We start from the raw sequence: 110,941 nt of genomic DNA on the forward strand, positions 1-110,941 counted from the left end.
TGCGCAAGTCGCCGAAGACCACGCTGGAATTCGCTTTGATCGCCGACGGCGTCAAACCGTCTGAGGTCTACGACGTGCTCGGGACGCCAGCGGGTGTCGACCGTGCCTTCAAGAAGCTCGACACGATCAAGAAGGATGTGAAGGTCTGGTGGACCGCCGGTGCGCAGCCACCGCAGCTTCTCGCCGATGGCGAAGTGGTGATGACCACGGCCTGGAACGGCCGCATCTACGATGCCGTCAAGAACAGCGGCAAGAACTTCAAGATCGTCTGGGACGGCCAGGGCATGGACTTCAATCTCTGGGCCGAGCCGAAAGGCTCGAAGAACAAGGAACTGGCGGATAAATTCGTCGCTTTCACGGTCAATCCCGATGTGATGGCGCAGCAATCGAAATATATCTCCTATGGCCCGACCCTGAAGGCGGCCATTGCCAAGGTTCCGCCGGATATTCTCGTCGATCTGCCGACCGCGCCCGACAACACGAAGAACGCATTCGTCGTCTCCTCCGAGTTCTGGGCCGACCATGACGAGGAGTTGACCGAACGCTTCAACAAGTGGCTCGCACAGTAACCTCGTCAGGCGGGCGAGTGTCCCCCCGGCTTCGTCCGCCCCTTTCTCTACCGCAAAAAGGCATGAGCGATGGTGACCGCGACAATGAATGAAGGCGACGGCTCGATGATTGCCGCCGGCATACGGGTGAAAAGCCTCGGCAGTGCAAAAAGCAAGGCCCAGCTGAAAGCGCTGCTGCTAGTCGCGCCTCTGCTGGTCTTCCTTCTGCTCGTCTTCGTTCTGCCGATCGCCTTGCTGTTGACGCGCGCGGTCGACAACAGGGCGGCTTCCGCCGCCCTGCCCTATACGATGTCGGCTCTATCAGCCTGGGATGAACAATCTCCACCCGACGAAGCGCTGTTTGCCGCCTTTGCCGCCGACCTGAAACAATCGCCCCGCGATCAGATCGCCGAGGTGGCCAAACGTCTCAACTATTACGAGACGGGCATGCGCTCGATGCTGTTGAAAACCGCGCGCACGATCCGCAACGCCGAGCCGCCCTATAAGGCCGCCTTCATCGCCATCGATCCCAACTGGGAGACGCCGCATTACTGGACGATCATCAAGAACGCATCGCCGCCCTTCACCGATTACTATCTGCTCGCCTCGCTCGATCTGGAGCGCGACGCCTCGGGCGCGATCGGCAGGGTCTCGGCTGAAAATGCGGTGCATGTCGACGTGTTGATCCGCACCTTCGTTGTCAGCGCATCGGTGACCGTGATCTGCCTGTTTCTCGGCTATCCCCTCGCCGCCCTGATCGCCCGGTCGAAAGGGACAGTCGCCAATACGCTGCTGATCCTGGTGCTGCTGCCGTTCTGGACCTCGCTGCTGGTGCGTACCAGCGCCTGGGTCGTGCTGCTGCAGGGGCGCGGCGTGATCAATTCGGCGCTCATCTGGCTGGGCCTCGTCGATCCCGCACGACCCCTCGACCTGATCTACAATCGCATCGGCGTCCTGATCGCCATGACCCATATCCTGCTGCCCTTCATGGTGCTGCCGATCTACAGCGTCATGAAAAGCATACCGCCAGTCTATTTGAGGGCCGCCTCATCGCTCGGCGCGCCGCCGGCATCGGCCTTCTTCCGTGTCTACCTGCCGATGAGCATGCCCGGCGTCAGCGCCGGCGGCTTGCTCGTCTTCATCCTGGCGCTCGGCTACTACATCACGCCGGCTCTGGTCGGCGGGCCTGGAGATCAGATGGTGAGCTATTTCATCGCCTATTATTCCAACCAGGTCACCAATTGGGGCATGGCGGCGGCTTTGAGCACGATCCTGCTGGTGGCGGTGCTCATCCTTTACGCCGTCTACAATCGCATCGTCGGCATCGACAGGCTGAGGATAGGCTGATGACGAACTTGCTTTCTTTCCCTCGGCTGTTTTCGCTGTTCCTATGGCTGGCCGGCGGCCTGGTGATCCTCTTCCTGATCGCGCCCATCATCGCGATCGTGCCGCTCTCCTTCAATGCCGAGCCGTTCTTCACCTATCCGATGCCCGGCCTGTCGCTGCGCTGGTATCGCGAATTCTTCGATTCCAACGTCTGGCAACTGGCGCTGAAAAACAGCATCATTGTCGCCGTCTGCGCCACTATCCTGTCGACCTTTCTCGGCACGCTTGCCGCCATCGGTCTCAGCCGGCCATCCTGCCCGGCGCGGGCAACGCTAACCGCCATTCTGATCTCGCCGATGATCGTGCCGGTCATCGTTTCGGCCGTCGGCATCTACTATGCCTTTGCCGCCATCGGACTGCTCAACAGCCTGACCGGCCTGGTGCTGGCGCATACGGCAATCGGAGCGCCCTTCGTGGTGATCACCGTGACGGCGACGCTCGCCAGCTTCGATCACAATCTGATGCGGGCAGCGTCTAGTCTCGGCGCATCCCCTGTTGAAGCAACCTTGCGCATCATGCTGCCGGTCATCGCGCCTGGAGTGGCATCCGGCGCCCTCTTTGCCTTCGTGACGTCGTTCGACGAAGTGGTGATTGCGCTCTTCATCGCCGGTTCCGAGGAGCGCACCCTGCCGCGCCAGATGTGGAGCGGCGTGCGGGAAACGCTGAGTCCGACGATCGCCGCCGTCGCCACCCTCCTCATCCTGTTTTCGACGCTGTTTCTCGCCACGATCCAATGGCTGCAGCGACGCGCCGAACGCCAGAAGATTGCGCACAGGGACTAACTCAAGGAGTTCGAGCATGCAGATCGAGCGCTACGAAACCGGAAAGCGGATGAGCCAGGCAGTGACCTATGGCGGCTTCGTCTTCCTCGCAGGCCAGGTCGCGATTGATGCGCCTGATGCCTCCGTCCGCGAGCAGACGACCGACATCCTGGCGCGTATCACGCGGCTTCTGGAGGGCGTGGGCAGCAATTCGACACGAATCCTCAGCGCGACGATATGGCTTGCGGATATGTCCAAGTTCGAGGAGATGAACGCCGTCTGGGACGCCTGGGTGCCGTCCGGCCACGCGCCGGCGCGCGCCACCGTCGAAGCGAGGCTCGCCGCGCCGGAATTTTCCGTGGAGATCGGCATGATCGCCGCAATCGGGAACTGACGGTCGGTCCTTGCTGGAAACGACCGCCAACCCCTCGCCCACCCGGTATGGCATGACCAGTGCGAGCGCTGAAAGCGGCGTGAGGCCGTTGGTTGCAAACCCGTGACACTTGCCGACAACCCTTAAAAGAGCGGGCGAGCAACTTGCCTTTGTACCATTTACACTTTAAGGACGCCCCAATTTCCAAGGCGGAGGGACTGGACGAGCATGTCAGATCATGAGAACAGGTCTTCGGGGCTCGGTGTCACAACCGGCGATCTGGATCGCTACTTCACTTTTCTCCGCCATGCTCTGGTGAATACGACCGCCACGCGGTCAGCCGGAAAGCCGTTGGATTATGCGGCGGCTGTGACGGAATCCATGCAATTGGCCCGTGCCACACACGATGCCGGCCGAAAGATCATGTTCATCGGCAACGGCGGCAGCGCGGCAATTGCCAGCCACATGGCGACGGACTACTCGAAAAACGGTGGGCTGCGCGCGATGGCGATGAACGACGGCGCGACGCTGACCTGCCTGTCGAACGACCTCGGCTATGAGAACGTCTTCGCAAAGCAGATCGATATGCACGCCAATGAAGGTGACCTGCTGGTGGCAATCAGCAGCTCCGGAAGATCGGAAAGCATTACCAAGGCCGTCCGGACCGCACGCGACAAGGGCTGCGCCGTCATGACCCTGAGCGGCTTCGCTCCGGGCAATCCGCTGCGCGATCTGGGTGACCTGAACTTTTATGTGGCGTCCGATCAATATGGTTATGTGGAGATCGCCCATCTGGCGATATGCCATGCCGTATTGGATTTTTCCTGCGGACTTGTTCCGCCTACCCTTTCCTGAAGAGCCGTTTCACGCGCATGAATTTTCCCCGCATCCACGATCCGGAATTGACGCTTCTGACGCCCGACGATGACGTCGCCAACCCCGAAGTGACGATCCTCGTTCCCTCTCTCAATGAGGAATTGACGATCGGAACCTTCGTCGACTGGTGCCGCGAGGGTATTGCGGCAAGCGGTGCGGCTGTGGAGATTCTTATCGTCGACAGCTCCACCGATCGAACCCCGGAAATCGCCCGTGACAGAGGAGCCCGCGTATTGCGGACACCGAAGCGCGGTTTGGGCAGAGCTTACATCGATGCCATTCCATACGTGCGCGGCAAGTTCATCATCATGGGTGATGCGGATTGCACCTATGATTTTCGGCAAATAGCGCCGTTTATCGAAGCCTTCCGGAAGGGCTTCGACTTTGTCATGGGCTCACGGTTCAAGGGCTCGATCGAAGACAAAGCGATGCCGCCGCTGCATCGCTATTTCGGAACGCCGCTGACCACGTGGATCCTCAATCGGATGTTCAGCAGCCGCTTTTCCGACATCCATTGCGGCATGCGGGGCATCAGCGTCGATGCCTTGCTTCGCATGGACCTTCGGTCGCAAGGATGGGAATATGCGTCGGAGATGGTGCTGAAGTCCGTGCATATGGAGCTTCCGACCACAGAGGTGCCAATCCACTTCCTGAAGGATCCGGAAGGCCGGCTAAGCCACATGAAGCGGCGGGGCTGGATGGAGCCGTGGCGCGCAGGCTGGCGCAATCTGCAGGCAATGTTCGTCTACGGGTTTGATTTTTTTCTCATCTGGCCGGGATTCCTGCTTCTGGCCCTCGGCCTGATAATCATGCTGCCGCTGCTCGCCGGGCCGATGTCTATTGGCGGTGTGCGGTTTTCGTCCAATGCCATGCTGTTTGCCATGGCCCTGGCCGTCCTTGGCCAATCAATGCTGGTTTCGGCGGCAATCGGTCGGGTGATTTTCGACTATTCAGGACATGTGCAGAGCCGTTTCGAGCGGCTCCTGCCTTACAATGCAACCATCTGGGGATCAGTGGTCGCCGTTCTGGCCGGCGTTTTTCTGGCGGTTCCGCTCTTCGATTCCTATGTCGGGAACGGATACCTGCTGCCTGAGATCGGCATCGAGACCAACTGGGCCGTCTTCGGGCTCTGGCTCATCATTACCGCGTTTCAGATCTTTATATCAGGGCTGATGATAAGAGCCCTTGGGGTCATGCTGCCCGTCAAAAAGCCTACGCCTCCTCTCGCGGGATAGGAGCCACGAAAGGGTCGATCATGATCGTAGGCTGGTGCACGGTTCTCGCCATAATATTATGGGGCCTCGTGATCGACAGAGGCATCGTTGCCTCGCTCAACCAACGTTGCGATCAACCCTTTCGAGACGGCACCGACTTTCTGCTCAGCGGTATTCTGCCGGCTCTGGCGATCGCCGGGGGCGCGGCCACCGTCCTTGGGGCGTTCCATGGGCTGCGATGGGAGATCGTTCTCCCGATCGTCGCTGTCGCGATGATTTGGCGGTGGCGCGATCTCGTCGCCGTTCTCTACGACCTCGGTTCGCTGTTTCGTAAAATTGCCGCTGAAACGAGATCCGGAAACCCGGTTCCGGTGCTTGCAGCACTCACATGCACTGTACTTTGCTATGTGTGGAGCGTTATGGCCCTGTTTCCATCCGGCATTGCCGACGTCTGGGTTTTCCACATCCCGCTCGCAAACAGTATCATCGAACACAGCGGCTTTGTGTCGCCGCAGATCGACCATCCCTTCTACGGCAATATTCCGCTCTTCTTTAATCTGCTGTTTGCGCTCGTCATGATGGTCAGCGGTCACTGGACCGGTGCGGCGATCATGAATGTCGCAATTTTCTTCGGATTTCTGTTCCTGCTTTCAAGCTGCGCCAGTCGTTGGCGGGCATGCGGTTTTTTCCTAGTGGCCGCTCTGATGCTCAGCATCCCCTTCTTCAGGGGAAGTGTCGGCGAACCGATGACGGATCTGGCACGGTCGTGTTTCTCAGTCGCCGCTGTGCTTTTCCTGTGGCGTTATCTGGAAACCCGGCGTCCGGCGGAGCTTTTTCATTGTGCGCTCGTGCTGGGGGGAGCGGTCGGAGGGAAATATACGGAACTGCAAATGGTTTGCCTGATAGGGCTGGCGCTGATGCCAATGCTTCTCAAGGGAAGGGTATCGCTGCCGCTCTTTTTGTCATGCCTTTGCGCATTCCTTGCAGTCGCGGGCTACTGGTATGCGAAAAACCTGATCGTTCTCGGCAATCCGATCTATCCTTTCATGTTCGGTCATCCGGGCCTCACCGACGCCTGGATGGCGGACTACATGCTCGAATTGGGCCGGGCCTTCGATCCCGCTAACCGACATTTCGTAACGAACCTCGCAACTCTGCAAGGTTGGCGCGACTTCCTCCATATCCTTTACAGCTGGTTCCTGGCCGGCAAGCCGAATGCTTTCGTCGCTCTCGCTTTGATCCTGGCCGGTCTCGCCGTGGCCTTTCGGCGCATCGCATTTCTCGCAGCGATTACCGCTGCCATGTTTGTGATATGGTACACCGTTATGTTCAATCACATCCGGTGGGCGACGCCAGCCTATCTGCTGTTCTTTTCGACCGGGTTTATCGGCGCCTCCCTGGTTCGGGAACGGCTGGATCAATGGCTCGACCGGCAAGTTCTGCCGCGGATGGCCCCAATTACGAAAATCGCCTCTTCGCCGGCATGCATGATCGCCAGCCCGGTGATCTTAGGCGTGCTGGCCGGGGGACTCTGGCTCTCGCAGTGGTACCGCGTGGGCGGCAGCGACATGGATCCCGGCAAGGCGAAAGACCTCGACGTCGTGCTCGGGATGATCAGTGTCGACAAATATATGGAGAGCCACCGCGAAGCCTATTTCATGTATCGCTACATCGCGGAGCATGACCTGCGGACCGTTTTTCAGCCTTTCGACACCGCCAACACATTATTGTCGACGGCTTACAACGACGGCCGCGATGGCGGTTGGCAATTGCCACGCTATGTGCTGCCCAGACCGGGGTCGGATATCGATGCTTTCATCCGGGATAATCATATAGGTTACTTCATCCTTCCCCCGGATGCTGGCAGCGCGTTCCTCGCAGAACGCATAGGAGAAGATAAAATAATGCTGGCCAACAGCGTCATAGCCCACATGATGCCCCGCGCCTCACTGATCTTAACGGATCGGTTCGGCTGGAAGCTTTACCGTTTTGACGCGGATCGGGCATCGTGACGACTCCATCCTCCCGAGCATTCCTTCGCATCGGCATACCGGTTCTGAAAGTGGCCGTGGCGCTTGGCCTCGTCATATGGATCGCACGTAAGGTCGATTTCGCAGAAGGCTGGGCCGCGGTCCGGACCCTGTCGGCGACGACCATCTGCGTCAGCATCTTCCTTCTTCTCCTGCAGGCCCTGCTTTCGGCCTGGCGGTGGTGCCTTCTAGCGGAGATGATCGGGCAGAGGCTGAAAATATCAGGCGCCATGAAACTGTTCATGCAAAGCCTCTTTTACAATCAGGCTCTTCCAAGTCCCATTCCAGGCGATGCCGCACGCATTTTCGGCGCCCTCAAATACGGCCTGACGATCCAGGAAGCCACGCTCGGCGTCGTCATGGACCGTATGCTCACCCTGTTCGGGTTGGCGGTCGTTGCGCTGATCGGTCTGATCATCATGCGGGCGTTTTACGGGCACGACTTCCCAATCCCCTATCTCACCGAACTCACGGCCCTTGGCGTCGCGGGAACCATCGCATCGGCCCTGGTGTTCTGCTGGTGTCGCCATCTCTTCGTTCGGCTTCTTCCGGAAAAGCTGCACGCGCTGAGCGACGCGCTGGGGGCTTTTCTCACCCACCGGGGAATGCTCGGAATATCTCTATTGACCCTCGTCATTCACGGTTTGAGTGTCGTCTCGCTTGAGATCCTCGTTCTCGGACTTGGCCTCCCGCTCGATTGGGGTCAGGCCGCAGCCGCTTTCCCGCCAGTGCTTTTGATCGCCATGGTTCCCATTTCTGTCGGAGGATGGGGGCTGCGCGAAGGCGGCATGGTCATTTCGCTTGCCGTGTTCGGCATCGGCACGACGGACGCCGCAACGCTATCGGTGGTTTTCGGCCTGTTGCAGCTTGTGGTCGGCTTGGCCGGTGGTGTATTCGTCCTTTCGCGTCCCCATTCGGGAAAGATCAAAGCGCTCTGATGAGCCTTAACAGATCATATGGAGCTGCCGACATGCATGCCTTGGTAACGGGAGGGGCCGGATTTATCGGCAGCCATCTCTGCGATCGCCTTTTGGCCTTGGGCTATCGGGTAACCGCGATCGACAATCTTCACCTCGGCCGGATGCGCAATATAGATCATCTCCAGGGCCGGACGGATTTTCGCTTCCAGAAGCTTGATATGCTCGATCGGGAGGGCATGGATCAACTCTTTGCGACAGATCGTCCTGATGCTGTTTTCCATCTCGCCGCCAATTCCGATATTGCCGCGGGCAATACCAATACGGAATTGGATCTGCAGCTGAACCAGCTGACGACGACGACGCTGCTTGCCATCATGCGCAAGCACTGTGTCGGCAGGCTTTTCTTTGCCAGCACTTCTGCGGTGTTCGGCGAAGCCGAAGGCAATATTCACGAGGATCACGGCCCCTTGCAGCCGATCTCGTTCTATGGCGCCAGCAAGCTTGCTGCTGAGGCCTATCTGTCCGTCTATGCTCTGTCATTCGGCATCAAGACGCTGGTGCTGCGCTTTCCCAATGTGGTTGGGGAGCGCTCAACCCACGGGGCAATCTACGACTTCATCAACAGGTTGAAAGCGAATCCGACGAGACTTCAGGTGCTCGGCAACGGAAGGCAGACGAAGCCCTATCTCTATGTCGGCGACCTGGTGGACGCGATTCTCCTGGCCTGGGACAAGGCGCCCGGCCCCTATGAGGTATTTCACGCCAGCGGCATCGGCGAAACGTCCGTCCGGGATATCGCCGAAATCGTGGTTTCCAAGGTCGCGGCCGGAGCTGCTATCGAATATGGCAGCGAGGACCGCGGCTGGCTGGGCGACGTGCCGCGCTTCAGCTACGATATAAGCCGGCTCGTAACGCTGGGCTGGGCTCCGAAGCGGAAATCGACAGAAGCCGTTGAACTTGCCGTCGAACGGATTCTGGCGAATGGCTTCTGAGGACGCGATCCGCCAGGCGATCATTATTGCCGGTGGCCTTGGAACGCGCGCGCGCAGCATGACGGGCGATGCTATCCCGAAGGCGCTTCTGCCGCTTGCCGGCGTGCCGATCATCTTGCGGCAGATCCGCATCCTGGCCCGCGAAGGTGTTCAGCATGTGCGCGTGCTTGGTGGTCACCTCGGCAGCCAGCTCGAGCCCGCCCTTGGTCCGGAAGCTGAAAAACTCGGCATCAGGATCGAGGTCTTCGTCGAGAAATCTCCGCTCGGCACGGCGGGCTGTCTGACGACATTGGACATGACGGCCGGCGACGTCCTGATCGTCTACGGCGACATGCTTTTCGATATCGATCTGTCGGCGCTGACGCGTCATCGTCAGCAATTTCCCGCCGCTCTGACCATCATCGCCCATCCCAACGATCATCCCCGCACATCCGATCTCGTCGTCCAGAAGAGCGGTTATCTCCAGCGCCTGTTGCCTCGCAAAACGCCCCGCGATGCGGATTGGCGCAATCTGGTGCCGGCCGGTTTGTACGTGGCTTCCGAGCAGTTTTTCCGGGCGCTCGTGCCGGCGCAAACGGCGGATATGATCCACGACGTCATTCCCCGCCTCCTCGAACGGTCCGTTCCGGTCGCGATTTATGACACGCCGGAATATATGAAGGATACCGGGTCGCCGAACCGGCATGCTGCCGCCGAGGAGGACCTCCGGCAGGAACGGGTTCATGCGGCGCATCTGTCGGTGCGAAGGCCCGCGGTTTTCTTCGATTGCGACGGCGTGCTCAACGAAGATGTCGGCGGCCATGGCGTCATCCATCCGGACCAGGTGAAGCTGATCGACCGGGCAGGCGAAGCCGTGCGGCTCGCCCGTGAGGCGGGCTTCCTGACGATTGCGGTCACGAACAGACCGCAGGTCGCCAAAGGCTTTCTTGATGAAACCGGGCTGGATCATGTTCTCGGTCGCCTCGAGGCCGAGCTTGCCGAAGATGGCGGCGTTCTGGATCGCATTTATTTTTGTCCGCATCATCCGGACAAAGGATTTCCCAACGAAGTCGCCGCGCTCAAGATCGATTGTGCCTGCCGGAAGCCGGGCGATCTGATGATCCGCCAGGCCATGTCGGAACTGCCTGTCGAAAAATCGAAATCCATCATCATCGGCGACAGCCTGCGCGACATAGGTGCTGGCCGCAAGGCGGGCATCTGGTCCTACGGCGTTCGGACAGGCTATGGCCTGCGGGACGAAGAGAGCTATCCCACCGTCGAAACAGAGATTCCGCATGCCGATCTTGTCTTCGACACGGTCTATGACGCGGTCCGTTTCCAATGCGGCTACCAAGAGATCGGCAAGGCTCTGTCCGGTGCGATTGATGAACGGCTTTCATCTACGGCCGGTCCGTTGCTCATCAGCATATGCGGCCGTTCCCGCTCCGGGAAAAGTACGTTTGCGCATGCCGTTCAACGCATGCTCTCGGAAACAGGGCGGAGGGTGCTGAGACTTGAACTCGACCGCTGGATACTGCCGCTCGAACATCGCCGCCCCGACATGAATGCGGAAGAGCGCAGCAGAGTGGAGCTCTATCCCGAGATCGTCAGCATGCTGCGCCGCTCCGGACAGGTTAAGGCACCCGGCTATGACGCGGCAAGCCGCGGCCGGCTTAGGGGTACCACCGCCTATGACGCCCGCGATGCCGAGGTCATCCTCATGGACGGCATCTTTGCCGGACATGCGTCGATCCGAGAACAGGTCGACATGTCCGTCTTCGTCGAAGCATCTCAGCAGAGCCTGCTGAACCGCTTTCACACGTTCTACGCCTGGAAAGGCCTTACGCCAGTTGCCGCCGAAGCGCTCTGGCAGTCGCGAATTCAGGAAGAGTGGCCGAGGATCGATCTGCAGCGCAAATCGGCCGATATCGTCATCAATCTCGAGGAGGCAATCCTTTGATCGTTTCATCCGCACCTTTTCGGGTCAGCTTCGCCGGCGGCGGCTCGGACATAGCGTCCTACTACCGCCGTCAGGCGGGCGCGGTACTGTCCTGTGCGATAGCCAAATACAGCTTCGTGATCGTGCACAACTATTTCAATGAAAACAAATATCATCTGAAATATACGCGTACCGAACTTGCCGAGACGCTTGAGGAGATTGCGCATCCGCTGTTGCGCGAGGCACTTCGGATGCATCGCGTCGAGCCCGGCATCGAGGTCGCTTCCGTCGCCGACATTCCCTCCGGAACGGGTCTCGGATCCTCCAGCTCCTTTTCCGTGGCACTGATCAACGCGCTCTATGCTCACAGGTCGCGTTTTGCCTCCAAGGACCAGTTGGCGGAAGAAGCCTGCAAACTCGAAATCGATATCCTCAAGGAGCCGATTGGCAAACAGGACCAATATGCAGCCGCTCATGGCGGCTTGAACTTCATCGAATTCAATTCCAACGGCAGCGTGAACGTACAGCCCGTCGTCCTCAGCTCTGAAAAGATGGCAGAGCTTGAGAGCAACATCCTGTTGTTTTTCACCGGAAGCCAGCGCGATACGCGCTCTGTGCTGTCGACGCAGGTGCAGGCCATGGAGGCGGACGAGGAAAAATTTCGGACCGTCGAGCGCATGGTGCAACTGGCTTACGAAATGCGCGACATCCTGATGAGCGGGGATCTCGGCGCCTTCGGCGAAGCGCTTCATCGCGGATGGATGATGAAAAGGTCGCTGACCTCGAAGATCACCAACAGCGCGATCGACGAGTTTTACGATGCGGCCCGTGCTGCCGGCGCCATCGGCGGCAAGCTGGCAGGTGCTGGCGGAGGGGGCTTCCTCGTCCTCTATTGCCCGAAAGACCGCCAGGAAAAAGTGCGCCAGGCGCTGTCGCAGCTCAAGGAAATCGAGTTTCGTTTCGACTGGAGCGGCGCGCGTATCGCCTTTGCGCAGTAGAGGGTGTGAATGGCACCGCGTCTCATCATCACGGGATCGACCGGCTATATCGGCGCAAGACTGGCAGCGATGGCGCGTGAGCGCGGCTTCGAGGTGGTTGAACTCGGCCGGCGGTCCGGAGCCAAATGGCGCATCGGTGATGCGCCTGCTGCCTCCGACCTGGAAGGGGCGGTGGGAATCGTCCATCTCGCGCATTCCTGGGCCACCGAGCCGGAGGCCGCCGAAGAAGACAACATCAATATATCCGGCACGGTGAGATTGGCGGAGGCCGCAAAGGCAGCCGGCGTGCCGCGTTTCGTCTTTTCCTCCTCCACTTCGTCCCGGCGGGAGGCGCTCAATGTTTACGGCCGCACCAAATTCAGGATCGAACAGCATTTGGGTGCCAGCCCCGCAGCGCCGATCGTTCGCGTTGCACGAATAGGGCTCGTCTATGGTGGACCACGTACCGCCATGTACGGACTGATGGCCAAGTTGGCCGCTCTAAGTCCGCTTCTGCCGATGATCGGGCTCAGCCGCGAGGTCCAACCGATTCATCTCGACGAAGTCGCCGAAGGTCTGCTGGCGCTGGCGACCCAGGAGAGCCAGCCCCCGCAGACATTCGTGCTTGCGCAGGAAAAGCCGATAAGCTTTGCCGCATGGCTCAGAATGCTTCGCCGCAGTCAGGGCAAGGGCAATCTCCATTTCATACCGATCCCCCTGGCCGCCGCCCTCTTTGCCTGCCGCATGACCAAGCTCGTGCCGTTGATCCCGACGGTCGATCCGGAGCGCGTCCTGGGGCTTGCGGGTGCCGCACCCATGGAAAGCGGCGAGAGCCTCAGACTGCTGAAATTGAACCTGGCTGACCCGATGACTGCGCTTGCTGGCGAATTCAGCCAAACAGGCAAGGATCAATCGCGCAGCGAGGCGCAGGCTCTGCTGCGATATCTCGGCAGCGCGCCGACCGAAATGCAGCTCCAGCGGCTCTGCGAAGGGCTTCGGCGTGAAGGGCTGTCGCCGCTCGGCCTTTCCACAACCGTGATCAGGCATCCGCGCCTGCTGGCGTTCTTCGAGCCGCCGGCCAGTCGGACGCAGCATCGTCTCGCGCGAGCCCTCTATCTGGCCGACCTCGCGAGCGAACCGGAAAGGCATGCAGGCCCAAAGGCCGGGTTTTTCGGCGCGGCATTGACCATCGCCGGCGATGTCCTGTTGTTTCCGCTCCGCGCGCTTTTGGCCGGGACATATCGATGAATGCGCCCGATGCCGACTTCATCATCATCGGCAGCGGCCCTGCAGGCGTCTCCGCTGCGTTTCCGCTGATGGCGGCCGGCCGCCGCGTTCTGATGCTTGATGCCGGCGATGACTTGGGATTGCAGGAGGAAAACCGCAGCGTCCGTGTCCTGGGAAGCGATCTGGAATCGCTGCGCGTCGACGACGGCAGCTCGCCGAAACTGCAGACCCCTGTATCACGCGGGATTCTCGAACGGTTCCAACGCGACGCCGGAATATCGGGCGATGGCTTCAAACCGATCGGCAGCCTCGCGCGCGGTGGGCTCTCCAATATCTGGGGTGCGCAAATCAGCTATCTCGACGCTGGGGATATCGCCGATTGGCCGATCGACCTCGCGTCCCTGCAGAGCTCTTACGAGCGGGTCGCCCAACGCATCGGGATCAGCACCAACGCCGATCTCACGACCGGCGCCGATGGCGAGGCCGTCCTGCCGCTTGGCGCGACCGCCGCCCATGTTCTTCGTCGGCACAAGGCTGCAAAACCGGCGGATGGATCGTTTCGGCTATTTGCCGCCGTCAATGCGATACTCTCCGAGGCGAGGCCCGGACGGGCGGCGTGCGATCTGCGCGGCGACTGTCTCTATGGCTGCCCCAGCGGCGCGATCTATAACAGCAGGCAGGATCTGCTTGCGTTGCGAAAGTCACCGCATTTTCGTTTGCTCGACAACAGGCGGGCCGTCTCGTTGACACGCGGCTCAGACTGGACGGTCGGAACGGCCGATGGATCGTCATTTTCCGCACCGCGGATCATTCTTGCCGCAGGAGTTCTCGGAACGGCCGCCCTGCTCACCGATCTTCTGCCGATCGGCCAGCAGGGACTGCGTCTCCTGAACAGCCCCACACTGGCCATCCCTCTGCTCTCTCCCGCGAGATTGCTGCGTTCGACGACGCCGACGCACAGTCTTGCGCAACTCGGATTGTCACTGCGCTATGGTGACGGCGCATCCGATTACGTGACGGGCGCGATCTATGAAGTCGGTTCCCTGCCGGCGCAGAGTTTCGTCAACAGGATGCCCCTCGGCCGAAAGGCCGGGCGAGCCGCCTTCGAACTGATCGCCGGCAGCCTTCTCGTCGCGACGATCTACTATCCCGGCGATCAAAGCCGGAGCTACATTCATCGGGATGCAACGGCGAAAAAAGGGCTGACCGTCCGCGGCGGTTTCACGGACGGTTTCGAAATCCGCGCCGAGGCTTTGAAAAAAGCGCTTCGCCGGGAATGGAAACGGCTGGGGCTTATTCAGCTCCCGGGCGCATCGCTGGCGGAGCCTGGTATCGACGCCCATTTCGCCGGCACTCTGCCTATGGGCGAAGCCGGCCCCTTCGGCACCTCCTCGGACGGCGAGTTAAATCTCCACCCGGGTCTTTACGTCGTCGACGGCTCCATTCTTCCCGATCTGTCCTCGAAATACATCACCATGACGATCATGGCCAATGCCGATCGCATCGCCCATCGTCTTGCCGCATTGGAAGCACCTGCGGCGCAGTGAAGTCCGCCGCCTCTTCAAGCCGTTAATTGCGGCAATGCGTCGCCGGCCAATGAGAGAAGCGGCTCGTAGTCGGCTTCGGAAAGCACCGCGAAATCAACGAGGCCGAGCGTGGCCCGCGTCGCCGCCAGCGGTGGCTCCTTGACAGCGGCGGTCAGCGCACGGCGCAGGAGAAGGACCCTCTCGTCCGAAGCATCGCCTGAAGTTACGAGCGGCAGTCCTGGGCCTTTCGGCGTTTCGGCGATGATGCGGACCCCGTCGACATGGCCGGGATTGAAACGGCGAATATTGCCATAGGTGATGCAATCGATGGCCGCGCTATCCGCCCTGCCCTCGACGACGGCAGCGATGCTGTTGCCATGGCTACCGGTTTCGATGATCCGCCCGAAGAAACGGCCTTCGCGGGCACGCGGAGCGACGGCCGCGCGAAAGAGATTGCTGCCGGAATTGCTGTCGGGGCTGTTGATTGCAGCCGTGGTGCCGCGCAGATCCTCCAGCGTGCGAAGGGAAGAACCCGTGCGGACGATGATGAAGCTGCGCATCAGCGGACCGTCGCAGCCGGGATGATCATAGACCGGCGTCGCAACCAGGCGAACTTTGCCGCGCAGGCGGCTGGCAAAGGGATAGCCGCAGGTCTGCGAAAGGAGAAGATCCGATCTCAGCCAGGCCTCGTCATAGGGCAGCGTCCGATCGAGCGTTTCGGGCAGGTCCGTCAGGCCGGCCTGCGAGAGATAATGCCGGAGGAACGACCAGAGCTTGGCCGTCGCATCTGCAAGCGGCTGGGGTGTGAGATACATCGCTATACTGGCGAATTGCATGCTGGTCTTTCTTTTGCGGCATGCGCAAATGTCGACCAAGTCAGGCAATGCCGCCCAAGCATACATACTTGAGTTCGGTATACTCGTCCAACCCGTGCCTGGAGCCTTCGCGACCGAGACCCGACATTTTGACACCGCCGAACGGCGCCTCGGCGGTGGAGACCAGACCGGTATTGACGCCGACCATCCCATATTCGAGCGCTTCAGCGACACGGAAGACCCGCGACAGATCGCGTGCATAGAAATAAGAGGCAAGCCCGAATTCGGTGTCATTTGCTTGTTCAATGACGTCCTCTTCGTCGCGGAAACGAAAGAGCGGCGCAAGAGGTCCGAAGGTTTCCTCGCGGGCGACCTGCATGCCGGCCGCGACATCGCGGAGAACGGTCGGTTCGAAGAAATGGCCGCCAAGCGCATGGCGCTTGCCGCCTGAAACAATCCGGGCGCCCCTAGAGACGGCATCGCCGATATGGGCTTCGATCTTGGCAACGGCGTTTTCGTCGATGAGCGGGCCGAGCACGACATCGCGCTCCAGGCCATTGCCAACCTTCAGTGCCGAAACGGCCGTCGCCAGCTTGGCGGCAAAGGCCTCATAGACGCCGTCCTGGACATAGAGCCGGTTGGCGCAGACGCAGGTCTGGCCATTATTGCGGAACTTGGCGATGATTGCGCCTTCGACGGCCGCGTCGAGATCAGCATCGTCGAAGACGATGAAGGGTGCATTGCCGCCAAGCTCGAGGCCGAGCTTTTTGATCGTCGGCGCGCATTGCCGGTAAAGCAGCTCGCCCGTCCGGGTGGAACCGGTGAAGGTCAGGACCCGGATGTCACGGCTTGCCGTCAGCGTCCCGCCAATTGCGGCAGCATCACCGGTCACGATGTTGAGCAGGCCTGCCGGCAGGCCGGCGCGCTCTGCAAGAATGGCGATGGCGATTGCCGAGAACGGCGTCTGCGGCGCCGGCTTGAGAACGACGGCGCAGCCGGCGGCAAGGGCCGGGCCCACCTTGCGGGTGATCATCGCATTTGGAAAGTTCCAGGGCGTGATCGCCGCCACCACGCCTGCCGGCTGACGCAGCACGAGGATGCGCTTATCCGGTTGATGTCCCGGTATGGTCTCGCCGTTGATGCGTCTTGCCTCCTCGGCGAACCATTCGATGAAGCTCGCGCCATAGGTGATCTCTCCCTTAGCCTCAGTGAGCGGTTTTCCCTGCTCCAGCGTCAGGATCATCGCCAGATCGTCGCGGTTTTCGATCATCAGGCGGTGCCATGTCTTGAGTATGGCGGCGCGCTCGCTAGCGGTCTTCTTCGCCCAAAGCTTCTGGGCGACGACAGCGGCGGCGATGGCATCCTCCGTTTCCGCGGCTCCGAGGTCGGGGACCGCGCCGAGCGGTTCGCCGGTCGCCGGATTGCGCACCGTCGTCGCCTGGCGGCCTTCCGCTTCGATCCAGCGGCCGGCGACGGGGCATGCCTGACGGAACAGCGAGAGATCACTGAGCTTCATAGGACGACTTTCAACAGAACACGTGGGCCGCACCCGGATCGAAATCCAGATTCACCGTATCGCCGCGGCTGAGCCCGGTGATCGCCTCATGACCGAACGGCAGACGCACCGCCAGCGCCTCGCCGTTGGCCATTTCGGTGGAAACGTGGATATTGTTGCCGAGGAAAGTGATGTCGCTGACAGTCGCGGCGAGACCCACTCCCGCATGAGCGCGCGACAGCCGAATGCGCTCCGGCCTCAGCATCAAGGCTGCTTTTGTGCCGGCAGCGCCTTTTCCATGCACCGGAATGCTGTTGAAGACGGTTCCGCGGCCTAGCGAAATGGTGGCCTGTCCGTCGGATGATGACAGCAGGTCACAGGAAATGAAGTCGCTGTCGCCGATGAATTCGGCAACGAAGCGGGTCTTCGGATTGGCGTAGAGTTCGGGGCCGGTGCCGATCTGGTCGATGACCCCCTTGGAAAAGACAGCGATGCGGTCGGAGAGCCGCAGTGCCTCTTCCTGGTCGTGTGTGACATAAAGGATCGTCACTTCGGTCTGCTGGTGGATGCGACGGATCTCATGCTGGATTTCCTCGCGCAGCTTCTTGTCGAGCGCAGACAGCGGCTCGTCCATCAGAAGCACCGGCGGATCATAGGCAAGGGCTCTGGCAAGCGCGACGCGCTGCTGCTGGCCGCCGGACATTTGCGCGGGCTTGCGATCCTCGAAGCCTTCGAGACGGACGAGGCGCAGCATCTCCTTCACCTTGCTGTCGATCTCGGCCTTGGACTTGCGCCGGACCTTCAGCGGAAAGGCGATGTTTTCACCCACCGTCAGATGCGGGAACAGAGTGTAGCGCTGGAACACCATGCCGATGTTGCGCTTGTGCGACGGCGTGGCGAGCAGGGTCTTGCCCTCCAGCGTAATGTCACCTTTCGTCGGATTGTCAAATCCCGCCAGGATGTACAGCGTCGTGCTCTTGCCCGATCCCGATGGCCCGAGAAAGGTCAGGAACTCCCCGCGCCGAACGTCGAGGGTAACATCATGTACGGCGACCACAGGGCCGTATTCCTTGCGTATTCCGCGGATCTGAAGGAATGGTTCGTTCATTGTTTCAGTACCTTACGCACGACGGCAACCAGCGCCATCAAGATGATCGTCAAAAGGATGAGAAGGGTCGATGCGGCGGCGACAACCGGCGTCAGGTCTTGCCTGAGCGTCGCCCATACCTTCACGGGCAGCGTCTGCAGGGTCGGGCTGGACATGAAGATCGCCACCACCACCTCGTCCCAGGATGTCAGAAACGAGAAGACGGCCGCCGAAAACAACCCGTGGCTGATTGCCGGAAGGGTGACCCTGATCTTCGCTTCCAAAGGCGAGGCGCCGCAGAGCACGGCCGCGTCCTCGATCGACTTGTCGAAGCCTTCCAGGGCACTCGAGATGGACAGGATCGAGAAGGGCAGTGCCAGCACGAGATGCGAAATGACGAAGCCCGTCAGCGTGCCGCCAAGGCCGATCCTGAGAAAGAAGGCGTAGAGGGCGACCGCCAGAACCACGACCGGAAGGATCATCGGCGTCAGGAACAGCGCTTTCAGCGCATCCCGGAACATGAACGAACCACGCACCAGCCCGAAGGATGTCACAAGCCCGAGCAGCACCGACAAGATCGTCACGATGACCGCGATCTTGAGGCTCGTCAAAGCCGATTCCAGCCAGCGCGGGTCGGCAAAGAGTTCGCTGTACCACTGAAACGTCCAGCCCGGCGGCGGAAAGATCAGCCACTGCGAGGAGCCGAAGGACAGCGCCGCGATGAACACAATCGGCAGCAGCAGGAAGGCTGCGGTCAGAAGCGTTATGCCGAGAAGGACGTATTTCCACCAGCCGAGACGGTCGAAATTGAGCAGCATGTCAACGTCCTCCCGGGTTTTGATTGCCGAAGAAGCGCAACTGCACGGCATAAAGCGAGAGCGTCACCACCAGAAGGACCAGCGCCGCAGCGCCCCCCATTCCCCAGTTGACCAGCGACTGCACGAACTGCGCGATCAGCTCCGCGAGCATCATGTTGGCAGTGCCGCCGAGAAGCGAGGGCGTGACGAAATAACCAAGTGACATGACGAAGACCATCAGGGCGCCCGCCACCATGCCGGGCATCGCCAGGGGCAGCAGAACCCGCGTCAGGCACTGCCAGCGGTTGGCGCCACAAAGGGCGGCCGCCTGCAGGGTCGACGGATCGATCTTCTTGATCACGCCATAGAGCGGCAGGATGATAAAAGGCAGCATGATATAAGTCATGCCGATCGTGACACCGGTCAGATTGTTGACGAGCGCCAGCGGCTGGTCGATCAGGCCCATTCCCATCAGCATCTTGTTGATCAGCCCGGTGCGTTGCAGGAGCACCATCCAGGCATAGGTGCGGGCCAAGAGGTTGGTCCACATCGACAGCAGCAGGATCGCAAAGATCACCGAGGTCAGCCGGCCGGGCATGATTGCCAGCGCCCAGGCGACGGGAAAACCGATCGCGAGCGAAATCACCGTGACGAGACCCGAGACGATGAAGGTGTTGGCGAAAATCTTCAGATAGGTCGATGACCCGATCAGTTGCGCATAGTTTCCCAGACCCGGCACGGGTTCCAGCACGCTTCGCAACAGCAGTATCGCCACCGGCACGACGAAAAAGATACCGACGAAGGCGAAAGCCGGAACGACCCCGCTGAAACCTGTCGGCCTGCGTATCTTCGGCAAGGGCGCAATTACGCCGGAGGCATCGCTAAACGTCGACATGACAGTCCTTCCCACCCGTCAATTTCCGCGAGGCGCATAGGTGCAACCGATTGGCACTGGCGCTGCGGGGGCACGGCGACCTTCGCCGTGCCCGTTGATCTCAAGCTTCAGCTTATTTCGCCTGCCAAGCGTACCATTTCTCGCCGATGGCATCGCGATTATCAGCCCAGTAGGTCATATCGGCATTGACCTGGCTTGCGGTCTGCTGATCCGGCAAGGTCTTGGCCGTTTCCGGGTCCATCAGCTTGGCCGAGTCGACATTGATCGGCGCATAACCGGTGGCCTTTGCCAGGGCGGCCTGCGGTTCGGCCGAGGTCGCCAGTGCAATGAACTTCATCGCAGCTTCGACATTCGGCGAGCCCTTCGGCACGACGAGCGCATCGGCAGCAGTGATGTTCTGTTCCCAGGAGGTTTCAACCTTGATGCCGGTCGCGGCAAGCGCCGTCATGCGGCCGTTCCAGACGCTGCCGAAGGGTGCCTCGGCGGATGCGAGCAGCTGCTGCGACTGGGCGCCGCCTGACCACCAGATGATGTCCGATTTGATCGTGTCGAGCTTCTTGAAGGCGCGGTCGAGATCGAGCGGATAGAGCTTGTCGGCAGGCACGCCGTCGGCAAGCAGCGCCGCTTCGATCACGCCGGGAGCCGACCACTTGTAGAAGGTGCGCTTGCCCGGAAACTTCGCGGTGTCGAACAGGTCGGCCCATGTCTTCGGGCAGGCCTTGACGGCATCGGCATTGCAGCCGATGACGAAGGAATAATAGAAGCTGCCGACCGAATAGTCCGTGACGAAGCGCGGATCGAGCTTGGATTTATCGATGACGGAGAAGTCGAGCTTCTCGAGCTGGCCGTTCTTGCCGGCCTGGGCGGCATAATCGCCTTCGACGTCGACGACGTCCCAGGTGACTTCGCCGGCCTCGACCATCGCCTTCAGCTTGCCGTAGTCGGTTGGGCCGTCCTGCACGACCGTGATGCCGGTCTTTTCGGTGAACGGGCTTGCCCATGCCGCCTTCTGCGCATCCTGGGTCGTTCCGCCCCAGCTCGAGAAGACCATGTTGTCGGCGTGCACCGGCGCGGAGACGGCGACGAATGCGGCAACCGCCGCGAAAGCAAATGTCGTTTTCATGTTCCCTTATCCCTGTTCTGGTTTGTCCTGCGGGTATTCCTTATGTCGTCAGTGCTGCTCGCTCCGGGGAGAGAAGCTTGCTGGCTTCATAATCTTGTTTTCCGCCACCTCGATGAGGTCGCGAATCTTGGGCAGGAAGGCCTGCCACCGGGGGTCGGCCATCAGCCTCTGGCGTCTCGCCTCCCGATCATCCAGGCTCGCAAAGGCCCAGATGTGGACGATCTCGTTGATCGTGCCGATCTCCGAGAAGAAGTAGCCGACCAGCGTGCCGAGATGGCTTTTCTGGATCTCGATGCCCTCTTCCTCGACGACCTTGAGATATTGCGGGATCGTTCCGTTCTTCAGCCGGTAGGTGCGGATTTCGTAAAACATCGGCATCACCTCATCACGAAGGGATCGGGGATCGGATCGTCCGAGGTCCGGAGCCAGATCGTCTTGGTGCGGGTGTAGTCGAGCGCCGCGGCCATGCCGCCTTCCCTGCCGTGGCCCGACAGGCCGAAGCCGCCGAAGGGCGCGATCGGCGAGACGGCGCGGTAGGTGTTGACCCAGACGATGCCGGCACGGATGCCCTTCATCAGCCGGTGCGCCCGGGTCAGGTTCTGCGTGAAGATGCCGGAGGCCAGGCCATAGCGGGTGTCGTTGGCAAGCCTCAGCGCCTCTGCCTCGGTCTCGAACGAGACGACGGAAAGGACCGGCCCGAAGAACTCCTCGATCAGCGACGGCGAAGCGACATTGTCGCAATCGAGGATCGTCGGCGGGAAGTAAAAGCCTTCACCATCGATTTTGCGTCCGCCGGTAACGAGACGGGCGCCGCTTTCGACCGACCTGGTAACGAGTGCACCGATATTGTCCTGCTGGCGCCGGGTAGCAAGGGGGCCGACCTCGGTCGTCATGTCGAGCGGCGCGCCGATCCGGATCGCCTCGGCCTTCTCCCGCAGCAGGGCGACGAATTTGTCCTTGACGCTGCGTTCGACGATCAGCCTCGATCCGGCAACGCAGCTCTGCCCGGTCGCTGCGAAAATGCCGGCGACCTGGGCGTTGGCGGCACTGTCGAGGTCGGCGTCGGCAAAGACGATGAAGGGCGACTTGCCGCCGAGTTCGAGCGAGGTGGAGGCGAGGTTTTCGGCCGAGTTGCGAACGACGTGCCGGGCGGTTTCCGGGCCGCCGGTGAAGGCGACATGGGCGACCTTCGGGTGACGGCCAAGAGCCGCACCGCAGGAGGGGCCGAAACCGGTGATGATGTTGACGACGCCGGCGGGAAAGCCAGCTTCGTGCACGAGACGGGCAAATTCAAGCAGTGGCGCCGGCCCGTCTTCCGAGGCCTTGACCACCATGGTGCAGCCGGCGGCGAGCGCCGGGCCGATCTTGACCGCCGACAGGAAGAGCTGGCTGTTCCACGGCACGACCATCGCAACGACGCCGATCGGCTCGCGGCGAAGCCAGACATCCATGTCGGGTTTGTCGATCGGCAGATAGGAGCCTTCGATCTTGTCTGATATGCCGGCATAATAGCGATAATATTCAGCGACATAGGCGATCTGCGCGGATGTTTCGCGGATGATCTTACCGGTGTCGCGTGTTTCCAGTTCCGCGAGGACCTGCGCGTTGGCAGCGACGAGGTCGGCGAGCTTGTAGAGCAGCTTGCCGCGCTGCGTGGCCGTCATCTTCGCCCAGGGGCCATCATAAAGCGCCCTCTCGGCAGCGTTCACGGCCCGATCGACATCGCCCTCTCGCGCTTCGGGCATTTCAGCCCAGACCGCACCGGTGGCCGGATCGATGCTCGGATAGCTCGCTTCGCCATCCGAGAATTCGCCGTCGATGTAATGCTGGAAACGCCGCATGGTGCTACTCCTGAAATGCCGGCATGACCTCGGCGATGAAGCGCTCGAGCGACGCCTTCTTGCGCTCGAAACTCATGCCGGTGTCGATCCAGAAGGAATATTCGTCATAGCCGAGCGCTTCATAGGCCTTGAGCCTGCGGATGACGGTCTCGGCGTCGCCAACGACGTTGTTGGTGCGCATGACCTCGTCCGACAGCATGGCGTTGGCGCGGATCTGCTCGTCCGGAATCCGTTCGATCAGGCCCTGGGTCACCGGCTTCTCGTTCTTGAACCAGGCGAAGAAATAGTTGTAGTAGACGCTGAGTTCATGGGCGGCCTGGGCGACGTCTTCTTCCGACGAGCCGACATAGGTGTGGCGCAAAAGCATGATCTTCGGCCGCTCGACATCGGGATTCTTGGCGCAGGCATCGTTGAAACGGTCCATCAGCGACTGGACCTCGTCATCGCCCTGCCAGAGCGGCGTGACCTGGACGTTGCAGCCGTTCGCGACGGCAAATTCATGCGAGTTCGGATCGCGCGCAGCGACCCAGATCGGCGGGTTCGGCTGCTGCAGCGGCTTCGGCGCCGACGTGGTCGCGGGGAACTTGAAGAACTCCCCGTCATGGGCGTAGTCGCCGGCCCATACGCCCTTGACCGCCGGGATGAGCTCGCGCATGCGCTGGCCGGCACCCCAGGCGTCGAGACCCGGCAGCAACCGTTCGTATTCGAAGGAATAGGCGCCGCGCGCAATGCCGATATCGAGCCTGCCGTCGCAGATGATGTCGGTCATGGCTGCCTCGCCGGCAAGCTTGATCGGATGCCAGAAGGGGGCGATCACCGTCCCCGTCCCGAGCCTTGCCCGCGATGTGCGCCGCGCGAGATCGGCAATGGTCACGAAGGGGTTGGGAGCAATGGTGAAATCCATGCCATGGTGTTCGCCCGTCCAGATCGCATGCATGCCGCCTTTGTCGGCGATCTCACAGAGCGCGACGAATTCCTCATAGAGGCTCTTATGGCTCTGGTTGGCGTCGAGCCGTTCCATATGGACGAAGAGGGAAAACTTCATGCTTTTGCGCCCTTGGCTGGAATAGGATGAATGGTGCCGCCGGTCTCGTCGCCGAAATAGACGCCGAAATTGCCGATCGAGCTTTCCATCGCGAAGCGGTTGACGATATCGGCGGTCGAGCTGGTCTTGAATTTTGCCGCAGCCAGGGCGTCAGGTTTTACGAACCTGCCGCCGGCCGGCTCACCGTCTCCGGCAACGGCGTGATAAACGATATGCTGCTTCCCATCGCTCTTGCCCTCGTAGACCGAATAGAGAAAGCCGATGCTCACCTTCAGCCCGGTGAGCGTCTCCAGATATTCCTGCAGCGCCTCGGTCGGGTTGCCATCATGAGCGTCGACGCTCGGCAGGCAGAGCACATCGTCGCCGAGCAGAAGAACTTCTCCGCGGCGCTCGACGACGGCTGCGAGTTCGATATTGCCTTCGCTTGCCGCGGAAACCGCCTTGCTTGCGAGCGTCGGCGTGAAATAGCCGCCGCGCGCATAACCGAGACCATTGCGGCCGCTATTGTCGAAGGATTCGATGCGGCCCATCAGGATGACATGGTCGCCAGCCTCGACGACCTGTTCCATGGCGCATTCGAACCAGGCGGCCACATTCGAGAATATCGGGCAGCCGGCCGATCCCTTGGCCCATTCGACCGCCGCAAATCTGTCTTCGACCGGCCGCGCAAACGTGTTCGACACGTCCTTCTGCGTTTCCGACAGCACGTTGATCGCAAAATGCGGCGTACCGGTCATGGTGGCGAAATTGCGCGACGTCTTGGCAAGGCAGACGAGGAGCAAGGGCGGATTGAGCGAGACCGATGTGAAGGAGTTCGCGGTGAAGCCGATCGGATTTCCATCTCCGTCGCAGGCGGTGACGACAGTCACGCCTGTGGGAAAAGCGCCGAATGCATCTCGCAATGCCCTTGGGTCGACAGTCTGGATTGTCATCGTTCATCCTCCCCGAACGACAGCCACTCGGCGAGCAGCGAATTGACGATATCAGGCGCGGTCAGGTTCACCATATGACGATGGCCTTCGACGATGCGGGCCCAGCCCTTCGGCGCGAGCGCGGCCATCTGTTCCGCCATCAAGGGCGTGGAATTCGGATCATCGGACCCCGTCAGGAACAGGGCCGGACCAGCCACGTCCTTCCAGCGATCGGCATAGGTCTCGTCGCCGCCGGCGAAGGCGGCGTAAGCGACAGCATAGCCTTCCGGATCGACGAGGTTGAGCCATTTCCGCGTCAATTCCCGCGCAACAACGCTGTCAGCGTCATCGCCGAACCAGCGTGCCAAGGGACCTTCCTTGTCCACGCCCGTCACCGGAATGGCCGCGGCCCGTGCGAGCACGGCAGCTTTTGCTTGGGGATCGCGCCTGTAAACGCCGTTAAGGTACGCGACACGGCTGATCCGTTCGCCGAACGTCGCCGCCGCTCCTCCGGATACCAACGCACCCATGGAGTGGCCGGCAACATTCACCGTATCGATTGCCATCTCGTCGAGAAAACGCCCGAACCAGGCGACAAACTCATTGAGGCGGCTGCCCGCCGGCAATTTTGCGCTCTCGCCATGTCCCGGCATGTCGACGGCGATGACACGATGGCCGGCCGACAGAAAGGTGATCTGCGGCGCCCAGGCTTCGAGCCGCATGCCGACGCCATGAATGAGAACCAGCGGCTTACCGCTGCCGGCCTCGTGATAGGCCGTTCCGCTTGCCGTCTTCCTTCGGGGCAAGTCACCGGCGACGCTCTTTGCTGCAGCGGCGCCTGAGATCGATCCGGCTGTCAGCATCTCGGAGCCCCTTTCAAACGCCCGCAGGATTGGCGACGTCCTGCCCAAGATCTTTCAGATCCTGGTAGCGGTCGCCGATGCGGTGATGAGGACGCCCCCCCACCGACGCGCCGAGAGCCACGACAATCTCGTTGGCGGCCGGCGCATCGGGGATCGAGGTCTGGATGGTCAGGTAATGCGAGCGACGACCTTCGTCGTTCTTGTCCATCAGCGGGATCATGATCGGCGCATTGGCGGGACCGCGCGTATTGCAGAAGGCGAGATAGGACTTGGCGCCGACGGCGTGACGATAAAAATTGCCGAAGCGAAGCGTGTGGATGAGCGCGGAGGCATGTTCGATCTCACCGTCCAGGCCGACCACGGCGGCCTTGCCATAGGCTTCGACGGCATCGCCTGACCCGACCGCATCGATGATCATCTTGGTCAGCAATTCGCCGAGAACCGGCGCACCGGCGTGGATTTCGGGCTTGAGGTCTTCGACGAAGCCCTGGTCCGCCCATGGGTTCTTCACGACCGCGAAAGCGGTAAACATCTTCAGCGGCACCGCCGCAGCCTTGCCGCCTTCGATCAGCGTCGTTTCAATCTGCAGTCCCGTCTTGCGAATTTGAATGGCCATGGAATATCTCTTCTCTCTGTTTGGTATTATGGTATACCATAATATATTAGTGTCAACTTGGTTTTGGCCGAGACAAAATAAAGTCCGAAGATTGGCTTGGCGTGTGCGCTCGTCGCCCGGAAATGCTTGTTCCTTCAGCCTTAGAGCCGGACGGCGCGACGCTCCCTTAGTGACGCGACACGTACAACGCCAATATTCTCCCGGCCTATATGACCGCCTTAGATATTAGTGATTATGGCATACCATCATATCGAGCAAAGTTGGGTGTCAAGCTTGGAGTTTGAATTCTCCTCATTGCCCTGAACATCCAAGCGACACGGATATACGGTAGCTGACAGGTGCTGCTCCAGAGACGGAACCGCTCTGGGTTTGGATGTGCAGCAATGGGTTCGGTACCCGGTCAATGTACAGATTGTTTTACGAGCGCCAATTGAAGCTTGCCCCTGCTTTTCAGATCAGCTTCAATCCCTTTCAGGCTGACATGACCGTCCTTGATGTCGAGCGGCTTGGCCGCCTGGATGAACAGCTTCGTATGTCGAGGTCGGCGCGCGACGGCGTCGGATCACCGGAGGATGGCTGTTTGCCATCGTGATACCGCGCTGAGACTTACTCAGGTGTCAGTTACTTGCCGCCTCTCGGGGTCTCGTAGGTAGCGAGACCATCAACCACCATAAAAAATGATATGAAAAGGTTGCAAATCACGGAGTACGGGCTTTGGTACTTAGTATGAAAAGAGCTGAAATTAAATTATGGCAAAGCAATGCTATATCTGGTGTTGAATTGTCTAAAGTCTCGCAAAGTTATCATCGCTTTCCAAAGCATTTTCACGACACGTACGCTGTTCACCTGCATGAAAGCGGGACGATGATATTCTCGTATGGTCGAGCAGAGGTGGCATTGAAGCCGGGAAGCATCAATTTGATCCATCCTGGCGTTGTTCATTCTTGCCTTCCTGGAAACGAGCAGCCCCTAAGTTATAGGTGCCTATTTTTGCCCAGAAAATTCATGGACGATTACATGATAGCTTTGGGGAAGAAAGCTTCATGTCCCGCCCATATTTCCTTGCAAGATTCTAGTCTTTTTGGTGCGTTGAGTGCAGCTCACAGGCGGCTTGAGGTTGATGATGGCTTTCTTGGATGTGACACGATCCTGGCGCTTTGCGTTGAGATGCTGGTGTCTCAACGCAATGAGCGAGCCTCCTGGCGCGTCGACAACAGAGAACCGAAACATATCAAAGTGATTCGTGATTTTCTGCATGCGCATTACAACGAGCGTGTATCTTTGGCTTGTCTCGCCGATGTCGTGGGATTGAATCCAGTCTATCTCGTTAGGTCGTTTCGGTCATGCATGGGGATGCCTCCGCATGCCTATCAGACACAGTTGCGGATTAGTCATGCTCGGAACTTGCTTAGGGCCGGTACACCGCCCGCCGAGGTGGCAGCACTCGTCGGCTTCGCCGACCAGAGTCACCTGACCCGATTGTTTAAACAAACCACAGGCGTGACACCCGCATTTTTCGCGCGAAGTTTATAGCGTTCAAGACTAACGGAACCTCCTGTGTGAAATCCTGCTGCGATAGTCCGACAAAACGCAGATGGTACACAACCGTTCGCCCTCAGCAACAGTCCGGGGGAACAAGCAGGAGGAATAAAAATGCCCGCCACCGGTACACTCGCTATGTTCATCGCTGCGGCATTGACCTTGCTGCTGATTCCCGGGCCGGCAGTTTTATATATCTTTGCTCGTTCTGTTGAGCAGGGACGTGTTGCTGGTGTTGTTTCAATTCTCGGAATTCACGTTGCGACGGGGGTACATATAGTTGCTGCAGCGTTTGGGCTTTCTGCCATGGTCGCCTCATCGCCAATAGCGTTGGAAGTGGTGAAATATGCCGGTGCGGCATACCTGATTGGAATAGGGATCAAGAAGATTCTTTCCCGAGCTGTTTCTTTCGATGAGACCGTGCCCATTAAACCATATCCCTACGGTCATTTGTTTCGCGACGGATTTGCAATCAACCTTCTCAATCCTAAGACGGTTCTGTTCTTTCTGGCCTTCTTGCCTCAATTCATCGACCCGTCCCGTGGATCGGTTGCAGCTCAGACCCTCATACTTGGGATGATTTACACCATTCTTGGAATTATGACCGACGGTAGCTACGCAATGGTGGCGGGAGGCTTCGGAAACTGGCTGAAGCGCAACGCCAACTATCTTACTATCGAACGCTATGTGAGCGGCATTATTCTCGTCGGTTTGGGGTTCATGGCTGCCTTCTTCGGAAGCAAAAGCGCGTGATATTCTTGAATTCCGATTTTTATTACACCTCAAGCTAGGCGTAGCCACGTTACCGGCGCGAATGATGAAGCGCTGGGAGGAGTAAACAATGCAATTGTTCAGGCTCCCAACGCATGAGAACGATAGAATCGTTCCGGACCGACGCAACGCCGGCCAGGAACGGATTACGGATGCAGGCGACAGGCATCGACAATGTCGATGCGAGGCCCCCTACTGGCAGCCTCCTGAAAGACAGCGGTGGTTGACGTGTCAACCTATTCGGCAGGCTTCTGAGCGGACAGCACCGCCTCGGCAATTGCGCTGGCGGCCGCGACATGATCCATCGCGGCCCGCTGGGCCCCCTCGCCGTCGCCACGGCGGATGGCTTCGATAATCTTCGACATCTGGAGCGGCCCCTCGGTGCCGCGCCCTTCCGTCTTGATCGTCATCGAGCGCAGATGGTTGATGCGCACGGTGAGGAGGTTGACAACGCCCCAGGCGACATGCCTGTCGACTCTGGTGAACAGCGTTTGGTAGAAGGACGAGGTATGGGCAAGCACAGCGGCCATATCTTGGTCGCGATAGCTGTTGCGGATGGCGGTCAGGGATTCCTCGAGAGCGGCGACGATCTCGGGGCTGCCGCGCTCCGCGCATAGCCGTGCCGCCATGCCTTCGAGCGCACCGCGGATCTCATAGATCTGTTTGGCTTCCTCGATATCCAGCAGGGCGACGATCGGTCCCTTGTTCGGCAGATTGGCGACGAGCCCTTCCGATTCCAGATGTCTCAGAACCTCGCGCACCACCGTCCGGCTGACGCCAAGCTGGGCGCAGAGGTCGCGCTCGACAAGGCGGTCTCCGGGACGAAAATATCCGTTAACGATGGCCTCGCGAACTTTGTCGAGCGCCAATTCCCGCAATGTCTTCGCAGGACGCTCCACCCTGATTGCTGCGTCCTTCAGAGCACCGCTCATGCTGTACCTCAGTGTTTGGATTGACTTCGCAGGCTCAACTTCTGCGGCAGCCGAATTCAGGGAATCGTATTATGGCCTACCAAATACTGTAGCTGTCGGCGGCCAGCAATTCAACAGCACTGCGCCGATCCCGAGTTTGTCAGCCTATGCGCCGGAATTTGGCCTTGCCCTGACGATCTCCTCGGCCACGGCCTTCGCCTGCAGCCGAATGTCGGGGACGGCGGTGATCTCCCAGAATTGCCCCGCCGTCAAGGCGCCGACGGCAAACAGCCGGGCCGGCGAAATTCGAGATGGAGCCGTCACCTCGGAAGCCGCATCCACCTGAATGCCAAGGCCAAGCCGATCAGGCACGATCAGCTGAAACCGGCTCATTTCCTTCAGAAGCGGCGAATGGCTGATCCCGGCGCGCTCCATCCCCGTGCAGTTGACCAGCCAGTCCGCCTTGATTTCGGCGATCTCACGCTTGGCCCTGATCCTATAGTCGGCAACGAGCCTGCCTTCCCTGGCCTCGAGCGATTTCAAAAAGCCGGCGTGGAAGCGAACGGAACCGTCCGAGACCAGTTTCTCGAAGCCGGCGAATACGTCGGGCGCGACCCGGTGGCGATGGATGTTCCACCAGGGAAGCGCGTGGCGCAGGAAGCGGGCCCGCTCCTCGTTCGAAAGCCGTTGCCAGAGAGCCTGCGTCACCGGCCTCAGGCCGTCCATCACGCTTCGCCAGTCGGCGACCTCCCTGCTTTTGCCCCGCAAGATCTTCAACAGGCCACTGATCGTAGCGGGAAGCGCGTGAACGTCGATCGGCAGAGGCGCGGGCAGCGTCCTTGCATGGCCGAGCGGTGCCAGGCCGCGCCGCGAAAGCACCTCGATCCTGCCTCTGTGGCCATGGGCGCGAAGTGCCAGAACCTGATCGATCATCGTCAGGCCGGAGCCGAGAACACAAACCGTATCGGACGGCGCGACTCGCCTCAGCCAGGAGAGCCGCCACGGGTTCTCGACGATGTGGGATCGCAAAAATGGCGGGACGCCGGTCGGATCGACCGGAAGGTTGGCGTTTCCGACGCCAAGACAAAGCACCACGTTCTTCCCGGCAATCTCGTCGCCATTGCCGAGATGGAACGCGAGCGTGCTCGTATAGCGTTCCACGCAGCCCGCCGCCTTGGCCTTGATAAAATCGACCCGGCAACGGCGCTCCCGCTTGCGAAGCAGCCGGGCAAGCGTATCCCTGACATAAAGCCCGTAATCGCTGCGCGAGGCGAAATCGCCTGCCTGCAGCGGACGCCCATTGCTTTTCAGCCAGTCGACAAAGTCGTCGGGGTGGTGGGGCAGCAGGCTCATGCGGCCGGCAGGAACGTTGAGGCGATGGAGATAGAGCTCCGTCCGGTATGCCGTCCCGCGCCCGAAACCGGGATCGTCGCCGACGACGGCAACCTTCGCCGAAGCGGGAAGCTGCTGGATGAGATTGCAGGTCACAGCGATCGCTGAAAAACCGGAACCGACGACGATCACATCGTATATCAATGCATTCTCCCTGAAGCTTCAAACGCTGTCGAGACATCTCGTCATTTAAGCCCTGACGTCGCTCGCCGGTCCTGCGGACCGCATGAGCGGCAGAATCACGAAAACAATTATCTCTATAGTCTATAAATATAGTTTGTTATTCCTCCCGCCAGCCCCTTCTCGACGATTACCCTTTGAAGGTGAGATCAAGGGGCCGGGTGGCCCTGGAAACAAAAGGGGCTCAGGATGAATTTCAGAAATTTGGTTGCCGCAATCGCGGTCAGCGTCGGCACTCTCGCAACGGCGATCGTCGCCGAGGCGGCGGACAAGAAGGTCGTCGTCGGTTATCAGACCGATGCCCTGCCGTCTTCCGTGGCGATCGCCAACGGCGAATTCGCCAAGGACACGGGCTACGACATCGATTTCCGCAGGTTCAATTCCGGCGCCGAAATTTTTGCCGCCATTGCCTCGGGCGACGTTCAGGTCGGCTATGTCGGCTCCAGCCCGTTTGCAGCTGCGGTGTCGCGCGGGCTCGAGGTCAAGGCCTTCTACCTCGCCTCCATCTCCGGCATCGACGAGGCCCTCGTCGTCCGCAACGGCTCGGGCATCGAAAGCCTGAACGATCTGAGGGGCAAGAAGCTCGCCGCCGCGCCTGTCTCGACTGACCATTATCAGCTCCTAGCGCTGATCAAATCGCTTGGCCTGACCGAGAAGGACGTCCAGGTCTTCGCAGTCCCGCAGCCGGAGATCGTGGCGAGCTATAACCGCGGCGATATCGACGGTGGCTTCGTCTGGGATCCGGCGCTCACCGAACTCAAGAAGAACGGAAAGGTTCTGGTGACTTCCAAGGACGTGGCCGACAAGGGTGCACCGACATTCTCCGCCTGGGTCGCCACCTCGACGTTTGCGACCGAGAACCCGGAATTCCTGAAGGGCTTCGCTTCGGTCATCAACAAATACTACGCCTCCTTTGCCTCCGACAAAGCAGTCTGGGGTCCCGACAGCGACAACGCCAAGTCGCTCGCAAAGCTTCTCGGCGGAACGGCCGAGCAACAGGCCTCGGCCCTGAAGAACCTGACGCTGCTCACCCCAGAGGTTCAGGCATCGGACGCCTGGCTCGGCGGCGGCGAAAAGGCCGGCGCCGGCAAGATCCTCAAGGACACCGCATCGTTCCTGAAAGAGCAGGGCAAGGTGTCCGACGTGCTGGCAAATTACGGCGCCTTCGTCACCGCAGACGCGCTTACCAGCGTCAGCAACTGATCCTCCCCGATGCCGGCGCGGCTGTTGTGGCGCCGGCATCGAACTAGCGAGCGGACCATGCTTAAAGTCGATCACGCCAGCGTTTTCTTTGCAGCTCGGGACGGGCGGACCGTCCACGCGCTCGATCGCGTCTCCTTCGATATCCCCGAACGGGGTTTCGTCGTCGCGCTCGGCGCCTCGGGATGCGGCAAATCAACCCTTCTCAACGCGATTGCCGGTTTCCTTCCGCTGTCGGATGGCCGGATCACGCTTGATGGCCGCGCAGTCGAACGGCCGGGCGCCGATCGCGGCGTCGTCTTTCAGAAAGATTCGCTGCTGCCCTGGAAATCGGTGGCCGACAATGTCGCGCTCGGACTGAAATTTGCCGGCGTCAACCGCAAGGAGCGACAGGCGCGCGCGTTCGAACTGCTCCGGCTCGTCGGCCTCGACGAATTCGCCAATGCCTTTCCCTACGAACTGTCGGGCGGCATGCGCCAGCGGGTCGGCATCGCCCGGGCCCTTGCGGCCAATCCGGACATCCTGCTCATGGACGAGCCGTTCGGAGCGCTCGACAGCCTGACACGCGAGCAGATGCAGGAACTGCTGGTTTCCGTCTGGAACAAGACGGCGAAGAAGATTTTCTTCATCACCCATTCGATCGAAGAGGCGCTGTTTCTCGGCACGCAGGTTCTGGTCATGTCGCCTCGGCCGGGGCGCGTTGTCGCCCGCTTCGATCTCGATTTCATCAGCCGCTTCGCCGAAACCGGCGACGCACGATCGATCAAGGCCTCGCCGCAATTTGCCGAGCTGCGCGAGGAGGTACGCGCCATTCTCCACAGCAGCGAAGATTTGAGGAGCGTCGCATGAGCGATATCGTCCAGAGATCGCCGGTCGCGGCGCGGAGAGAGGACCGCCAGGTCAAACTGGTGAAGATGGCAAGTTTCGGCGCCGGCGAGAAATCCACGATGGCGATCAGCGTCGCTACCGCCTTGGCGATTCTGCTGCTGTGGTGGCTCGTTTCCGCGCTCGGTCTCGTGCCACACCTGTTCCTGCCGCGGCCGGACGAGGTGCTGACGCAGATCGGCCTCGTCTATCGTGACGGTTATGCCGGCGCATCGCTTTCCGAGCATATCCTCGCGAGTCTGTTCCGCATCGTCGTCGCAGCGCTGATCGCCATCTCCGTCGGCATTCCGCTCGGATTGCTCATGGGCCTGAACCGCTGGGCCAAAGGGGTACTCGATGCGCCGATCGAGTTCTACTGGCCGCTTCCGCCCCTCTCCTACCTGCCGCTGATGATCATCTGGCTCGGCATCGGCGAAACGTCGAAGATCACGCTCCTGGTGCTGGCAATGTTCGCGCCGATCTGCCTCTCGGCCCAGGCAGGAGTCCGTTCGCTGCCGATCGAGCGCGTCAATGCCGCCCGTTCGCTGGGTGCGAGCCGGCTGCAGCTATTCATCGATATCGTCCTGCCCTCCGCCCTGCCGGAAATCCTCACCGGCATCCGCATTGCCCTCGGCGTCGGCTGGGGCACGCTGGTCGCCGCCGAATTGATCGCCTCGACGCGGGGGATTGGCTTCATGATCATGTCGGCATCGCAGTTCCTGGCAACCGACGTCGTCTTCGTCGGCATCGGCATCATCGCGGTCTGCGCCTTCACCTTCTCGGCCGCCATCCGTTTCCTGGAGACCTACCTTGTGCCGTGGAAAGGCAAGCTCTGAGGGAATGCAGCCAATTCAAAACCTCAAAGCGCCGCGGGTCTGAAAAGACGCGCAGCACTTAACGGCTTTGTGTTACCCCGCTGAAGCCGTGTATCGACAGGAGTTCGGCGGCGACGAGTTCCTGAAGCCGCCACAAATTGCGATCGCGGATGCCGCGTTCTTCCAGATGCTTGACCGTCAGATAAAGATATTCGGCGCAGGAGCCCATATGTCCGCAGGCCCTGGCAAGCACGGCCGCCACCGTCTCCAGCGGCAATTTGCGGGAAACGCGCTCCCCCTTCGGGCCGGCCCAAAAGACCAGGGCGCGCACGAAGCCATGTGCGGTTTCAACCGGAATCCAGCGAACCGTCGCGGCATCTTCGATCGTGCCGACCTCACGGCGGATCAACCGCCGAATCTGGCCAAGACGATCCCCATCGGCAAGCCTGTAGAGGATGCCGTTGCAGCGTCCGCCGCGATCAAGCGCCATCATGAGGCCGGGCTGCGCCCGGCTTCCCCGCCAGCGGGTCATCTTAAGGCAGAAGGACCGATGCCAACCCCTTGCTGCGCCGCGCTGCCACTCGACGGCATCGAAGTCCGGCTTCCATATCAATGATCCATAGGCGAAGACCCAGAGCGGCGCGCCATCGGATTCCTGGAGCAGCCGCCTGGCAAACATCTCCGTCTCCATCTCGGTCAGCGGTGTCCGGTGCGGCTCGGGGCCGGGATCGAGCTCGGGGCGAAGGCTGAGCGACACGAGCTCGTCCGTGAGAGCCATCCTGGTTGCGCCGAGCATCCGAACCTCGCTTCGTCGCATACCGGGCTGCTTATGCGCGATAATACCGGTCACGTTTCAATGCACCGTAAATCTGGCCGCGTCGGCTCGGCGCCGCTGCAAGCTGCGGATCAGCATCGCGGCCTCCCTGACGATCGCCGCAAATGTCGTATCGTCGGCCTCTGCGATCCTGCCCGTCATGTCGCGGATGATTGTCGTCAAATGGATGATCGAATGACGATGTTGCACCTCTTCAGGCCCAATTTCGGCATCAGCCATGGCAAGCAGCGTCTCTACCAATCGCTCCATGGTTTGCCGGCGCCGGCACCTCGGGTCAGCATTCGGATCTTCGCTGAGGCGCAGGAGATCGTCGATGATATCGGACATTCCGTTTCCATTCACAGCGCGAAAGCCGGCCGCGCGAAAACGTTGCGCCTTCGATCGCCGGCGCGCATCTTCAAGGCATCCAGCAGCTGGTAGCCGCTTCGCCAGCGGCCAAAACCGCTGGCGATATTGATGTGGCCGGCAAGGCCGATATTCCTGGTCTCGGCCTTCCACAGGCGACCAAACAGGGTCAGTCGATCGACCGCCATATAGGCGTCGTTCATGCTGCCGATAACGATGCTCGGAAATGGCAGAGGCGCCGTCGGCATGCCGCCGAAAGAGATATGCCCGGGGTGCAGAATGTCCGTGGCCGGCAGATCGCAGGGAGCAACGAGCAACGCTCCATTCACCCGACGGGCAACACTTCGCCCGGCCAGCCGGGCGGCGAGCAGGCATCCGAGACTATGGGCAACCAGATAGGCCTCACCGGCCTCTTCGAGCACGCCTTCCAGGCGCGCCAGCCACGAGTCGAGGTCAGGATGAGCCCAGTCGTCCTGGGCGACGCAAAGGCTGCCCGGCTGATCCTGCAGCCAGTGCTGTTGCCAATGCCCCTCTCCTGAGCCGAAAAGTCCGGGAAGAATAAGGACGGCACTCATTGGATCAGCCCGACCGCCAGGGCGAAGAGGAACGTGAAGGAACCGACGATCGTGCAGATTCCCGCCGCATGCCTGAATTGCGGCATGACGCTGCCTGCCGGTCTTCTCAGGCCGCGCCGGCGGAGGCCGGTCTCGACGACGATTGCCATCACACCGCCCTCCTCAATACCAAAGTCCGGGCATCGCACCCCAATAATGGAGCTCATATTCGCGGGCCGACCGGTCTCGCTCTTCGTCACGAGCAAACAATCCGATTACAGGCTTCCGCGCCTTGCGCTGGAGGAAGTAGCCGATCACTCGTTTCAGCCGGAAAAAGAAATCAAGCTTCATACAAACCTCCTGTCGGGACCGATATCTTCGGCGGTTAGGAAATCAGCGAATGACGTTGCGCATTGGCAAGAAGATCGCGAAACGATGCAGTCGGTCCGTAGAGCATCAACAGGCGGTTCTCTTCCCGCTTGGCGAGGCGATATCGTCGGACGAATTCAAAGACGCTCCATAATTGCTCGTCTGATCCCGGCCGCTCCGCATCGTCCATTGCTGCCTCCTGAGACCGGGCCATCGCGACGATCCCTATTCCGCCGCCGCTATTGCCGGGCTTGCTTCAGGAAAGAAGGCTGCCAACTCGCCGATCACTTCGCTGATGCGGTTCGAGAGCGCCTCCGATGAAACCGCGTAATTTGCGAAATCGCGGTCAGAGGCATAAACCGCCGTCGGCAGCGTATGGGCCATGAAAAAACCGAATAGCGGCCGAAGCTGATGCTCGACCATCAACGCGTGCCGGTCGCCGCCGCCCGTCGCGGTAATGATGATCGGCTTGCCCCGAAGTTCCTGCGGGTCGATCAGATCGATCAAATGTTTGAACAGACCGGGATAAGAGCCCTTGTAAGTCGGCGAGCCGATGATCAAGGCATCGGCCCTGACGATCTCGTCGACGACGCGCCCGGCCTGCTCATCGAGGTCCTTGCGCCACAAGGCGTGGCCCAGTGACGGGCCGAGATCATGCAGATCATAGGTCTTGCTGGTAAAGCCGTATCGGAAGCTGGCGCGGTCGGCGACATGCCGAACGAGCGCCAGTGTCTTCGATGGACGGTTGAAGCTGCCGGCGATGCCGACGAGTTTGAAACCTGACATGGTTTTTCCTCTCTATATCGCCTCAAATATTGTCTATAAAATTACTGGAGCAAAGGAATGAGCGTCTCTCCTTTGACGCTCGGCGGAAAAAACATTCGTCTTGGTGATCTTCCTACGGTCTGTCGCCGCGAAGATGTCGCTCGAGGAAGGGCAGATTGTCCTGTCCCCAATAGATCTCGCCGTCATGGACATAGGTGGGAAAACCGAAAACGCCGCTGTCGCGCGCATGCACGCGGTCCGCCGACCACTTGTTCTGGACGTCCTCGTCGGCTTGCCGCCTGAGAAGGGCTGCGCCATCGAAACCTGCCGATGTGACGATCGCCTCGCGCACATCGGGTTTGCCGATATCCCTCGCCTCGCTCCAGAAGGCATGCTGCAAGGCCTTGCTGACGCCGATCCAATCCTGTCCATCGAGATAGGCGGCGATCACGAAAAGGGAGGCCGGCGTCGGATCGCTCAGCTCCGGGCGGTGTTCGAGCCGCAATTCCTTCCCGCGCACGCGCGCCCAGCGTTTTAGGTCCCGCGTCCAATAGGCGCGCCGGATCTCCGGACGGTTGCGCGAGAAGATACCGCCATTTTCCTCGACCACCGTCGTCAGATAGGGCGTGATGACGACGTCGTTCTTGGCCGCCAATTCGATGAGGGCGTCGAAGCCGATGTAGGACCAGGGCGATCCGATCGAAAAGAAGTATTCTACCGTTTTGGTCACTGATAAATGTTCCTCGTGGGATGATGCTTCTGGCGTCGACTCGACGTCCGCCTTTTCAGGAAGCGGCCCGAATTTGGGGCTGGGCTTTCCATCCGAGCTCGGGTGCGATTGATGTCACGAAGTCGTAGAGGATCTGGCGGTATTCCTCGTGCTCGAACTCGTAAGGAAGCTCCAGCCTCAGCTCGCCGACCTCAGGCAGGATCGGATCGGCAAAAAGCTGCGCCAAGATCTCGTCCGCGGTGCCGACGACATCGCGCGCGAATAAGGTGCGCCGCTCGCCTTGCGGCGAAAGTGTGCGCCCATGGCGGCTCTCGGCATAATCGCGGTAACGGCGGCGCGTTGCCTTGTCGGCGCTGTCGAAAGGCACGATAACGCGGCCGAGCGCAATACGGCGCTGAGGTCCGGCGGCACGGTGGGTTTCAACCAACCTGGATTGGGCAACGAAGAAATCATCCGTCCCCTCCCCCCTTATCACATTGCCGGTCAACAGATTGAAGCCATTGCGGCCGGCCCATCCGGCCGAGCGCTGCGAGCCGCCGCCATACCAGATGCGGTCGATCAGGCCCTTGGCATAGGGCTGCAGGCGCGGCCGCTGCGGGCCGAAGGGCGTCTTGATGAACGTCTGCTCGTCGCCCAGATAGGTGCCGCGCAAATTGTCGGCAAAGCGCAGCACGCGATCATGGGAGACATCGTGGCCGGTCCAATCGCCGTCGAAGACGAGCGGGGCAATCAATTCGGCATGCAGCGGCCGGCCGGCGCTGACGCCGATGTTCAGGCGCCCGCGCGCGAGAATATCGACCGTGGCCAGGTCTTCGGCCAGCCGATAGGGGCTCTCATAGCCGATCGGAATGACCGCCGTTCCGAGTTCGATCCGGCTGGTGCGCTGTGTGGCCGCCGCCAGGAAGGCGCTCGCCGAAGAGATCCCCGGCTCAAGATGACGCTGGCGGACCCAGGCGCTGTCGAAACCCAGCTCCTCGCCAAATTGCAGTTGTTGGAGCGTCTGCTCCAATCCCGACAACGGATCGCCGTCGGGATAATTGCCGGGGGTGAGGAAGCCGATATGGCTGATGGATATGTTGCCCACTCGTGCCATCCGATGATCAGTATTTCGGCAGGCCGGGCGGGTTGGTCTCGGATGCCGGCAAGGCTTCCTCGGAAAGATGCCAGTGGTCGAGGATTTTTGCGTAGGTGCCATCCTTGATCAGGCCGTTGGTGGCGGCAGTCAGCGCATCGGCCAGTCCGCTTCCCTTGCGGGTGGTGATCGCGACATCCGAGCGATCCGGCCAGCCGGCACTCAGCGTGCCGACGCGCTTGATGTTCTTGTCGCGCGCTGCGATGAAGACGAGCTGTGCATGCGGCTGGACGATGACATCGGCCCGGCCGGAACGCAGCGCGAGAAGGCTTGCCGCCTCGTCGTCGTAATATTGCAGCTCGATCGGCTTCAGGCCCGCGGCAACATCTTCCTCGCTCCACTTCACCAGGATGCGCTCCTGGTTGGTGCCGGCCCCGACAATGATCCTGAGGCCGGCCGCATCCTTGGGCTCCTTGATCGAGGTGACAGGACTGTCGGATTTCACGAAGAAGCCATGCAAGCCCTGGCGGTAGGTGGAGAAATCGAACTTTTCCTTGCGCTGCTCGGTGACGCCGACGTTCGAAATGACGGCATCATACTTGCCCGAGACGAGGCCAAGCGGCCAGTCGATCCAGGCGACGGGCACGATCTCCAGCGTCAGGCCGAGGCTCTCGGCGATGGCATAGGCATAATCGGGATCTGCCCCGACCACGGTCTTGGCGTCGGTGGCATAGGTGGCAAGCGGCGGACCGCCCGGGCTGACGGCGATGGTGAACTTGCCTGACGTGACGAACTTGAAATCCTTGGGGATTGCGGCAATCGCCGCATCGTTCTTGGCGGCGTGAAGCCGGCCCGGTTGTTCCGGGCTAAGGTCGAAATCCTCGGCTGCACGGGTTGCGCCGAAGGAAAGGGCCGACGCCATGGCGGCGATCATTAGGGTCCGGAATGCCGGAAAGGCAATCATCGTCTTCAATCTCCAAATTGTCAGGCAGGAAAGGCCGGCAGCATTGCCGCCGGCCCAATAGGGATCGATCAGGAGCCGCTCTTCGGCAGGCCCGGTGGGTTGGTCTGGGCCTTGTCGATCGCCTCAGGACCGAGGTTCCACGTATCGAGGATCTTCCGGTAAGCACCGCTGGCGATCAGGTCGTTAACGACATCGGTCAAGGGCGCGGCCAGGCCGCTGCCCTTGCGCGTGGTGACGGCAATTTCTGCGGTGATCGGCCAACCGCCGCTGACAGTGCCGACGAGCTTGGTCTTGCCGTTGATCCCCGCCGAATAGGCCTGCGTCGCGTTCACGCTGAAGACGGTGTCTGCTCTGCCCGACTGGACGGCAAGATCCTTGACCGCATCGTCGTCATAATATTGCACCTCGATCGGCTTCAGGCCGGCGGCGACATTCTCACGATCCCATTCCAGCAGGATCTTCTCCTGGTTGGTGCCGGCATCGGTGATGACCTTCAGACCGGCAATATCTTTCGGTTGCTTGATCGAGGTGATCGAGCTGTCGGACTTGACGTAGAAGCCAAGCTCGTCCTTGCGATAGGTCGAGAAATCGAATTTCTCCTTGCGCTCTTCCGTGACCGTCACGTTGGAGATCACCGCGTCGAACTTTCCGGAGGTCAGCCCCAGGGGCCAATCGGCCCAGGCGACGGAAACGAGCTCGAGCTTCAGACCCAGGCTGTCGGCAATCGCCTGGGCCAGATCGACGTCGTAACCGATGACCGTCTTGGAATCGGAGGCATAATCATGCAGCGGAAGATTGCCGCTCGAGCTGATGCCGACGGTGAAGACGCCGTTTTCGACGAACTTGAAGTCCTTGACTTCGGCAATGCGCTTCTCGTTCTTTTCCACCCGCAGCCGGTTCGCCTGCTCGGGGCTGAGATCGAACTTCTGCTGCGCCTGAGCGGAACCGAAACCGATCGCGCCAATGGTGACGGCTCCCGCTATCAGAAGCCTTGCCCTATCTGTAAATGTCACGCCCCTTCTCCATTTCATCTTTAGGTTGTGGTTATTGTTATTCGGCCGGAGCAGCCCGTCGCGGCCCGGCATTTCGCCAGCGCTATCAGGCGCTAGAGAACCTTGGCGAGGAATTCCCGCGTACGGGGATGTTCCGCTTGTGCGAAGATGCGGGCCGGCGGGCCAGCCTCCAGGATGCGGCCGCTTTCCATGAAGACGACCGTGTCGGCGACTTCGCGGGCAAAACCGACCTCATGGGTGACGATGACAAGCGTCGTGCCGGTGCGGGCAAGCTCCTTGATGACGTCGAGCACTTCGCCGACGAGCTCCGGGTCAAGCGCCGAGGTCGGCTCGTCGAAAAGCAGTACCTTCGGGCGGAGCGCCAGTGCACGGGCAATCGCCACACGCTGCTGCTGGCCGCCGGAAAGCTGGCGCGGATAGGCGTTGATCTTGTCGCTGAGGCCGATGCGTGCCAGCAGCTCCTGCGCCAGTTGCACGGCGTCCTCACGGCTGACGCCGCGAACCTGGATCGGTGCCTCGATGAGGTTTTCGAGCACGGTCAGATGCGGGAAGAGATTGAAGCTCTGGAAGACCATGCCGATATCGGCGCGGCGTTTGAGGATATCCTTCTCCTTGAGCTCGTAGAGCGTATCGCCCTTCCTGCTATAGCCGACGAAATCGCCGTCCACCGAGATGAAACCCTCATCGACACGCTCCAGGTGGTTGATGGAGCGCAGAAGCGTCGACTTGCCCGAGCCGGACGGACCGAGGATGGCGGTCACGCTGCCTGCAGGCAGACTGAGCTCGACATCATCGAGCACTTTCAGCGAGCCGAAGCTTTTGGAAATGCCGTGAATGCGCACCGCGGCGCCTGCGGCCCGCAGCGTCGCCGCATCATGTAAACCGATCTTGCGCACGCTGTCGGTGGCCGCCTCGAGGACAGGCAGCGGACGGCGGAAACGCTCGAAAAGTGCCTGGAAGGGCAACGGCGTCGGATTGCGCACGGCGCCTTTGGAGAAGTAGCGTTCAATATAGCGCTGAGCGATCGACAGCACCGTCATGATGATCAGATACCAGACGGTCGCGACCATCAGGAGCGGAATAACTTCGAGATTGCGGCGGTAGATCACCTGGACCGTATAGAAGAGCTCCGGCAGCGCCAGCACGTAGACCATGGAGGTGCTCTTCGCCAGTCCGATGAGTTCGTTGAAGCCTGTCGGCAGAATCGAGCGCATGGCCTGCGGCAGCACGATGCGGAAGGCCTGGCGACGGCGCGGCAGGCCGAGTGCGGCGGCGGCCTCCAGCTGTCCGTGATCCACCGAGAGAATACCGCCGCGCACGATCTCAGCGAAGAAGGCCGACTGGTTGAGAGTCAGGCCGAGAAAGGCAGCGGCAAAGGGCGTCAGCAGCTGCACGGTGGGATAGTCGAGGAAGACGGTATCGGTGAAGGGAATGCCGATCTTGATCGTCTCATAGAGGTAGCCGAGATTGTTCAGGATCAGCAGCAACACGATGACCGGGATCGAGCGCAGCAGCCAGATATAGCCCCAGGAAAGGCCGGAGAGCAGCGGCGACTTGGAAACGCGGGCAAGCGCCAGGGCCGTTCCGAGGATGGAGCCGGATATGGCGGCAAGTACGGTCAAAAGCAGCGTCCTGCCGAGACCGACGAGGACTGGTTCGGCAAAGAACCATTCAGCAAAGACGCCCCAACCCCAGCGCGGATTGGTGAAAATGGAATAGAGCACGGCGATGATGACGACGGCGGCAAAGATCGTGCCTGCCAGGCGGCCCGGATGACGCGCCGGCACGATGCGGTAACGGGAATAATCCTTCGATCCTGCCGTCCTGCTGCCGGGGTCGATGCCGGCGAAATCCGTCGTCAGTGCCATTGTGCTTCCCTTTTATGATTGTCGGTCTTTGCCGCTTTCAGAAATTTGCGCCGGCCACGCGCAGGCGCGGTTCGGCATCTTCATGCGCAGGCTCAGCGAGATGGGTGATGTCCTTCTCGAAGGGCAGGCTCTTGTAGATCTCTGGATCGGCAGAGGTGTCGAAGAGAGCGGTGTAGCCGTAGTTCAGATAGAGGCCGACGGCTTCGGGCTGGCGAAAGCCAGTCGTCAGGTAGATGCGGCCATAGCCCTGGCGGGCGGCCTGGGCCTCCAGTTCCACCAGCACCTTGCGGGCAAGGCCCTGACGACGCAGATCGGAGCGCGTCCAGATGCGTTTGAACTCGGCCGTGCCTTCGTCATAATTCTTGAAGGCGCCGCCGCCGATGGTCTCGTCATCACGGACCAACAGGAGAAAATTGCCGTGAGGCGGCGCAAAGGCTTCAGGAGGATAGCGGTTTAGCTCGGCCGCAGCCCCTTCGGCATTGAAATAGTTGCCGTAGCGGCTGTCATATTCGTGGATCAATTCATCGATCAGCGGCTTGGCGCGCGGGTCGAGAGGGCTGGTATAGAGAAACGTATCGCTCATATCGTTCATCACCCCTTGTCATCAGTGAGGAAGGTTTCGGCGAGCCGCACCCAGTAACGGGCGGCGGGCGCGATGATCGCGTCGTTGAAATTATAGTGGGCGCTGTGGAGAGGAGCGCTGTCGCCATTCCCGACGAAGAGATAGCTGCCGGGATTTGCCTGCAGCATGAAGGCAAAATCCTCGCTCGCTGTCCTCGGCCGGAAATCCTTCTCGATCGCCGCGGGGCCGAGTGCGTCGTCGGCGACGTCGCGGGCAAAGGCCGTTTCATTGGCGTGGTTGACCAGCGCCGGAAAACCGAGCCGGTAGTTCACCTCCGCCACCGCGCCGAAGCTTTCGGCCTGGGCGCGGGCAAGGGCTGGAATGCGCTCCTGCAGCAGCTGGCGAACCGTCTCGCTGAAGGCCCGCATGGTGAGCTTCATCTCCACGCTCTCGGGGATGACATTGGAGGCGGAGCCGGCATGGATCGAGCCGACGGTGGCAACCGCCATATCTTGCGGATCGACATTGCGCGAGACGACGCTTTGCAGCGCGGTGATGAAGGAGGCGGAAGCAAGCACCGGATCGACGGCACGGTGCGGCTCCGCGCCATGCCCGCCCTTGCCGACGATTTTGACCACCGCCTGATCGACCGAGGCCATAGCCGGGCCGGCGACGAAACCGAACTGGCCCGCCGGCACACCCGGCCAGTTGTGCAGGCCGAAGACCGCATCGACGGGAAAGCGTTCGAACAGGCCTTCCGAGATCATCTTGCGGGCACCGGCGCCGATTTCCTCAGCGGGCTGGAAGATCAGCCGCAGCGTGCCGCTGAAATTGCCGCTTTCGGCGAGATAACGCGCGGCGGCGAGCAGGATCGACGTATGTCCGTCATGGCCGCAGGCATGCATGACGCCGGGATTGCTGCTGGCATAGGCAAGACCGGTCGCCTCCTCGATCGGCAGCGCATCCATGTCGGCGCGAATGCCGATGCGCTTCTTGCCTTCGCCGCGCCTGAGGGTGGCGACGATGCCGGTGCCGGCAATGCCCGTCGCCACCTCATAGCCCCAGGAGGAAAGGCGGGAGGCCACGAGCTTGCTGGTCCTGAGTTCCTGGAAGGCAAGCTCCGGATATTGATGCAGATCGTGGCGAAGCGCGATGATCTCGTCGAGATAGGCGGCGATGCCCTTCTCGACCGGATCGTTGCTGCGCGGGTTCCGAGCGATAGTGTCCATGGCGGTTCGCCGGCGCCTCAGGCGCCGACAGCCCTTCCCTGATCGAGCTGATCGGCGCCGGCCGCATAGCGGCTTTCCCGGAAGGGCAGGCCTAGATGATCGCGCAGCGTCTCGCCCCTCAGGACCGGATCGAAATAACCGCGCGCCGTGAGGATCGGCATGACATGTTCGGCAAAATCGTCGAAGCCCTCGGCGATAACGGGGAAGCCGAGAATGAAGCCATCCGCCGCACCATGGTCCACCCAGCGGATGATCTCGTCGGCGATATGTTCTGCCGTACCGATGAAGGCGGTGCGGGGCGTCGCGGAATCGAGCGCGACCTGGCGCAGCGTCAGGCCTTTTTCCCGCGCCGTTCTTTTGATCCGGTCGGTGGTGGCACGGAAATTATTCCTGCCGATATCACCGAGTTCGGGGAAAGCCTGATCGAGCGGGTAGACGCTGAAATCATGGTGATCGAAGAAGCGGCCGAGATAGAGGAGTGCCTCTTCGATCGTGACGAGATTGCGGATCGTCTGATATTTGGCTTCCGCTTCCTCGGCCGTCTTCCCGACGATCGGGCCGATGCCGGGATAGATGCCGACTTCGGCTGCCGGGCGCCCATGGGCGATGACGCTGTCCTTCAGCTGCCGATAGAAGCCTCGAGCCTCTTCGAACGGGCCGCTATTGGTAAAGACGGCGTCTGCATGCTTGCCGGCAAGCCTGACGCCGGAGTCCGAAGCGCCGGCCTGGAAGACCACCGGTTGCCCCTGCTTCGAGCGGCCGATGTTGAGTGGTCCTTCTATGCGGAAAAAGCGGCCCTTGTGGTTGAGGCGGTGCATCCTGGTCTTATCGGCATAGACGCCGGTTTCGCGATTGCGGACGAAGGCGTCGTCATCCCAGGAATCCCACAGGCCCTTGATCGCATCGATATAGTCCTCGGCGATCTCGTAGCGCAGTTCATGTTCGGGATGTTCTCGGCTGTAATTGCGCCCCGAACCCTCGAGCGGCGAGGTCACCGCGTTCCACCCTGCCCGGCCGCCGCTGATGAGATCGATCGAAGCGAACTGGCGCGCGATGGTGAAGGGATCGCTATAGGAGGTCGAGACTGTGCCGACGAGGCCGATTTTCGAAGTCGAGGCCGCAAGCGCCGAGAGAATGGCGATCGGCTCGAACCGATTGAGGAAATGCGGGATCGACTGCTCGTTGATATAGAGCCCGTCGGCGACGAAGGCGAAGGCGATGCCGGCCGCCTCCGCCTTGCGCGCCGTCTTGACGAAGAAGTCGAAATTGACGCTGGCATCGGCTGGTCCGCTTGGATGCTTCCAGGCATTCATGTGACCGCCGGGACCCTGCAGCATGATGCCGAACGTGACGTGTTTCTGAGCCATGGGATCGATCTCCTTGAAAAGGGTCAGGCGACGAGGGAAAGCCGCTCTTCGGCGAGCAGCTCGATGGAGGCCAGGCGCTCGGCGACCGAAAGCGCCGGCGTGTCGAGCACGAATTCCTTGACGCCGTAGCGGCGGTGAAGCTCGTCCAATTCCTTGCGGATCTGCTTTGCCGTGCCGTGCAGCACGCTCGGCACCTTCTCCTCGATGCGGTAATCGGTGACGCCAGCCTGACGGGCAAATTCGGCCGCCTGCTCCTCGCTGCCGACATTGACGGTCTGGCCGTTCGGCAGGAATACCTTGACGATGCGCAGATGGCCGATCCTCTCGCGGGCGTAGTCCTCGCTTTCGGCGGCAAAGGCTGCGAGCGCCAGGATCGGCCGCTTGCCGCCGGATGCCCGCTCATAGGTCTCGAAGGTTCTGCGCAGATTGTCAGGATCGCCGTTCAGGTGCCCGGCAAAGACCAGTTCCCAGCCCTTCTCGGCCGCCAGTTCGGCGCTTTCGACGCTGGCCCCGAGCAAGAAACGATCGGGCGCCGTCGGGGGGAAAGGGGTCGCCTGCGCACCGTCATAATTCGGATCGGCGGCGAGATAGGTGTTGAGATCGGAAAGCTGGCTTGCAAAATCCGGCTTCCTGGACGGATCGACGGCGAGCTGTAGGGCGCGCGTCGACAGCGGAAATCCGCCCGGCGCCTTGCCGACACCGAGATCGACACGGCCGGGTGCAAGCGATGCCAGAAGATTGAACGTCTCGGCAACCTTATAGGCGCTGTAATGCTGCAACATGACGCCGCCGGAGCCGATGCGGATCTTCGAGGTCCTGGCAAGAAGATAGGCGATCAGCGCCTCCGGCGCGGAACTCGCCAGATTGGACATGTTGTGATGCTCGGCCACCCAGAAGCGGTGATAACCGAGTTCCTCTGCGCGGGCGGCAATCTTGACCGTTGCCCGCAACGCATCCGCGGCGGTGAAACCCTGTTCAATCGGGCTTTTGTCGAGAAGGCTGAGGAGATAGGCCATGAGATCACGATCCGCTCGCTGGTTGCAAAGTTTAATCTATAAAATCAGTAGACAAACTTCGTTATAAGAAATGGCATTCTCTTTCGCAGAGGTTGCGTGAAAAAAAGCGGCGGTGCCTGAAAGGGAAGTCGGAGGCTCGGGTTGCAGCCCGGTGTTCAAAGGGCTTCTTTCAATCGACCATTTGATGATCTATATTCTGGTCGAAAGGGAGCAACCGCATGAAGTTGTCAGAACAGGTGAAGCCCATCAGTTATCTCAAGGCGCATGCGCCGGAGATCATCCGAACGCTGAAGGACAATCCGCAGCCGGTCGTCATCACTCTACACGGCGAGGCGAAAGCCATTCTGCAGGATGTCGGCCAATATGAAGAGACACAGGAGACCCTAGCGCTCCTGAAAGTGCTGGCGCTGACCAACCGGCAAGTCGAGGAGGGCAAACTACGCCCTGTTGCCGAATCCTTCGCACGTATCCGCAAACGTCTGGCCGACAGCCAATCCTGATGTCGTATCGTGTTCTTTTCGCCGAGGATGCGGAACGCGACATCGAGGATCTCTATCGTTTCATCGTCCGTCGCGACGGCGCCGAGACAGCCGAGCGTATTCTGGCGGAAATCGAAAGCGCATGTGCCGATCTCGCAGAGTTCCCTGCCCGTGGCAATATTCCGAAAGAGCTCACGAGTATCGGCATTACCGAATATCGGGAGCTGCATCACAAGCCCTGGCGCATGATCTATCGCATCATCGGCACTGACGTCATCGTCTACTGCGTCGTCGATGGACGCCGCGACATGCAGGCTTTCCTGGAGCGAAGATTGATCCGCTGACATTCGACATATCGACATTCAGCGTCTCCCAACCCTCGCTCCTTATCCAGCTTTTCGGCCGGCCGGCGCGTTTGCCCGCAGGAGTGCCATGAGCATCGGGCCAATCGCGAACTCTCCCTTTTCGCTTCGCCGCGTCAGGTCGCGGAGATAACCACCGGCCGAATTGATATGGCCGCCGCGCTCCAGGATGCATGCCATCACCGTCGCGGCATTTTCCGGCCCCATTGCATTTGCCGCCTCCTCGTAGGCTGACGGACTGACGCCGAGCATCGATCGAACGGTCACGGCTGCGGCCATCAGGTCTCGCCAGTTGCGAATTTCGCCATTCGCCCCGTAGGCAAGGATTTCAGGGCAGGCCTGCAGAACCAGGCCGAGCGGGAAGGATTTCAGCCCGCCGGCATCATCGCGCGCTCCGAGCCGTCGACCTTGCCTCACTTTCTGCCTGCTCGGATGGGCAATTTCGCCCCTCCCCTCTTCCAGCGTCACGGCCCCTCGCCCATTGTCTTGCTCCGGCGTTGCGCCCTGCTTCGTTTCGAAGCTTGGTTCAAGTTCAGGGGTAGATTCGGAGTTTGAATTCTGTATGTGACGCTCGATATAACCGCCATTGCCGCGCTGTTTTGCAGATTTCATTCGAATTTCCAGCTGCTTAAGGATCTCTGCCCGAAGCGCGGTCAACTCATCCAGCAAAAGTTCAAGCTGTGCGGTCGTCGGCGACCGGGGCAGCCCCTCGACTAGATCCCGAAATTCCAGGTAGAGGCGCTGCCAATCCCCTTGAACGTCTTCTTCGACGGCGGCCTCGATCAGCTTGGCGATATCGCGGCGGCAAAGCGTGATGCGTTCGCGCAGCCGCTGGACATGCAGCCGTTCGGCCATTACTTCAGCCGCCAGCCGCTCGATCTCTTCGGCGCGGGCAAGCAGCGGCGCCAGCGAGAAGCCGAAGGCCTCATTGACTTCCCCTGCCCTGTCCCTGCGGACATACCGCTTGCCGTTGGGGCTGTCCTTGCGCAGCAGAAGCCCTGCCTCGACGAGTGCCGCAAGATGCCGCCGGACGGTCTGTTCGGCCATGCCATGCGTCCTCAGCGAAAGCTGGATGTTCGACGGGAAGACGATCAAGCCGTTTTCCTGCGCCAGCTCGTTCTTGGGATAAAAGCTCAATAGCGCATTGAGCACGGCAAGCGCCCGATCGCTGATGCAGAGCAGCGGCTTTGCTTCGCACAGCGCACGAAACAGTTTCCATTTATCGACCGACTGGTCAGGCTTGATCTCACCTGCCATGACCTGGCTTGCGAGCATGCCAAGCGTCATCGACCGCCGCCCGAAGGGCGTCGTTATACTTCCGGTTTCCATCTCTTCCACCTCAACGAGGCAAAAGAAATCCGCTCGCCAAAACGGCGCCAAAAACTCTTGACAGCGATTCTCGGAAGTGCGATTCTCGGAGGTGTTCAAGACTACGAGGAAAGCTTCCGTGACGGTGACGTTCGGGGGCTTTTTTCTTTTGCGCGTTATCTCCTATCCGAATTGTCAGCTGACAATCGGTCTAACTGCCTCATTTTCCCTCATTTTCCTCTTCGAACTCAGCGGCGAGGCCAACCAACCGCTGAGCCAGGAATTCTGAAAACGCCGCCGATTTGACGGAGATGCGAAAGGTCTTCCCGGAGCGGGTCACCGAAGCAAGCTGCGTGCCGCCTTGGGTCCGAAGCGTCTGCTCGTCCCGCTGCGGCGCGCTCTTTTCTTCAAGCGCCTTCCAGATGGCGTCGAAGCGGCTATTGCTCTCCAGGGTTTGGAAAGCTGCGGCGCCGATTGCGGCCTGCGCCTTCTTCTGCCCGCCGGCCCCCCTGAATTTCTCGGCAAAGGCCAACCAGCGCGGCCGCCCGACCTTGGGCGCCGGACCGATGGCCAGAATGATCTCGGGGTCGATCGTCTGCGCCACCTGCAGCAGCCTTGACGTTTCCGGCTTATCCGTCGCCAGCGCCTGGGCAATCATGTCGCGGTTGAAGCCATGTTCATCCATGCGTCGGGCAAACAGCGCCCGTTCGATGAAGCTCAAGTCGACCCGCGGGCCGTTTTCCTGACCCTGTGCGAGGATCAGTTCTTCATCCGTCAGCTTGCGCACCACAGCTTTGATCGGAACCCCGATTTCCGCCGCCGCACGCAGACGCCTGTGGCCGTAGGCGGCCTGGTAATGCCCGGCCTTGACAGGGTCCGGCCGCACCAGGATCGGAACCTGCTGCCCGCTTTCCTGGATCGACTGCTTCAGCCGCTCGAACTCGGGATCCTGGTCGACCGGGATGCGGTCGCGGATAAAGGACATTTCCACGGCAGCCGGATCGATCTCCAGCACCTTGTCGCCGGAGGCGAGCGATTCGCGCAGCGCCTTGGCGGCCGCCGCTTCCTCACCCAATCGTCCGAGCGACAGGTTCATCGCCTTGACCGCGCCCGAGGGCCGATGCGGCAGCGGCGCGCTCTGCGCATCCGGCCGTGCCGGCTCCACGGCGCCGACCATGCTTTTCAGGATATCGCGACCTTTTGGGCTCATGTCCTGCTCCATGCACTGCGAATGAGTCGCTCGACCTCGGCATTGACGTTGTCGACGGATTCGACGCCGCGGTCGTAGGTCTGGCGATGCATCGTCTCGCGTCCCGCCTCGTAAATCGTCTGCTTGGACAGGCCCGCATCCGAAACCGCCGTCGACTTGACCATCATCGAGGTCAGCACACGCTCACCGAACAGGCTGCGCAGGAAGGCGACAATCTGCGCCTGTGGGCCATCATTGGCCTCATAGCGGGTGACGAGATAGCGCATCCAGTCGTAATCGAGATTGCCGCCGGCCTCCTTGACCACGGACAGAAGGTCGGAGGTCATCGTCAGGAACTGGTTCATCGACGCGACGTCGAGCATCTGCGGATGAACGGTAATAAGCACGGCCGTGGCGGCGCAGAGAGCAGACAGCGTCAGGAAGCCGAGGGTAGGCGGGCAATCGATGATGACGACGTCGTAGTTCTCTTCCAGCGAATGCAGCGCATTGCCGACCCGCATGAAGAACATGTCCTTGTCGTCGCGGTTGGTGTCGGCCAGGGCCTTTGGAGTATCGTGTTCGAACTCGTGCAGTTCGAGATTGCCGGGGATGAGATCGAGACCGGGGAAATAGGTCTGGCGGACAATGTCGGCGACGTCACGGCGTGTCTCGTCATATTTGATGGCGCCATAAAGCGTCTCGTTTTCACCGACGTCGAATTCCGGCTGATAGCCGAGCATCGCCGACATCGACGCCTGCGGGTCGAGATCGACGGCAAGCACGCGATAGCCGCGCAGCGCCAGGAACTGCGCCAGATGGATGGATGTCGTCGTCTTGCCGGAGCCGCCCTTGAAATTGGTGACAGCGATCACCTGCAGATGATCACCCGGCCGGCGCATCGGCAGGTAGGAAGGTTTGGTGCGCCCGAGATGCTGGCGCATCGCATGGATTTCCTCAAGCGAGAACACCCGGCGGCCGGATGCCGTCTTTTCGGGATTGATGGTTTCCAACTGGGCGGCGAGGTGGCGAACATAGCTGTCGGTGACGCCGAGCAGCTTGGCGGCCTCGGTACTGCTGAAGCGCCGCAGCGATTTGCGGGCGTCGGGCGAAAACAACCGCTCGAACAGCACTTGGAGCTGGCTGCTGAGCATCGTCGAATCCTGGGCAATCGTCTCGTCGATCGAGACTTGACTCGCTCTCCTGGCTTTCTCAACAATCGCGGCCTTGGTCGGCATTCACGCAAATCCTGATAAATCGGGTAATTTTGCGCAAATGATCGTGAGTCTGGCAATGACGTCAAGCGTTTTCTTGGTTAGCGAATGGATAACAAACCGGATTCGACAGAAAAATCATGTGCAATTCCGGAATCTTAGCGCTGTTGTCAGCTGACAACAGCGGCCGTCTCCACATCCGCGGAAGCCAGCCTTCAAAATATCGCGACATACTCGATGCGAGTCGGCATCGGCGCCGACTCACCGAAGACGGATTTCTGTCACTGAGCGCAGGCGGATTAGCAATCAGTCTCTCATTTATAGGCGGACGCATGGTACAGGTTTTCGGTTTCCGGCCCGCGCACGGGTCCATTGCCGGAAGACTTGTCGTTTGCATCCTGGGTTTCAGGATCGCGGCGTGACGGGGCAAGGCCGAGCATTTGTTCGAGACGACCGGCGTTGAGCGGAGCGCTTATTCCCTTGAAGTTCATAATCCATCTTTCGTCTGCGCATGGCTTGTTTAACGCTGCAGAGATAAGCGCAATTTGAACCCGCCGAGAACAACCCGCCGGCGTTATCACCATCTTTTCCGACGTGAAGGAGAAAAGGGGAGGGGGCTCCATCCTTCTGCCGCCGCCCCGCATGCGGCATCCGAAGCACGCTGAAGGTCTCGGATCATATGTCAGCCTGACATATCGGCGCTGAGCGCGAGGCGACGCCGTGCCGGTCACGATAACATGCAGATCCCACGGGACAGGCTAGGCGAATCACATCTCGGCGGGTATCCTCGACAGCGTTCGCACCGTTGCGATGTGCAGATCTGCTGCCAGCCCAACCCGATTTGATTTCCATATTCGAAAAGCCAAACCTTCCTGACGGAACTTATGGGTGGATTTGCTTCCGTCTGCGGAAATCCTCGTTGTTTACCTGTTATTTACCATAACGCGCAACAACGCCTACCGAGCCTATGATTGGCGGCGTAGCGTGGAGGTAGACGCTGAGACTTATCGCGCCTTCGTTGTCTCGCGATTGGTAAAATGCGCATTGCCCAGGCCCGTACCGATTGTCAGCACGGCCCATCGCGACACGTCAGTCATAAAAGGGATTTGCGACAATCCCTGCACGACGGCGTCGTTGTGCATCATCACGAATGTGCTGTCGTCGCCGATTTCAGGAATGGCCTTCATCAGCGCGGCGGGAAGGTTGAAGCTGTCGCTCTCCCAGTTTCCCCCCGGCAGGTTCTGCCCGCCGCGTTCGATGGAACCATCGGCTTTGATGATGCCGGGGCAGGCGATCCCGATGATCGGCGCGGGCTTGAGATTGGCCTTCTCGGCTTTGCCGATCAGATCCTCCAACATCGCGGCCAGCCTCTCGATGGTTGCGGTGCGACTTGGCTCGTCGTCGGCGTGACGCCAGATCGCTGATTCCCAGACGCTCGCATCCGCGAAGTTCGGCACGTCGTCCTTTCCGAATTTAACGACGCCGGCGCGAACATTGGTGCCGCCGATATCGACGGCTAGGATCGCCTCGTGACCTTTGAACATCCAGCGCGGCATCAGGTGGACCGCGCCGATCAGTCCGGCCTCGTCAGGGTGATGAACGATCGGTACGACCTCGACGTCGATACCGGCCGCCTTGAGGATGACCATGGTCCTGGCGATCGTCAGCTCGCCAAAACGGCTCTGCCGGAAGCCACCGCCGACGACGATCCGTTCGGTCTTCACCCAGCGCTTATCCTTCAGGAACTTCCCAATCACATCGGCAAAATCCTGAGCGAAGTCCTCCACCGCCCCCATGACCAATGCCGCTGCCTCCATATCGTCGCCCTTCAGAAAGGCATCGATCTTTTTCTTGGAAAGCTTCGCCGTCGCGGTCTTGCCGATCGGGTCGTCCCCGACCTTGCGGACACGTTTTCTCCAGTCGTCGAGCTTCATTTGAAAAGTCTTCTTGTTGGCGTTGTCGCCAACGAAACCATCCTTGTCACGCAGTTCGTTGTTGTAATCGTCGATCGTCACCAATGGCAGCGTTAACGCGCCATGTGCCAACGGGGCATTGACCTCATCACGGGGCTCGGAACTGCTTTTGGCCATCAAAATACCTTCTGCGTGGCGAGGGCTGGAACGGGCGGCGAGATACAACGCGGACTAGCCCCGGATGTTCCGGCGTCCGAAACCTCACCTTGTCCTCGTCGACCCGTGACCTAGCTTCAATCATTGCAGAGTTTGGAGAATGCCGTGCAGGACGACGCCGCTACCCAGGAAATGCTTTCACTGGTCTTGGAAGAACCGGAACGCTGGGCGATGTTTCTCGACATCGACGGAACGCTGCTCAATCTCGCGCCCACGCCGGATGCGATCGAAGTACCGGAGGCTCTTCCCGCACAGCTTCACCGCCTGTCGAACAAGCTCGGCGGCGCCTTGGCGCTGGTCACCGGACGATCGCTTGCCTATGCGGACGCGCTGTTCAAACCCTTTGCATTTCCGACGGCAGGCCTTCACGGCGCGGAAATCAGAAGTGCCGCCGGGATGCACACGCTCGAGGCCAGTCCCGAATTTCAGGCGCTGAAGCACGCCCTGACCGAGGAAGCCGAACACTATCCAGGTGTGCTGATCGAGGACAAGGGCGCGGCCGTTGCCGCCCATTATCGGCTCGCGCCCGAATATGAAAAAGTGCTCGAAGAGCGCATGCATCACTATGCCAAGGTCGCCGGGCCGAACTGGGCGCTACAACTCGGCAAGATGGTCTTCGAGCTGCGGCCGGCGCGCTCAAGCAAGGGCGATGCGCTGGAACGTTTTTTTCAGTCCGACCCATTCAAGGACCGCTGCCCGATCACCATCGGCGATGATCTGACCGACGAGTCGATGTTTGCGATCGCCAATGCTCGCGGTGGCGTGTCGGTGCGTGTCGGGGCGATCGGCGCCCCGAGCTGCGCAACGAGCCGGCTGTCTTCGGCGGCATTGGTCAGAAACGTTATTGCCGCTTTGGCTGCCTGATCCGACTTGAACGATACCCAATGTGGGTTGCGGTTGCCTTTTGCATCGACTGCGCAGCATCAATCATCAAAAAAGTATCAGTTTTGACCGGGAATCGTGGTGGCGGGCTTGAAACGAGCCCACTACACTCGCCTTCAACAATAAAGCCAAAAGGGAATTTGGCGTGCGGGCTTGGAACCCGTCCTCGGAGGAGGAAACAATGGAACCTGACTTGGAAGTCGTTCAGATCAGGCCGGGCGAATCCTTCGCAACGAAGGCGCATGGCTATCCCTACCATACGGTTCGCTGGCATTTTCATCCGGAATACGAACTGCATCTCGTGGTGGCGACAACCGGACGCTATTTCGTCGGTGACTTCATCGGCGAGTTCGAACCGGGCAATCTTGTGCTTGCCGGCCCCAATCTTCCCCACAACTGGATCAGCGACGTCCCGAAGGGGTCGAGCATTCCGCTTCGATGCCAGCTCATCCAGTTTAGCGAGAATTTTATCAGCGACACGATGAAGGTGCTGGCCGAGCTTGGCCCCTTCGAGCCGGTGCTCGAAGCGTCGCGCCGCGGCGTGCTCTTCGGCACTGACACCAGCCGGCAGGTGGCGCCGCTGATGAACGAGGTGCAGCAGGCGCAGGGCGTGCGCCGCATCGAGCTCTTCATGATGATCGTCGGCCTGCTCAGCCGGGCGCAGGATGCCCAGCTTCTCGCCAGCCCAAGCTATCTGCCCGATCCGTCCGGCTACATGTCGGCCGGCATCAACAAGGCACTCGCCTATATCCGGGAGAACCTGACGAAATCCTTCGACGAAGCCGATCTCGCCGGCATTGCCGAACAGTCCACAGGCGCCTTTTCACGCGCCTTCCGCCGGCATACCGGCATGTCGCTCGTGCAATATGTGAAACGCCTGCGCATCAATCTCGCCTGTCAGATCCTGATGAGCGACGACCACGCATCGATCACCGATATCTGCTTCGAGGTCGGCTTCAACAACCTGTCCAACTTCAACCGTCAATTTCTCGCGGAAAAGGGCATGACGCCTTCCCGTTTCCGGCGGTTGCTGGGTGACAATATCAACGTGGCGAAGGCGGCTTGAGGAAGCCGCACAGGCACGGTTCCAGGGAGTAGAAAGCAACGGTCCGCCGAAGACGGCGATAGGGAGGACGAGGAGGAGGAACCAAAACCGATGCTGATTTGAACGCGAGCGCGCAACGCGCGGTTCGCGAGAGGAGACGCTTGCCCTCAGAAAACAGCAAACCGCCGGGACAAGCGTGGTGGGTCGTTCAACCGAACGGCAGCTACAGACACTGCAACGAACGAAGCTACACAATTTTTCCAATGGGAGGAGACGGAAATGATGAAATTCTCGACAAAAGCGGCAGGCGCCGCGGCACTTGCCCTTTCCCTGCTTGGCGGGACGTCCGCCTTTGCGCAAAACGCCGTTGCGGATGCAACGGTCGCATTCCTCATGCCCGACCAGGGCTCGACCCGATACGAAGAGCATGACCATCCGGGATTCGTCGCGGAAATGAAGAAGCTCTGCGCATCCTGCAAGGTTCTCTATCAGAATGCCGATGCCGATATCGCCAAGCAGCAGCAGCAGTTCAACTCGGCCATCACGCAGGGCGCCAAGGTCATCGTGCTCGACCCGGTGGATTCGGCAGCGGCCGCCTCTCTCGTTCAGCTCGCCCAAAGCCAGGGCGTCAAGGTCATCGCCTATGACCGCCCGATCCCGAAGGGCAAGGCCGATTTCTACGTCTCCTTCGACAACAAGGCGATCGGCAAGGCCATCGCGGAATCGCTCGTCCAGCATCTGAAGGCGAAGAATGTGCCGACCGATGGCGGCGGCATCCTGCAGATCAATGGTTCACCCACCGATGCGGCCGCCGGGCTGATCAAGGACGGCATTCACGAGGGTCTTGCCAGCGGCGGCTACAAGACGCTTGCCGAATTCGACACGCCGAACTGGCAGCCGGCGAACGCGCAGCAATGGGCGGCCGGCCAGATCACCCGCTTCGGTAAGCAGATCGTCGGCGTCGTCGCCGCCAATGACGGCACCGGCGGCGGCGCCATCGCCGCCTTCAAGGCAGCCGGCGTCGATCCCGTGCCGCCGGTGACCGGCAATGACGCGACGATCGCCGCGCTGCAGCTGATCATATCGGGGGATCAGTACAACACGATCTCCAAGCCGAGCGAAATCGTCGCCGCGGCTGCGGCAGACGTCGCCGTCAAGCTTTTGGCAGGAGAAACGATCAAGGCCGAAATGACGCTTTACGACACGCCGGCGCAGCTCTTCGTCCCTGCCGTCGTCACCGCCGAAAACCTCAAGGCCGAGATCATCGACAAGAAGATCAACACCGCCGAGGAACTCTGCACCGGCCGCTATGCCGACGGCTGCAAGAAGCTCGGCATCACCAAGTAATCGCACCAAAGGGGAAGCGCGGCCGGACGCCGGCCGCGCTTCCGGTTTTCATTTCGGAAGGCCAGGCGATGTCTGAAACCTCTCAAATTCCTGACGGCTCCCGCCAGCCTGTTCTCAGCTTGCGCGGAATATCGAAACACTTCGGGGCCGTGTCGGCGCTCACCGATATCGAACTCGACGTGTATGCCGGCGAGGTCGTGGCGCTCGTCGGCGACAATGGCGCCGGCAAATCGACACTGGTCAAGATCCTGGCCGGCGTGCATCAGCCGAGCTCGGGCACGATCCTGTTCGAGGGAAAGCAGGCAAATCTGTCGAGCCCGAGTGCTGCCCTCGACCTCGGCATTGCCACCGTCTTCCAGGATTTGGCGCTGTGCGAAAATCTCGACGTCGTCGCCAATATCTTTCTCGGCAAGGAGCTCAACCCCTTCCAGCTCGACGAGGTTGCCATGGAGATCCGCGCCTGGAAGCTTCTGAACGAGCTTTCGGCCCGAATCCCCAGCGTGCGCGAGCCCGTCGCCTCGCTCTCCGGCGGACAGCGCCAGACGGTGGCAATTGCGCGGTCGCTGCTGCTCGAGCCGAAACTGATCATGCTCGACGAACCCACGGCAGCACTTGGTGTCGCCCAGACCGCCGAAGTGCTGGACCTGATCGAGCGCGTGCGTGAACGCGGCCTCGCCGTCATCATGATCAGCCACAATATGGAGGATGTGCGCGCGGTCGCCGACCGCATCGTTGTCCTTCGGCTCGGACGCAACAACGGCACCTTCATGCCCGATGCTTCCAATGAAGAGCTCGTCAGCGCGATCACCGGCGCATCCAACAATTCCGTCTCCCGCCGCGCCACGCGCCGCAAGGCGCAAAGCCGAGAGAACGAGGAGGGCAGGGCATGATGAAGACCTTGCAGAATGAACCGGCGGCACCCGCACTTCTCGACCGGCGCGACGAAAGAGTGCGCCATGACGATAGTCTTGCCGGCTCGATCCGCGCCTTTTGGGATCGCATCCGTTCCGGCGACCTCGGCTCGCTGCCGGTCATTGTCGGCCTGGCGATCATCTGGACGGTATTCCAGGCGCTCAATCCGGTGTTTCTCTCCAGCGCCAATCTCGTCAACATGCTGTTCGACTGCTCGACGGTCGGCGTCATCTCGCTCGGCATCGTCTGCATCCTGATGGTCGGCGAGATCGATCTTTCGGTCGGCTCGGTCAGCGGCTTCGCCTCGGCGCTGGTCGGCGTCTTCTGGGTCAATCAGGGCTGGCCGGTGGTGCTCGCGGTCCTCGCCGCGATGATCGTCGGCGCCCTGATCGGCTCGCTCTACGCCTTCCTGTTCAACCGTTTCGGCATGCCGAGCTTCGTCTCCACCCTGTCAGGCCTGCTCGCGGTTCTCGGCCTGCAGCTCTATGTTCTGGGAGCGACCGGCTCGATCAATCTCCCCTATGGCTCCTGGCTGGTGAATTTCGGGCAGATCATGGTCATGCCGGACCCTGTCGCCTATCTGCTGGTGGCGCTTGCCGGCATTGCCTTCTTTTTTGCGAGCTACCGCACGTCGGCGCGCCGGCGGGCAGCCGGCCTGTCGGCGAAATCGACGGGCGGATTGCTTCTGCGTGCCGTCGTCATCACCGTCGCCCTGGAAGCGGTTGCTTTCTACCTCAACCAGTCGCGCGGCATTCCCTGGATGTTCGGCCTCTTCGTTGGGCTCGTCGCCGCCATGAACTATGCGCTGACGCGCACCAAATGGGGACGCTCCATGCAAGCCGTCGGCGGCAACAGAGAGGCCGCCCGCCGCTCGGGCATCAATGTGTCGCGCATTTATGCGAGCGCCTTCGTCACCTGCGCCCTGCTTGCGGCGACCGGCGGCGTGCTTTCGGCGGCGCGGCTGGCGACCGCAAGCCAGCAGGCCGGCACCGGCGACGTCAATCTCAACGCCATTGCCGCAGCGGTCATCGGCGGCACCAGCCTGTTCGGCGGACGGGGCAGCGCCTATTCGGCGCTTCTCGGCATCATCGTCATCCAGTCGATCGCCAGCGGGCTGACGCTCCTCGATCTGTCGTCATCGCTTCGATACATGATCACCGGCGCCGTCCTCGCCGTCGCCGTCATCGTCGACTCGCTAGCCCGCCGATCGCGAATTTCGCACGGCCGCGCTTAACCACTTGAGAAAACAGAGGAAGAAAATGGGACAGGATCTGTCTGGAAAAGTCGCGGCCGTCACCGGAGCGGCATCGGGCATCGGCCTGGAATGCGCCAAGGCCTTGCTTGTCGCCGGCGCTCGGGTCGTGCTGGTCGATCGCAATGAGGAGGCCTTAAAGGAAATCTGCTCTGCGCTTGGCGCCAATGCAATTCCGCTGGTCATCGATCTCACCGACCCGGAAGGTGTGGCGCGGATGATGCCTGAGATCCTGACGAAGGCGGGCCAACTGGATATTTTCCACGCCAATGCCGGCTCCTATATCGGCGGCGAGGTGCTTGGCGGCGATCCCGACGCCTGGGACCGGATGCTCAATCTGAACATCAACGCCGCATTCCGTTCGGTGCATGCCGTCTTGCCGCATATGGTCGAGCGCAAGACCGGGGATATCATCCTAACGAGCTCCGTCGCCGGTCTGGTTCCCGTGGTATGGGAGCCGATCTACACAGCCTCCAAACATGCGGTGCAGGCCTTCGTCCATACGCTGCGGCGGCAGGTGGCGAAGCATGGCCTGCGCGTCGGGGCGGTCGCGCCAGGCCCCGTGGTCACCGCTCTTTTGAGCGATTGGCCGCAGGAGAAGCTGGATGAGGCACTTGCCGCCGGCGGCTTGATGGAGCCGAAGGAAGTGGCCGAAGCGGTGCTCTTCATGCTGACGCGCCCGCGCAACGTCACAATCCGCGATCTCGTCATCCTGCCGCAGAGTACCGACATCTGATGAACGCTCGTCGCTTTCCCAAAACCAGAAAGGGACCACCATGATCTTCGATAGATTTCGCCTGGACGGGCAGGTGGCGCTGGTAACCGGCGGCACGCGCGGCATCGGGCTTGCGATCGCCGAGGCCCTCGGCGAGGCCGGCGCCAAAGTTGTCATCACGGGAAGGGCCCGCAATGCGGCGGCGGTAGATCGGCTCGCCAAGGCCGGTGTCGATTGCGATTTCATCGTCGCCGACCTGACGAAAGACGATGCTGCCGACGCGCTCGTCACGGAGACGCTGTCACGGGCGGGCCGGCTCGACATCCTCGTCAATAATGCCGGCATCGCCATTCATGGCGACAGCGGCGAATTCGCCGATGCCATTTGGCGCGAGATCATGACCGTCAATGTCGACGCTGTCTTCCGCGCCTGCCGCGCGGCACTCGCTCCCATGCGCCGCCAGGGCGGCGGCGCCATCCTCAATATCGGCTCGATTTCGGGCATCGTCTCCAACATTCCTCAGAACCAGGTCGCCTACAACGCCTCCAAGGCGGCGGTTCATATGATGACCAAGAGCCTGGCGAGCGAAGTCGCCGCCGAGAATATCCGCGTCAACGCCATCGCGCCTGGCTATATCGAGACCGATCTGTCGCGCGGCGGGATCGATAACCCCGACTGGTTCCCGACCTGGCGCAACATGACCCCGATGGGACGAGTCGGGCAGCCGGAGGAGGTTGCGGGCGCTGCCCTGTTTCTCTGCTCGGCGGCGGCAAGCTATGTGACCGGCGAAGTGCTTGTCATCGATGGCGGCTATACCACGCGGTGATGAGCGGACACGAGGCGGGAGGGCGCCCGCCGCTGCATATGCTCAAACGAGACAATCGAGCATCCACTGGACGCCAAAACGATCGGTGAGCTTGCCGTAATAGCTCCCCCATGGCTGGACCGCCAGCGGCGTCGTTATCCTGCCGCCTTCGGCCAACTGGGCGAAGAGCTCCTCGGTCCTGTCGCGGTCATCCATGATCAGCATATGGGCGGAGCCTCGCATCGGCTCGGCATCGTGATTGTCGGAGGCGAAGAACAGAATGCCGGGTCCTTCGAAACGCGCATGCATCAGCTTGCCCCTCATGGCTTCGCTGGCAACGGGCATTCCATTTGCGCCCTGACGTTTCAATTGCGTGACCCGGCCAAGCCCGCATTCGGCATAAAAGGCGAGCGCCTCCTCGCAGCCGGTGGAAAAGAACAGATAGTTGGCAAGCTGCATGGGTTGGCTCCGTCGCGCCGCCGGATGGCGGCGCATTGCTGTGTCAGGTTTGAGGTTTCGCACATCCGCCGCCAACGTTACGACGCGGCGGCCGCTTGCTGGATGGCGCCGACGAAGTCGGCATTGCTATAGCTGTCGCCGGCAATTCCCCACGCTCCCTCGGGAGCATAGACGATGTTCGACCATATATGCTCTCGCTTGAGCCGGCCTTCGGCGGCCTGCTCGACGACATCGGCCGCTTTTTCGATAAAGGCCTGCTTCGCTTCAGCGCTCGCCAGCGCGACCTCCGGCAATTTAAGTTCGACGAATGCTGCGGCGATCGGCTTTCCCGCCGCCAGCACGTGCTCGCGCGGCAGCACGTTGATGGTGCCGATGACATTGGCGGTCATGAAGGCGTTGCCGGTCAAACCGGCGACATCAAGCAAAGCGTCCGTCAATCCGGCGAAGGCTTGCGCCTGAGCCTCCGGCGAGAGCAGGCCCTCCGGCACGGTGAGTGTGATAGGCATCCGATATCTCCCTCTTTGAATCGTGACCGTTTCTGATATACCGATCACTCTTTATGCATACACACCGGTCACTCTCTTAGCAAGCAATAAAGAGAGATTGCTCTCTAAATGAGGTTTTCATGCGTTACAGCGCCGAACACAAACTGGAAACCCGGGCCCGCGTCATCACAGCCGCGGGCCAGGTCTTCCGCAAGGACGGTTATGGCGGCGCCGGAATCGACGCGCTGACGAAGGCCGCCGGCGTGACGAACGGCGCCTTCTACGGACATTTCAAATCGAAGGCCGAAGCCTTTCGCACGGCCGTGCTGGAGGGGCTCCAAGATCTGCGGCAGGGAATCGCCGCGCTGAAGACCAATCAGCCGAAAGACTGGCTGCCGACATTCGTCAGCTACTATCTCGGTTATAAAAGAACATGCGATTTGGGCGAGAGCTGTGCTCTGCCGAGCCTTTCGCCCGACGTGATGCGCGCGGATGATGAAACGCGAAGCGCCTATACGGCGGAGATCAAACGCCTCGTCGAAGAAGTTGCCGCCGGCCTGCCGGAGCACAAGATGGAGGGCGGATCCGAAACAAGCCGGGAAGATCAGGCGATCCTGCTTCTCGCCACGCTGAGCGGCGGTGTCACCCTTGCGCGCGCCGTTTCCGACCCGGCGCTGTCCGAACGCATTGCAGATATCATCGCGCAGGCGGCGTTGACGGCAATAAAACCGCACAACTGATCCGCCTACTTACGAGCCTGCGGTCGGCATCAGGTCCAGAAGGTCAACGTGGGAACAATCTTCAGGCACAAGTGAACCTCTTCCCAATCATAAGGGAATTACACGGGTATGGTGATTTCGAACTCGGCGCCTGCGCCGGCCGTCTGCAGCAGGCGGATCGTACCGCCATGGGCGCTCAGCATGGCGCGAACGATGCCGAGACCCATGCCGGTGCCGCCTTGTTCGCGGCGGGTTGAAAAGAACGGCTGAAAGATACGTTGGCGATTTGCCTCGGAAACACCGCCGCCGTCGTCACGGACTAAGATAACGGTTGCCCGGGCATCCGCCGACACGCTCAGTTCCAACAGCGTGGCGCCTTGCTGAAGGGCATTCTCGGCGAGATTGGCAAAGACGATACCGGCTGCTTCCCGGGGAAGAGCAACCGATGTCTCCGTATCGCCTTTCCCGGAAATATAAAGGGCGGGGAATTGCCCGCGCAGTGCGGGCAGGATATCCGAGATGTTGCTTTCGCCCTCGGCTACCGGGGTTTCCGCTTGCGCAAGTTCTCTCAGCCGCTGCAACAGCGCATCGAGCCGGGCTGCATCGGCGACGATATTATCGAGAAAGTGTAAACGCTGCGCTTTCGTCATCGGCCTTTCGGCATCGTCGTCGCGCAAAAGCTCCGCTGCACCGCGAATGGCCGTCAGCGGCGATTTCAGTTCGTGGGAGACATGTGCGGCGAATGAGCCGACATATTCGGTGCGATCGACCAGTTTTCCGGCGAGATCGAGGAAGCTTTGCGACAACACTGCGATCTCGCGCGTTCCGTAGCTTTCGAGCGGCCGGATTGCTCCCTTGCCGCCGCGGGCAATCTCTTCCGTGCGGGCGATCAAGGCGTCGATCGGGCCGGTGATGGTGCGCGTCAGCACATAGGCAATAGCGAGCGTCAGCATGGCGACAACCGCGAGAGCGACGATTTCCGCCGGCGCCATCCGGTTCGAACTCGCCTCGACCGCGCGAAACCAGATGACGATTAGGATCGGCAACGCCATGACGGCGAGAAGTACGACATAGACGATCAGCGCCAGCGTCGGGCGCCATTTCGTCCTGACTTTCGGTGCCGGCATCAGGCCTTCCTCCCGCTTTCACTGCCGAGTTTGAAGCCGATGCCGTGAACCGTCGCGATGATCCCCTGGCCGCCCGCCGCCAGGAACTTGGCCCTGATGTTGCGGATATGGCTGTCGATCGTGCGGTCGGCGACGTAGGTTCCGGCGCCATAGGCCGCCTCCATCAGTCGTTCGCGGCTAAAGACCATGTCGGGGCGTGACAACAATGCGTCCAGGATGGCGAATTCGAGCACCGTCATCGAAATGGCGCTGTCCCCGAACATGACCGTCCTGCCTAGGCGATCCAGGCTGAGCTCGCCGGCGACAAAGATGGCGCGGCGCCTCTCAGGCTCCGCTTCGTTGCCGCTGCGCTTCAAGATCGCCTTGACCCTGGCAACGAGTTCGCGCGGGCTGAACGGCTTGGTGACGTAGTCGTCACCGCCGATTTCCAAACCCAGCACTCTGTCGATCTCCTCGTCGCGCGCGGAAAGAAACAGGATCGGCAATCCCGATGTCTTGCGGATCTGGCGGCAGACCTCAAGACCATCCATATCCGGCATGCCGATATCGAGAATGATCAGATCGATGCTGCCGCGGCGGAAGGCCGCCATCGCCTCGGTGCCGTTGCGAACGGCCGTCGATATCAGACCGGCACGCTCAAGAGCGAAACAGATCACATCGCGGATGTGAGGTTCGTCATCGACGACAAGAATGCGGGGCGCCATCAGCGGTCCGGTGTTGGTTTGTCCTGCTTGTTGTCATCGTTCTCGTTCTCTCTTGCAATGGCTGCAGGAGATAGAAGATAGGTCTCCAGCCGTGCAGACCGAAAGGTCCAGCTCCGCCAGTCGCGCGGCTGCATCTCAAAATGCCTGACGAGGTAAAAGCGAGCGGTCACCGCTTTGCTTCTTTGGTCGATCAGGTGGCTCGGCAGCTTCTGGAGATAGAGATCGAGCGCCGGAATGACGGAGGGACCGAGCGAGGAGAGATAAGAGAGGTCGAGCGGCAGACCTTCCTGGCTGATCTCCTGGCTGTGGGCGACATTGAAACGGGCGATGAATGCCGAAAAATCGACGAAGGAACTGATGTAGAGAACCAAAAGCAGGGAGGCAAGATTCGCAGCGACCAGCCACTCATTGGATCGGTTGAGCAGAATGCGCAGCAGGATTAAGACAAGGCCGATGGCGACGATACCCATCCAGAGACCGGCGGCGACACGCAGTTCTGTCAGCGAATAGACCTCGACATAAAGTCCAAGCCGCAGCATCGAAGACAGGCAGAGCAGGACATTCTGGCCGATCCAGGCTTGAACGAGGCCGCGGATCAGCGCGCTATGATCACCGGGCCCGCCGCGCCGCATGGCGACGAGGACGAAAGCTGCGGCAAGAAGTGCTGTGGCAATCAGCGGATAGGCGCCGCGATGGGCATATTCGGCATGGCTCATGTGCTCGGGCAGATCTGCGCCGCCCCAGAGATAGACGAGATCGAGAAGCGTCTGCACGGCAAAGATCGCGTTGAACAGGATGAGCGACCGCAGCAGCGAAGCATGACCGAACGGCGCATTCCTGGTGGGCACCATCATGAACGGCCGGCCGGCCGGCGGCCTCTTGGTGCGACGCTCCAGGCGCGGCCGCAACATCGCCCAGACGACAACGGCTGTTATCATCCAGAAGCCGATCCGCCAAAGATCGAGAAACTGCAGCAGAACGGCAAAATCAATACTGCGTAGCGCGATTTCAATAAGCGGGTTCGCAGTTGCAAAGAGGGATACGAAGACCGCCGCGAGGATGAGCGGCATGATCCAGAGGCCGACGCCCTGTCGGACCATGGTGAAAGAGAAACGTTTTCCCGGTGTCGCAAGAGACTTCCTGATATCTTCGGCAAGCCGCAGGGGAATGACGAGGGCGAAACGGAAGAATACGAGGGGCAGGGCGGGCAGGCGGCGGGGGAGGAGCCTGGCGCTGATGAGCGCAACCGACATTAGCGCGCCGAGGCAAAGGGCAACACCAGTCAGCGAAGGCGATTCCACTAGGGGCGCCGACGCCAGAATCGAAAAGCTGAGCAGGAACGCCGCCATCGAAAGCCGAGGTCTCCTCCTGGCCGAAAGCAGAATGCCCGCGAAGACGGCGAGCGCGAAAAGGAAAAGGTTTATCCCGAGTTCCCGGCCAAAAATCAGAAAATCCGCAAATCCCACCAGCGCAAGCAGCGCGACAGTTCGGCCGCTGCCGCGTCTGGTTGGCATCGGTTCTGTCAAAGTATTGGCTGTATCCATTGCTGTTCCTCTTGCGGATGCTGCGTTTCGATCACGATGAGCCTGCTTCCCAACCTCGCCGCGGCAGGCGAGTCTTGAGGCTCCTGTGCAAGCCACCACCCGTCATTGCGCAGGCGTTCCGGCAAAGCTGGGGATGGGTCGCCCGGCTGGATGTCGTTCGTGCTCATGGCGGAAACATCCCGCGCCGGATTGCAGATTTTGTGCAGAGGGTGAGGAGCAATTCAGGAATCTTCGGGGACGTGAAGATACGGAAAGGCTCACGGCCGATCGTGAAGACGCCTTGTCATTCGCGCTTGTCGGCAGGCGCTGCCCATCCGCGTGGGATGGCGCCGTGCCTTTTCAGCATGCGGAGTCGCGGGCGTTACCCCGTCACGCAATGTCTGACAGCCTCGTTCGCCGACGAGTTAGCTGTGCCAGAAGATGAAAGGGAATAGACAAGGCTCATCTGAATCGTGGTGCGCGCTTGGCATTGTGAAGCAGTTCGCAGGCTGTCGCGAATGGCCCGAAAAGTTTGAGCAACAGCGCCTGTTCCTCGGCGTCTATCCGATGGCGAGCGCAGAACTCGGTTACCGACCAGACTTTCGTCAGATCATCGGTCTCAATTTGCTTGGGTTCGATGTATTCGGTCAAGGGCGTGTCCTCCGAACTTCGAGACTACGCTTCCCCGGCATTTATAAGAACTAGCTAAAAAGAGTTAGGCCCAGCCGAATAGGCCAAGTATACGAAAACGCCCGCCGATTGCACGGCGGGCGTCATGTCACAAGACTATCGCAACTGATCAGGCGATATGAGCGTCGGTGCCGGTGATGTTGAGCGTCACCTTGGCAGTGTCCGTGTGGCCTTCGCCGTCGGAGATCTTGTAGTAACGGAGAACTTCCGTGTAGGTCTGACCGTCATTCAGATCCGTGTTCAGGTCGTAGGTGAACGTGCCGTCCGACTTGACATGGAACGTGCCGTAGGTCCCGGCAACGTCGGTTACAGCGTCGGCAGTGCCGTCTACCTTGGTGGTCAGGAACTGGCGGAGGAACATCTTGCCGTTGTCGCCGGCAATGTCGTTATCCAGAACGTTGCCACCAATGGCATGGCCTTCGGTGAAGTTGTAGACATCATCAACCGCGATCGGCTTGACCTGGGTTACGCCCTGAATGTTCAAGGTGAACAGGCCGACGTCGGTATGACCGCTGCCGTCGGAGATCTTGTAGGAAACCTTTTCCTGGTACGATTCGCCGTTGGCGAAGCCGATCTTGGCAGCATCGCTCAGGACATAGGTGTAGCTACCGTCCGGCTTGACGAAGAACGTGCCGTAGTCGCCATGGATCTCGGTGATCTGGCTGTTGCCGCTCTTGGCGCCAACGGTCTCGCCGTCGAAGGCGCGCAGGAACAGGTGGCCGTTATCGGATGAATCGTTGGAAAGCAGATTCCCGGAAATTACGTCAGTTTCTAGAAATGTTGCACTATCATCGGTTGCGTGTATCGGCGAAGCCATCGCTCTCTCCTTAAATTATTATGGCGGGTCAGTTTTGACCTCAGCAAGCGGCCCCTTTAACAACCTATTAATACTGCAAGTCAATAGGTTATTTAATGAAAGGTTAATGTCATCACCGATACAGGCGTTGCTTAATTTCTGGGCGAATAATTTCGTTTTCACGCCAAATTGAAGAAAATTCGAGCGAATCTATACCCGGCTAACTTGAACATCGGCAACGAATATATCTAAGGGTGATTCCAGGCCCTGAAACCGAACGATCCGGCTCAGCTGTTGCAATTGCACGCCACGCCAACTATTTTAGGGCCAAAGTGGAACTCGAAGCCGTCGCGGGCTTAGGAACGGGACGCTTGTACATCGGCTGAATCGGCGCACGCCCTTGAGGCAGCGCGGTGGTCAAATCCAAAACAATCGATGAAGCCGGCAATGGCCGGTAAAGGATTTCTTTTTGATCAATACCAATACAGCCACCGCGATTGCGGCGGTGAACTCGCGTGAGGGTGACGAGACCGTTCGCCGCGCTGCCAAGACTTGGAGGCCATTTCCATGCCTTCTCACCCGCCGTGAATTGCAGGCGCTCATCGCCGAGCAGCTCGGTTAAGCGTCCCTTACATCGGAGAATTCGAAATGCAGGTAGTTGTCAGAGACAACAATGTCGATCAGGCCCTCAGGGTCTTGAAAAAGAAAATGCAGCGCGAAGGCCTGTTCCGCGAAATGAAGGAACGGCGCGCCTATGAGAAACCTTCCGAACGGCGCGTCAGGGAAAAGGCGCAGGCGATCAGCCGGCAGCGTAAGGCGGCACGCAAGCAGCTGCAGCGCGAAGGCCTGATCGTCAAGCCGAAGCGGACGGCCGCCCGTTAGAGCAATTCCAGCCAAAGAGCGTACGACCGGCTTGCCGAGCTTCGACGGTTGCATTCCCTGGAAAGGACAGACAATGGACGAATTGAATAGCCTCACCGTTTCAGAAGAACGCCTCGAGGATTGCCGCGATGTCGTGGAGCCGGATCTGCAGGATCTCATCCAACGCGCATTGATCTCAGGCTTTTCCCGCGAGGAAATTCTCATCGCCGTCAGCGAACTGGTCGCTGAAGACTTCGCAATGGTCATGGAAACCCCAAGCGTGCACTGAGAAACAAGCGCAGGGACGGTGGCAGTGGTCGAGTTTGCGGAACATTGGCCACGGCAAATGGTTACTTCGTCTCCTCTTGCCAAATGGAGATGACGATGGCCGAGCATAACGATGCGACGCGGGTATGGGAACTGATCGACAGAATAGGGTTTTGCATGCTGACGACCCGCAGCGGTGACGATCTGCGTGCCCGCCCGATGTCCGCCTATAGCGCGCAGCTCGAGAACGCGGTCTATTTTCTGACCGATGTGGCCAGCCACAAGGACGATGAGATCGCCTGCTGGCCAAATGTGTGCCTCGCCTTTGCCGATACCAAGGGGCAGAAATACGTTTCTCTGTCGGGCACGGCCGAGGTGCAGAACGACCGCGAAAAGATCAGGGAATTATGGGCGACGCCGGCCAAGGCGTGGTGGGACAATCCCGACGATCCTTCCATCCGCATCCTCAAGATGATCCCGTCTTCGGCCGAATACTGGGACAGTCCAGGCACGATCATCAGCTATATCAAGATGGCCGCCGCAGCGGTCTCGAACAGCAAGCCCGATATGGGCGGCAATGCCGAGGTCCAGCTTTGACGGATCCAGCGCTGTTCAAGCCTGCCTGTTCGAGGCCTTGACGAAATCGATAAATGCCCTGAGCGGCGCCGGCACCAGTCGCCGTCCGGGGTAATAGAGAAACGGCCCGGAAAAGCGCTGCCACCAGGGTTCCAGGATGGGCTCGAGGGCGCCGGTGTCGAGGTGTGGGCGCAGCCAGTCCTCGAATACGCAAATGATTCCGGTGCCCGAGATCGCTGCGTCGACGGTCAGATCGGTCGCCCCGCCGACCCTGACGATCAACGGTCCTGACGGTTCGACCCGCACCACCTCACCGTCTCGCTCGAACTCCCATGGCGTCGTCAGCGCGCCGCTGGCAAAACGGCCCAGCAGGCAGGCATGGCCGAGCAGTTCGCTCGGATGCTGCGGCCGGCCATGGCGGTCGAGATAGACAGGCGAAGCTGCGGTGGCGAAGCGCTGGACACGCGGCCCGATCGGCACGGCGATCATATCCTGCTCCAGCCGTTCGTCGTAGCGGATGCCGGCATCGCACCCGGCAGCGAGCACATCGACGAAACTCTCCTCGGTGATCACCTCAAGGCGAATGTCGGGATAGGCTTCGAGGAACGGCGGAACGATGGCGGGCAGCACCAGCCGCGCCGCGCTGCCCGGTACATTGAGCCGCAGCGAGCCGGCCGGCCGGTCGCGAAATCCGTTGACCACGTCGAGCGCAGACTCCACCTCGGTCAGCGCAGGGCCGAGCCGCTCCAGCAAGCCTCTACCCGCTTCGGTCGGAACGACGCTGCGTGTCGTGCGGTTGAAGAGCCTGACGCCGAGCTCGGCCTCCAGCCGACGCACCGCCTCGCTGAGGAAAGAAGCACTGCCGCCGCTTACACGCGCACCCTCGCGAAAACCACCGGCCCGCGCCACCGCAACGAAGGCATTGAGATCGCCCAAATCGACTTTCACTGTTCGCCACTCCGCACAGCCTGTGCGGATTGTAGCGAATTATCAGGCGCGCCGACAACGCCTATCTTGGCGTCATCTCTTGAAAGGAGTGAGGTCATGTCCATCATCGATCAATCCGGAACCTTCAAACTCGGCGACCGCAACGTAAAGCGGCTCGGTTACGGAGCCATGCAGCTTGCCGGGCCAGGCGTCTTTGGCCCGCCCAGGGATCATGGCGCGGCCTTGGCCGTGTTGCGCGAGGCGGTTGAGAGCGGCGTAGACCACATCGACACCAGCGATTTTTATGGTCCGCACGTCACCAACCAGATCATCCGTGAAGCGCTCCATCCTTATCGTGACGACCTTGTCATCGTCACCAAGCTCGGCGCACGACGCGGCACGGATGGATCATGGAACCCTGCCTTTTCGCCGGAAGAACTGACGGCGGCGGTCCACGACAATCTTCGTAATTTAGGGCTTGAGGTGCTTGACGTCGTCAACCTCAGAATCATGTTCGACGTTCATGGCCCCGCGGAAGGCTCGATAGAAGCACCCCTGACGGTGCTTGCCGATCTCCAGCGGCAGGGCTTGGTCCGTCACGTGGGCTTAAGCAACGCCACATCGAAGCAGATCGCCGAAGGGCGCGGGATCACCGAGATTGTCTGCGTGCAGAACCAGTACAATCTTGCGCATCGGGCCGACGATCGCCTGATCGACGAACTCGCCCGCGATGGCACCGCTTATGTGCCCTTCTTCCCGCTCGGCGGCTTCACCCCGCTGCAGTCGTCCACCCTGTCCGATGTCGCCGCACGCCTTGATGCCACGCCCATGCAAGTGGCACTCGCCTGGCTGCTACGCCGCGCGCCGCACATCCTGCTGATCCCCGGCACCTCGTCCGTTGGCCATCTGAGGGAGAACCTCGCCGCTGCCGCGCTCGTTCTGCCGGATGAGACTATCGACGAACTCAACCAAATCGGAAACATCGCCGCCTGATCTTCTAAGGCCGCGCACTATCGCTGCACCACGCTCACACGTGGGATAGCGATAGCCGAAACTTCGGCGAAGCTGGAGTCCGCTCGTCATCTGCGACCGTGAAGGCAGGTAGAGTTATGCCTCAATATCGCTCCGGCACGTGCATTTCAGGCGGAACCGGCGCCCTGTTATAGTCGGCGTGGCGGATACGATCCGGCAGCTCGATATCCGGTTTCGGAACATCCTCGTAAGGGATCTGTTCGAGCAGATGGGCGATGCAGTTCAATCGCGCCCGTTTTTTGTCCACCGCCTGCACCACCCACCAGGGTGCATCCTTGCTGTGGGTGCGCGCCAGCATTTCTTCCTTGGCCTTGGTATATTCCTCCCAGTGGACACGGCTTTCCATATCCATCGGTGAAAGTTTCCACTGCTTCAGCGGATCGTGGATGCGCATCTTGAAGCGGAATTCCTGCTCCTCGTCGGTGATCGAAAACCAGTATTTGATCAGCACGATGCCGGAGCGGACCAGCATCCGTTCGAATTCAGGCACCGAGCGGAAGAACTCCTCAAGTTCTTCCGGGGTGCAGAACCCCATGACGCGCTCGACGCCGGCGCGATTGTACCAGCTGCGGTCGAAGAGCACGATCTCGCCAGCGGTTGGGAGATGCGGGACGTAACGCTGGAAATACCATTGATGGCGCTCCCGCTCGGTCGGGGCGGGCAGCGCGACGGTGCGGCAGACGCGCGGATTGAGCCTCTGGGTGACGCGCTTGATCGCGCCGCCCTTGCCGGCCGAATCCCGGCCCTCGAAAAGCACGACGACCTTCAGCTTCTTGTGCTGAACCCAATCCTGCAGCCGCACCAGTTCGTGCTGCAGCCGGAAGAGTTCGCGGAAATAGATCTTTCGCTCGAGCGTCTGCTCGGCCGGTTCCGACATTCCCTCGGTGACCAGATCGTCCAGCCGGTCCTCCTCCATCTGCATTTCCAGCTCCTCATCGAAGCTGTCGGCGATTTCGGCCTTTATCCGGCTGAGCTGGTCCTGATGCGATTGCGACATGGTTTTTCCCTTCCTGCTTTTGTTGACAGGAGCATGTCAGTGCGAAGGTGATATGACGACCACTGATCGAGCTGAAACGGTTACTCCCGCCTCTCGTTCCAAGCGCGCCTTAAAGCTGCTCCGCCCGGTACCGGTCGACCAGGTTTCGGCAGGCGCGGATCGTCAGGGCCATGACGGTGAGCGTCGTGCCGGCGATGCCACTGCCGGGAAAGGCGCTGGCGTCGGTGACGATGAGGTTTGGGGCATCCCAGACCTGATTGAAAGGGTTGAGCACCGACACGTCCGGGCTTTCGCCCATGCGGGCACCGCCGGTTTCGTGGATTGCCGCACCCATGCACATGGTCTTGCGAAACCATGTGCGAAACATGAAGCGGCTGAAAGCATCGGCGTCGGGGAAAGCGCCCTTGCCCATCTCCTTGAGGCCGGTGGGCGAGCCGATGAATTCGAGTTCTCCGCCGACCTCGCTCACCATGGCGATCAGCGTCTCCTCCTGCATGTGAAGCAGCGCCTGCTCCTCCGCCTGCATGACGCAGCGGATATGCGGCACGGGAATGTTCCAGGCGTCCTTGCGCCTGCCATCGAGGGTGATGCGATTGTCGGCATAGGGCAGCATTCGGCCGAAGCCGAAGAAGGCGAGACGCGCATCGGCATCTCCCGAAACCGGCGCCCGGCCGACGCTGCCCTGGTAGTCGAAATCGCCGCGGGCGGCATCACCCTCGCCGAAGCGGGGGATGAAGATCCCGCCCGATGGATTGTAGAACGGGTCGGCCGGAGCGGATTCATCCTGCGCCCAGCCCTTCGCCTTCGAAAAGGAGCCGAAGGCGAGGCAGGGAAGCTGGTCCATGAAATAGCGGCCGAGGACGCCCGAGCTGTTTCCGAGCCCGTCAGGATGTCTTGCCGAAACCGAATTGAGCAGCAGCCGCACGCTCTCGATCGGCGATGCGGAAAGAACCACCGTTGCGGCACGGGCAGTCGAAACATGACCCGTGTTGCGATCGATGAATTCCGCGCCGGTGGCGCGGCCGGTTTTCTCGTCGGTGGTGATGCGGCGAACGACGGCGTCGTAGCGGACGGTCAGCCGGCCGGTGGCCTTGGCGTCCCTGAGCGGCCGCGGCATGCGTTCGGCGTCCGGCGCAATGTAGCGCCAGGAGACGACGTGCCTCTCCGGCCAGCGGCTTTCGACCGCCTGCTTGAAGATCTGCTCGGCGGGCGTCAGGCCTGCCGGTTTGGCATAGATGCCATCCGGCAGGCTCGGCACATCATCCTTGTTGCCGTAAAGCCCGAGATAGGTTTCCACCTCGTCGTAAAAAGGCGTGAGCTCGTCATAGGAGACCGGCCAGTCCACACCCTTTCCAGAGCGCGACCGGATCTTGAAATCGTCGTCGGTCCAGCGCAGCAGCACGCGGCCGAAACTGTGCAGACGCCCGCCGCCCTGGCGGCCGCGGATCCACAGGAAAGGCTCGCCCTTCGGCGTCGTATAGGGATTCTTGCGGTCGTTGACGAAGAAATGGCTGAAGCGCTCGGTAAAAAAAGCCGCCCGCGCCTGGATCGGTTGGCCCTTGATCGTGGCCCGGGCGCGCTCCCAGATATTGATGCTGCTGGCGGGCGCCTTCTTGCGTGCAGGGTCGAAATCTTGAGGCCCGACGGCAGGACCTGCCTCCAGAAGGAGCACGGATAGTCCTTGCGCCGTCAGTTCTTTGACCGCGAAAGAACCCGCCGCGCCGGAGCCGATCACCAGCGCATCATAGACGATCTCAGACATGTCTTTCCAAATCCTGTCCTGGAGCAATTGCTCAAATCGGCGCGCAGCGCGCCGGCAATTGCGAGAAAACAAAGGCGCGGCGCATCAGAGCCGCGATCCATCGGCGCCGAAGAGCGACGCCTTGGCGATATCGAGCCCGGGAGCCACGGCGTCGCCCGGCTGCAGATCCACGTCGCCCATGAGTCTCAGCGAAAGGCTTTGATCGGCCCAGTCGAACCAGACGACCGCATCCGACCCCATCGGCTCGACGACGGAAACGCGGCCGGGAATGGTGGGCAGGCGGCTTGTCGCCCCGTCGAGCACGAGGTGTTCGGGGCGAAAGCCGAGTGTTGCCGGTCCTTCCGCCGCCCCCGCGCTAAAGGCATAGCCGGAGAGCTCGACGGCGAGCCCTTTGCTCCGGAAGAGCGGCGAGGCGCCGCTGCGCTCGATCCGGCCTTCGACGAAATTCATCGCCGGCGCGCCGATGAAGCTGGCGACGAAGAGATTGGCCGGACAGCGATAGATCTCGGCCGGCGAAGCGAGCTGCTGGATCAGACCGTCGCGCATGATGGCGATGCGGTCGGCAAGCGTCAGCGCCTCCACCTGGTCATGGGTCACGTAGATCATTGTGTTGCCGAGGCGCTGATGCAGCTTCTTGATCTCGACGCGCAATTCGTTGCGCAGCTTGGCGTCGAGGTTCGACAGCGGTTCGTCGAAGAGGAAGACATCGACTTCCCGCACCAGCGCTCGGCCGATGGCGACACGCTGGCGCTGGCCGCCGGAAAGCTCCGCTGGGCGCCTGTCGAGCAGCGCTTCGAGATGGAGGAGGGCAGCCGTCCGGGCGACACGGGCTTCGATCTCGGCTTTCGGCAGACCGGCGATACGAAGGCCGAAGGAGAGGTTCTTGCGGACCGACATGCGCGGGTAAAGCGCATAGGACTGAAAGACCATGCCGATGCCGCGGTCCTTCGGTTCTTCCCAGCTGACGTTCTTGCCTGAGATCCACACCTCGCCTGATGTAATATCCTGGAGGCCGGCAATTGCGCTCAGAAGCGTTGACTTGCCACAGCCGGAAGGGCCGAGCAGCACCAGGAATTCCTGCGGGGCGATATCGATCGACAGCTTCTCGATCACCGTATGGTCGCCATAGGCGATCTTCAGGTCCTTGACGGAAACGGCAGATTGCATGGAAACGTTACCCCTTGACTGCGCCGGCGGCGATGCCGCGCACGAACCAGCGGCCGGATAGGAAATAGATGGCGAGCGGAACGATGGCGGTGAGGATCGTCGCCGCCATGTTCACGTTGTAGGTCCGCTCGCCCATCGTGGTGTTGACGATATTGTTGAGCTGCACCGTCATCGGCAGGTTGTCGCGCCCGGCAAAAACCAGACCGAGCAGGAAGTCGTTCCAGATGCCGGTGAACTGCAGCATGGAGACAACAACCACCATCGGCACGGCGATCGGCAGCATGATCTCGAAAAAGATCCGCCAGAAGCCGGCGCCGTCGACGCGTGCCGCCTTGCAGAGCTCTTCCGGCACGCTGACGAAATAATTGCGGAAGAGCAGCGTCACCAGCGGCAGGCCGAAGATGACATGCACGAGAATGATGCCGGCGAGCGAATTGTAGAGATCGATATTCGCCATCACCCGGACCATCGGGTAGAGGAAGATCTGATAGGGGATGAGACCGCCGGCCATCAGCAGACCGAAGAGCAGGTTTGCCCCGCGCGGCCGCCAGAGCGACAGCGCATAGCCGTTGACGGCGCCGATGAAGACCGAGAGCGCCACCGCGGGTAGGGTGATCGCCACCGAATTCCAGAAGCCGCTACGAATGCCGACACAGACGGTTCCCATGCAGGCGCCCGACCAGGCGGTCACCCAGGCGGAGAAATCGAGCGTCGCCGGCAGGGCAAAGATCTGACCGAGCCGGATTTCGTCCATCGATTTCAGCGAGGTGACGACCATGGTGTAGAGCGGCAGCAGGAAGAAAAGCGCGGCAACGACCAGGAAGGCATAGAGGCCGATCCGCCCGGCCGTCAGGCGCGCCGGTTTCGGGCCGTTCGGATGGGGACCGGTCATCACGCGGCTCCCTTTGCTCTGGCGCGTATATGCATCGCGTAGCGGAAGGGAGCGACGGCGATGATGACGCCGAGGACAAGTACTGTTGCGCCGGCTGTGGCGAGGCCGAGATTCTGGCGCCCGAACAGATTGTCCATAATGAATTTTGCCGGCACCTCAGTCGCATTGCCGGGACCGCCATTGGTCATGGCGACGACGATGTCGTAGGTCTTGATCACGCCCATGGCGAGCAGCATGCCGGCCGCGGCCAGCGCCGGCCCGAGCTGCGGCAGGATGATCGAGGTGTAGATGCGCCAGACGGGAATGCCGTCGATGCGCGCCGCCTTCCATTGCTCGGCCTCGATGCCGCGCATGCCGGCAAGCGCGATGACCATCACCAGCCCCGCACCCTGCCATACGCCGGCAAGCACGAGCGCATAGATCGCCATGTCGCGGTTGACCACCCAGTCGAGGACGAAGCTTTCCCAGCCGAGCGACCGCACGCTCGCCTGGATGCCGAGCGTCGGATTGAGCATCCATTGCCAGATCAACCCGGTCACCACGAAGGACATGGCATAGGGATAAAGAAATATGGTTCTGAAGGCGCTTTCGAAGCGGATCTTTCGATCCAGCGCCGCGGCCAGCAGAAAGCCGAGCAACAGGCAGCCTGCGACGTAGAGCACGCCGAAGATCAACACGTTTTGCAGCGATGCGAGCCACTTGGCGGAAGAGAACAGCTTCGAATACTGGGCAAATCCGACGTAGGTCGAGGACGGAAAAAGCGTCGAGTTGGTGAAGGACAGGCGGATCGACCAGGCCATGGTGCCAATGAAGACCGCGACCGCGGCGCACCAAGTCGGCAACAGGGCGATGGTGGCGGAAAGATTGGGCTTGCGTTTGATGGGCATCGGCCAGCTCGTTGACGGAAAGCGGGGCACACGCCACCGCGCGAGGCAGCGGCGGCGGCTGCCGCGGCGCCGGGATCAGGCCGACGCCGCAGGCACTATTCTACTCGAAGACGGCGAAGAAATTCTGAGCCGCAGAGGCCGCATCGTTCGAGCCACCGCTCCAGTATTCGTCGACGAAATCGTCGAGCGCGCCGACCTGCTGGGGTGTCAGCACGATTGCCTGATCCGGGACGATCGCGCCGGAAGCCATGAGCTCGACACCCTTCTGGGCGCAGACATCAAGCTTCGACTTGTCGACATCGGTGCGCATTGGAACCGAGCCCTTCTTCAAAGCGAATTCGACCTGGACGGCGGGATCCATGACGACTTCAGCGAGAAGTTTCTGCGCCTTGTCGGTCGCGGCATTGCCGGTCTTCGGGAACCAGAGGGAATCGGCGATATAGACCATGCCCTTGGACTCCGGCACGATCATGCAGCCGTAATCTTTGCCTGGTTCCTTGCCGGCAACGGTGAATTCGCCCTTTGCCCAGTCGCCCATGAACTGGACGCCGGCCTTGGCGGTGATCAGCATGGCTGTTGCGTCGTTCCAGTTGCGGCCGGCAGCCCCGGCATCGACATAGCCGCGCAGCTTGCCGAGAATTTCGAGGGTCTTCTTGACGCCGTCAATGGAGGCCTGGCTCTTGTCCTTGTCGACATAGATCTTCAGGAAGCCGTCGATCCCGACCTGCGAGAGCAGGATCATGTTGAAGACCTTGGTCTGCTGCCAGGGCTGGCCGCCCCAGGCAACGGGAACGATGCCGGCAGCCTTCAGCTTGTCGAAGTCGTCGAAGAACTCGTCCCAGGTTTTGGGCTCCTCGGCGATGCCGGCCTTGCCGAAGGCTTCCTTTGAATAAAAGACCCAGCTCTCGCCGTGGGCGCCGGTCGGCGCGAGATAGACCTTGCCGTCGTAAGAGATGAGATCATGGATCGATGTCGGCAGGACGTCGGCCCATTTGCCGGCAGCGGCGACATCGTCGATCGGGTAGAACAGTCCCTGGCCGACGAAATCCGCAGCGGCGAGACCGATGACACCCTGCTTGGCGCCGGGCGCGTCACCGGCGACAATACGGTTCTGGAACGCCGCATCGGCGGCGCCGAAGCCGGCGATCGAGGAATCCTTCCAGACGCCGCCGCGCTTTTCGAATTCGGTCTTGATGACGTTGAGGGCTGCCGCTTCGCCGCCCGACGTCCAGGACGACATGATCTCGATTGTTGGCTTGTCCTCAGCATGCGCCGAAGCGAAGAGACCGGCGAATGCCACACCGGCAAGAAAAAGCTTCATCATGGTCTTCATTGTTCCACCTCTTGAAAATGCCCTCTTTGCGGGGCGTTCGTTGTCTTCAGGATTGTCTTGTCAGCGATAGATCGGCAGGAGCGCCTGCCGGACGAGCGTTAGCCCATTGGCGATGTCGCGGACCGGATTCGGCGCGGCATCGAGTTCGAGGATCGCCCAACCTTCATAGGCCCGGTCGCGCAGCAGTCGGATCCAGGCCGGCCAGTCGACCCGACCGAGGCCGAAGCCGCAGAAATAGGGACGGTGGCGATCGTGGATATGCTTGTCGATCGGCGTGTCGGCGGGCATGGGGCCGATCGCATCCTTCCAATGGGCGATGATCATCCGCTCGTGATGGCGATCGACGAGTTGAACGGGGTCGGCACCGGCAACGATGATATGGGCCGTGTCCGGGCACATATGCACATAGGCCGGGTCGGTCAGAAGCATCATCAGGTCGACGTCACGCGCGGCGGCAAAGATCGAATGCGCCTCGGTATGCAGCGCCAGCCGCACGCCCCTCGCGTAGAGGATCGCTCCGAGCCGGTTCAGAAAATCGGCAATCACCTTGGCACGGTCGAAATCATGAAACTGTACCGGTTGGGCACCGAGCGTCTGGCGCAAGGGCGCGCCGATCACCATGATGTCGCTGCCGCAGGCTTTCAGGAAGTCGGCATAGCGTTCCGCCTTGTCGATCAGCGCGCGCTGAGCCGCGGGGTCGGCAAAATCACCCGCCGCCTCCAATTCCGCGAAGAAGCCGCTGCAGAGCGTCAAGCCGCGTTTTTCCAGCTCGGCCGCGAAAGCGTCGACCGAACCATAGGTCTTGATCGCATCCTGCCAGTTGAAGGGAGAAAAAGTGAGTTCGACACCGGTGACGCCGGAGGCCTTGACGCTGTCGAGGATCTTGTTCCAGAAGGGGCGCGGTTCGGCGCGCGCATAGGCGACGATCGCATCATCGCTATCGACGCCCCAGAAGCCGGGATGAAAGAACGTCACGAGATCGACGCCGAAGTGCAGCCTGTCGCCAGTCGCCATAATTTGTCCATTCTCGAGGCACGACCCATCGGCGTGCGGAACAACAGTCCCGCATCCAATAAGTCATGGGTTTTCAACGCATTAAGAAATGGCAATCGTTTGCCATTTGAAGATGATAGCCAAGCTGGTCTTTTTGGCAAGCGATTTTTGGCAAACGTTTGCTATCGACCATAGCCTGTCTTAAAGTTGCAAATCGAAGCATCCGAGAGAAAGAAATAAACGTGAATAAAAACAAGGATGTGGTCAGCGAGGATCAATCGGGCGCATTGATGGCCGATGTCGCGCGGCTCGCCGGCGTTGCGATATCGACGGTCAGCCGTGCGCTCGCCAACCCGGGGCGGGTTAACGAAAAGACCCGCGCCAAGATCAACGCCGCGGCCAAGCAACTCGGCTATACGCCGAATGCGATGGCGCGCGGCCTCAGGGTTGGCAAATCCAACATCATCATGATCATTCTGCCCGGATCGCTTTATTACGGCGTCTCACAGATCATTCCGCAGGTCCTGCAGAGCATCAACAAATCGCTGATCCAAGGTGGCTACAATCTGATGATCGCCAACCTCGATCGTGATGAGATTTCCGAGCGGCACATTCTCGATCTCGCCTTCGGCGGCAGCGTCCGCGGCGCCATCATTCTGTCGTCGAAGCTTCCCGAGGTCGACGGGCGCTCGCTGGCAAATTCCGGCCTGCCGATCGTGTCGATGCTGCTCGACATGAGCGATGCGGGCCTGCAGAGCGTCGTGACCAATGACCGCGAAGCTGTGCGCGATGTCACGGCCGAACTGATCCGGCTGGGCCATCGGCGGTTTTTCTATCTTGCAGGACCTGAAGGCAATTATCACGACGTCGAGCGCTATGGCGGTGTGCTCGAGGCGCTTGAGGCAGCCGGCTTACCGAAGGAGTCCGTGCATCGCTCGGGTGGTCGCCTCGATTATCAGCACGGTTTCGATATCGGCGTGCAGGCGGCAGACGATTTCGCGGAGTTGGCTGAAAAACCGACGGCGGTCATCGCCACCAGCGACGACATGGCCATTTCATTCGTCAGCTGCATCAAGCGCGCAGGTTTGATCATTCCCGACGATCTATCCGTCGTCTCCTTCGACGGCTCCCCGGTCTGCGAATTCTCCGCGCCGCCGCTCTCGACGATCGAGCAGCCGGTGGAAGAGATGGGCCGCGCCGCGGTGGAACTCCTGCTCGACGCCATTGGCCAAAAGCAAAACCCGGTCTCGGTGCGCACCATCATCCGCAGCAAGCTTATCCTGCGGGAAAGCATCGCCCCTCCGAAGAGCTGACGCGGCAACACCGGCTGTGTATCTCTGACGCCGCGATCTGATCCATGCAAGCAGCTCTGCTGCTCAGCCTTGCCAAGGATCGACAATGACGACACCGGTGCCGTCGAAATCTCTCACGTTTCGCGTCACCACGGTGAGATTGTGAACGAGTGCGGTCGCAGCAATCAACGCATCGGCCTCGTTGCGCCGGTCGGGAATATGCAGATGCGCGCAACGCGTTGCAATGGCATCGTCGATTGGCAGGATCCGGCCAACGAATTCCCGGCGCACATGGTCGTCCAGCCATGTGCGCAGGCGTGAGCCTTGGCGCGCATCTCGTCGCTGGATCGCAAGCACGCCTCGTTCCAATTCGAGAATGGAGATTGCAGAGAGATAAAAGTCTGAAGCGTTCGCGGTTTCGATCCACGCCACGACTTGAGGATCAGCCTTGCCATCACCAACCTTGCGCAGCTCCGAGATGACATTCGTATCCAGCAGATAGCTCAAGACAGGTCAACTCCGCGGGTTTTGATCTCGACCCGCGTTGGCATGAAGTCGATTTCCGATAAGCCCGGCATGGAAAGCCCATCGACCAGGCTTTGGCGGCTGCCGGAAAGACGTTGAAATTCTTCATATGTCAGAAGCACATGGGACGGCTTGCCGCGGTCCGTTATGATGACGGGCCCCTTTTTTGCAGCTTTCTTCGCACTGCTGACATCGTGATTGAGCTCGCGGCTGGAAAGCGTGGTAACGGTCATGGCATGCCTCATGTAGGTATTTACCTACATATAACATTGCCGGCCGTCAGAACAAGCATTGTGTCGTCGTTGAATTCATTCGTCGACAATATCAGCCATATCTCTGACTAAGCAGGGCCCGTGGCATGCCGATCTTGCCGTGAGCTTGCAACTCCGGGAGTTCTTTCGGCCGGGAGGGAGATTTTAGTTGTCAGTAATACAATCGTCCGGCAACATTACCGGCTAGCTTCTAGAATTGCGTAGTATTGCCACCAGCACGTTGGGGAGACGGGCATGTGTGCAGAGCTTCTTGAACGTCGGCTGGCGGCTATCTTGGCTGCCGATGTGGTGGGCTACAGCCGTCTTCTGGAGGCAAACGAAGAGGAGACGCTCAACGCCCTTCGTCTACATCGCCGGGAGCTCTTCGATCCTGCCGTCGAAACCCATGGCGGGCATATCATCAAGATAATGGGGGACGGTTTCCTTGTCGAGTTCGGCAGCGTGCTGAGTGCTGCACGTTGTGCGGTCGAAATCCAGCGCGGCATGCTGGAGCGCAACATCGGAATTCCTGCGGACAGGCATTTTGCGTTCCGAATAGGCTTGAATCTGGGTGACATCGTCTTCGACGAGGACGATTTTCATGGGGACGGCATTAATGTGGCAGTCCGGCTGCAAGCCCTTGCGGCGCCTGGTGGTATCGCCTGTTCGGCGGCCGTGCGCCACGAAGTCGCAAACAAGCTCGGCCTCGATTTCGCAGACCAGGGCGAAAAGACCGTCAAGAACATCTCCCGTCCGGTGCACGTCTATTTTGCCGATTGGGGCAATGTCGCCTCCGGTGAAGGCATGCCGCTTGCCACAAACGGCCACACGCAGGCACCCGTCAACAAGCCATCCGTAGCAATCCTGCCATTTGCCAACATCAGCGACGATCCCGCCCAAGAGTTTTTCAGCGACGGCATCACCGAGGACATCATCACTGATCTATCGAATGTTTCAGGCCTCTTTGTCCTGAGCCGCAACACCGTCTTCACATGGAAAGGCCGCAGCGAGAACCTGCAGCGCATCGCCAGGGAGCTCGGCGTTGCTTACATCGTAGAGGGCAGTGTCCGCAAAGCCGGCAACCATCTAAGGATCAATGCCGAATTGATCGACGCAGCTAGCGACGGTCACGTCTGGGCCGCACGTTACGACCGCGACCTCACCGATATCTTCGAGGTTCAGGACGAGATCACGAAGGCAATTGTCGAGCAACTAAGGGTCAAGCTGCTCCCGGAGGAAAAGGAGGCAATCGAGCAAGCGCCGACAGAGAGTGTCGAAGCCTATACGCATTTCCTCAGAGGGCGGGAATACTACCATATTGCCTCGCGCTCGAACCATCTGATGGCCAGGCAGAGCTTCGCCCGAGCCATCGAATTGGATCCGAATTATGCCCGCGCCTATGCGGGAATCGCGGTTTGCGATGCGCGTTTGCGATCCCAGTTCGGCACCGGGATTCCGGTAGAAGACATTCTGGCGAATACGACGATGGCGCTCGTTATCGATCCCAATCTGGCGGAGGCCCATGCGGCGAAGGGATTTGCTTTGGCGGTCGCCGGCAATCGCACCGAGGCAGTTTCTGCATTCGAGCAGGCGTTGTCGCTCGACGCCAATTGCCACGAGGCAAATCGGTACTATGCCGAATTCTGCGTCACCGAAGGTCAATTCGAACTCGCGGCAACGCACCTCCAGCGTGCGATGGAAATCAAGCCTGCCGATTATGGTGCGCCGATCATGCTTGTGAACGTCCTTCGTTCGCTCGGGCAAATAGACAAGGCCAGCAGCTATGCGCGGATCGCCTTGAAAAAGGCGGAGGAAGAACTGCGGCTACATCCGGAGAATGCCAATGTTGCCTGCCTGGGAGCGACGGCGCTGGCCTTTCTCGGTGTCCGCGATCAGGCTCTGGAGTGGTTGGCCCGTTCTCTGGCAACGGATCCAGATGATATCAACATTCAGTACAATGCTGCTTGCACTTATGCACTGCTTGGCGAAATCGAGCGAGCGATAGACTTGCTCGAGGTCTGGATGCCTCAGGTCGGCATCGAGATGCGGCTGTGGTTCAAGAACGATTCCGACCTCGATGCGATTCGCAGTCACCCCCGCTATTTAGGGTTGGTTGAACTGTCAGAATAACGCCCCGGTACATTTTTGCAGGCTGGCTCTAATTCTAATTTACTACTTGCTAAAATGCTTGCGAGCGCCGATCGTCAACTTAAACTGGCAGCATAAAAGTCTTTTGAGGGGGGAGCGGATGGGCACCCGGTTCAGACTTTTTGTACAGCCTCCATTTGAAGATCCTCGGTCTCGTCCCGAGATCGTCGAAGTTTCGTCTCCGTTGGGTAGCGTGACAGCCGGCCCGGCCGACGATCGCATGTTCGTTGTGGAGCCGGTTGGCAAGACCGGTCCTTACGGCGTGAACCGCGGGCCGCTCGGTACGCCATACATGTATCTGCCGCCCTGGACCGGGAAAATCCTTGAGCCCGCCACCCCCGACGCGTGCGGCAATTTCGACTATCTCCGACCGTCGATGGCTGGCTTCGAAGCCGCGCATGTTTTTGGATGCGTGCGGTTCACACTGGATGTGTGGGAGCGCTATCTCGGCCAACCGCTCACCTGGCATTTTCGTGATCATTACGACCGTCTGGAGATCTCGATCCTGCGGCGCTGGGACAATGCACAATATGGCTATGGTTTCCTCGAAGTCGGCAGCCAGTTCGAGAGCGACGGGCGCGTCCTTCCCTTCAGCCTGGATTTCGACGTCGTCGCGCATGAGGTGGGGCACGCGATCATCTTCAGCGTTTTGGGCGTGCCGCACCCCGAAGCTGAGTATCCCGAATATCTTGGTTTTCAGGAGGCCTTCTCCGACTGCGTGTCGCTGATCGCGGCCATGCATTTTCCGTCGGTAATCGACAATGTTCTCGCGGAGACGCGCGGGAACCTCTACCGGGCAAACCGCCTGTCACGCTTTTCGGAATTTTCGCCGCATCGCCAGATACGGTCGGCAAACAACAAACGGACGATGGCCGAGTTTGCGCGTCGTGGGTGGAAGGACGAGCACGAGCTTTCGCAGCCGCTGACCGGTGCGATATTCGACATCCTCGTCGACATTTTTCATGAGAGCCTAGTGGCGCGCGGCCTGATCTCCCATGCGGTTGAAGATCTGGCAGATGTTGCCGAGTTCGATCCAGCCGCCGAGGCGCCCGTGCAGTATGCTTTCGACCGTGCTTTCGCGTGGAATTCGGATGGGTTTGTCGAAGCATTGCTCGACGCCCGCGATATCGTCGGGACATATCTGGCGGAAACCTTGTGGGCTCTCGCTCCCGACTTCCTCGATTACGGCGACGTCGCGAGAACGATGCTTGCGATTGATCGGGACGAAAGTGGCGGTCAGTTCGCACGGATCATCAGTAGGAACTTCAGGCGACGGGCGATTGGTGAAATGCACGCTGGCCCGCACCTCAAAGGCGGCGAGCATCACAGTCACATCAACTCTGCTCGGACGTTGCTGCCGATAGATTATCTGGAGCTCCCGAAGATGACCTTTCGCGAGAAAGTTTTGCTGTCGAGATCAATGAGCAGTCAATAATCCGGTAGATGGAGGGAGAAGTGGCAGACAATGAAACCTTACTAGGCCTATCAGCGATACATCTGTTCGGGCGCCCACTGAGTGATCTGATTCTCAGAGGTGGACCGATTTATCAGAACCTAAGCGTACCGATTGCAGGAAGAAATAATTTCCTGAGAGACCAGCTCGGTGCAGCCGACGCGGTTCTGGCGCGTATCTTTGCTTTCTCCTTCGAGGGAGCATTCATTGAACTTGGTCGGCCAGCCATCTTCGTTGTCCACGGCCCTGGGGCCGATCCAGACGATCCACCCCCGAGGAACGTGGCCGGTGATATCGAGTATGACAGATTGTATCGATCCCCTGGTTCGAGTGCACGAACCGGCCTTGGTTCCCAATTCGGGGCACTCGCTAAGGACATGAGGGTGTGGATTTATGACAAAGGCGATGTCTCAATGAGGCTTGATGCCGAAACAGGGACCCTTGAGCAAATCCTGCTGTCGGCCGAGGTTTCAACCGATCCTAGAGGAATGACCAGCGGCGCAATGTCCCGCTCGGGCGGCGCCCTGTCCCGTTCTGGTGGCGTGATGTCAAGATCAGGCGGGTTCATCCCTCGCAGATCGAGCGATAACGACTAATCCGAACAAAAGAAACCAATGAGGAGGATAATATGGGTACCGTAAACCCCAGAGTGGAAATTGATCGGCTTGAGCCGGAGATTGTAGTTGCTCCGTTACTTGTTCGAACACCGTTTAAAATTATAGGATCCGGCTTCAACAGTAAAATATACATATATATATCCACTCAATCAAACGGAAGTGACGACGTTTCAAATCCAAATGGAAGCGACGAGAAAGAAAAATACAAAATTAAAATAGACACTGACGATTCGGCCACGAGCACGGATAAAGTTTTATCGTTGGTTGTTAAACCGGAGCTTGACGCCGGCCCATTCGATGAAACAACAGAGTTCTGGATTGCTATCAAACTCGAAGATAGGAATGGGAAGTTTGAAGCGGCAAGGAAAACTTTCAAACTTGTCTGACGCCCAGGTCGCTTTGTAGAGGGCGGGTTAAGGGATCCACCGACCCTGAGCGCAGTCGCCGGGCGCGCGTCCGGCCGGCCGCACCGATCGACACGCGAGCCGCTTGCTTTTTCCTGGATTCGGTTCGCCTCGCCGGCGCCGGCTGCCATCAAGGGCATTCGGCGACATCTCCCCATAAGCGCCGTTTGCGCTCCATCAAAACTTCGTCTGACCCCATCAGCCCATACGTCGTGCTACGAAAATCACGACACCGGGCGACGTGAGACTTCAGGTCTGCGCGGTGGAATTTGAAATTCCGAGCACGCATATGGACCTCTCGAAGATCAAGACGCTGATCGACTTTGTCGGACGATCGAATATTACCGAGCTGACCGTGACGGAAAAGGACGTGACGGTTCGGATCTTTCGCACGTCGCCGGCAGAGGCAGGCGTTGCCGAGCCCTCGCAAAAGCCGGAATCGACGATAAACCTCGTCTCCGATGCGCCTTTGAGCGTCGTGAAAACCTCCCATGCGGTGAAGGCGCCCGTCTTTGGCGTTCTGCACCGGGCGCCGGCGCCCGGCGAGCCGCCATTTGTCGCGATCGGCGACGCGGTGGAGGAGGGGCAGACCCTTTTCATCATCGAGGCGATGAAAGTCTTCAATACGATCGCCGCACCGCGATCCGGGCGCATCACGCACGTGACCGATATCGACAATGGCGAGGTCGAGACCGGCGACCTGCTGGCGGAGATCGTCTGATGCCGAAAACCTCGGAACAATCCGCTGCTTCAGAACGCCGCTTCGATACCGTCCTCATCGCCAATCGCGGCGAGATCGCCGCCCGGGTTCAGCGCGCCTGCCGCGAACTCGGCCTGAAGACCGTCGCCATCTGCTCCGAAGCGGACCGGCAAGCGCCCTACGTCACGACCGCAGACCATTTTCTCTGCATCGGCCCGTCGGGTGCGGGCAGGAGCTATCTCAATCAGGATGCCATCCTTCTCGCCGCACGCCTGACCGGCGCCGGCGCCATTCATCCCGGTTACGGTTTTCTGTCGGAAAATGCCGCATTCGCCGACGCCGTCGAAAAGGCCGAGCTGACTTTCATCGGTCCGACCGCTTCGTCGATCGCGACCATGGGCGACAAGATCGCGGCGAAGCGGGCGATGATGGCGGCCGGCGTACCCTGCGTTCCCGGTCCCGACAGCGCGCTGCCTGACGACCCGGCCACAATCGAGCGCATTGCGCTGGAGATCGGTTATCCCGTCATCGTCAAGGCGTCCGGCGGCGGCGGCGGCCGCGGCATGCGCGTCGTCCCGAAAGCCGATCAGTTGCATGAGGCAATTGCACTGACCCGGGAAGAGGCGCGCAAGGCCTTCGGCTCGCCCGCCCTCTACATGGAGAAATTCCTGGAGCATCCGCGCCATATCGAGATCCAGGTTCTTTGCGACGATCACGGCAATGCCGTTTGGCTTGGACATCGGGATTGCTCGATGCAGCGGCGCCATCAGAAAGTGGTGGAAGAGGCGCCGGCGCCCGGGATCGCGCCTGAGATCATCCAGCCGGTCGGCATGGCCTGCGTCCAGGCGTGCCGCCAGATCGGCTACCGCGGCGTCGGCACCTTCGAATTCCTTTATGAGGACGGTGCTTTCTACTTCATCGAGATGAACACACGGCTTCAGGTCGAACATCCCGTCACCGAACTGACGAGCGGCATCGATATCGTCCAGGCGCAGATAAAAGCGGCCCAGGGCGAGGTTCTGGATCTCGCCCAGAGCGAGGTCACCTGCGAAGGCCATTCTTTCGAATGCCGCATCAACGCCGAGGATCCCGACACTTTCCTGCCGTCGGCCGGTGTCGTCACTCATCTGACTTTGCCGCAGGGGCAGGGCATCCGGGTCGATACGCATATTCATCCCGGCTACAGGGTCTCGCCCTATTATGACTCGCTGATCGCCAAGCTGATCGTCCACGCGCCGACGCGGGCGAAAGCGATGGCCAGAATGTGCGAGGCGCTTGCCGGAACCGAGATCGAGGGCATTGCCACCAATATCCCCTTCCTGCGCGCCCTATTCGAGGACCACGCATTCGCACGCGGTGAGACCGATATCCACTATCTCGAGCACTGGCTGAAGCTGCGGAGGAGGGCGGCATGAGCGCCATCGACTTCAGCGATCCCGCAACCATCGCATTCCTCACCGAGGCGCTGACGGCCGCCGGCGTGGAGAGCCTCGAAATCTCCCGGCCGGACGGGCAGATTCGCATTGTCATATCAGGGGAGGGCGGCGCCCGCGTCAGCGTGCCGGCAGCCACACCCCGCGCGTCGAACTCTGCACCTGTCGTGGTGAAGGCGCCGCTGGCAGGACATTTCTGCGCCGAACATCCGGCCGCCGCCGTCACGCCCCAAACTCTGCCGCGCTTCGTATCCGATGCCGATGTCCTCGGCTTCGTCAGGGTAGGGCACGTGCTGCTTCCCCTTCGCGCCGGCCGTTCCGGTGTCTTGACTAGGCTGCTCGCCGAGCCTGACGCCCTGGTCGGCTTCGGTGACCCTCTGTTCGAAATCGAGCTGCCATCATGATCGCCACGACGAACAGACATGCCTCGCAACGTGAAATCGTTCCGGCCACCCAAAGCCGGGCGCGGGTTTCCTCGATCGGGGCCAGATCCTTCCTGCTCGAGGCGCCGGGCGATTTCGATCTGATCGCGCAGCGGCGGATCTGGGCCCTGTCTCAGACGGTGAGAAGCTGGGCCGACCTTGCCGAAAATATTCCAGGGATGACCAACCTGCTGGTTATCTTCAAGGAGACGCCCGAGGATCCAGATGCGGTGGTCGCCCGGCTGCTGGAGGCATGGGAGCATGCGCAGAGCATCGATCTCAACGGCAAGACCATCGAGATCCCCGCCCATTACGGCGGCGAACATGCGAGCGATCTTGCGGCCCTTTGCGATTTCTCGGGCTTAAGCGACCGCGAGGTCGTCCGCATCCATCATGAAGCGACCTATCGGGTCTTCGCCTTGGGCAGCGCGCCGGGTTTCGGTTATCTGCATGGCCTCGATCCGCGCATCTACATGCCGCGAAAGACCGTGCCGTCGCTGAAGATGCCGAAGGGCTGCGTGACGATCGGCGGCATGCAGACCGGTGTCGCCATGCTGACCGGCCCCAATGGCTGGAACTCCATCGGCTTTGCGACACTCGAGATGTTCGACCCGACCGCCCAGAACCCCGCCATGATGGCGCCTGGAGATACGGTGCGGTTCCTGCCGGCAAGGATCGAGCTATGATCGAGATCTTGGAAAGCGGCCCGTTCAACACGGTGCAGGATCTCGGACGCCCCGGCTACCGCGACATCGGCGTGTCGGCGAGCGGCGCGATGGATCCGCTTGCGGTCAGGATCGGCAATAGTCTCGTCGGCAATGACGAAAATGCGGCGGTGATCGAGGTGCAGACCTTCCCGTTCAGCCTGCGTTTCGAGCGGCGCGCCGTCTTTGCCGTGACCGGCGCCGACGGTCATCCTCACCTCGACGGATCGGAGCTCATTCCCTGGTGCGCCTATATGGCAGAGCCCGGACAGGTTCTCGAACTGAAGCAGCCCCCGCGGCTGGCGCGCGCCTATATTTCGTTCGGCGGCGGGCTGGATATTCCAGTTGTCATGGGGTCGCGCAGCACGTCGCTGCGGGGCGGCTTTGGCGGCAATGCCGGCAGGCCGCTGGCGAAGGATGATCGGATCGCGGTCGGCGAGGATGCGGAGATCGCCATGCTGCCGGCCACTGGCCTCGCCGTCGTCGAGCCGGGCGTGGCACTGCGCGACGTCTTCCCAGCTCCCGTCGACGGCGCGCTGCCGATCCGCGCTCTGCCTGCCGGCGAGCATGGTCTTTTCGCCGGAGACGGCGAAGCCTTTTGGGGCCAGACCTGGCGGATTTCCTCGCGCAGCGACCGCACGGGCTACCGCCTGTCCGGCGAGCCGATCACGCCGACTGCCTCCATCGAAATGCGCTCTCACGGCGTCGTGCCCGGCGTCATCCAGGTTCCACCCGGCGGCGAACCGATCGTGCAGATGAGCGATGCGAATACCGCCGGCGGCTATCCGAAGATCGCCGGCGTGATCGAATGCGACCTCTGGCGGCTCGGTCAGGCCCGCATCGGCGCCCGCCTGAAATTCGTCCGCTCGACGCATGCGGAAGCGCGTGCGGTCGAACAGGCCGTCGCCCGTTATGTCGAGGATGTCAGGCTGACATCCGGGATGGTCAAGCGTGCCCTGAAGGCGATGGCTTAAGCGAGGCGAAAGGAGGAACTGATGAAGATCGATCTGAATTCCGACATGGGCGAAGGATTTGGTCCCTACCGGCTGTGCGACGACGAAGCGATGATGAAGATCGTCTCTTCGGCCAATATCGCCTGCGGTTTCCACGGCGGCGACCCCGATACGATGGGGCGGATGGTGCGGCTGGCAAAGCAGAATGGCGTCGGCATCGGCGCCCATCCCGGCCTGCCCGACCGGCCGGGCTTCGGCCGGCGTGAAATACCCTTTCAGGCAGACGAGCTTCGCCAGCAGATGCTCTACCAGCTCGGCGCGCTGATGGCGATCGCCAGAGCCGAGCGCGTCACCGTCTCCCATCTCAGCTTTCATGCGGCCATGGGCAATATGGTCAACCGCGATCCTGTTCTCGCCGACCTGATGATGGATGCGATCGCAACTGTCGACGCCAATCTCGTCGTCTTCGTCACGTCAGGCAGCGAAATCGAGCAGGCGGCCAAACGCGCGCGCCTGAAAACGCTGGTGCTTTTCCTTGCGGACCGGGCCTATGACGGCGGCGGCAGGCTTGTTGCGCGCGGGCTGCCGGGCGCCGTCATCAAGGACGAAGCCGCCGTGCGCGCCCGTGTGCGAAAATTCCTCCTCGACGGCAGCGTCGAGACCAGCGACGGCGGTGTGATCGCCATGCCGGCGCGCTCCATCCTCGTCCACAGCGACACGCCGGGCGCCCTTGAGCTTGCTGGCATCGTGCGCGCCGAGATCGAAGCCACGGGCGCGACCCTCGCACCTGCCGCCGAACTCGCCGAATAACGCAATCCCGATCGCCTGCGGGCGGTCTCTCGTTTTCAATTCCTCATCGAAGGATCATGTCGATGTCCATTATCGCCGACCGCCTGAAAAACGTCTCCATTTCAGCATCCGCCGCCATGACCCAGCGCGCCCGGGAATTGGCTGCCAAGGGGATCAAAGTCGTCAGCCTCTCCTCCGGCGAGCCGGATTTCCCCACCCCAGCACATGCGATCGAGGCGGCCCACGCGGCAGCGCTCGCCGGCGATACGAAATATCCGCCGATGGACGGCACGCCGGCGCTCAAATCCGCCATCATCCGGAAGTTCAAGCGCGACAACAATCTCGACTACGACGCCAGCCAGATCGTCGTCTCGGGCGGCGGCAAGCAGGTGATCTTCAACGCCATGCTGGCGACCTGCAATCCGGGCGACGAGGTCGTCATCCCCACGCCCTCCTGGGTCAGCTATGCCGACATCGTCAAATTCGCCGGCGGCGTACCGGTTCCGGTCCCCTGCCATGAGCAGACCGGCTTCAAGCTGCGCGCGGAAGATCTGGAGGCTGCGATCACGCCGCGCACCAAATGGCTCTTCCTGAATTTCCCGAACAATCCGACCGGAGCCGCCTGCTCTCGGGCTGAGATGGCCGCCATCGCCGAGGTCATGCTGCGCCATCCAAACGTCTGGATCATGACCGACGATATTTACGAACATCTAGTCTATGACGACTTCCAGTTCTGCACGATCGCGGAGGTCGAGCCGAGACTGTACAATCGCGTCCTGACGATGAACGGCGTCTCCAAGGCTTACGCGATGACCGGCTGGCGCCTCGGATTCTGCGCCGGATCGAAAGAGCTGATCTCGGCGATTAGCAACGTCAACGGCCAGAATGGCGGCGGCATTGCGACGCTGACCCAGGCGGCGGCAACCGCGGCGCTGGACGGGCCCCAAGACCTGCTGAAGGAGCGCGCCGCTATCTACAAGACGCGACGCGACTTCGTTCTCGACAAATTATCCGAAGTGGAAGGGCTGCGCTGCCACCGGCCCGAGGGCGCCTTTTATATCTATCCCAACATTTCGGAGCTGATCGGCAAGACCAGCAAGGGCGGGCGCAAGATCGAGAGCGACGTCGATTTCGTCATCGGTCTGGTGGAGGAGCATTATGTCGCGACCGTGCAAGGCGCGGCTTACGGAATGAGCCCCTTCTTCCGTATTTCCTACGCGACAAGTCTGGAAAAACTGGGCGAGGGCTGCGCGCGGATCGCCCAGTTCTGCAAGGATATGCGCTAGCCGGCAGCCACCTCAGGCTTTCAGCCGCGCCGTCAGCTCGAGAAGAATGTCGCGGACGGCAAGCGCCGGCTCCGACAGGGGATTCTGATCGGAAACGCAAAGCGACAGCGTTTCCTCGATCCGCGGCGAGACCAGCCGGCAGATCAGCGGCTCGCTCGATTCCGAGACGATGCGATCGGCAATCGCCTTCGGCATGATCGTCGCGCCGAGACCGCTGCCGACCGCGCGGGCGAGCGTGCGCACGATCTCGACCTCCGCCACGACCTTCAAATTGGTGCGTGTGCGGGTGAAGGCAGTGTCGACCGCGCGGCGGACGAAGTTATAGGCCGGCGGCAGGAGCAACGGTATGCCGTCGAGAGCGTTGACCGCAACGGGTTTCGTATCCGCTTCGATGGCAAAGTCGCGATGGGCGACCAGAAAAAACTCTTCGCTGAGGATCGGTTCGAAGCGCACGCCTTTGATCGGTCCGGTTCCATGCAGAAGCGCCATCTCCAGCCGGCCGTTCATGATCATCTGGCTATAGGTCTGGCCGACGCTTTCGGTCAGGTGCAGCAGAATACCGGGATGCCGTTTCCGGGTTTCCGCCAGCAGATCGACGGAGAGCGTCGCCGCACTGCTGAACGGCACCAGGCCGACCGACACGCGCCCGGCAAGCGAATTGCCCGCCGCCGATGCATCGGCCTGCGCCTGCTCCATTTGCCGAAGGATGATCTGGGCATGGCGATATACCGCGTGTCCGGCATCGGTCATGCTGACGCCCTGCTGGCTGCGGATCAGCAGCTTGTGGCCGAAATGCTCTTCCAGCGCCGCGAGCTGCTGGCTCAGAGCCGGCTGGGCGATATGCAAAAGATCCGCCGCTCGTGTGATGCTGCCGCTGTCGACGATCACGATGAAGGATTTGAGGCGTCTGATGTCCATGGGGATCGGGGTACCATTCTGATCTGCGGATGGCATGTTTGCAGAGGCGCCTTGCTTTTGCAACGCGGCGCAGCCTGAAGCGGGGCCGCGAGAGAATACCGGCATCGCCGCTTTCTCTTCTTCGGCAGACCGCGCCGGCTCCATAACCGTTGCTTATTGCTCCAGAGATAATCGGTCTTAGGCAAGGGGTTAAAGCTTCGCTACTGTCTCAATCAACCACAAGGGAACGACAATGCCATTCTCCGACTACAAGACCGCACTGGTGACCGGCGCATCCTCCGGGATCGGCGCAGCCGTGGTTGAGCGGCTTCGCCGGGAGAATATCGAGGTCCATGCCGTTGCCCGCAGCACTGAAGCGCTGCAGCAGCTGGCCGAGCGTACGGGCTGTATTGCCCATGCCATCGATGTGACCGACCGTCCGGCAATCGCCGAGCTCGCCGGCCGGGTGGAGTTCGACATTCTCGTCAACAATGCCGGCGTCGACCGGCCGAAGAAGTTCCTGGAAGCCGACGAGAGCGATATCGACCTCCTCGTCGACGTCAATCTCCGCGCGGTTCTGCACATCTGCCGCCTGGTGGTGCCGGGCATGGTGGCGCGCGACCGCGGCCATGTCATCAACATTTCGTCGATTGCCGGCGCCTATAATTTCGGAGGCAACTCCTCCTATCACGCCACCAAGGCCGGCGTGAGCATGCTGTCCAACCAGCTGCGCATCGACGCTTTCGGCAAGCGGGTGCGGGTCACCGAAATCTGCCCCGGCCGGGTCGCCACGGATATTTTCAATCACGTTCATGGCAATGATCCGAGCATCCGGGAAAAGTTCATCGACGGTTTCGAATTGCCTGAAGCGACCGATATCGCCGACGCGATCGCCTTCGCCATCGCGGCTCCCGTTGCCGTCAACATCGGACATATGGAGATCACACCGACGCTGCAGGTCATGGGCGGCCTGCAGACGGCAAGGCCGCAGCTGAAGACGGATCCATCCGGGGAGCCAGGCTCGTGAGCGGCTTCGACCTTTCGGCAATCCTGGGGAATCCCGAATATGCCGCCATGCTGCTGCATGGCATCGAGATGACCTTCATCATCTATGCCGGGTCCTGGACCCTGGCGATGGCGCTCGCACTGCTGCTGCTGGCTGTGCGCCTGTCGCCCTTTCGCTTCGGCGATCCGTTAGTCGCCGCTTACGTATCCTACCATCGCAACGTGCCCACCCTTGTTCAGCTGATGCTGTGGTATTTCGGGATATTCACCCTGATGCCGAACGGGGTGGCGACATGGCTTGCAAGCCACAATGCCGAGGCGATATTCGCAGTGATCGGGCTCGGGCTCTGCCAGGCAGCCTATTTCAGCGAAGATCTTCGTTCGGGCGTGCGCTCGGTCGGTCCCGGCCAGATGGAGGCAGCCCGCGCTCTCGGCCACGGTTATGTCTCGGCGATGCGGTTCGTCATCATGCCGCAGGGCGTGCGTAACGCGCTGCCGCCGCTCATCAATCACAGTGTTTCCCTGTTCAAGAACAGCAGCCTCGCCGTCGTCATCGGCGCGTCGGAACTGACGCATGCCGTCAAGGAAATCGAGAACCTCAGCTTCCGCACCTTCGAGATCTACCTGATCGGCACGGTTCTCTATCTCTTCTTCTCGCTCGTGATCATGAGCATCGGCGCCTATCTGTCGATGCGCGCCGATCCTGCCAGGAGTGCGCGCGCATGATCCACGACATGATCGCCATCGTCCGCGACTACTGGCTGCTGCTCCTGATCGGCCAATATCCGAACGGACCGCTCGGCGGGCTCGCCAATACGCTGATCCTGTCGGCGCTCAGCATCGCTCTCGCCTTTCCGATCAGTATCCTGTTTGCAACAGCGAGGCTCTCCAAATCGCCGCTGCTGCGCTGGCCGGTTACCGCCCTTGTCTATTTCACCAGGGGCGTGCCTCTCTTGATGCTCATCCTGTGGAGCTATTTCCTGGTGCCGCTGCTGACCGGCGCCGACGTACCGAGCTTCGTCACCATGCTGACGACGCTCGTGGTCTATCAGAGCGCGTTTTTGAGCGAAGTCGTCCGTGCCGGCATCGTCGCGCTCGGGCCTGGCCAGATGGATGCGGCACGGGCGCTTGGCCACAGCTATATCGGCGCGATGCGCTACATCATCCTGCCGCAGGCGCTCTACAACATGATCCCGAGCATCCTCTCCACCTTCGTCTCGACGATCAAGGATACGACGCTCGGTTACGTGATCAACGTGCCGGACCTGACCTTTGCCGCAAGCCAGGTCAACAATCAGCTGCTGACGCAGCCCTTCCAGGTCTTCCTCATCCTGGCGATCGTCTACTTCGCCATCTGCTGGACGCTGACCTACTTCGCAAATCGCCTCGAGCGGCGCATCACGCGGCGGCGTGCGGGACTTCTCAACGTCTCCGCCGCCGTGGTCACGCCGTCGAAAATCGTATCGGAGCAGCTATGACCATGTCCGTTTCAACGCAGGAATCGCAGATGATCCGGCTTTCGCAGGTCTGCAAGAGCTATGGCGACTATCCGGTTTTGAAGGACATCGACGCTGAGGTGGCGCGCGGCGAAGTCGTGGTCATCTGCGGACCGTCCGGTTCGGGGAAATCCACGCTGATCCGCACGATCAATCGCCTCGAGGAGATCAACAGCGGATCGATCACGCTCGACGGGCAGAACATTCACGCCTCCATGCGGGCAAAGGCACTCAACGCGATGCGCAGCCGGATTGGCTTCGTCTTTCAGAATTTCAACCTGTTTCCGCATCTCTCCGTCGCCGAAAACGTCTCGATGTCGCCGATCCGGGTGAAGGGCGTAACGGCCGATGTCGCGCACAAAAAGGCGCTCAAGCTTCTCGACCGGGTCGGCCTCGCCGACAAGGCCCGCGCTTATCCCGGTCAACTGTCGGGCGGCCAGCAGCAGCGGGTGGCGATCGCCCGGGCTCTGGCCATGGAACCGCCGGTGATGCTGTTCGACGAACCGACCAGCGCGCTCGATCCCGAAATGGTCGGCGAAGTGCTCGCGGTCATGAAGAGCCTGGCGTCCGAAGGCATGACCATGCTCTGCGTCACCCACGAAATGGGTTTCGCCCGCGATGTCGCCGACCGGATCTGGTTCATCGATGCCGGCCAGATCATCGAAACGGCGAGCCCCGAGGACTTCTTCAGCAATCCGACCCATCCCCGGGCTCAGCGGTTCCTCGCTGATCTCAGGCATTGATACCTAACCATTAAAAACAAAGGAGAACAGCAATGAAGTGGAAATACCTAAGCCTCACCGTCGCATTCGCCGGCATGGCAGCCGCCTTGCCCGCGAAAGCCGATCAGCTCGACACCATCATGTCGGCCAAGACCCTGCGCTGCGCGACGTTCGCCGACGTTCCTCCCTTCGCTTCGCCGGATCCGAAGACCCGCGAAATGGCCGGCTTCGACGTCGATCTCTGCGGCGCCATCGCCAAGGAATTGGGCGTCAAGGCCGAGATCAAGCCGGTTTCGGTCGAAGCCCGCGTGCCGGAGGTCAAGCTCGGCCGCGTCGACATCACCGTTGCCAACCTTGCCTATACGCTGAGCCGCGCCGAGCAGATCCAGTTCAGCGATCCCTATTATCTCGCCAAGGAGATGCTGATCGTGCCGGCCGACGATGCCGGCAAGACGAAGGCCGATTACGCCGGCCAGCGCCTGGCTTCGACCAAGGGCTCGACATCTGAGATGTCGATCAAGCTGAACAAATCCGACCCGCTCACCTTCCAGGATACCGCCTCTGCCTATCTCGCCGTCCAGCAGGGCAAGGCCCGCGGCATGGTCGCCAACACCATGACGACGACCAAGTTCGTCAATGAATCGAAGAGCAAGGGCAAGCAAATGCGGATGATCGAGGAGCCGATGCTCTATCAACCGATCGGCATCGGCATGGCCAAGGATCAGCCGAAGCTGACGGCCAAGATCAACGAGATCCTGCACAAGCTCGACGAGTCCGGTGAAATCAACAAAATCTGGGACAAGTGGCTCGGCCCGAACACCGAGTACAAGATGACCCGCACCGACAAAGTCGTGCCGCTCGCGCAGCTGAAATTCGACCCGATCCCGTAGACCGACCGGTCTCGGAACCTCCCGAAGACATTCAACCGAGATAAGACGGCGGGATTTGCCCGCCGTCTACCAACGATGTGAGGCACCCATGATTCATATAAAAGACATCGCTGAACGGCCCAGCAAAGCTGACATCGAGGCCGTTTCGAAATTTTCGCCGGCGACGATCCACGAGGCCCAGGGACGCCGCGGCGCGCTTTCCTCGCGCCTCAAGCCCGTCGACTACCGCATGAAACTGTGCGGTCCGGCCTTTACGGTCAAATGCGCGCCGCGCGACAACATCATGCTGCAGCTCGCCATCAACTACGCGAAGCCCGGCGATATCATCGTTGTCTCGGCGGGCGAGTACGAGGAAGCGGGATCCTTCGGCGATGTACTCGCCAATGCCTGCCTTGCCAAAGGCATCGGCGGTCTCGTCACCGACACCGGCGTACGCGACACGCTGCAGCTCAGAGAACTTGGTTTCCCCGTCTTCTCGCTCAGCGTCTGCATCAAGGGCACGGTGAAGGAAACCATTGCGGCGGTGAACGACCCGATCATCGTCGGCGGCGAAACCATCAATCCCGGCGACATCATCGTCGGCGATGCCGACGGCCTGGTGGTCGTGCGCAGACAGGAAGCGCAGGAAGCAGCGAGGCTGTCGCAGGCGCGCGAAGATGCCGAAGCCGGTTACATCGCAGCCTACAAGGCGGGAAAATCGGTCATCGAGGTCAGCAATCTGGAAGCGGTGCTGAAAGCCAAGGGCCTTGTCGTCGACATTTGAGCCGACACGCGGATCGGCCCTTGATAAGCCCGGGCCGGCTTTCCAGTCGCGGCGAACGCCGCGGCTGTCATCTCAGATATTCTCCGGCGTCACGATTTCGAAGGTAATGGTCCGCTGAATCGTGCCGCCCGAGGCACCCTGCGTGATCGTTTCGATCATCGTTTCGACCAGCGCCGTGGACGTCTGTTCCAGCGGATGACAGAGAGCCGCGGTAATCATCCCCTCTGACAGGCCTTTTCGCGTCTCCGGGCCGATGTCCCGGCAGACGAGGCGGATGCTTCGGCGCCGCTCCTGCGGCACTTCCCTCAGCGCCCGCAAGACCCCGGAGATGCCGCCGCCGACAATCAGGATGCCGGTGAGGTCATCCGTCGCCGCCAAAAGTTCCTTGACCATCCGGTAGGCCTCGTTCGGCTCCTCATGCGTGGGGCGGCTTTCCTCGATGGTCAGATGCGGCGCATGCTCGCGCACATAGGAGCGGAAGCTGGCATCGGAGACGTCCTGACATTGGTAACGATGGTTGCCGATGAACACGGCAATCCGCCCCGGTCCGTGGGTCATGTTCGAAATCAGCCACGCCGCCGTCCGCCCCATTTTCCAATTGTCGGCGCCGACATAAGCGGCCCGTTCGCGGGCGGATTGGTCGGTAATATAGGCGATGACCGGCTTGCCCTTCTCGTGCAGCTCGCGGATGGCCTGGGCGATCACCGGATGATCGGCGGCGACCACGGCGACGGCGTCACAATTTGCGCCGAGCGCCTTGAGCCGGCCGGCAATATTCTCCGGCGTCAGGAGATCGACAAAATCGACCACCGGGTCGATGACCTCATCGCGCCTGGCGCGGCATGCCTCGACGATCTTCTTGCCGAACAGCTGGTAAAGCTCACGGCTGGATTGCTGCAGCAGAAAGCCAAGCCGGTATTTTGGCACCGATTTGCGCAGCCTATCCTCGATTGCCCCGGCGCCGTAGAAGCCGATCCGCTCCGCGGCCGCCTGGACGCGCTGCACGGTCGTGCCTTTGACGGAGGCGGTGCCGGCCAGGATCCGATTGACGGTCGCAATGGAGACATCGGCCTCCTTGGCAAGATCCGAGATGGTCGGCCGCCGCATGATCATTCCCTCCATCGTCAGAGCGTTCGTATCATTATGACTGATACTCTGTGATACTTTATGCATGTTTAGTATGATTTCACATTTCGCGAATTTCAAGCGGTGATATGTTTCTCTTCACGGCAAGCCAGGGAGGCGGGCCATGGGAGGAAGATTGAGATGACTAAATTTCGCCGCTTCGCGGCAACCGTGTCGGCCGCCGCCATCGTGACCTGCACTGCCACGGCCGTTATGGCCGCCAACATCTTCGTTGTGGGCGGCAAGCCGGACGATCCGTTCTGGTCGATCGTCAAGCGTGGCGCCGAGGATGCCGGCAAGGTCGCGGAAGCCCAGGGCGGCAAGGTCGTCTGGCTCGGGCCGCAGAACTACGACAATCTCGGCGTCGATGCGGCCGAGCTGATCCGTCAGGCCATCGACCAGGGCGCCGATGCGATCGTCGGCCCGGACTGGGTGCCGGAGGCCATGGACCCCGCCTTCAAAGCGGTCGTCGACAAGAAAATTCCGCTGATCATCTATAATGCCGGCGGCATCGAAGCCGCCGATCGCCTCGGTGCAATGAACTATGTCGGCTCTAACGACTATCTCTCCGGCAAGGCTGCGGGCAGCTACTTCGCCAAGCATGACCTGAAGAACGCCGTCTGCCTCAACACGCTTCCAGGTGCGGCAAACATCGAAGCTTTCTGCAAAGGTATGACCGACGGCGTGACCGAAGGGGGCGGCACCGGTTCGTCGTTGCCGCTGCCCGCCACGTCATTCGGTTCGGCAACTGCCGTGGCACAGGCGCTGAAGGCGCATCTGTTGCAGCATCCGGAGATCAAGGCGGTCTTCGCGATCGGCAATGTCGATACCAATTCGGGGGTCAACGGCGTGACGCAGGCCGGCAAAGCCGGACAGGTGAAGGTCTGCGGCATGAACATGGATGAAACCGTTCTGAATAACATCAAGAGCGGCAGCCAGCTTTGTGCCATCGACCAGCAGGGTTACCTGCAGGGCTATCTGGCGGTTTCGATCCTGAACGGCAACGTCAATTACGGACTCACCGTCCCGACCCGGGAGATCCTGACCGGCCCCGGCGTCATCGACGCGTCCAACGTCGACGCCACCTTGGCAGGCGTGAAGGCCGGCGCCCGGTAAGGGGTCGGCCGAACGTGGTGAAGCTGCCTGCCCCTCACGCGGGCAGCTTCCATTCTTTCAGAAGCGCCGACCCTTACCGGTCATGCGGCTTTATTGGTGGTGTCAAATGAACGCGAGAAACGATGTCCTCGCCCCGTCGGCTGCTTCGGGCGGCCATACCAAAGCGACCATCGGTCAGCTTTCCCGGCGCCCTGAAGCCGGGTCGTTGCTGGGCTTGATTGCGGTGTTCGCCTTCTTCGCCCTGCTGGGCGGCAAGGTCTTCCTGTCCGCTGCGGGCTATGCGAGCTGGCTCAACGTTGCCGCCGAGATCGGCATCGTTGCGCTGCCGATCGGGCTCCTGATGATCGCAGGCGAAATGGACCTCTCGATCGGCGCGGTGATCCCGGCATCATCACTGACGGTGGCAATCATATCAGGCCATTACGGCTTGCCCGAAATCGTCGGGATTTCCGCCGGCCTGGGCGTCGGGCTCCTCGTCGGGTTTTTCAACGGTTATCTCGTCAACCGCACCCGAGTCCCGTCCTTGATCGTCACCATCGGCTCGATGTTCGCCGTCATGGGCCTGACGCTCGGCTTCACCGTGCTGATCGCCGGCAGTACCGGCGTATCGCTGGTGCCAAGCCCGACCGTCAAAGCGATCCTCGGCGATTTCATCGGCGGCATGTTCCAGGTGACGATCTTTTGGTGGATCCTGTTTGCGGTGGCGTTCTTCTGCCTGCTGCACATCTCGCCTGTGGGCAACTGGATCTTTGCTCTCGGCGGCGACAAGGTCTCGGCCCGCAACGCCGGTATTCCGACCGACAAACTGACCATCGCCCTCTATATGCTGTCGGGCTTTTCCGCCGCCTTCGTCGGCGTCAGCCAGGTGCTCGTCTATCAAAGCGCGCAGGTGCTCGGCGGGCAATCCTTCATTTTCAATTCAATCATGTGCGTGGTCATCGGCGGCGTGCTTCTGACCGGCGGCGCCGGATCGGTGGTGGGCATCGTCTTTGGCACGCTCACCTTCGCGATCGTCAATCAGGGCATTTATTTCACCGGCATAGATCCGAATCTCGGCAGCGTCATCATCGGGGCGCTTCTGCTGCTCGCCGTGATGATGAACGACAAGTTCCGGCTGATGGCGATGTGCTACGCCGCGAAAAAGAAGAAGTGAGGGCGAAGAGATGAACGGCTTTTCCATTGGACACTTCGTACGCCGCCCGGAATTCGGCGCCGTGTTGAGCTTCGTCGCGGTGATCGTCTTCTATGTCGCCTTTGGCGGCGTCAGCCTCGGTACGCTCTTCGGCGCGGCAAGCTGGGTCAATTTCGCCGCCAATCTCGGTATCGTCGCCCTGCCTGTCGGCCTTCTGATGATATCAGGCGAGCTCGATATCTCGATCGGTGCAATGATCCCGGCGGGCTCGATGACGATCGCCATTCTCTCGGGCTATTACGAGTTGCCAATCGTCATCGGCATGCTCGGCGTGCTCGCCATCGGCGTCCTCGTCGGGCTGGTCAACGGTCTCCTGGCGGTGCGCACCAGCGTGCCCTCGCTGATCATCACCCTCGGCACGCTGGTGGCGGTGCAGGGGCTCGTGCTGGCCGGATCCGTCATCCTGACCGGGGCCGCTTCGGTTCCGCTCAACGCCCCCGCCTGGGCCAAGACGGTGTTCGGCGACCTCATCCACGGCAAATTCCAGGTGATCATCCTGTGGTGGCTGGCACTGACGGTGGTCTTTGGTTTCGTGCTGCACGCGACCCGCTACGGCAACTGGATCGTCGCCATGGGCGGCGACGAGGTCAGCGCCCGCAATGCCGGCATCCCGACCGACCGGCTGAAGATCGTCCTTTTCGTTCTATCGAGCACGGCCGCATCTTTCGTCGGAATGTGCGGCGCCATCCTGTTCAATTCCGCGCAGGTCTCGGGCGGCATGAACTACATCTTCAATACGATCGTCTCGATCGTGGTGGGCGGCGTGCTGCTCACGGGCGGCTTCGGTTCGGTCGCCGGAATCTTCCTCGGCGCGTTGACCTTCGCCGTCGTCAGCCAAGGCATCTACTTCACCGACATCGACCGCAATTGGTCCAATCTGATTATCGGCGTGATGCTGATGGCCGCCGTTCTGATGAACAACACGTTCCGGCAGATGGCGTTAAGCTTCGTGCCGAAGAAAAAGAAGTGAGTGTCAACCATGTCCGACAATATTCCGATCCTTGAACTCCAGAATGTCGACAAGAGCTTCGGCCCGATCGACGTGCTGCACGACATCTCGCTCAAGGTCCGTGCGGGCGAGGTGCTCTGCCTGCTCGGTGATAACGGCGCCGGCAAATCGACGCTGATCAAGACGCTTGCGGGTGTCCACAGACCGTCGCGCGGCGCCATCCTGATGGACGGCAATCCGGTCGAATTCAGCGGGCCGCGCGATGCGCAGGAAAAAGGCATCTCGGCAGTGCATCAATTCGGCGGCACATTTCCACTGATGTCGATCGGCCGCTCCTTCTTCGTCGGCGTCGAGCCGACCAAGGGCTGGGGTCCTTTCAAGGTCTATGACCGCAGGAAGGCCAATGAGATTGCCGTCAAAGCCGTGCAGGATTTCGGCATCACCCGGATTGATGATGGCGACCGCCTTGTCGGCGGGCTTTCAGGCGGCGAACGCCAGTCGCTCGCCATTGCCCGGGCCGTGCATTTCGGCGCGCGCGTGCTGATCCTTGACGAACCGACGGCCGCTCTCGGCGTGAAGCAGGCAGCGCATGTGCTGCGGATCGTCAACGAAGCCAAGCGGCGGGGTCTGGCGGTGATCTTCATCACCCACCAGGTCATGCATGCGATGGCGGTGGGCGATCACTTCGCCGTTCTCATCCGCGGCGCGATCGCCGCCGATTTCCGTCGGGGCGAGAAGACGCGCGAGGAGATTACCGACCTGATGGCCGGCGGGGAAACCATGGCGGATCTCAAAGCCCAAATCGATACTTACATTGCAAGTCATGAGAGCCATTCGCCGCCGGCTGAGTAACCGCTGACGGCACTCAAACGACACAGCGCAAAACACACAGCGTCCGGCAGCGACAAACAGGTCGTCGCCGGGGAAGGAAAATCATGTCTGGAATCCGGAGGTCAAAATGAAGATCGCAATCGACCCGTTCATGCATCGGCATCTCTCACTCGAGGCGTTGCCGGGGAAGGTTAAGGAACTCGGCTACGACTGGATCGAGCTCTCGCCACGCGGAGATTTTCTCGAATGGTTCAAGGCGCCGCGCGTCTTTCCTGAGCGGATCAAATCATTGAAGCGCTCGCTGAAGGAGGCGGATGTCGGGATCGCCTCGCTGCTGCCGATGTACCGCTGGGCGTCCAATGACGAGACCGAACGCAAGGCCGCCGTCAAGCACTGGAAACGCGCCATCGAGATCGCGGTCGAGCTGGAAGTCGGCGTGATGAATTCCGAGTTCGGCCGTGGCCCGCATCCCGACAAGGGGTCCTGCTATTGCTGCCACACCGGCTCGATGATCGAGGCCTGCGAGGATGCCTGGTGGCGCTCGATGGAGGAACTGGTGCCGATCTTCGAGCGCGAGGGCATCCAGCTCAATGTCGAACCGCATCCGGAAGACTGGTGCGAGACGCTGCAGCCGGCGCTCGACATCATCCGCACGGTCAATTCGAAGAGCGTCAAGTTCCTCTATTGCGCCCCGCACACCTTCTATTTCGGCGACGATACCAGGGCGATGCTGCGCGAGGCGAAGGACGTGCTGGCGCATGTCCATGTCGGCGACACGTTCAACCACAAGGCTTCGTCGGGCCTCAGATATATCCTCAATCCGCCCGGCACCAACGCCCGGGTGCACCAGCACCTCAATATCGGTCAGGGCGAGGTTCCCTGGGACGCGTTCTTCGGCACGCTCGCCGAGATCGGCTTCGACGGCATCATGACCGCCTGCGTCTTCGCCTGGGAGGACAAAGCGGACCAGAGCGGCACCTTCATGCGCGCGGAAATGCAGCGTTACATCGATAAGCACTGGGGGGCGAAATGACCCTTCAGGTTGGCGTCATCGGCACCGGTATGATCGGTCAGGATCACATCCGCCGCCTGACGAACGTCGTTTCCGGTGTCGAAATCGTCGGCGTTACCGATATCGACCAGGCCCGCGCCGCCGCTGCCGCCCCCGCGGGGGCGGAGGTGTTCGCCACCCCTTCGGCGCTGATTTCTTCGGAAAAGGTGCGGGCCGTGATCATCTGCTCCTGGGGGCCGGCGCATGAGGAGCAGCTGCTCGCCTCGATTGCCGCCGGCAAGCCGGTGTTCTGTGAGAAGCCGCTGGTGACCTCCGAGGTGGCCGCACTCCGCGTCATGGAGGCGGAAGCGGCGTTCGGCCGGCGGCTGGTGCAGGTGGGTTTCATGCGTCGTTTCGATGCCGATTATCGCCGCCTGAAGGCTGTCATCGACGGCGGCAGACTCGGCGCGCCGCTGCTCTTCCACTCTGTGCATCGCAACGCTTCTGTTCCCGAAGGGCTCTACACCTCGGAGATGCCGCTGAACGACACGCTGGTCCATGACGCGGACATTTCCCGCTGGCTCCTCTCCGACGAAATCACCGGCGTGGAGGTGCGTGTGCCACGCCGGTCCTCGCGCGGCGGCGCGTTGCGCGATCCGGTGTTCGTGCTCCTGCACATGGCCTCGGGAGCGCTTGTCGATGTCGAGATTTCGGTAAATGTCGCCTATGGCTATGACATCCGGGGCGAAATCAGCTGCGAGGCGGGTGTCGCTGCCCTTCCAAACCGCCCGGCGACCGTGATCTCGGATTTGAACGGCATTCGCCAGGCGATCCCCGAGGATTGGCGCGAGCGCTTCATCGAGGCCTACGACCAGGAATTCCGTGAATGGATCGCCGCCGCCTCTAAAGGAACGGCCGGCGGACCTTCCACCTGGGATGGATATGCGGCGACGCTGGTCGCCGATGCCGCTCTCAGGGCCGTGTCCAGCGGCGGCCTCGAACCGGTCAACATGATACCGAAACCCAAGCTTTACGCACTGCCGACCGCCATGGCGGCGGAATGACGCGGCAGGCCATTTCAGGAGCAATGATCAGATGATCAACGGAGAAAGATCCATCGAGCGCCCCTTGCGTTGGGGCATGGTCGGCGGCGGCCGCACCGGGCAGGTGGGCTACAAGCATAGAACCGGCGCCCAGCGGGACGGCACCTACCGGCTCGTCTGCGGCGCCTTCGACCTCGACGCGGCGCGCGGACGCGACTTCGGCACGAAGATCGGCGTCGCCGCCGACCGCTGCTACGGCGACCATAAGGAGTTGATCGCCGGGGAGGCCGGGCGCGAGGACGGCGTCGAGGTCGTCTCGATCGCCACGCCGAACTTCACCCATTACGAGATCACCAAGGCGTGCCTGGAAGCCGGGCTGCACGTGATCTGCGAAAAGCCGCTATTCTTCACCGTCGCCGAATGCGACGAGATCACCAAGCTCGCCGAAGAGAAGGGCCTGATCGTCGGCGTCACCTATGGCTTCACCGGCCATCCGCTGGTGCATCAGATGGCGGCGATGGTCAAGAAGGGCATGCTCGGCGAGATCCGCATCGTCGACATGCAATATACCCACGGCTTCAATGCGGGCGACGATGTCGGCGCCGGCGAGGCGGTGAAATGGCGCACCAATCCGAAAACCGCCGGCCCGACCTTCGTTCTCGGCGATATCGGCACCCACCTCTATTACCTCTCCGAAGTGGTGCTGCCGCATCTGAAGATCGAAAAGCTGCTCTGCGACCGCAAGGCCTTCATTCCGACCCGCGCGCCGCTCGAAGACCATGCGACCGTTCTCATGCATTACGACAACGGCGCCCGCGGCCGTCTCTGGGTATCCTCGGTCAATGCCGGCAACATGGGCTCGCAACGCTACCGTTTCGTCGGCTCCAAGGCCTCGATCGAATGGTCGGACGCCCATCCCGACCAACTGATCTATGAAGTGCAGGGCGAGCCGAACCGCACTCTGCATCACGGCATGCCCTATCTCGAAGAGGAAAGCCTGGCGGCTGACCGCATGGGCGCGCTGCACACCGAAGGCCTCGGCGACAGCTGGGCGAACATCTACCTCTGGATCGCCCAGGCGATCGATGCCAAACGCCGCGGCGACGAAGCCTTCCTCAGGAGCCACCATTATCCCGGCATCGAAGCCGGCACCGAAGGCGTGCGCTGGCTGGAAAACTGCGTCCGCTCGGCTGATGCGGGCGCGGCCTGGATCGACTTCAAATAGCTCCCTCCGAGGGCGCGCCGGGATCTCCTCCACCCTCTCACAAAGGCGCGCCCTCAATTTCCATAGGAAAGATCGAGACGATGAAACTCTCCATTTGCACCGACGTTATGGGCAACCTGTCATTTACCGACATGCTCGACAAATGTGTTGAACTCGGCGTCGAGGGCATCGAAATGACTGGCGGCGGCTGGTCGCGTGCCCCACATTTCCGCGCCGACGAACTGCTTGAAGACAAGGGGCTTTTGAAAATCAAGCTTCAGGAAATCGAGGCCCGCGGCCTTGAAATCGCGGCACTGAACTGCTCGGCTAACCCGCTCGATCCCGGCGAGATGGGCAAGCGCCACCGCAAGGAAATGGAACAGACGATCCGTCTTGCCGGCGAAATCGGCATCAAGACGATCGTCACCATGTCCGGCCTGCCGGAAGCCGCCCCCGGAGACAGCGTGCCGAACTGGCTCGTCTATACCAAAAGCTGGCCGGACGAGATGCCGGAACGCGACCGCTACCAGTGGGAAGATCGCGCCTTCCCGCTCTGGCATGATCTGGTCAAGCTCGCGCGGGAAGTCGGGGTCGAGCGATACGCGCTGGAAAACTTCTCGGCGATGCTCGTCTGGAACCCGGAAACCCTGTTCCGTCTGCGCAACGAGGTCGGTCCGGCGGTCGGCATGAACCTCGATCCGAGCCATCTGTTCTGGAAGGGCGCCGATCCGATTGCCGCGGCACGCGCGCTCGGAAGCGCAATCCATCATTGCCACGGCAAGGACACGCGTATCGAGCGGGGCCTTGCCGACATCAATGGTCTTCTGGAGCTGAAGGACGTGACCGACGTCGCCAACCGTACCTGGAATTACGTCGCCGTCGGCGCTGGCCATGACCTGCAGTGGTGGAAGGAATTCTTCTCGGTCGTCAGGATGGTCGGCTACGACGGCTGGGTCAGCCTCGAGATGGAAGACTTCACCATGTCGACCGAGGCCGGCATCCAATCCTCCATCGAGGCGCTGCAGGCAACGATCAGCCGCTGACAGGGCAGGATGGGCGGCTTTCGCGCCGCCCTCCGCGTTCAAACGAGCCTGGACACTATTATGGACACATGTTCTATAAAGCGGACAGACTTGAACCGGAGCGCGCCATGCACCTTTCCATGTGGACTTACCCCTGGGATATCCAAGACCAGGGGCTCGATGCGATTGCCGGAGAGCTTCGCAACCGGGCAGGCCTCAACACGATCAGCATGGCGACCTCCTATCATGCCGGCCGCTTTCTCCAGCCGCGCAGCCCGCGGCAGAAGGCCTATTTTCCCGAGGACGGGACGGTCTACTTCCGGCCGGACGAGAGCCTGTGGCAGGACAAGCTGATCCGGCCGCTGATGGCGGCGAATGTCACCGAGCGCGGCGACATGCTGGAGGCGCTGGTCAGGGGACGCGACGCGACCGGTCTCAAGGTCTCCTGCTGGACGGTCTGCCTCCACAACAGCCGTCTCGGCATGCTGCATCCTGATCACGTGACGCGCAACGCCTTCGGCAATCCCAACTATTACAATCTCTGCCCTTCCAGCCCGGCGGCGCGCGCCTATGCCGTCACCCTTGTCCGCGACATCACCGTGAATTACCAGCCGGATATGGTGGAGCTCGAAAGCCCGAACTTCATGGGCTTCGCGCATGAATACCATCACGAGAAAGACGGCGTCGGCCTCAACACCGAAGACGATTTTCTGCTGTCGCTCTGCTTCTGCGATCATTGCGCGGCGCGCGCCGCAAAGGCCGGCGTGCCGGCCGAAGGTGCACGCCGAACTGTTGCGCGTTTCATCGCCGAACTCTGCGAACGTGATATCCCGGAATGCCAGTTCCCGGATTTTCCGGCGGCCGGCATCGATGCCTTCCGCGACCATCCGGATTTACACGCCTATCTCGCCTGGCGCAGCGAACCGGTGACCAGCCTGATCGGCGAGATCAAGGCGGCGGCCGATCCGGCGAGCCGGATCGTGCTGATCGACCTGAAGGACGGCTGGCTCGGCGGCGTCGATCTCTCAGCTGTCGGCAAGCTCTGCGACGGGGCGATCCTCTGCTGCTACGACATGACGCCGGATGCCGTCGGTGATGTCATCCGCGCCGGCCGGGCAGCACTTGGATCGGAGAAATTCCTCGGTGTCGGCCTGCGCGTCTTCTATCCCGAGGTCGGTGAAGCCGCGGTGCTGGCGGCTCGCGCCAAAGCTGCCGTCGACGCTGGCGCTAATGGCGTCAACTTCTACAATTACGGCCTGATCCCGGCCAAACGTCTCGATTGGGTCAAGGCGGCGGTCGACGGGCTTCTCTAAGCGGAAATCGGTTCGGCGACCTGGATCAGGCAGTCACCGGCCTGGCTGTCGCAATGCAGACGGTGGGAAATGACCATACCGTCCTCGGCAAAGCGCAGCTCTTCCTCCGACTGCTCCAGGCATTCCAAGTCATGATACCATCCGGCCAGATCGCCGGCCGAAACCGTGGCGCCAAGGGCAGCGGCCGGCTCGAACCAGCCTCTGCGATCGGCGTAGATTCCCTGGCTGTGCCGGGATAGCGAGAGGAGTTGCAGCGGCCCCGGTTCGGCAAGCGGCGTGCGGGAGAGAACCGGACGCCCGACAATGCCGAGGGTTACAAGCAGTCGGTCGATCGCTGCCGCCGTGAAGGCCATCGTCGCAGGCGTCACCGTTCCGCCGCCGCCGAACTCGCCGGAAAGACCGACGATACCGGCCCTGGCCGCAGCCCCCATCGATGTCGGCGCCGCCGGGCCATTGTCGGCGATGAAGGCATGCGACGCGCCCATCGCCCGCATCAGCGCGACCGACCGCTCGAAGCGGATGGCGTCGGCCTGCCGCTCGATCAGCGTGCAGGGCAGGTGCGCCATCGACGTGCCGCCCGAATGCAGGTCGAACATGACGTCATGGCGCGGGAAGAGTTCGTGTTCGAGGAAATGCGCCAGGCGCGCCGTTGGCGCCCCCGCGGGATCGCCGGGAAAAGCCCGGTTGAGGTTGCCGCCGTCGAAGGGCGAGCAACGTTTGGCCGCCATCACCGCCGGCAGGTTCGCCATCGGCAGGATGGTGACGGCGCCGCGGATTGCGGTGACGTCAAGCAGGCGCATCAGCCGGCCGAGCTGCAGTTCGCCCTCATATTCGTCGCCGTGATTGCCGGCCATCAGTAGCAAAGACGGCCCCTCGCCATTTCTCAGGCAAAGGATCGGAACGCGGATCTGATAATAGGGCGAACGGTCGATCGAATAGGGAATGGCGAGATGGCCGGCCTGCCGGCCCTCACGCGAAAAGTCGATCGGATTGACGAGGCCGCTATGCATGGTCCCTCCAGTGCGGGGCGGTTGCCGCGCAGTTACAGCGCCGCGACCGCGGTCATTTCGACGCGCAGGTCCGGGTCGGCCAAGCGCGCTTCGGTGCAGGCACGCGCCGGCGGGTTTTCGATGTCGATCCAGCTGTCATAAACGCCGTTCATCGCCTCGAAATCGGTAATCGCCGGCAGGAAGACGTTGACCGCGAGGAGATGCGAGCGATCGGTGCCGGCTTCCTTCAAAAGGGCGTCGATCTTGCCGAGCACATCGCGGGTCTGCTCCTCGATGCCGGCCTTGCGATTTTCCGCGACCTGGCCGGCAATATAGACGAGACCTCCGTAGCTGACGGCCTGGCTCATACGCGGGCCCTTCTGATAACGCTGGATCATGCAGCTTTTCCTTTTCTTGGTTTTTGCAGGGAGAATTCAGCCGAAGCTTGTGAGATAGGCGGCCGTCACCGAATGATCCGGATCGAGGCCATAGAGGATTGCATGCCGGTCGAGGCAGGTGCAGGGATGCGAAATGCCGAACTCGACGACGTCGCCGACCGAGACGTCGCTATCCTCGGCAAGAGTCAGGAAGGCATGCTGATCGTTGAGGCGGAAAACCTCGGCGCTTTCGAAATTGCAGAGATATGCGCCATTGCGATAGAGCGCCAAAGGCCGCGGCAGGCCCTGGTCCATCGCCACGTCGCGCATGCCCATGCCTGAAATCGCAAGCTGTGGCTCCGGCCGCGAGAGGACTTCGGCCCAGACCCTGAGCGCCGGACGGAAACCCGCCGCCGCGGAAACCGTCTTGTCGCCAATGCGCAGACCGCCGCGTGCATCGAGGCCGGCAAGGCCGCGTTCGTAGATGCCGTGATCGTGAAAGAAGATCGCGCCGCTGCGCAGCACGAGCCGGCAGGCGGGATCGGCCGCGACGGCCGCTGAAAGCCGCGCCACCACGACATCGAAAAACACCGAGCCGCCTGATGTCAGAAGCAGCGGCCGTTCCTTGCCGATGCGGGCCCGTATCTTCGGCAGGAAATCGGGTATCATCGCCATCAGCGCGTCGATACGAAGCATCGTCTCTTCCGCATTGGCGGTCGCGGCCGCACCCTCATAGGCGGCGATACCGGTCAGCCGGAAGGCCGGCGTCTCCACCGCCAGGATCGCGTCGAGAACTGCCGCCGCGGCGTCGGTGCTGCGCAGACCGGCGCGGCCGGCGCCGAACTCCACCAGCAGGCCGAGAGGCGGCAGATCCGCGCGCTCCTGCCATGCGGACCGGAGTGCCGCGACGAGCGGCGTCGAATCCACGAAAACATGCAATTTCGCATCGGGATAATGGCCGAGCAGGGCCGCAAGCCGGCGGGCGGCGGCGATCCCGCCGATCTCGTTGGCAAGGATCAGCCGTCGCTGTCCCGCCTTGAGCATGACGGCGGCCTGGCGGATATCGGCGACGGTCGTGCCCCAGGCGCCCGCGGCCAGAAGCGCCGCTGCCAGCGCCGTCGACATCGGCGTCTTGGCGTGCGGCGCGATTTCGGCGCCATAGCTCTTCACATAGGCCATCATCAAGTCGACATTACTGGCGAAGGCCTGCCGGTCGAGCGAGATCAGCGGCAGCGCCATCCTACCGTCATAAGGTTTCCATCCCTGCGCTCCCACTGCCGCAAGCGGCAACTGCGGATGGCCCGGCGGAAAGCCTCGCACCCGCTCATCGAGCACCATATCGTCCATCGCAGCATGAAGATCAGACATGGCGGCCTCTGCCGATCCCGGCCGGATCGTCCAAGCCTAGGCGATAGCTATCGTTGGCTGTGGCAAAGAACAAGGCGCGCTGCTCGTCGAGAGAGAGCTCAGCGGCAACCGTGCGAAAAGTCTGATAGACCTCGTCGAAAGAAGCATGCAGACCCGCGACCGGGAAGTCGCTGGCAAACATCGACCGCGCCGGACCGAAACAATCGAGGCAATGTTCGATCACCGGTCGCAGGCTGTCGAG

General features: G+C 61.0%; 120 protein-coding genes (1 of these 120 cut by a window edge). 61 read left to right on the forward strand and 59 right to left on the reverse strand.

What is annotated here, in order from left to right; all coding sequences use genetic code 11:
* The 13 genes from FHX03_RS23450 to FHX03_RS23510 form a co-directional block, all read left to right on the forward strand.
* Nucleotides 1-569, forward strand: a 569-nt coding sequence (locus FHX03_RS23450; RefSeq protein ID WP_183779803.1) for an extracellular solute-binding protein, incomplete at its 5' end; no start/stop codon positions are given.
* Nucleotides 570-638: 69 nt separating this feature from the next.
* Complete coding sequence (locus tag FHX03_RS23455; protein WP_183779806.1) at nt 639-1,895, forward strand: ABC transporter permease; 1,257 nt, start codon at nt 639-641, stop codon at nt 1,893-1,895.
* Complete coding sequence (locus FHX03_RS23460; protein WP_183855670.1) at nt 1,895-2,716, forward strand: ABC transporter permease; 822 nt, start codon at nt 1,895-1,897, stop codon at nt 2,714-2,716. Before FHX03_RS23455 ends, FHX03_RS23460 begins: the two co-directional genes overlap by 1 nt.
* A gap of 16 nt (nt 2,717-2,732) precedes the next feature.
* A complete protein-coding gene (locus FHX03_RS23465; RefSeq protein WP_183855672.1) occupies nt 2,733-3,089 on the forward strand; it encodes a RidA family protein in 357 nt (118 codons plus the stop codon).
* A gap of 207 nt (nt 3,090-3,296) precedes the next feature.
* Nucleotides 3,297-3,923, forward strand: a complete 627-nt coding sequence (locus tag FHX03_RS23470; RefSeq protein ID WP_097626282.1) for an SIS domain-containing protein — start codon at nt 3,297-3,299, stop codon at nt 3,921-3,923.
* A gap of 17 nt (nt 3,924-3,940) precedes the next feature.
* On the forward strand, nt 3,941-5,179 hold the full coding sequence (locus FHX03_RS23475) for a glycosyltransferase family 2 protein (RefSeq protein WP_131711278.1): 1,239 nt from the start codon (nt 3,941-3,943) through the stop codon (nt 5,177-5,179).
* Between the two features lie 20 nt (nt 5,180-5,199).
* Complete coding sequence (locus FHX03_RS23480) at nt 5,200-7,170, forward strand: hypothetical protein (protein WP_183855674.1); 1,971 nt, start codon at nt 5,200-5,202, stop codon at nt 7,168-7,170.
* On the forward strand, nt 7,167-8,126 hold the full coding sequence (locus FHX03_RS23485) for a lysylphosphatidylglycerol synthase transmembrane domain-containing protein (protein ID WP_183855676.1): 960 nt from the start codon (nt 7,167-7,169) through the stop codon (nt 8,124-8,126). Before FHX03_RS23480 ends, FHX03_RS23485 begins: the two co-directional genes overlap by 4 nt.
* 32 nt (nt 8,127-8,158) lie before the next feature.
* Nucleotides 8,159-9,100, forward strand: a complete 942-nt coding sequence (locus tag FHX03_RS23490; RefSeq protein ID WP_183855678.1) for an NAD-dependent epimerase/dehydratase family protein — start codon at nt 8,159-8,161, stop codon at nt 9,098-9,100.
* A complete protein-coding gene (locus FHX03_RS23495; protein WP_183855680.1) occupies nt 9,090-11,039 on the forward strand; it encodes an HAD-IIIA family hydrolase in 1,950 nt (649 codons plus the stop codon). The genes FHX03_RS23490 and FHX03_RS23495 overlap by 11 nt, the downstream gene beginning before the upstream one ends.
* On the forward strand, nt 11,036-12,016 hold the full coding sequence (locus FHX03_RS23500) for a GHMP kinase (RefSeq protein ID WP_003591637.1): 981 nt from the start codon (nt 11,036-11,038) through the stop codon (nt 12,014-12,016). Before FHX03_RS23495 ends, FHX03_RS23500 begins: the two co-directional genes overlap by 4 nt.
* A 9-nt stretch (nt 12,017-12,025) precedes the next feature.
* Nucleotides 12,026-13,243, forward strand: coding sequence for an NAD-dependent epimerase/dehydratase family protein (locus FHX03_RS23505; RefSeq protein WP_131711282.1), 1,218 nt, complete (start codon nt 12,026-12,028; stop codon nt 13,241-13,243).
* A complete protein-coding gene (locus FHX03_RS23510; RefSeq protein ID WP_183855682.1) occupies nt 13,240-14,769 on the forward strand; it encodes an FAD-dependent oxidoreductase in 1,530 nt (509 codons plus the stop codon). The genes FHX03_RS23505 and FHX03_RS23510 overlap by 4 nt, the downstream gene beginning before the upstream one ends.
* A gap of 14 nt (nt 14,770-14,783) precedes the next feature.
* On the opposite strand, the gene FHX03_RS23515 is transcribed toward FHX03_RS23510, so the two are convergent.
* The 12 genes from FHX03_RS23515 to FHX03_RS23570 form a co-directional block, all read right to left on the reverse strand.
* A complete protein-coding gene (locus tag FHX03_RS23515) occupies nt 14,784-15,584 on the reverse strand; it encodes a phosphate/phosphite/phosphonate ABC transporter substrate-binding protein (protein ID WP_131711284.1) in 801 nt (266 codons plus the stop codon).
* Nucleotides 15,585-15,624: 40 nt separating this feature from the next.
* Nucleotides 15,625-17,079, reverse strand: a complete 1,455-nt coding sequence (locus tag FHX03_RS23520) for an NAD-dependent succinate-semialdehyde dehydrogenase (RefSeq protein WP_183855684.1) — start codon at nt 17,077-17,079, stop codon at nt 15,625-15,627.
* Between the two features lie 10 nt (nt 17,080-17,089).
* Entirely contained in the window at nt 17,090-18,166 is a 1,077-nt protein-coding gene (locus tag FHX03_RS23525) for an ABC transporter ATP-binding protein (protein ID WP_097626292.1), read from the reverse strand.
* A complete protein-coding gene (locus FHX03_RS23530; protein WP_097626293.1) occupies nt 18,163-18,963 on the reverse strand; it encodes an ABC transporter permease in 801 nt (266 codons plus the stop codon). The genes FHX03_RS23525 and FHX03_RS23530 overlap by 4 nt, the downstream gene beginning before the upstream one ends.
* Before the next feature lies 1 nt (nt 18,964).
* On the reverse strand, nt 18,965-19,837 hold the full coding sequence (locus FHX03_RS23535) for an ABC transporter permease (protein WP_183855686.1): 873 nt from the start codon (nt 19,835-19,837) through the stop codon (nt 18,965-18,967).
* A gap of 112 nt (nt 19,838-19,949) precedes the next feature.
* Nucleotides 19,950-20,960: an ABC transporter substrate-binding protein gene (locus FHX03_RS23540; protein WP_183855688.1), complete on the reverse strand. Its 1,011-nt coding sequence runs from the start codon at nt 20,958-20,960 to the stop codon at nt 19,950-19,952.
* A gap of 48 nt (nt 20,961-21,008) precedes the next feature.
* On the reverse strand, nt 21,009-21,332 hold the full coding sequence (locus tag FHX03_RS23545) for an NIPSNAP family protein (protein ID WP_097626335.1): 324 nt from the start codon (nt 21,330-21,332) through the stop codon (nt 21,009-21,011).
* Between the two features lie 5 nt (nt 21,333-21,337).
* The gene (locus FHX03_RS23550; RefSeq protein WP_183855690.1) at nt 21,338-22,801 is read right to left on the reverse strand and encodes an aldehyde dehydrogenase; all 1,464 of its coding nucleotides are present in this window, start codon (nt 22,799-22,801) and stop codon (nt 21,338-21,340) included.
* Nucleotides 22,802-22,805: 4 nt separating this feature from the next.
* The gene (locus FHX03_RS23555; RefSeq protein ID WP_183855692.1) at nt 22,806-23,846 is read right to left on the reverse strand and encodes an LLM class flavin-dependent oxidoreductase; all 1,041 of its coding nucleotides are present in this window, start codon (nt 23,844-23,846) and stop codon (nt 22,806-22,808) included.
* Complete coding sequence (locus tag FHX03_RS23560) at nt 23,843-24,778, reverse strand: flavin reductase family protein (protein ID WP_183779842.1); 936 nt, start codon at nt 24,776-24,778, stop codon at nt 23,843-23,845. Before FHX03_RS23560 ends, FHX03_RS23555 begins: the two co-directional genes overlap by 4 nt.
* Nucleotides 24,775-25,620 carry an alpha/beta fold hydrolase gene (locus tag FHX03_RS23565; protein WP_183855694.1) on the reverse strand — a complete coding sequence of 282 codons (846 nt, stop codon included), beginning with the start codon at nt 25,618-25,620 and terminating at the stop codon, nt 24,775-24,777. The genes FHX03_RS23560 and FHX03_RS23565 overlap by 4 nt, the downstream gene beginning before the upstream one ends.
* Before the next feature lie 13 nt (nt 25,621-25,633).
* On the reverse strand, nt 25,634-26,236 hold the full coding sequence (locus tag FHX03_RS23570) for an amino acid synthesis family protein (RefSeq protein WP_097626299.1): 603 nt from the start codon (nt 26,234-26,236) through the stop codon (nt 25,634-25,636).
* A gap of 430 nt (nt 26,237-26,666) precedes the next feature.
* Between FHX03_RS23570 and FHX03_RS23575 the strand changes: the two genes are divergently transcribed.
* The 3 genes from FHX03_RS23575 (at nt 26,667) to FHX03_RS23585 (ending at nt 28,528) form a co-directional block, all read left to right on the forward strand.
* Entirely contained in the window at nt 26,667-26,828 is a 162-nt protein-coding gene (locus tag FHX03_RS23575; RefSeq protein WP_183855695.1) for a hypothetical protein, read from the forward strand.
* A 134-nt stretch (nt 26,829-26,962) separates the two neighbouring features.
* Nucleotides 26,963-27,769, forward strand: coding sequence for a helix-turn-helix transcriptional regulator (locus tag FHX03_RS23580; protein WP_183779845.1), 807 nt, complete (start codon nt 26,963-26,965; stop codon nt 27,767-27,769).
* A 120-nt stretch (nt 27,770-27,889) separates the two neighbouring features.
* On the forward strand, nt 27,890-28,528 hold the full coding sequence (locus FHX03_RS23585; RefSeq protein ID WP_183779848.1) for a LysE family translocator: 639 nt from the start codon (nt 27,890-27,892) through the stop codon (nt 28,526-28,528).
* 254 nt (nt 28,529-28,782) lie between these two features.
* On the opposite strand, the gene FHX03_RS23590 is transcribed toward FHX03_RS23585, so the two are convergent.
* Together FHX03_RS23590 and FHX03_RS23595 are read right to left on the reverse strand one after the other, a co-directional pair.
* Nucleotides 28,783-29,478, reverse strand: a complete 696-nt coding sequence (locus FHX03_RS23590) for a GntR family transcriptional regulator (protein WP_183855697.1) — start codon at nt 29,476-29,478, stop codon at nt 28,783-28,785.
* A gap of 144 nt (nt 29,479-29,622) precedes the next feature.
* Nucleotides 29,623-30,993, reverse strand: coding sequence for an FAD/NAD(P)-binding protein (locus FHX03_RS23595; RefSeq protein WP_097626302.1), 1,371 nt, complete (start codon nt 30,991-30,993; stop codon nt 29,623-29,625).
* Nucleotides 30,994-31,218: 225 nt separating this feature from the next.
* Between FHX03_RS23595 and tauA the strand changes: the two genes are divergently transcribed.
* Genes tauA through FHX03_RS23610 form a run of 3 tightly spaced genes read left to right on the forward strand, consistent with a single transcriptional unit; the run spans nt 31,219 to nt 33,929 of the window.
* Nucleotides 31,219-32,232, forward strand: a complete 1,014-nt coding sequence (tauA, locus tag FHX03_RS23600) for a taurine ABC transporter substrate-binding protein (RefSeq protein ID WP_183779854.1) — start codon at nt 31,219-31,221, stop codon at nt 32,230-32,232.
* 57 nt (nt 32,233-32,289) lie between these two features.
* On the forward strand, nt 32,290-33,078 hold the full coding sequence (locus tag FHX03_RS23605) for a taurine ABC transporter ATP-binding protein (RefSeq protein WP_183855699.1): 789 nt from the start codon (nt 32,290-32,292) through the stop codon (nt 33,076-33,078).
* Nucleotides 33,075-33,929 (forward strand): ABC transporter permease subunit, encoded by an 855-nt coding sequence (locus FHX03_RS23610; RefSeq protein WP_097626305.1) that lies wholly within the window; start codon nt 33,075-33,077, stop codon nt 33,927-33,929. The genes FHX03_RS23605 and FHX03_RS23610 overlap by 4 nt, the downstream gene beginning before the upstream one ends.
* A gap of 58 nt (nt 33,930-33,987) precedes the next feature.
* On the opposite strand, the gene FHX03_RS23615 is transcribed toward FHX03_RS23610, so the two are convergent.
* The 16 genes from FHX03_RS23615 to FHX03_RS23690 form a co-directional block, all read right to left on the reverse strand.
* Nucleotides 33,988-34,704 carry a gamma-glutamylcyclotransferase gene (locus FHX03_RS23615; RefSeq protein WP_183855701.1) on the reverse strand — a complete coding sequence of 239 codons (717 nt, stop codon included), beginning with the start codon at nt 34,702-34,704 and terminating at the stop codon, nt 33,988-33,990.
* 57 nt (nt 34,705-34,761) lie between these two features.
* Nucleotides 34,762-35,070, reverse strand: a complete 309-nt coding sequence (locus FHX03_RS23620) for a hypothetical protein (RefSeq protein WP_183855702.1) — start codon at nt 35,068-35,070, stop codon at nt 34,762-34,764.
* Between the two features lie 11 nt (nt 35,071-35,081).
* Nucleotides 35,082-35,663, reverse strand: a complete 582-nt coding sequence (locus FHX03_RS23625) for an RBBP9/YdeN family alpha/beta hydrolase (RefSeq protein WP_183855704.1) — start codon at nt 35,661-35,663, stop codon at nt 35,082-35,084.
* Complete coding sequence (locus FHX03_RS23630; RefSeq protein ID WP_183779863.1) at nt 35,660-35,812, reverse strand: hypothetical protein; 153 nt, start codon at nt 35,810-35,812, stop codon at nt 35,660-35,662. The genes FHX03_RS23625 and FHX03_RS23630 overlap by 4 nt, the downstream gene beginning before the upstream one ends.
* A gap of 13 nt (nt 35,813-35,825) precedes the next feature.
* Complete coding sequence (locus tag FHX03_RS23635) at nt 35,826-35,993, reverse strand: hypothetical protein (protein ID WP_165503926.1); 168 nt, start codon at nt 35,991-35,993, stop codon at nt 35,826-35,828.
* Between the two features lie 34 nt (nt 35,994-36,027).
* Entirely contained in the window at nt 36,028-36,225 is a 198-nt protein-coding gene (locus FHX03_RS23640; RefSeq protein ID WP_183855707.1) for a hypothetical protein, read from the reverse strand.
* A gap of 11 nt (nt 36,226-36,236) precedes the next feature.
* The gene (msuE, locus tag FHX03_RS23645; RefSeq protein ID WP_097626309.1) at nt 36,237-36,797 is read right to left on the reverse strand and encodes an FMN reductase; all 561 of its coding nucleotides are present in this window, start codon (nt 36,795-36,797) and stop codon (nt 36,237-36,239) included.
* Between the two features lie 112 nt (nt 36,798-36,909).
* Nucleotides 36,910-37,506 (reverse strand): 2-hydroxychromene-2-carboxylate isomerase, encoded by a 597-nt coding sequence (locus FHX03_RS23650; protein WP_183779882.1) that lies wholly within the window; start codon nt 37,504-37,506, stop codon nt 36,910-36,912.
* Between the two features lie 55 nt (nt 37,507-37,561).
* Nucleotides 37,562-38,599, reverse strand: a complete 1,038-nt coding sequence (locus FHX03_RS23655; RefSeq protein WP_183855709.1) for an LLM class flavin-dependent oxidoreductase — start codon at nt 38,597-38,599, stop codon at nt 37,562-37,564.
* Nucleotides 38,600-38,606: 7 nt separating this feature from the next.
* Nucleotides 38,607-39,542, reverse strand: a complete 936-nt coding sequence (locus tag FHX03_RS23660; RefSeq protein ID WP_183780315.1) for an ABC transporter substrate-binding protein — start codon at nt 39,540-39,542, stop codon at nt 38,607-38,609.
* 68 nt (nt 39,543-39,610) lie between these two features.
* Nucleotides 39,611-40,555: an ABC transporter substrate-binding protein gene (locus FHX03_RS23665; RefSeq protein ID WP_183779886.1), complete on the reverse strand. Its 945-nt coding sequence runs from the start codon at nt 40,553-40,555 to the stop codon at nt 39,611-39,613.
* A 92-nt stretch (nt 40,556-40,647) separates the two neighbouring features.
* On the reverse strand, nt 40,648-42,423 hold the full coding sequence (locus FHX03_RS34945; protein WP_183855711.1) for an amino acid ABC transporter permease/ATP-binding protein: 1,776 nt from the start codon (nt 42,421-42,423) through the stop codon (nt 40,648-40,650).
* A gap of 37 nt (nt 42,424-42,460) precedes the next feature.
* A complete protein-coding gene (locus tag FHX03_RS23675) occupies nt 42,461-43,018 on the reverse strand; it encodes a GNAT family N-acetyltransferase (RefSeq protein WP_183855713.1) in 558 nt (185 codons plus the stop codon).
* Nucleotides 43,015-44,214 (reverse strand): M20 aminoacylase family protein, encoded by a 1,200-nt coding sequence (locus FHX03_RS23680; RefSeq protein WP_183855714.1) that lies wholly within the window; start codon nt 44,212-44,214, stop codon nt 43,015-43,017. Before FHX03_RS23680 ends, FHX03_RS23675 begins: the two co-directional genes overlap by 4 nt.
* Nucleotides 44,215-44,231: 17 nt before the next feature.
* On the reverse strand, nt 44,232-45,581 hold the full coding sequence (locus tag FHX03_RS23685) for an LLM class flavin-dependent oxidoreductase (RefSeq protein WP_183855716.1): 1,350 nt from the start codon (nt 45,579-45,581) through the stop codon (nt 44,232-44,234).
* Nucleotides 45,582-45,604: 23 nt separating this feature from the next.
* Nucleotides 45,605-46,597: an LLM class flavin-dependent oxidoreductase gene (locus tag FHX03_RS23690; RefSeq protein WP_183855718.1), complete on the reverse strand. Its 993-nt coding sequence runs from the start codon at nt 46,595-46,597 to the stop codon at nt 45,605-45,607.
* A gap of 218 nt (nt 46,598-46,815) precedes the next feature.
* Between FHX03_RS23690 and FHX03_RS23695 the strand changes: the two genes are divergently transcribed.
* The gene (locus tag FHX03_RS23695) at nt 46,816-47,097 is read left to right on the forward strand and encodes a type II toxin-antitoxin system Phd/YefM family antitoxin (protein ID WP_183855720.1); all 282 of its coding nucleotides are present in this window, start codon (nt 46,816-46,818) and stop codon (nt 47,095-47,097) included.
* Nucleotides 47,097-47,420 carry a type II toxin-antitoxin system RelE/ParE family toxin gene (locus FHX03_RS23700; protein WP_183779902.1) on the forward strand — a complete coding sequence of 108 codons (324 nt, stop codon included), beginning with the start codon at nt 47,097-47,099 and terminating at the stop codon, nt 47,418-47,420. The genes FHX03_RS23695 and FHX03_RS23700 overlap by 1 nt, the downstream gene beginning before the upstream one ends.
* 42 nt (nt 47,421-47,462) lie before the next feature.
* On the opposite strand, the gene repC is transcribed toward FHX03_RS23700, so the two are convergent.
* From repC to FHX03_RS23725, 5 genes are all read right to left on the reverse strand, one after another.
* A complete protein-coding gene (gene repC / locus FHX03_RS23705) occupies nt 47,463-48,767 on the reverse strand; it encodes a plasmid replication protein RepC (RefSeq protein WP_183855722.1) in 1,305 nt (434 codons plus the stop codon).
* Nucleotides 48,768-48,966: 199 nt separating this feature from the next.
* A complete protein-coding gene (repB, locus tag FHX03_RS23710) occupies nt 48,967-49,956 on the reverse strand; it encodes a plasmid partitioning protein RepB (RefSeq protein WP_183855724.1) in 990 nt (329 codons plus the stop codon).
* Nucleotides 49,953-51,170: a plasmid partitioning protein RepA gene (gene repA, locus FHX03_RS23715; RefSeq protein WP_183855726.1), complete on the reverse strand. Its 1,218-nt coding sequence runs from the start codon at nt 51,168-51,170 to the stop codon at nt 49,953-49,955. The genes repB and repA overlap by 4 nt, the downstream gene beginning before the upstream one ends.
* A 290-nt stretch (nt 51,171-51,460) precedes the next feature.
* Entirely contained in the window at nt 51,461-51,637 is a 177-nt protein-coding gene (locus FHX03_RS23720) for a hypothetical protein (protein WP_183779910.1), read from the reverse strand.
* Between the two features lie 513 nt (nt 51,638-52,150).
* Nucleotides 52,151-53,236 (reverse strand): ROK family protein, encoded by a 1,086-nt coding sequence (locus FHX03_RS23725; protein ID WP_183855940.1) that lies wholly within the window; start codon nt 53,234-53,236, stop codon nt 52,151-52,153.
* 123 nt (nt 53,237-53,359) lie between these two features.
* Between FHX03_RS23725 and otsB the strand changes: the two genes are divergently transcribed.
* The 7 genes from otsB to FHX03_RS23760 all read left to right on the forward strand — a co-directional run bounded on the left by otsB (nt 53,360) and on the right by FHX03_RS23760 (nt 60,254).
* A complete protein-coding gene (otsB, locus tag FHX03_RS23730) occupies nt 53,360-54,139 on the forward strand; it encodes a trehalose-phosphatase (RefSeq protein ID WP_183779926.1) in 780 nt (259 codons plus the stop codon).
* Nucleotides 54,140-54,338: 199 nt separating this feature from the next.
* Nucleotides 54,339-55,223 carry a helix-turn-helix domain-containing protein gene (locus FHX03_RS23735; protein WP_131711086.1) on the forward strand — a complete coding sequence of 295 codons (885 nt, stop codon included), beginning with the start codon at nt 54,339-54,341 and terminating at the stop codon, nt 55,221-55,223.
* A gap of 261 nt (nt 55,224-55,484) precedes the next feature.
* The gene (locus FHX03_RS23740; RefSeq protein ID WP_097626321.1) at nt 55,485-56,549 is read left to right on the forward strand and encodes a sugar ABC transporter substrate-binding protein; all 1,065 of its coding nucleotides are present in this window, start codon (nt 55,485-55,487) and stop codon (nt 56,547-56,549) included.
* A gap of 68 nt (nt 56,550-56,617) precedes the next feature.
* Nucleotides 56,618-57,439 (forward strand): ATP-binding cassette domain-containing protein, encoded by an 822-nt coding sequence (locus FHX03_RS23745; protein ID WP_183855727.1) that lies wholly within the window; start codon nt 56,618-56,620, stop codon nt 57,437-57,439.
* Nucleotides 57,436-58,695 carry a sugar ABC transporter permease gene (locus tag FHX03_RS23750; RefSeq protein ID WP_183855729.1) on the forward strand — a complete coding sequence of 420 codons (1,260 nt, stop codon included), beginning with the start codon at nt 57,436-57,438 and terminating at the stop codon, nt 58,693-58,695. Before FHX03_RS23745 ends, FHX03_RS23750 begins: the two co-directional genes overlap by 4 nt.
* A 25-nt stretch (nt 58,696-58,720) precedes the next feature.
* The gene (locus FHX03_RS23755) at nt 58,721-59,449 is read left to right on the forward strand and encodes an SDR family oxidoreductase (RefSeq protein ID WP_183855731.1); all 729 of its coding nucleotides are present in this window, start codon (nt 58,721-58,723) and stop codon (nt 59,447-59,449) included.
* 40 nt (nt 59,450-59,489) lie between these two features.
* Nucleotides 59,490-60,254: an SDR family NAD(P)-dependent oxidoreductase gene (locus FHX03_RS23760; protein ID WP_183855733.1), complete on the forward strand. Its 765-nt coding sequence runs from the start codon at nt 59,490-59,492 to the stop codon at nt 60,252-60,254.
* 42 nt (nt 60,255-60,296) lie between these two features.
* Here FHX03_RS23760 and FHX03_RS23765 read toward each other — a convergent pair whose 3' ends face one another.
* On the reverse strand, nt 60,297-60,692 hold the full coding sequence (locus tag FHX03_RS23765; protein WP_183855735.1) for a VOC family protein: 396 nt from the start codon (nt 60,690-60,692) through the stop codon (nt 60,297-60,299).
* A gap of 77 nt (nt 60,693-60,769) precedes the next feature.
* Nucleotides 60,770-61,198, reverse strand: coding sequence for a tautomerase family protein (locus FHX03_RS23770; protein ID WP_183779944.1), 429 nt, complete (start codon nt 61,196-61,198; stop codon nt 60,770-60,772).
* Nucleotides 61,199-61,317: 119 nt separating this feature from the next.
* Here FHX03_RS23770 and FHX03_RS23775 point away from each other — a divergent pair, with 119 nt between their 5' ends.
* On the forward strand, nt 61,318-61,917 hold the full coding sequence (locus FHX03_RS23775; RefSeq protein ID WP_097626106.1) for a TetR/AcrR family transcriptional regulator: 600 nt from the start codon (nt 61,318-61,320) through the stop codon (nt 61,915-61,917).
* Between the two features lie 98 nt (nt 61,918-62,015).
* Here the strand turns inward: FHX03_RS23775 and FHX03_RS23780 are convergent, their stop codons facing one another.
* The 6 genes from FHX03_RS23780 to FHX03_RS23805 all read right to left on the reverse strand — a co-directional run bounded on the left by FHX03_RS23780 (nt 62,016) and on the right by FHX03_RS23805 (nt 66,757).
* Nucleotides 62,016-63,023: a sensor histidine kinase gene (locus tag FHX03_RS23780; protein WP_183779947.1), complete on the reverse strand. Its 1,008-nt coding sequence runs from the start codon at nt 63,021-63,023 to the stop codon at nt 62,016-62,018.
* Nucleotides 63,023-63,727 (reverse strand): response regulator, encoded by a 705-nt coding sequence (locus FHX03_RS23785; protein ID WP_183779949.1) that lies wholly within the window; start codon nt 63,725-63,727, stop codon nt 63,023-63,025. Before FHX03_RS23785 ends, FHX03_RS23780 begins: the two co-directional genes overlap by 1 nt.
* A complete protein-coding gene (locus FHX03_RS23790; protein ID WP_183855737.1) occupies nt 63,727-65,271 on the reverse strand; it encodes a DUF4153 domain-containing protein in 1,545 nt (514 codons plus the stop codon). Before FHX03_RS23790 ends, FHX03_RS23785 begins: the two co-directional genes overlap by 1 nt.
* On the reverse strand, nt 65,250-65,438 hold the full coding sequence (locus FHX03_RS23795; RefSeq protein WP_097626110.1) for a hypothetical protein: 189 nt from the start codon (nt 65,436-65,438) through the stop codon (nt 65,250-65,252). The genes FHX03_RS23790 and FHX03_RS23795 overlap by 22 nt, the downstream gene beginning before the upstream one ends.
* A gap of 274 nt (nt 65,439-65,712) precedes the next feature.
* The gene (locus FHX03_RS23800; protein WP_183855739.1) at nt 65,713-65,901 is read right to left on the reverse strand and encodes a hypothetical protein; all 189 of its coding nucleotides are present in this window, start codon (nt 65,899-65,901) and stop codon (nt 65,713-65,715) included.
* Between the two features lie 148 nt (nt 65,902-66,049).
* A complete protein-coding gene (locus tag FHX03_RS23805; protein WP_097626111.1) occupies nt 66,050-66,757 on the reverse strand; it encodes an Ig-like domain-containing protein in 708 nt (235 codons plus the stop codon).
* Nucleotides 66,758-67,205: 448 nt separating this feature from the next.
* Between FHX03_RS23805 and FHX03_RS23810 the strand changes: the two genes are divergently transcribed.
* From FHX03_RS23810 to FHX03_RS23825, 4 genes are all read left to right on the forward strand, one after another.
* On the forward strand, nt 67,206-67,358 hold the full coding sequence (locus FHX03_RS23810) for a hypothetical protein (RefSeq protein WP_183855741.1): 153 nt from the start codon (nt 67,206-67,208) through the stop codon (nt 67,356-67,358).
* A 26-nt stretch (nt 67,359-67,384) separates the two neighbouring features.
* Nucleotides 67,385-67,618, forward strand: coding sequence for a 30S ribosomal protein S21 (gene rpsU, locus FHX03_RS23815; RefSeq protein WP_183855743.1), 234 nt, complete (start codon nt 67,385-67,387; stop codon nt 67,616-67,618).
* Nucleotides 67,619-67,691: 73 nt separating this feature from the next.
* Nucleotides 67,692-67,886, forward strand: coding sequence for a hypothetical protein (locus FHX03_RS23820; RefSeq protein ID WP_097626113.1), 195 nt, complete (start codon nt 67,692-67,694; stop codon nt 67,884-67,886).
* Nucleotides 67,887-67,981: 95 nt separating this feature from the next.
* Nucleotides 67,982-68,461 (forward strand): pyridoxamine 5'-phosphate oxidase family protein, encoded by a 480-nt coding sequence (locus FHX03_RS23825; protein ID WP_183855745.1) that lies wholly within the window; start codon nt 67,982-67,984, stop codon nt 68,459-68,461.
* A gap of 15 nt (nt 68,462-68,476) precedes the next feature.
* Here the strand turns inward: FHX03_RS23825 and FHX03_RS23830 are convergent, their stop codons facing one another.
* Nucleotides 68,477-69,388 (reverse strand): LysR family transcriptional regulator, encoded by a 912-nt coding sequence (locus FHX03_RS23830; protein WP_183855747.1) that lies wholly within the window; start codon nt 69,386-69,388, stop codon nt 68,477-68,479.
* A 96-nt stretch (nt 69,389-69,484) separates the two neighbouring features.
* On the opposite strand from FHX03_RS23830, the gene FHX03_RS23835 reads away from it, so the two are divergent.
* Entirely contained in the window at nt 69,485-70,360 is an 876-nt protein-coding gene (locus FHX03_RS23835; protein ID WP_183779962.1) for an aldo/keto reductase family oxidoreductase, read from the forward strand.
* 121 nt (nt 70,361-70,481) lie between these two features.
* On the opposite strand, the gene ppk2 is transcribed toward FHX03_RS23835, so the two are convergent.
* From ppk2 to FHX03_RS23870, 7 genes are all read right to left on the reverse strand, one after another.
* Entirely contained in the window at nt 70,482-71,396 is a 915-nt protein-coding gene (gene ppk2, locus FHX03_RS23840) for a polyphosphate kinase 2 (protein WP_183855749.1), read from the reverse strand.
* Nucleotides 71,397-71,505: 109 nt separating this feature from the next.
* A complete protein-coding gene (locus tag FHX03_RS23845; RefSeq protein WP_183779964.1) occupies nt 71,506-73,158 on the reverse strand; it encodes a GMC oxidoreductase in 1,653 nt (550 codons plus the stop codon).
* A gap of 84 nt (nt 73,159-73,242) precedes the next feature.
* Nucleotides 73,243-74,325: an ABC transporter ATP-binding protein gene (locus FHX03_RS23850; protein WP_183855751.1), complete on the reverse strand. Its 1,083-nt coding sequence runs from the start codon at nt 74,323-74,325 to the stop codon at nt 73,243-73,245.
* A 7-nt stretch (nt 74,326-74,332) separates the two neighbouring features.
* Complete coding sequence (locus tag FHX03_RS23855; RefSeq protein ID WP_097626119.1) at nt 74,333-75,217, reverse strand: carbohydrate ABC transporter permease; 885 nt, start codon at nt 75,215-75,217, stop codon at nt 74,333-74,335.
* Entirely contained in the window at nt 75,217-76,104 is an 888-nt protein-coding gene (locus FHX03_RS23860; RefSeq protein WP_183855753.1) for a carbohydrate ABC transporter permease, read from the reverse strand. The genes FHX03_RS23855 and FHX03_RS23860 overlap by 1 nt, the downstream gene beginning before the upstream one ends.
* Before the next feature lie 100 nt (nt 76,105-76,204).
* Complete coding sequence (locus tag FHX03_RS23865; RefSeq protein WP_183855755.1) at nt 76,205-77,437, reverse strand: ABC transporter substrate-binding protein; 1,233 nt, start codon at nt 77,435-77,437, stop codon at nt 76,205-76,207.
* 60 nt (nt 77,438-77,497) lie between these two features.
* The gene (locus FHX03_RS23870) at nt 77,498-78,451 is read right to left on the reverse strand and encodes a sugar phosphate isomerase/epimerase family protein (RefSeq protein WP_183855757.1); all 954 of its coding nucleotides are present in this window, start codon (nt 78,449-78,451) and stop codon (nt 77,498-77,500) included.
* 221 nt (nt 78,452-78,672) lie between these two features.
* Here FHX03_RS23870 and FHX03_RS23875 point away from each other — a divergent pair, with 221 nt between their 5' ends.
* Nucleotides 78,673-79,743: a LacI family DNA-binding transcriptional regulator gene (locus FHX03_RS23875; protein WP_183855759.1), complete on the forward strand. Its 1,071-nt coding sequence runs from the start codon at nt 78,673-78,675 to the stop codon at nt 79,741-79,743.
* A 63-nt stretch (nt 79,744-79,806) separates the two neighbouring features.
* On the opposite strand, the gene FHX03_RS23880 is transcribed toward FHX03_RS23875, so the two are convergent.
* Complete coding sequence (locus FHX03_RS23880) at nt 79,807-80,229, reverse strand: type II toxin-antitoxin system VapC family toxin (RefSeq protein WP_131711154.1); 423 nt, start codon at nt 80,227-80,229, stop codon at nt 79,807-79,809.
* On the reverse strand, nt 80,226-80,480 hold the full coding sequence (locus FHX03_RS23885; protein WP_037093691.1) for a type II toxin-antitoxin system Phd/YefM family antitoxin: 255 nt from the start codon (nt 80,478-80,480) through the stop codon (nt 80,226-80,228). The genes FHX03_RS23880 and FHX03_RS23885 overlap by 4 nt, the downstream gene beginning before the upstream one ends.
* 273 nt (nt 80,481-80,753) lie before the next feature.
* Here FHX03_RS23885 and FHX03_RS23890 point away from each other — a divergent pair, with 273 nt between their 5' ends.
* The 11 genes from FHX03_RS23890 (at nt 80,754) to FHX03_RS23940 (ending at nt 91,407) form a co-directional block, all read left to right on the forward strand.
* Nucleotides 80,754-82,628, forward strand: coding sequence for an adenylate/guanylate cyclase domain-containing protein (locus FHX03_RS23890; protein WP_183855761.1), 1,875 nt, complete (start codon nt 80,754-80,756; stop codon nt 82,626-82,628).
* 118 nt (nt 82,629-82,746) lie between these two features.
* Nucleotides 82,747-84,081, forward strand: a complete 1,335-nt coding sequence (locus tag FHX03_RS23895) for a hypothetical protein (RefSeq protein ID WP_183855763.1) — start codon at nt 82,747-82,749, stop codon at nt 84,079-84,081.
* Between the two features lie 8 nt (nt 84,082-84,089).
* Entirely contained in the window at nt 84,090-84,695 is a 606-nt protein-coding gene (locus tag FHX03_RS23900; protein WP_183779987.1) for a hypothetical protein, read from the forward strand.
* A gap of 32 nt (nt 84,696-84,727) precedes the next feature.
* A complete protein-coding gene (locus tag FHX03_RS23905) occupies nt 84,728-85,102 on the forward strand; it encodes a hypothetical protein (RefSeq protein WP_183779990.1) in 375 nt (124 codons plus the stop codon).
* Nucleotides 85,103-85,409: 307 nt separating this feature from the next.
* Nucleotides 85,410-85,841, forward strand: a complete 432-nt coding sequence (locus FHX03_RS23910) for an acetyl-CoA carboxylase biotin carboxyl carrier protein (protein ID WP_183780323.1) — start codon at nt 85,410-85,412, stop codon at nt 85,839-85,841.
* Nucleotides 85,841-87,235, forward strand: a complete 1,395-nt coding sequence (gene accC, locus FHX03_RS23915) for an acetyl-CoA carboxylase biotin carboxylase subunit (protein WP_183855765.1) — start codon at nt 85,841-85,843, stop codon at nt 87,233-87,235. Before FHX03_RS23910 ends, accC begins: the two co-directional genes overlap by 1 nt.
* Nucleotides 87,232-87,657, forward strand: a complete 426-nt coding sequence (locus FHX03_RS23920) for an acetyl-CoA carboxylase biotin carboxyl carrier protein (protein ID WP_183855767.1) — start codon at nt 87,232-87,234, stop codon at nt 87,655-87,657. Before accC ends, FHX03_RS23920 begins: the two co-directional genes overlap by 4 nt.
* The gene (pxpB, locus tag FHX03_RS23925) at nt 87,654-88,361 is read left to right on the forward strand and encodes a 5-oxoprolinase subunit PxpB (RefSeq protein ID WP_183855769.1); all 708 of its coding nucleotides are present in this window, start codon (nt 87,654-87,656) and stop codon (nt 88,359-88,361) included. Before FHX03_RS23920 ends, pxpB begins: the two co-directional genes overlap by 4 nt.
* Nucleotides 88,358-89,353: a biotin-dependent carboxyltransferase family protein gene (locus FHX03_RS23930; protein WP_183855771.1), complete on the forward strand. Its 996-nt coding sequence runs from the start codon at nt 88,358-88,360 to the stop codon at nt 89,351-89,353. The genes pxpB and FHX03_RS23930 overlap by 4 nt, the downstream gene beginning before the upstream one ends.
* A gap of 21 nt (nt 89,354-89,374) precedes the next feature.
* Nucleotides 89,375-90,142 carry a 5-oxoprolinase subunit PxpA gene (locus FHX03_RS23935; protein ID WP_183780012.1) on the forward strand — a complete coding sequence of 256 codons (768 nt, stop codon included), beginning with the start codon at nt 89,375-89,377 and terminating at the stop codon, nt 90,140-90,142.
* Nucleotides 90,143-90,204: 62 nt separating this feature from the next.
* Nucleotides 90,205-91,407: a pyridoxal phosphate-dependent aminotransferase gene (locus tag FHX03_RS23940; protein WP_183855772.1), complete on the forward strand. Its 1,203-nt coding sequence runs from the start codon at nt 90,205-90,207 to the stop codon at nt 91,405-91,407.
* Between the two features lie 12 nt (nt 91,408-91,419).
* On the opposite strand, the gene nac is transcribed toward FHX03_RS23940, so the two are convergent.
* Complete coding sequence (nac, locus tag FHX03_RS23945; protein ID WP_040143173.1) at nt 91,420-92,325, reverse strand: nitrogen assimilation transcriptional regulator NAC; 906 nt, start codon at nt 92,323-92,325, stop codon at nt 91,420-91,422.
* Nucleotides 92,326-92,557: 232 nt separating this feature from the next.
* Here nac and FHX03_RS23950 point away from each other — a divergent pair, with 232 nt between their 5' ends.
* The 6 genes from FHX03_RS23950 to FHX03_RS23975 all read left to right on the forward strand — a co-directional run bounded on the left by FHX03_RS23950 (nt 92,558) and on the right by FHX03_RS23975 (nt 97,180).
* A complete protein-coding gene (locus tag FHX03_RS23950) occupies nt 92,558-93,331 on the forward strand; it encodes an SDR family oxidoreductase (protein ID WP_183780018.1) in 774 nt (257 codons plus the stop codon).
* The gene (locus FHX03_RS23955) at nt 93,328-94,035 is read left to right on the forward strand and encodes an amino acid ABC transporter permease (protein WP_183780020.1); all 708 of its coding nucleotides are present in this window, start codon (nt 93,328-93,330) and stop codon (nt 94,033-94,035) included. Before FHX03_RS23950 ends, FHX03_RS23955 begins: the two co-directional genes overlap by 4 nt.
* Entirely contained in the window at nt 94,032-94,787 is a 756-nt protein-coding gene (locus FHX03_RS23960) for an amino acid ABC transporter permease (RefSeq protein ID WP_097626132.1), read from the forward strand. The genes FHX03_RS23955 and FHX03_RS23960 overlap by 4 nt, the downstream gene beginning before the upstream one ends.
* Nucleotides 94,784-95,548 (forward strand): amino acid ABC transporter ATP-binding protein, encoded by a 765-nt coding sequence (locus FHX03_RS23965; RefSeq protein ID WP_281413186.1) that lies wholly within the window; start codon nt 94,784-94,786, stop codon nt 95,546-95,548. The genes FHX03_RS23960 and FHX03_RS23965 overlap by 4 nt, the downstream gene beginning before the upstream one ends.
* A 32-nt stretch (nt 95,549-95,580) precedes the next feature.
* A complete protein-coding gene (locus FHX03_RS23970) occupies nt 95,581-96,417 on the forward strand; it encodes an ABC transporter substrate-binding protein (protein ID WP_097626134.1) in 837 nt (278 codons plus the stop codon).
* Nucleotides 96,418-96,505: 88 nt separating this feature from the next.
* Nucleotides 96,506-97,180 (forward strand): 4-carboxy-4-hydroxy-2-oxoadipate aldolase/oxaloacetate decarboxylase, encoded by a 675-nt coding sequence (locus FHX03_RS23975; protein WP_064841711.1) that lies wholly within the window; start codon nt 96,506-96,508, stop codon nt 97,178-97,180.
* A 72-nt stretch (nt 97,181-97,252) separates the two neighbouring features.
* On the opposite strand, the gene FHX03_RS23980 is transcribed toward FHX03_RS23975, so the two are convergent.
* On the reverse strand, nt 97,253-98,287 hold the full coding sequence (locus FHX03_RS23980) for a LacI family DNA-binding transcriptional regulator (protein ID WP_097626326.1): 1,035 nt from the start codon (nt 98,285-98,287) through the stop codon (nt 97,253-97,255).
* Nucleotides 98,288-98,446: 159 nt separating this feature from the next.
* Here FHX03_RS23980 and FHX03_RS23985 point away from each other — a divergent pair, with 159 nt between their 5' ends.
* The 9 genes from FHX03_RS23985 (at nt 98,447) to FHX03_RS24025 (ending at nt 107,966) form a co-directional block, all read left to right on the forward strand.
* A complete protein-coding gene (locus FHX03_RS23985) occupies nt 98,447-99,421 on the forward strand; it encodes a sugar ABC transporter substrate-binding protein (RefSeq protein WP_183855776.1) in 975 nt (324 codons plus the stop codon).
* Nucleotides 99,422-99,527: 106 nt separating this feature from the next.
* Nucleotides 99,528-100,574, forward strand: a complete 1,047-nt coding sequence (locus FHX03_RS23990; RefSeq protein ID WP_183855778.1) for an ABC transporter permease — start codon at nt 99,528-99,530, stop codon at nt 100,572-100,574.
* A 10-nt stretch (nt 100,575-100,584) separates the two neighbouring features.
* Entirely contained in the window at nt 100,585-101,583 is a 999-nt protein-coding gene (locus FHX03_RS23995; protein ID WP_183855780.1) for an ABC transporter permease, read from the forward strand.
* A gap of 9 nt (nt 101,584-101,592) precedes the next feature.
* Nucleotides 101,593-102,414, forward strand: a complete 822-nt coding sequence (locus tag FHX03_RS24000; RefSeq protein WP_183855782.1) for an ATP-binding cassette domain-containing protein — start codon at nt 101,593-101,595, stop codon at nt 102,412-102,414.
* A gap of 106 nt (nt 102,415-102,520) precedes the next feature.
* Nucleotides 102,521-103,426: a sugar phosphate isomerase/epimerase family protein gene (locus tag FHX03_RS24005; protein WP_183855784.1), complete on the forward strand. Its 906-nt coding sequence runs from the start codon at nt 102,521-102,523 to the stop codon at nt 103,424-103,426.
* Nucleotides 103,423-104,448 (forward strand): Gfo/Idh/MocA family oxidoreductase, encoded by a 1,026-nt coding sequence (locus tag FHX03_RS24010; protein ID WP_183855786.1) that lies wholly within the window; start codon nt 103,423-103,425, stop codon nt 104,446-104,448. The genes FHX03_RS24005 and FHX03_RS24010 overlap by 4 nt, the downstream gene beginning before the upstream one ends.
* Before the next feature lie 31 nt (nt 104,449-104,479).
* Nucleotides 104,480-105,652, forward strand: a complete 1,173-nt coding sequence (locus FHX03_RS24015; RefSeq protein ID WP_183855788.1) for a Gfo/Idh/MocA family protein — start codon at nt 104,480-104,482, stop codon at nt 105,650-105,652.
* Between the two features lie 80 nt (nt 105,653-105,732).
* Nucleotides 105,733-106,674 (forward strand): sugar phosphate isomerase/epimerase family protein, encoded by a 942-nt coding sequence (locus FHX03_RS24020; RefSeq protein WP_097626140.1) that lies wholly within the window; start codon nt 105,733-105,735, stop codon nt 106,672-106,674.
* 107 nt (nt 106,675-106,781) lie between these two features.
* A complete protein-coding gene (locus FHX03_RS24025) occupies nt 106,782-107,966 on the forward strand; it encodes a hypothetical protein (RefSeq protein ID WP_183855790.1) in 1,185 nt (394 codons plus the stop codon).
* Here the strand turns inward: FHX03_RS24025 and FHX03_RS24030 are convergent.
* The 4 genes in view from FHX03_RS24030 to FHX03_RS24045 are tightly spaced (at most 36 nt apart) and all read right to left on the reverse strand, a layout consistent with a single transcriptional unit that may run on beyond the window.
* Complete coding sequence (locus FHX03_RS24030; RefSeq protein WP_183780032.1) at nt 107,963-108,976, reverse strand: succinylglutamate desuccinylase/aspartoacylase family protein; 1,014 nt, start codon at nt 108,974-108,976, stop codon at nt 107,963-107,965. The two genes, FHX03_RS24025 and FHX03_RS24030, sit on opposite strands and share 4 nt — an antisense overlap.
* A gap of 32 nt (nt 108,977-109,008) precedes the next feature.
* Nucleotides 109,009-109,353, reverse strand: coding sequence for a RidA family protein (locus FHX03_RS24035; protein ID WP_097626142.1), 345 nt, complete (start codon nt 109,351-109,353; stop codon nt 109,009-109,011).
* 36 nt (nt 109,354-109,389) lie between these two features.
* Complete coding sequence (locus tag FHX03_RS24040; protein ID WP_183780035.1) at nt 109,390-110,700, reverse strand: alanine racemase; 1,311 nt, start codon at nt 110,698-110,700, stop codon at nt 109,390-109,392.
* Nucleotides 110,693-110,941, reverse strand: the end of a protein-coding gene (locus tag FHX03_RS24045) for an amidohydrolase family protein (RefSeq protein ID WP_183780038.1). Its footprint extends 708 nt past the window's final position; 249 of the gene's 957 nt are visible here — the last part of the coding sequence; its start codon lies beyond the right edge, outside the window; the stop codon is at nt 110,693-110,695. The genes FHX03_RS24040 and FHX03_RS24045 overlap by 8 nt, the downstream gene beginning before the upstream one ends.

Source organism: Rhizobium sp. BK456 (genome assembly GCF_014194045.1).
GTDB lineage: Bacteria > Pseudomonadota > Alphaproteobacteria > Rhizobiales > Rhizobiaceae > Rhizobium > Rhizobium redzepovicii.

Bases quoted from the DNA above. Each gene is read 5' to 3' on its own strand.
- FHX03_RS23455 (WP_183779806.1), top strand. From the start codon at position 639: ATGGTGACCGCGACAATGAATGAAGGCGACGGCTCGATGATTGCCGCC.
- FHX03_RS23460 (WP_183855670.1), top strand. From the start codon at position 1,895: ATGACGAACTTGCTTTCTTTCCCTCGGCTGTTTTCGCTGTTCCTATGG.
- FHX03_RS23465 (WP_183855672.1), top strand. From the start codon at position 2,733: ATGCAGATCGAGCGCTACGAAACCGGAAAGCGGATGAGCCAGGCAGTG.
- FHX03_RS23470 (WP_097626282.1), top strand. From the start codon at position 3,297: ATGTCAGATCATGAGAACAGGTCTTCGGGGCTCGGTGTCACAACCGGC.
- FHX03_RS23475 (WP_131711278.1), top strand. From the start codon at position 3,941: ATGAATTTTCCCCGCATCCACGATCCGGAATTGACGCTTCTGACGCCC.
- FHX03_RS23480 (WP_183855674.1), top strand. From the start codon at position 5,200: ATGATCGTAGGCTGGTGCACGGTTCTCGCCATAATATTATGGGGCCTC.
- FHX03_RS23490 (WP_183855678.1), top strand. From the start codon at position 8,159: ATGCATGCCTTGGTAACGGGAGGGGCCGGATTTATCGGCAGCCATCTC.
- FHX03_RS23495 (WP_183855680.1), top strand. From the start codon at position 9,090: ATGGCTTCTGAGGACGCGATCCGCCAGGCGATCATTATTGCCGGTGGC.
- FHX03_RS23505 (WP_131711282.1), top strand. From the start codon at position 12,026: ATGGCACCGCGTCTCATCATCACGGGATCGACCGGCTATATCGGCGCA.
- FHX03_RS23510 (WP_183855682.1), top strand. From the start codon at position 13,240: ATGAATGCGCCCGATGCCGACTTCATCATCATCGGCAGCGGCCCTGCA.
- FHX03_RS23515 (WP_131711284.1), bottom strand. From the start codon at position 15,584: ATGCAATTCGCCAGTATAGCGATGTATCTCACACCCCAGCCGCTTGCA.
- FHX03_RS23520 (WP_183855684.1), bottom strand. From the start codon at position 17,079: ATGAAGCTCAGTGATCTCTCGCTGTTCCGTCAGGCATGCCCCGTCGCC.
- FHX03_RS23525 (WP_097626292.1), bottom strand. From the start codon at position 18,166: ATGAACGAACCATTCCTTCAGATCCGCGGAATACGCAAGGAATACGGC.
- FHX03_RS23530 (WP_097626293.1), bottom strand. From the start codon at position 18,963: ATGCTGCTCAATTTCGACCGTCTCGGCTGGTGGAAATACGTCCTTCTC.
- FHX03_RS23535 (WP_183855686.1), bottom strand. From the start codon at position 19,837: ATGTCGACGTTTAGCGATGCCTCCGGCGTAATTGCGCCCTTGCCGAAG.
- FHX03_RS23540 (WP_183855688.1), bottom strand. From the start codon at position 20,960: ATGAAAACGACATTTGCTTTCGCGGCGGTTGCCGCATTCGTCGCCGTC.
- FHX03_RS23545 (WP_097626335.1), bottom strand. From the start codon at position 21,332: ATGTTTTACGAAATCCGCACCTACCGGCTGAAGAACGGAACGATCCCG.
- FHX03_RS23550 (WP_183855690.1), bottom strand. From the start codon at position 22,801: ATGCGGCGTTTCCAGCATTACATCGACGGCGAATTCTCGGATGGCGAA.
- FHX03_RS23555 (WP_183855692.1), bottom strand. From the start codon at position 23,846: ATGAAGTTTTCCCTCTTCGTCCATATGGAACGGCTCGACGCCAACCAG.
- FHX03_RS23560 (WP_183779842.1), bottom strand. From the start codon at position 24,778: ATGACAATCCAGACTGTCGACCCAAGGGCATTGCGAGATGCATTCGGC.
- FHX03_RS23565 (WP_183855694.1), bottom strand. From the start codon at position 25,620: ATGCTGACAGCCGGATCGATCTCAGGCGCCGCTGCAGCAAAGAGCGTC.
- FHX03_RS23570 (WP_097626299.1), bottom strand. From the start codon at position 26,236: ATGGCCATTCAAATTCGCAAGACGGGACTGCAGATTGAAACGACGCTG.
- FHX03_RS23580 (WP_183779845.1), top strand. From the start codon at position 26,963: ATGAAAAGAGCTGAAATTAAATTATGGCAAAGCAATGCTATATCTGGT.
- FHX03_RS23585 (WP_183779848.1), top strand. From the start codon at position 27,890: ATGCCCGCCACCGGTACACTCGCTATGTTCATCGCTGCGGCATTGACC.
- FHX03_RS23590 (WP_183855697.1), bottom strand. From the start codon at position 29,478: ATGAGCGGTGCTCTGAAGGACGCAGCAATCAGGGTGGAGCGTCCTGCG.
- tauA (WP_183779854.1), top strand. From the start codon at position 31,219: ATGAATTTCAGAAATTTGGTTGCCGCAATCGCGGTCAGCGTCGGCACT.
- FHX03_RS23605 (WP_183855699.1), top strand. From the start codon at position 32,290: ATGCTTAAAGTCGATCACGCCAGCGTTTTCTTTGCAGCTCGGGACGGG.
- FHX03_RS23610 (WP_097626305.1), top strand. From the start codon at position 33,075: ATGAGCGATATCGTCCAGAGATCGCCGGTCGCGGCGCGGAGAGAGGAC.
- FHX03_RS23615 (WP_183855701.1), bottom strand. From the start codon at position 34,704: ATGCTCGGCGCAACCAGGATGGCTCTCACGGACGAGCTCGTGTCGCTC.
- FHX03_RS23620 (WP_183855702.1), bottom strand. From the start codon at position 35,070: ATGTCCGATATCATCGACGATCTCCTGCGCCTCAGCGAAGATCCGAAT.
- FHX03_RS23625 (WP_183855704.1), bottom strand. From the start codon at position 35,663: ATGAGTGCCGTCCTTATTCTTCCCGGACTTTTCGGCTCAGGAGAGGGG.
- FHX03_RS23630 (WP_183779863.1), bottom strand. From the start codon at position 35,812: ATGGCAATCGTCGTCGAGACCGGCCTCCGCCGGCGCGGCCTGAGAAGA.
- FHX03_RS23635 (WP_165503926.1), bottom strand. From the start codon at position 35,993: ATGAAGCTTGATTTCTTTTTCCGGCTGAAACGAGTGATCGGCTACTTC.
- FHX03_RS23640 (WP_183855707.1), bottom strand. From the start codon at position 36,225: ATGGCCCGGTCTCAGGAGGCAGCAATGGACGATGCGGAGCGGCCGGGA.
- msuE (WP_097626309.1), bottom strand. From the start codon at position 36,797: ATGTCAGGTTTCAAACTCGTCGGCATCGCCGGCAGCTTCAACCGTCCA.
- FHX03_RS23655 (WP_183855709.1), bottom strand. From the start codon at position 38,599: ATGGCACGAGTGGGCAACATATCCATCAGCCATATCGGCTTCCTCACC.
- FHX03_RS23660 (WP_183780315.1), bottom strand. From the start codon at position 39,542: ATGATTGCCTTTCCGGCATTCCGGACCCTAATGATCGCCGCCATGGCG.
- FHX03_RS34945 (WP_183855711.1), bottom strand. From the start codon at position 42,423: ATGGCACTGACGACGGATTTCGCCGGCATCGACCCCGGCAGCAGGACG.
- FHX03_RS23680 (WP_183855714.1), bottom strand. From the start codon at position 44,214: ATGGACACTATCGCTCGGAACCCGCGCAGCAACGATCCGGTCGAGAAG.
- FHX03_RS23685 (WP_183855716.1), bottom strand. From the start codon at position 45,581: ATGGCTCAGAAACACGTCACGTTCGGCATCATGCTGCAGGGTCCCGGC.
- FHX03_RS23690 (WP_183855718.1), bottom strand. From the start codon at position 46,597: ATGGCCTATCTCCTCAGCCTTCTCGACAAAAGCCCGATTGAACAGGGT.
- FHX03_RS23695 (WP_183855720.1), top strand. From the start codon at position 46,816: ATGAAGTTGTCAGAACAGGTGAAGCCCATCAGTTATCTCAAGGCGCAT.
- FHX03_RS23700 (WP_183779902.1), top strand. From the start codon at position 47,097: ATGTCGTATCGTGTTCTTTTCGCCGAGGATGCGGAACGCGACATCGAG.
- repC (WP_183855722.1), bottom strand. From the start codon at position 48,767: ATGGAAACCGGAAGTATAACGACGCCCTTCGGGCGGCGGTCGATGACG.
- repB (WP_183855724.1), bottom strand. From the start codon at position 49,956: ATGAGCCCAAAAGGTCGCGATATCCTGAAAAGCATGGTCGGCGCCGTG.
- repA (WP_183855726.1), bottom strand. From the start codon at position 51,170: ATGCCGACCAAGGCCGCGATTGTTGAGAAAGCCAGGAGAGCGAGTCAA.
- FHX03_RS23720 (WP_183779910.1), bottom strand. From the start codon at position 51,637: ATGAACTTCAAGGGAATAAGCGCTCCGCTCAACGCCGGTCGTCTCGAA.
- FHX03_RS23725 (WP_183855940.1), bottom strand. From the start codon at position 53,236: ATGGCCAAAAGCAGTTCCGAGCCCCGTGATGAGGTCAATGCCCCGTTG.
- FHX03_RS23735 (WP_131711086.1), top strand. From the start codon at position 54,339: ATGGAACCTGACTTGGAAGTCGTTCAGATCAGGCCGGGCGAATCCTTC.
- FHX03_RS23740 (WP_097626321.1), top strand. From the start codon at position 55,485: ATGAAATTCTCGACAAAAGCGGCAGGCGCCGCGGCACTTGCCCTTTCC.
- FHX03_RS23745 (WP_183855727.1), top strand. From the start codon at position 56,618: ATGTCTGAAACCTCTCAAATTCCTGACGGCTCCCGCCAGCCTGTTCTC.
- FHX03_RS23750 (WP_183855729.1), top strand. From the start codon at position 57,436: ATGATGAAGACCTTGCAGAATGAACCGGCGGCACCCGCACTTCTCGAC.
- FHX03_RS23755 (WP_183855731.1), top strand. From the start codon at position 58,721: ATGGGACAGGATCTGTCTGGAAAAGTCGCGGCCGTCACCGGAGCGGCA.
- FHX03_RS23760 (WP_183855733.1), top strand. From the start codon at position 59,490: ATGATCTTCGATAGATTTCGCCTGGACGGGCAGGTGGCGCTGGTAACC.
- FHX03_RS23765 (WP_183855735.1), bottom strand. From the start codon at position 60,692: ATGCAGCTTGCCAACTATCTGTTCTTTTCCACCGGCTGCGAGGAGGCG.
- FHX03_RS23770 (WP_183779944.1), bottom strand. From the start codon at position 61,198: ATGCCTATCACACTCACCGTGCCGGAGGGCCTGCTCTCGCCGGAGGCT.
- FHX03_RS23775 (WP_097626106.1), top strand. From the start codon at position 61,318: ATGCGTTACAGCGCCGAACACAAACTGGAAACCCGGGCCCGCGTCATC.
- FHX03_RS23780 (WP_183779947.1), bottom strand. From the start codon at position 63,023: ATGCCGGCACCGAAAGTCAGGACGAAATGGCGCCCGACGCTGGCGCTG.
- FHX03_RS23785 (WP_183779949.1), bottom strand. From the start codon at position 63,727: ATGGCGCCCCGCATTCTTGTCGTCGATGACGAACCTCACATCCGCGAT.
- FHX03_RS23790 (WP_183855737.1), bottom strand. From the start codon at position 65,271: ATGGATACAGCCAATACTTTGACAGAACCGATGCCAACCAGACGCGGC.
- FHX03_RS23795 (WP_097626110.1), bottom strand. From the start codon at position 65,438: ATGAGCACGAACGACATCCAGCCGGGCGACCCATCCCCAGCTTTGCCG.
- FHX03_RS23805 (WP_097626111.1), bottom strand. From the start codon at position 66,757: ATGGCTTCGCCGATACACGCAACCGATGATAGTGCAACATTTCTAGAA.
- rpsU (WP_183855743.1), top strand. From the start codon at position 67,385: ATGCAGGTAGTTGTCAGAGACAACAATGTCGATCAGGCCCTCAGGGTC.
- FHX03_RS23820 (WP_097626113.1), top strand. From the start codon at position 67,692: ATGGACGAATTGAATAGCCTCACCGTTTCAGAAGAACGCCTCGAGGAT.
- FHX03_RS23825 (WP_183855745.1), top strand. From the start codon at position 67,982: ATGGCCGAGCATAACGATGCGACGCGGGTATGGGAACTGATCGACAGA.
- FHX03_RS23835 (WP_183779962.1), top strand. From the start codon at position 69,485: ATGTCCATCATCGATCAATCCGGAACCTTCAAACTCGGCGACCGCAAC.
- ppk2 (WP_183855749.1), bottom strand. From the start codon at position 71,396: ATGTCGCAATCGCATCAGGACCAGCTCAGCCGGATAAAGGCCGAAATC.
- FHX03_RS23845 (WP_183779964.1), bottom strand. From the start codon at position 73,158: ATGTCTGAGATCGTCTATGATGCGCTGGTGATCGGCTCCGGCGCGGCG.
- FHX03_RS23850 (WP_183855751.1), bottom strand. From the start codon at position 74,325: ATGCAATCTGCCGTTTCCGTCAAGGACCTGAAGATCGCCTATGGCGAC.
- FHX03_RS23855 (WP_097626119.1), bottom strand. From the start codon at position 75,217: ATGACCGGTCCCCATCCGAACGGCCCGAAACCGGCGCGCCTGACGGCC.
- FHX03_RS23860 (WP_183855753.1), bottom strand. From the start codon at position 76,104: ATGCCCATCAAACGCAAGCCCAATCTTTCCGCCACCATCGCCCTGTTG.
- FHX03_RS23865 (WP_183855755.1), bottom strand. From the start codon at position 77,437: ATGAAGACCATGATGAAGCTTTTTCTTGCCGGTGTGGCATTCGCCGGT.
- FHX03_RS23870 (WP_183855757.1), bottom strand. From the start codon at position 78,451: ATGGCGACTGGCGACAGGCTGCACTTCGGCGTCGATCTCGTGACGTTC.
- FHX03_RS23885 (WP_037093691.1), bottom strand. From the start codon at position 80,480: ATGACCGTTACCACGCTTTCCAGCCGCGAGCTCAATCACGATGTCAGC.
- FHX03_RS23890 (WP_183855761.1), top strand. From the start codon at position 80,754: ATGTGTGCAGAGCTTCTTGAACGTCGGCTGGCGGCTATCTTGGCTGCC.
- FHX03_RS23895 (WP_183855763.1), top strand. From the start codon at position 82,747: ATGGGCACCCGGTTCAGACTTTTTGTACAGCCTCCATTTGAAGATCCT.
- FHX03_RS23900 (WP_183779987.1), top strand. From the start codon at position 84,090: ATGGAGGGAGAAGTGGCAGACAATGAAACCTTACTAGGCCTATCAGCG.
- FHX03_RS23905 (WP_183779990.1), top strand. From the start codon at position 84,728: ATGGGTACCGTAAACCCCAGAGTGGAAATTGATCGGCTTGAGCCGGAG.
- FHX03_RS23910 (WP_183780323.1), top strand. From the start codon at position 85,410: ATGGACCTCTCGAAGATCAAGACGCTGATCGACTTTGTCGGACGATCG.
- accC (WP_183855765.1), top strand. From the start codon at position 85,841: ATGCCGAAAACCTCGGAACAATCCGCTGCTTCAGAACGCCGCTTCGAT.
- FHX03_RS23920 (WP_183855767.1), top strand. From the start codon at position 87,232: ATGAGCGCCATCGACTTCAGCGATCCCGCAACCATCGCATTCCTCACC.
- pxpB (WP_183855769.1), top strand. From the start codon at position 87,654: ATGATCGCCACGACGAACAGACATGCCTCGCAACGTGAAATCGTTCCG.
- FHX03_RS23930 (WP_183855771.1), top strand. From the start codon at position 88,358: ATGATCGAGATCTTGGAAAGCGGCCCGTTCAACACGGTGCAGGATCTC.
- FHX03_RS23935 (WP_183780012.1), top strand. From the start codon at position 89,375: ATGAAGATCGATCTGAATTCCGACATGGGCGAAGGATTTGGTCCCTAC.
- FHX03_RS23940 (WP_183855772.1), top strand. From the start codon at position 90,205: ATGTCCATTATCGCCGACCGCCTGAAAAACGTCTCCATTTCAGCATCC.
- nac (WP_040143173.1), bottom strand. From the start codon at position 92,325: ATGGACATCAGACGCCTCAAATCCTTCATCGTGATCGTCGACAGCGGC.
- FHX03_RS23950 (WP_183780018.1), top strand. From the start codon at position 92,558: ATGCCATTCTCCGACTACAAGACCGCACTGGTGACCGGCGCATCCTCC.
- FHX03_RS23960 (WP_097626132.1), top strand. From the start codon at position 94,032: ATGATCCACGACATGATCGCCATCGTCCGCGACTACTGGCTGCTGCTC.
- FHX03_RS23965 (WP_281413186.1), top strand. From the start codon at position 94,784: ATGACCATGTCCGTTTCAACGCAGGAATCGCAGATGATCCGGCTTTCG.
- FHX03_RS23970 (WP_097626134.1), top strand. From the start codon at position 95,581: ATGAAGTGGAAATACCTAAGCCTCACCGTCGCATTCGCCGGCATGGCA.
- FHX03_RS23975 (WP_064841711.1), top strand. From the start codon at position 96,506: ATGATTCATATAAAAGACATCGCTGAACGGCCCAGCAAAGCTGACATC.
- FHX03_RS23980 (WP_097626326.1), bottom strand. From the start codon at position 98,287: ATGCGGCGGCCGACCATCTCGGATCTTGCCAAGGAGGCCGATGTCTCC.
- FHX03_RS23985 (WP_183855776.1), top strand. From the start codon at position 98,447: ATGACTAAATTTCGCCGCTTCGCGGCAACCGTGTCGGCCGCCGCCATC.
- FHX03_RS23990 (WP_183855778.1), top strand. From the start codon at position 99,528: ATGAACGCGAGAAACGATGTCCTCGCCCCGTCGGCTGCTTCGGGCGGC.
- FHX03_RS23995 (WP_183855780.1), top strand. From the start codon at position 100,585: ATGAACGGCTTTTCCATTGGACACTTCGTACGCCGCCCGGAATTCGGC.
- FHX03_RS24000 (WP_183855782.1), top strand. From the start codon at position 101,593: ATGTCCGACAATATTCCGATCCTTGAACTCCAGAATGTCGACAAGAGC.
- FHX03_RS24005 (WP_183855784.1), top strand. From the start codon at position 102,521: ATGAAGATCGCAATCGACCCGTTCATGCATCGGCATCTCTCACTCGAG.
- FHX03_RS24010 (WP_183855786.1), top strand. From the start codon at position 103,423: ATGACCCTTCAGGTTGGCGTCATCGGCACCGGTATGATCGGTCAGGAT.
- FHX03_RS24015 (WP_183855788.1), top strand. From the start codon at position 104,480: ATGATCAACGGAGAAAGATCCATCGAGCGCCCCTTGCGTTGGGGCATG.
- FHX03_RS24020 (WP_097626140.1), top strand. From the start codon at position 105,733: ATGAAACTCTCCATTTGCACCGACGTTATGGGCAACCTGTCATTTACC.
- FHX03_RS24025 (WP_183855790.1), top strand. From the start codon at position 106,782: ATGCACCTTTCCATGTGGACTTACCCCTGGGATATCCAAGACCAGGGG.
- FHX03_RS24030 (WP_183780032.1), bottom strand. From the start codon at position 108,976: ATGCATAGCGGCCTCGTCAATCCGATCGACTTTTCGCGTGAGGGCCGG.
- FHX03_RS24035 (WP_097626142.1), bottom strand. From the start codon at position 109,353: ATGATCCAGCGTTATCAGAAGGGCCCGCGTATGAGCCAGGCCGTCAGC.
- FHX03_RS24040 (WP_183780035.1), bottom strand. From the start codon at position 110,700: ATGTCTGATCTTCATGCTGCGATGGACGATATGGTGCTCGATGAGCGG.